At 71.7% G+C, this 111,911-nt stretch carries 105 protein-coding genes and 2 pseudogenes (2 of these 107 cut by a window edge); 57 read left to right on the top strand and 50 right to left on the bottom strand.

Annotated elements, in window-relative coordinates:
• Positions 1 to 260, top strand: the 3' portion of a protein-coding gene (locus tag OHA21_RS20325) for an AAA family ATPase (RefSeq protein WP_328475819.1). Its footprint begins 757 nt before the window's first position; only the last 260 of its 1,017 coding nucleotides appear in the window; the start codon falls outside the window, past its left edge; its stop codon occupies positions 258 to 260.
• A 6-nt stretch (positions 261 to 266) separates the two neighbouring features.
• Here OHA21_RS20325 and OHA21_RS20320 read toward each other — a convergent pair whose 3' ends face one another.
• On the bottom strand, positions 267 to 422 hold the full coding sequence (locus tag OHA21_RS20320) for a hypothetical protein (protein WP_328475817.1): 156 nt from the start codon (positions 420 to 422) through the stop codon (positions 267 to 269).
• 37 nt (positions 423 to 459) lie between these two features.
• Between OHA21_RS20320 and OHA21_RS20315 the strand changes: the two genes are divergently transcribed.
• From OHA21_RS20315 to OHA21_RS20295, 5 genes are all read left to right on the top strand, one after another.
• Positions 460 to 1,716, top strand: coding sequence for a protein phosphatase 2C domain-containing protein (locus OHA21_RS20315; RefSeq protein ID WP_328475815.1), 1,257 nt, complete (start codon positions 460 to 462; stop codon positions 1,714 to 1,716).
• A gap of 3 nt (positions 1,717 to 1,719) precedes the next feature.
• The gene (locus tag OHA21_RS20310; protein ID WP_328475813.1) at positions 1,720 to 2,226 is read left to right on the top strand and encodes a pyridoxamine 5'-phosphate oxidase family protein; all 507 of its coding nucleotides are present in this window, start codon (positions 1,720 to 1,722) and stop codon (positions 2,224 to 2,226) included.
• Positions 2,227 to 2,379: 153 nt separating this feature from the next.
• Positions 2,380 to 2,529, top strand: coding sequence for a hypothetical protein (locus OHA21_RS20305; protein WP_328475811.1), 150 nt, complete (start codon positions 2,380 to 2,382; stop codon positions 2,527 to 2,529).
• A complete protein-coding gene (locus OHA21_RS20300; protein WP_328475809.1) occupies positions 2,519 to 3,646 on the top strand; it encodes a hypothetical protein in 1,128 nt (375 codons plus the stop codon). The genes OHA21_RS20305 and OHA21_RS20300 overlap by 11 nt, the downstream gene beginning before the upstream one ends.
• 52 nt (positions 3,647 to 3,698) lie before the next feature.
• Positions 3,699 to 3,944 (top strand): hypothetical protein, encoded by a 246-nt coding sequence (locus OHA21_RS20295; protein ID WP_328475807.1) that lies wholly within the window; start codon positions 3,699 to 3,701, stop codon positions 3,942 to 3,944.
• 122 nt (positions 3,945 to 4,066) lie between these two features.
• Here the strand turns inward: OHA21_RS20295 and OHA21_RS20290 are convergent, their stop codons facing one another.
• The 3 genes from OHA21_RS20290 to OHA21_RS20280 form a co-directional block, all read right to left on the bottom strand.
• Entirely contained in the window at positions 4,067 to 4,405 is a 339-nt protein-coding gene (locus OHA21_RS20290; protein ID WP_328475805.1) for an STAS domain-containing protein, read from the bottom strand.
• A gap of 43 nt (positions 4,406 to 4,448) precedes the next feature.
• Positions 4,449 to 7,568 carry an isoleucine--tRNA ligase gene (gene ileS / locus OHA21_RS20285; RefSeq protein WP_328475803.1) on the bottom strand — a complete coding sequence of 1,040 codons (3,120 nt, stop codon included), beginning with the start codon at positions 7,566 to 7,568 and terminating at the stop codon, positions 4,449 to 4,451.
• 97 nt (positions 7,569 to 7,665) lie between these two features.
• On the bottom strand, positions 7,666 to 8,223 hold the full coding sequence (locus OHA21_RS20280) for a TetR/AcrR family transcriptional regulator (RefSeq protein ID WP_328475801.1): 558 nt from the start codon (positions 8,221 to 8,223) through the stop codon (positions 7,666 to 7,668).
• Positions 8,224 to 8,306: 83 nt separating this feature from the next.
• On the opposite strand from OHA21_RS20280, the gene OHA21_RS20275 reads away from it, so the two are divergent.
• Positions 8,307 to 8,708, top strand: coding sequence for a nuclear transport factor 2 family protein (locus OHA21_RS20275; protein WP_328475799.1), 402 nt, complete (start codon positions 8,307 to 8,309; stop codon positions 8,706 to 8,708).
• A 4-nt stretch (positions 8,709 to 8,712) separates the two neighbouring features.
• On the opposite strand, the gene OHA21_RS20270 is transcribed toward OHA21_RS20275, so the two are convergent.
• A complete protein-coding gene (locus tag OHA21_RS20270; RefSeq protein ID WP_328475797.1) occupies positions 8,713 to 9,174 on the bottom strand; it encodes a hypothetical protein in 462 nt (153 codons plus the stop codon).
• An 88-nt stretch (positions 9,175 to 9,262) separates the two neighbouring features.
• On the opposite strand from OHA21_RS20270, the gene OHA21_RS20265 reads away from it, so the two are divergent.
• Positions 9,263 to 9,880, top strand: a complete 618-nt coding sequence (locus OHA21_RS20265; RefSeq protein ID WP_328475795.1) for a hypothetical protein — start codon at positions 9,263 to 9,265, stop codon at positions 9,878 to 9,880.
• A gap of 229 nt (positions 9,881 to 10,109) precedes the next feature.
• Here OHA21_RS20265 and OHA21_RS20260 read toward each other — a convergent pair whose 3' ends face one another.
• On the bottom strand, positions 10,110 to 11,003 hold the full coding sequence (locus tag OHA21_RS20260; RefSeq protein WP_328478471.1) for a LysR family transcriptional regulator: 894 nt from the start codon (positions 11,001 to 11,003) through the stop codon (positions 10,110 to 10,112).
• A 99-nt stretch (positions 11,004 to 11,102) separates the two neighbouring features.
• Between OHA21_RS20260 and OHA21_RS20255 the strand changes: the two genes are divergently transcribed.
• From OHA21_RS20255 to OHA21_RS20245, 3 genes are all read left to right on the top strand, one after another.
• Positions 11,103 to 12,104 carry an ArsR/SmtB family transcription factor gene (locus tag OHA21_RS20255; RefSeq protein WP_328475793.1) on the top strand — a complete coding sequence of 334 codons (1,002 nt, stop codon included), beginning with the start codon at positions 11,103 to 11,105 and terminating at the stop codon, positions 12,102 to 12,104.
• A 73-nt stretch (positions 12,105 to 12,177) separates the two neighbouring features.
• Entirely contained in the window at positions 12,178 to 13,941 is a 1,764-nt protein-coding gene (locus OHA21_RS20250) for an AfsR/SARP family transcriptional regulator (RefSeq protein ID WP_328475791.1), read from the top strand.
• A gap of 101 nt (positions 13,942 to 14,042) precedes the next feature.
• Positions 14,043 to 15,830, top strand: a complete 1,788-nt coding sequence (locus tag OHA21_RS20245; RefSeq protein WP_328475789.1) for a sensor histidine kinase — start codon at positions 14,043 to 14,045, stop codon at positions 15,828 to 15,830.
• 619 nt (positions 15,831 to 16,449) lie between these two features.
• Here the strand turns inward: OHA21_RS20245 and OHA21_RS20240 are convergent.
• Positions 16,450 to 17,055 carry a response regulator transcription factor gene (locus tag OHA21_RS20240; protein WP_328475787.1) on the bottom strand — a complete coding sequence of 202 codons (606 nt, stop codon included), beginning with the start codon at positions 17,053 to 17,055 and terminating at the stop codon, positions 16,450 to 16,452.
• The gene (locus OHA21_RS20235) at positions 17,052 to 17,471 is read right to left on the bottom strand and encodes a histidine kinase (protein WP_328475785.1); all 420 of its coding nucleotides are present in this window, start codon (positions 17,469 to 17,471) and stop codon (positions 17,052 to 17,054) included. Before OHA21_RS20235 ends, OHA21_RS20240 begins: the two co-directional genes overlap by 4 nt.
• 165 nt (positions 17,472 to 17,636) lie before the next feature.
• Here OHA21_RS20235 and OHA21_RS20230 point away from each other — a divergent pair, with 165 nt between their 5' ends.
• Positions 17,637 to 18,032, top strand: coding sequence for a VOC family protein (locus tag OHA21_RS20230; protein WP_328475783.1), 396 nt, complete (start codon positions 17,637 to 17,639; stop codon positions 18,030 to 18,032).
• A 31-nt stretch (positions 18,033 to 18,063) separates the two neighbouring features.
• Positions 18,064 to 19,572 (top strand): MFS transporter, encoded by a 1,509-nt coding sequence (locus tag OHA21_RS20225; protein ID WP_328475781.1) that lies wholly within the window; start codon positions 18,064 to 18,066, stop codon positions 19,570 to 19,572.
• Here the strand turns inward: OHA21_RS20225 and OHA21_RS20220 are convergent.
• Positions 19,535 to 20,389: a helix-turn-helix domain-containing protein gene (locus tag OHA21_RS20220; protein ID WP_328475779.1), complete on the bottom strand. Its 855-nt coding sequence runs from the start codon at positions 20,387 to 20,389 to the stop codon at positions 19,535 to 19,537. The two genes, OHA21_RS20225 and OHA21_RS20220, sit on opposite strands and share 38 nt — an antisense overlap.
• 107 nt (positions 20,390 to 20,496) lie before the next feature.
• Here OHA21_RS20220 and OHA21_RS20215 point away from each other — a divergent pair, with 107 nt between their 5' ends.
• Genes OHA21_RS20215 through OHA21_RS20200 form a run of 4 tightly spaced genes read left to right on the top strand, consistent with a single transcriptional unit; the run spans position 20,497 to position 23,399 of the window.
• Positions 20,497 to 21,288, top strand: a complete 792-nt coding sequence (locus OHA21_RS20215; protein ID WP_328475777.1) for an NmrA family transcriptional regulator — start codon at positions 20,497 to 20,499, stop codon at positions 21,286 to 21,288.
• Positions 21,285 to 21,746 carry an anthrone oxygenase family protein gene (locus OHA21_RS20210; RefSeq protein WP_328475775.1) on the top strand — a complete coding sequence of 154 codons (462 nt, stop codon included), beginning with the start codon at positions 21,285 to 21,287 and terminating at the stop codon, positions 21,744 to 21,746. Before OHA21_RS20215 ends, OHA21_RS20210 begins: the two co-directional genes overlap by 4 nt.
• A 22-nt stretch (positions 21,747 to 21,768) precedes the next feature.
• The gene (locus tag OHA21_RS20205) at positions 21,769 to 22,974 is read left to right on the top strand and encodes a hypothetical protein (protein WP_328475773.1); all 1,206 of its coding nucleotides are present in this window, start codon (positions 21,769 to 21,771) and stop codon (positions 22,972 to 22,974) included.
• The gene (locus tag OHA21_RS20200; protein WP_328475771.1) at positions 22,971 to 23,399 is read left to right on the top strand and encodes a hypothetical protein; all 429 of its coding nucleotides are present in this window, start codon (positions 22,971 to 22,973) and stop codon (positions 23,397 to 23,399) included. The genes OHA21_RS20205 and OHA21_RS20200 overlap by 4 nt, the downstream gene beginning before the upstream one ends.
• Here OHA21_RS20200 and OHA21_RS20195 read toward each other — a convergent pair.
• Both OHA21_RS20195 and OHA21_RS20190 read right to left on the bottom strand, forming a co-directional pair.
• Positions 23,359 to 24,117 (bottom strand): VOC family protein, encoded by a 759-nt coding sequence (locus OHA21_RS20195; protein WP_328475769.1) that lies wholly within the window; start codon positions 24,115 to 24,117, stop codon positions 23,359 to 23,361. The two genes, OHA21_RS20200 and OHA21_RS20195, sit on opposite strands and share 41 nt — an antisense overlap.
• A gap of 29 nt (positions 24,118 to 24,146) precedes the next feature.
• On the bottom strand, positions 24,147 to 24,719 hold the full coding sequence (locus OHA21_RS20190; RefSeq protein WP_328475767.1) for a hypothetical protein: 573 nt from the start codon (positions 24,717 to 24,719) through the stop codon (positions 24,147 to 24,149).
• 452 nt (positions 24,720 to 25,171) lie between these two features.
• Between OHA21_RS20190 and OHA21_RS20185 the strand changes: the two genes are divergently transcribed.
• Complete coding sequence (locus tag OHA21_RS20185; protein ID WP_328475765.1) at positions 25,172 to 26,185, top strand: hypothetical protein; 1,014 nt, start codon at positions 25,172 to 25,174, stop codon at positions 26,183 to 26,185.
• A 41-nt stretch (positions 26,186 to 26,226) separates the two neighbouring features.
• Here the strand turns inward: OHA21_RS20185 and OHA21_RS20180 are convergent, their stop codons facing one another.
• The 3 genes from OHA21_RS20180 to OHA21_RS20170 all read right to left on the bottom strand — a co-directional run bounded on the left by OHA21_RS20180 (position 26,227) and on the right by OHA21_RS20170 (position 31,703).
• On the bottom strand, positions 26,227 to 26,913 hold the full coding sequence (locus tag OHA21_RS20180) for a hypothetical protein (RefSeq protein ID WP_328475763.1): 687 nt from the start codon (positions 26,911 to 26,913) through the stop codon (positions 26,227 to 26,229).
• A complete protein-coding gene (locus OHA21_RS20175; RefSeq protein WP_328475761.1) occupies positions 26,910 to 29,231 on the bottom strand; it encodes a glycoside hydrolase domain-containing protein in 2,322 nt (773 codons plus the stop codon). Before OHA21_RS20175 ends, OHA21_RS20180 begins: the two co-directional genes overlap by 4 nt.
• 120 nt (positions 29,232 to 29,351) lie before the next feature.
• Positions 29,352 to 31,703 carry an acetyl-CoA acetyltransferase gene (locus tag OHA21_RS20170; RefSeq protein ID WP_328475759.1) on the bottom strand — a complete coding sequence of 784 codons (2,352 nt, stop codon included), beginning with the start codon at positions 31,701 to 31,703 and terminating at the stop codon, positions 29,352 to 29,354.
• Between the two features lie 97 nt (positions 31,704 to 31,800).
• On the opposite strand from OHA21_RS20170, the pseudogene OHA21_RS20165 reads away from it, so the two are divergent.
• A pseudogene (locus OHA21_RS20165) lies at positions 31,801 to 32,535 on the top strand (class I SAM-dependent methyltransferase); the annotation flags it as partial.
• Here the strand turns inward: OHA21_RS20165 and OHA21_RS20160 are convergent.
• From OHA21_RS20160 to OHA21_RS20140, 5 genes are all read right to left on the bottom strand, one after another.
• The gene (locus tag OHA21_RS20160; RefSeq protein ID WP_328475757.1) at positions 32,525 to 33,547 is read right to left on the bottom strand and encodes an alpha/beta hydrolase; all 1,023 of its coding nucleotides are present in this window, start codon (positions 33,545 to 33,547) and stop codon (positions 32,525 to 32,527) included. The pseudogene OHA21_RS20165 and the gene OHA21_RS20160 overlap by 11 nt on opposite strands.
• 166 nt (positions 33,548 to 33,713) lie before the next feature.
• Positions 33,714 to 35,201: a PH domain-containing protein gene (locus OHA21_RS20155; RefSeq protein WP_328475755.1), complete on the bottom strand. Its 1,488-nt coding sequence runs from the start codon at positions 35,199 to 35,201 to the stop codon at positions 33,714 to 33,716.
• The gene (locus tag OHA21_RS20150) at positions 35,198 to 35,704 is read right to left on the bottom strand and encodes a PH domain-containing protein (RefSeq protein ID WP_328475753.1); all 507 of its coding nucleotides are present in this window, start codon (positions 35,702 to 35,704) and stop codon (positions 35,198 to 35,200) included. Before OHA21_RS20150 ends, OHA21_RS20155 begins: the two co-directional genes overlap by 4 nt.
• A 151-nt stretch (positions 35,705 to 35,855) precedes the next feature.
• Entirely contained in the window at positions 35,856 to 36,488 is a 633-nt protein-coding gene (locus OHA21_RS20145) for an alpha/beta fold hydrolase (RefSeq protein WP_328475751.1), read from the bottom strand.
• 66 nt (positions 36,489 to 36,554) lie between these two features.
• On the bottom strand, positions 36,555 to 36,854 hold the full coding sequence (locus OHA21_RS20140; protein ID WP_328475750.1) for a hypothetical protein: 300 nt from the start codon (positions 36,852 to 36,854) through the stop codon (positions 36,555 to 36,557).
• Between the two features lie 132 nt (positions 36,855 to 36,986).
• Here OHA21_RS20140 and OHA21_RS20135 point away from each other — a divergent pair, with 132 nt between their 5' ends.
• Genes OHA21_RS20135 through OHA21_RS20120 form a run of 4 tightly spaced genes read left to right on the top strand, consistent with a single transcriptional unit; the run spans position 36,987 to position 40,927 of the window.
• On the top strand, positions 36,987 to 37,853 hold the full coding sequence (locus OHA21_RS20135; RefSeq protein ID WP_328475748.1) for a hypothetical protein: 867 nt from the start codon (positions 36,987 to 36,989) through the stop codon (positions 37,851 to 37,853).
• Between the two features lie 13 nt (positions 37,854 to 37,866).
• Positions 37,867 to 39,426 carry an acyl-CoA ligase (AMP-forming), exosortase A system-associated gene (locus OHA21_RS20130; RefSeq protein WP_328475746.1) on the top strand — a complete coding sequence of 520 codons (1,560 nt, stop codon included), beginning with the start codon at positions 37,867 to 37,869 and terminating at the stop codon, positions 39,424 to 39,426.
• Positions 39,423 to 40,643 (top strand): pyridoxal-dependent decarboxylase, exosortase A system-associated, encoded by a 1,221-nt coding sequence (locus OHA21_RS20125; protein WP_328475744.1) that lies wholly within the window; start codon positions 39,423 to 39,425, stop codon positions 40,641 to 40,643. The genes OHA21_RS20130 and OHA21_RS20125 overlap by 4 nt, the downstream gene beginning before the upstream one ends.
• A 14-nt stretch (positions 40,644 to 40,657) precedes the next feature.
• The gene (locus OHA21_RS20120; protein WP_328475743.1) at positions 40,658 to 40,927 is read left to right on the top strand and encodes an acyl carrier protein; all 270 of its coding nucleotides are present in this window, start codon (positions 40,658 to 40,660) and stop codon (positions 40,925 to 40,927) included.
• 2 nt (positions 40,928 to 40,929) lie between these two features.
• Here the strand turns inward: OHA21_RS20120 and OHA21_RS20115 are convergent, their stop codons facing one another.
• The 5 genes from OHA21_RS20115 to OHA21_RS20095 all read right to left on the bottom strand — a co-directional run bounded on the left by OHA21_RS20115 (position 40,930) and on the right by OHA21_RS20095 (position 49,016).
• Positions 40,930 to 41,262 (bottom strand): STAS domain-containing protein, encoded by a 333-nt coding sequence (locus tag OHA21_RS20115; protein ID WP_328475741.1) that lies wholly within the window; start codon positions 41,260 to 41,262, stop codon positions 40,930 to 40,932.
• A 29-nt stretch (positions 41,263 to 41,291) separates the two neighbouring features.
• Complete coding sequence (locus OHA21_RS20110) at positions 41,292 to 45,716, bottom strand: SbcC/MukB-like Walker B domain-containing protein (RefSeq protein ID WP_328475739.1); 4,425 nt, start codon at positions 45,714 to 45,716, stop codon at positions 41,292 to 41,294.
• Positions 45,713 to 46,876 (bottom strand): TIGR02678 family protein, encoded by a 1,164-nt coding sequence (locus OHA21_RS20105; RefSeq protein ID WP_328475737.1) that lies wholly within the window; start codon positions 46,874 to 46,876, stop codon positions 45,713 to 45,715. Before OHA21_RS20105 ends, OHA21_RS20110 begins: the two co-directional genes overlap by 4 nt.
• Complete coding sequence (locus OHA21_RS20100; RefSeq protein WP_328475735.1) at positions 46,873 to 48,429, bottom strand: DUF2397 domain-containing protein; 1,557 nt, start codon at positions 48,427 to 48,429, stop codon at positions 46,873 to 46,875. The genes OHA21_RS20105 and OHA21_RS20100 overlap by 4 nt, the downstream gene beginning before the upstream one ends.
• Before the next feature lie 191 nt (positions 48,430 to 48,620).
• The gene (locus OHA21_RS20095) at positions 48,621 to 49,016 is read right to left on the bottom strand and encodes a DUF2750 domain-containing protein (protein ID WP_328475733.1); all 396 of its coding nucleotides are present in this window, start codon (positions 49,014 to 49,016) and stop codon (positions 48,621 to 48,623) included.
• 97 nt (positions 49,017 to 49,113) lie between these two features.
• Here OHA21_RS20095 and rraA point away from each other — a divergent pair, with 97 nt between their 5' ends.
• Together rraA and OHA21_RS20085 are read left to right on the top strand one after the other, a co-directional pair.
• On the top strand, positions 49,114 to 49,581 hold the full coding sequence (gene rraA / locus OHA21_RS20090; RefSeq protein ID WP_328475731.1) for a ribonuclease E activity regulator RraA: 468 nt from the start codon (positions 49,114 to 49,116) through the stop codon (positions 49,579 to 49,581).
• The gene (locus OHA21_RS20085; RefSeq protein WP_328475729.1) at positions 49,553 to 50,173 is read left to right on the top strand and encodes an HAD-IA family hydrolase; all 621 of its coding nucleotides are present in this window, start codon (positions 49,553 to 49,555) and stop codon (positions 50,171 to 50,173) included. The genes rraA and OHA21_RS20085 overlap by 29 nt, the downstream gene beginning before the upstream one ends.
• Positions 50,174 to 50,214: 41 nt before the next feature.
• Here the strand turns inward: OHA21_RS20085 and OHA21_RS20080 are convergent, their stop codons facing one another.
• Positions 50,215 to 51,825 carry a xylulokinase gene (locus OHA21_RS20080; RefSeq protein ID WP_328475727.1) on the bottom strand — a complete coding sequence of 537 codons (1,611 nt, stop codon included), beginning with the start codon at positions 51,823 to 51,825 and terminating at the stop codon, positions 50,215 to 50,217.
• 65 nt (positions 51,826 to 51,890) lie between these two features.
• On the opposite strand from OHA21_RS20080, the gene OHA21_RS20075 reads away from it, so the two are divergent.
• Positions 51,891 to 52,280 carry a VOC family protein gene (locus tag OHA21_RS20075; RefSeq protein ID WP_328475725.1) on the top strand — a complete coding sequence of 130 codons (390 nt, stop codon included), beginning with the start codon at positions 51,891 to 51,893 and terminating at the stop codon, positions 52,278 to 52,280.
• Here the strand turns inward: OHA21_RS20075 and OHA21_RS20070 are convergent.
• Genes OHA21_RS20070 through metX form a run of 3 tightly spaced genes read right to left on the bottom strand, consistent with a single transcriptional unit; the run spans position 52,252 to position 55,177 of the window.
• A complete protein-coding gene (locus OHA21_RS20070; RefSeq protein WP_328475723.1) occupies positions 52,252 to 52,734 on the bottom strand; it encodes a CoA-binding protein in 483 nt (160 codons plus the stop codon). The genes OHA21_RS20075 and OHA21_RS20070 overlap by 29 nt on opposite strands.
• Complete coding sequence (locus OHA21_RS20065; RefSeq protein WP_328475721.1) at positions 52,731 to 54,029, bottom strand: O-acetylhomoserine aminocarboxypropyltransferase/cysteine synthase family protein; 1,299 nt, start codon at positions 54,027 to 54,029, stop codon at positions 52,731 to 52,733. Before OHA21_RS20065 ends, OHA21_RS20070 begins: the two co-directional genes overlap by 4 nt.
• Positions 54,026 to 55,177: a homoserine O-acetyltransferase MetX gene (gene metX / locus OHA21_RS20060; RefSeq protein WP_328475719.1), complete on the bottom strand. Its 1,152-nt coding sequence runs from the start codon at positions 55,175 to 55,177 to the stop codon at positions 54,026 to 54,028. The genes OHA21_RS20065 and metX overlap by 4 nt, the downstream gene beginning before the upstream one ends.
• A gap of 89 nt (positions 55,178 to 55,266) precedes the next feature.
• Here metX and OHA21_RS20055 point away from each other — a divergent pair, with 89 nt between their 5' ends.
• The 11 genes and pseudogenes from OHA21_RS20055 (at position 55,267) to OHA21_RS20005 (ending at position 66,015) form a co-directional block, all read left to right on the top strand.
• A complete protein-coding gene (locus tag OHA21_RS20055) occupies positions 55,267 to 55,815 on the top strand; it encodes an OsmC family protein (protein WP_328475717.1) in 549 nt (182 codons plus the stop codon).
• Positions 55,812 to 57,014, top strand: coding sequence for an NAD(P)-binding domain-containing protein (locus tag OHA21_RS20050; RefSeq protein WP_328475715.1), 1,203 nt, complete (start codon positions 55,812 to 55,814; stop codon positions 57,012 to 57,014). Before OHA21_RS20055 ends, OHA21_RS20050 begins: the two co-directional genes overlap by 4 nt.
• Positions 57,011 to 57,187 carry a hypothetical protein gene (locus OHA21_RS20045; protein ID WP_328475713.1) on the top strand — a complete coding sequence of 59 codons (177 nt, stop codon included), beginning with the start codon at positions 57,011 to 57,013 and terminating at the stop codon, positions 57,185 to 57,187. Before OHA21_RS20050 ends, OHA21_RS20045 begins: the two co-directional genes overlap by 4 nt.
• Before the next feature lie 515 nt (positions 57,188 to 57,702).
• Positions 57,703 to 57,918: a DUF397 domain-containing protein gene (locus tag OHA21_RS20040; RefSeq protein WP_328475711.1), complete on the top strand. Its 216-nt coding sequence runs from the start codon at positions 57,703 to 57,705 to the stop codon at positions 57,916 to 57,918.
• Between the two features lie 97 nt (positions 57,919 to 58,015).
• Positions 58,016 to 58,510: pseudogene (locus OHA21_RS20035) on the top strand (prolipoprotein diacylglyceryl transferase family protein); the annotation flags it as partial.
• A 178-nt stretch (positions 58,511 to 58,688) separates the two neighbouring features.
• Positions 58,689 to 58,844 (top strand): hypothetical protein, encoded by a 156-nt coding sequence (locus OHA21_RS20030; protein WP_328475710.1) that lies wholly within the window; start codon positions 58,689 to 58,691, stop codon positions 58,842 to 58,844.
• Complete coding sequence (locus tag OHA21_RS20025) at positions 58,844 to 58,933, top strand: potassium-transporting ATPase subunit F (RefSeq protein ID WP_328475708.1); 90 nt, start codon at positions 58,844 to 58,846, stop codon at positions 58,931 to 58,933. Before OHA21_RS20030 ends, OHA21_RS20025 begins: the two co-directional genes overlap by 1 nt.
• Positions 58,933 to 60,579, top strand: coding sequence for a potassium-transporting ATPase subunit KdpA (gene kdpA, locus OHA21_RS20020; RefSeq protein WP_328475706.1), 1,647 nt, complete (start codon positions 58,933 to 58,935; stop codon positions 60,577 to 60,579). Before OHA21_RS20025 ends, kdpA begins: the two co-directional genes overlap by 1 nt.
• Entirely contained in the window at positions 60,576 to 62,663 is a 2,088-nt protein-coding gene (gene kdpB, locus OHA21_RS20015) for a potassium-transporting ATPase subunit KdpB (protein ID WP_328475704.1), read from the top strand. Before kdpA ends, kdpB begins: the two co-directional genes overlap by 4 nt.
• Positions 62,664 to 62,668: 5 nt before the next feature.
• Complete coding sequence (locus OHA21_RS20010; protein WP_328475702.1) at positions 62,669 to 63,496, top strand: potassium-transporting ATPase subunit C; 828 nt, start codon at positions 62,669 to 62,671, stop codon at positions 63,494 to 63,496.
• Between the two features lie 59 nt (positions 63,497 to 63,555).
• Complete coding sequence (locus OHA21_RS20005; RefSeq protein ID WP_328475701.1) at positions 63,556 to 66,015, top strand: sensor histidine kinase; 2,460 nt, start codon at positions 63,556 to 63,558, stop codon at positions 66,013 to 66,015.
• Between the two features lie 143 nt (positions 66,016 to 66,158).
• Here the strand turns inward: OHA21_RS20005 and OHA21_RS20000 are convergent, their stop codons facing one another.
• The gene (locus OHA21_RS20000) at positions 66,159 to 66,740 is read right to left on the bottom strand and encodes a hypothetical protein (RefSeq protein ID WP_328475699.1); all 582 of its coding nucleotides are present in this window, start codon (positions 66,738 to 66,740) and stop codon (positions 66,159 to 66,161) included.
• Positions 66,741 to 66,835: 95 nt separating this feature from the next.
• On the opposite strand from OHA21_RS20000, the gene OHA21_RS19995 reads away from it, so the two are divergent.
• Positions 66,836 to 68,236 (top strand): amidase, encoded by a 1,401-nt coding sequence (locus OHA21_RS19995; RefSeq protein ID WP_328475697.1) that lies wholly within the window; start codon positions 66,836 to 66,838, stop codon positions 68,234 to 68,236.
• Here the strand turns inward: OHA21_RS19995 and OHA21_RS19990 are convergent.
• Positions 68,226 to 68,822 (bottom strand): GyrI-like domain-containing protein, encoded by a 597-nt coding sequence (locus tag OHA21_RS19990; RefSeq protein ID WP_328475695.1) that lies wholly within the window; start codon positions 68,820 to 68,822, stop codon positions 68,226 to 68,228. The two genes, OHA21_RS19995 and OHA21_RS19990, sit on opposite strands and share 11 nt — an antisense overlap.
• A 143-nt stretch (positions 68,823 to 68,965) precedes the next feature.
• Here OHA21_RS19990 and OHA21_RS19985 point away from each other — a divergent pair, with 143 nt between their 5' ends.
• Positions 68,966 to 69,727, top strand: a complete 762-nt coding sequence (locus tag OHA21_RS19985) for a GAF and ANTAR domain-containing protein (protein WP_328475693.1) — start codon at positions 68,966 to 68,968, stop codon at positions 69,725 to 69,727.
• Between the two features lie 3 nt (positions 69,728 to 69,730).
• On the opposite strand, the gene OHA21_RS19980 is transcribed toward OHA21_RS19985, so the two are convergent.
• From OHA21_RS19980 to OHA21_RS19970, 3 genes are all read right to left on the bottom strand, one after another.
• Complete coding sequence (locus OHA21_RS19980) at positions 69,731 to 70,084, bottom strand: STAS domain-containing protein (RefSeq protein WP_328475691.1); 354 nt, start codon at positions 70,082 to 70,084, stop codon at positions 69,731 to 69,733.
• A gap of 95 nt (positions 70,085 to 70,179) precedes the next feature.
• Positions 70,180 to 71,280 (bottom strand): carboxylate-amine ligase, encoded by a 1,101-nt coding sequence (locus tag OHA21_RS19975; protein WP_328475689.1) that lies wholly within the window; start codon positions 71,278 to 71,280, stop codon positions 70,180 to 70,182.
• Positions 71,281 to 71,569: 289 nt separating this feature from the next.
• Positions 71,570 to 72,922: a hypothetical protein gene (locus OHA21_RS19970; protein WP_328475687.1), complete on the bottom strand. Its 1,353-nt coding sequence runs from the start codon at positions 72,920 to 72,922 to the stop codon at positions 71,570 to 71,572.
• 130 nt (positions 72,923 to 73,052) lie between these two features.
• On the opposite strand from OHA21_RS19970, the gene OHA21_RS19965 reads away from it, so the two are divergent.
• From OHA21_RS19965 to OHA21_RS19950, 4 genes are read left to right on the top strand one after another with little or no spacing between them, the layout of a single operon-like run.
• Positions 73,053 to 73,508, top strand: coding sequence for a MarR family winged helix-turn-helix transcriptional regulator (locus OHA21_RS19965; protein WP_328475685.1), 456 nt, complete (start codon positions 73,053 to 73,055; stop codon positions 73,506 to 73,508).
• A 44-nt stretch (positions 73,509 to 73,552) separates the two neighbouring features.
• Positions 73,553 to 74,023 carry a hypothetical protein gene (locus OHA21_RS19960; protein WP_328475683.1) on the top strand — a complete coding sequence of 157 codons (471 nt, stop codon included), beginning with the start codon at positions 73,553 to 73,555 and terminating at the stop codon, positions 74,021 to 74,023.
• 53 nt (positions 74,024 to 74,076) lie between these two features.
• Positions 74,077 to 75,300, top strand: a complete 1,224-nt coding sequence (locus OHA21_RS19955; RefSeq protein WP_328475681.1) for a metallophosphoesterase — start codon at positions 74,077 to 74,079, stop codon at positions 75,298 to 75,300.
• A 31-nt stretch (positions 75,301 to 75,331) separates the two neighbouring features.
• Positions 75,332 to 75,634 (top strand): hypothetical protein, encoded by a 303-nt coding sequence (locus OHA21_RS19950; protein ID WP_328475679.1) that lies wholly within the window; start codon positions 75,332 to 75,334, stop codon positions 75,632 to 75,634.
• Between the two features lie 2 nt (positions 75,635 to 75,636).
• Here OHA21_RS19950 and OHA21_RS19945 read toward each other — a convergent pair whose 3' ends face one another.
• Positions 75,637 to 76,266 (bottom strand): maleylpyruvate isomerase family mycothiol-dependent enzyme, encoded by a 630-nt coding sequence (locus OHA21_RS19945; RefSeq protein WP_328475677.1) that lies wholly within the window; start codon positions 76,264 to 76,266, stop codon positions 75,637 to 75,639.
• 55 nt (positions 76,267 to 76,321) lie between these two features.
• Here OHA21_RS19945 and OHA21_RS19940 point away from each other — a divergent pair, with 55 nt between their 5' ends.
• A complete protein-coding gene (locus OHA21_RS19940; RefSeq protein WP_328475675.1) occupies positions 76,322 to 76,813 on the top strand; it encodes a hypothetical protein in 492 nt (163 codons plus the stop codon).
• An 844-nt stretch (positions 76,814 to 77,657) separates the two neighbouring features.
• Here OHA21_RS19940 and OHA21_RS19935 read toward each other — a convergent pair.
• The 3 genes from OHA21_RS19935 to OHA21_RS19925 all read right to left on the bottom strand — a co-directional run bounded on the left by OHA21_RS19935 (position 77,658) and on the right by OHA21_RS19925 (position 85,041).
• On the bottom strand, positions 77,658 to 82,691 hold the full coding sequence (locus OHA21_RS19935) for a diguanylate cyclase (protein WP_328475673.1): 5,034 nt from the start codon (positions 82,689 to 82,691) through the stop codon (positions 77,658 to 77,660).
• A gap of 95 nt (positions 82,692 to 82,786) precedes the next feature.
• Positions 82,787 to 84,190: an SGNH/GDSL hydrolase family protein gene (locus tag OHA21_RS19930; RefSeq protein ID WP_328475671.1), complete on the bottom strand. Its 1,404-nt coding sequence runs from the start codon at positions 84,188 to 84,190 to the stop codon at positions 82,787 to 82,789.
• Positions 84,191 to 84,264: 74 nt separating this feature from the next.
• Positions 84,265 to 85,041, bottom strand: coding sequence for an inositol monophosphatase family protein (locus tag OHA21_RS19925; protein ID WP_328475669.1), 777 nt, complete (start codon positions 85,039 to 85,041; stop codon positions 84,265 to 84,267).
• A gap of 79 nt (positions 85,042 to 85,120) precedes the next feature.
• Between OHA21_RS19925 and OHA21_RS19920 the strand changes: the two genes are divergently transcribed.
• The 4 genes from OHA21_RS19920 to OHA21_RS19905 all read left to right on the top strand — a co-directional run bounded on the left by OHA21_RS19920 (position 85,121) and on the right by OHA21_RS19905 (position 90,658).
• A complete protein-coding gene (locus OHA21_RS19920) occupies positions 85,121 to 85,948 on the top strand; it encodes a basic amino acid ABC transporter substrate-binding protein (RefSeq protein WP_328475667.1) in 828 nt (275 codons plus the stop codon).
• Complete coding sequence (locus OHA21_RS19915) at positions 85,945 to 86,742, top strand: amino acid ABC transporter permease (protein ID WP_328475665.1); 798 nt, start codon at positions 85,945 to 85,947, stop codon at positions 86,740 to 86,742. Before OHA21_RS19920 ends, OHA21_RS19915 begins: the two co-directional genes overlap by 4 nt.
• 4 nt (positions 86,743 to 86,746) lie before the next feature.
• Positions 86,747 to 87,523 carry an amino acid ABC transporter ATP-binding protein gene (locus tag OHA21_RS19910; RefSeq protein WP_328475663.1) on the top strand — a complete coding sequence of 259 codons (777 nt, stop codon included), beginning with the start codon at positions 86,747 to 86,749 and terminating at the stop codon, positions 87,521 to 87,523.
• 435 nt (positions 87,524 to 87,958) lie between these two features.
• Positions 87,959 to 90,658 (top strand): hypothetical protein, encoded by a 2,700-nt coding sequence (locus tag OHA21_RS19905; protein ID WP_328475661.1) that lies wholly within the window; start codon positions 87,959 to 87,961, stop codon positions 90,656 to 90,658.
• 41 nt (positions 90,659 to 90,699) lie between these two features.
• Here OHA21_RS19905 and OHA21_RS19900 read toward each other — a convergent pair whose 3' ends face one another.
• Positions 90,700 to 92,280: a peptide chain release factor 3 gene (locus OHA21_RS19900; RefSeq protein WP_328475659.1), complete on the bottom strand. Its 1,581-nt coding sequence runs from the start codon at positions 92,278 to 92,280 to the stop codon at positions 90,700 to 90,702.
• Between the two features lie 172 nt (positions 92,281 to 92,452).
• On the opposite strand from OHA21_RS19900, the gene OHA21_RS19895 reads away from it, so the two are divergent.
• Together OHA21_RS19895 and OHA21_RS19890 are read left to right on the top strand one after the other, a co-directional pair.
• The gene (locus tag OHA21_RS19895) at positions 92,453 to 92,734 is read left to right on the top strand and encodes a hypothetical protein (protein ID WP_328475657.1); all 282 of its coding nucleotides are present in this window, start codon (positions 92,453 to 92,455) and stop codon (positions 92,732 to 92,734) included.
• Positions 92,724 to 94,841: an AAA family ATPase gene (locus OHA21_RS19890; protein ID WP_328475654.1), complete on the top strand. Its 2,118-nt coding sequence runs from the start codon at positions 92,724 to 92,726 to the stop codon at positions 94,839 to 94,841. The genes OHA21_RS19895 and OHA21_RS19890 overlap by 11 nt, the downstream gene beginning before the upstream one ends.
• Positions 94,842 to 94,987: 146 nt before the next feature.
• Here OHA21_RS19890 and OHA21_RS19885 read toward each other — a convergent pair whose 3' ends face one another.
• Positions 94,988 to 95,284 (bottom strand): hypothetical protein, encoded by a 297-nt coding sequence (locus OHA21_RS19885; protein ID WP_328475652.1) that lies wholly within the window; start codon positions 95,282 to 95,284, stop codon positions 94,988 to 94,990.
• Positions 95,285 to 95,328: 44 nt separating this feature from the next.
• Positions 95,329 to 96,213, bottom strand: a complete 885-nt coding sequence (locus OHA21_RS19880; protein ID WP_328475650.1) for a LysR family transcriptional regulator — start codon at positions 96,211 to 96,213, stop codon at positions 95,329 to 95,331.
• 158 nt (positions 96,214 to 96,371) lie between these two features.
• On the opposite strand from OHA21_RS19880, the gene OHA21_RS19875 reads away from it, so the two are divergent.
• A complete protein-coding gene (locus OHA21_RS19875) occupies positions 96,372 to 97,139 on the top strand; it encodes a GNAT family N-acetyltransferase (protein WP_328475648.1) in 768 nt (255 codons plus the stop codon).
• Positions 97,140 to 97,254: 115 nt separating this feature from the next.
• Positions 97,255 to 98,364 (top strand): serine hydrolase domain-containing protein, encoded by a 1,110-nt coding sequence (locus OHA21_RS19870; RefSeq protein ID WP_328475646.1) that lies wholly within the window; start codon positions 97,255 to 97,257, stop codon positions 98,362 to 98,364.
• An 11-nt stretch (positions 98,365 to 98,375) separates the two neighbouring features.
• Here OHA21_RS19870 and OHA21_RS19865 read toward each other — a convergent pair whose 3' ends face one another.
• Positions 98,376 to 98,789: a VOC family protein gene (locus tag OHA21_RS19865; RefSeq protein WP_328475644.1), complete on the bottom strand. Its 414-nt coding sequence runs from the start codon at positions 98,787 to 98,789 to the stop codon at positions 98,376 to 98,378.
• 9 nt (positions 98,790 to 98,798) lie between these two features.
• Positions 98,799 to 100,673: an MFS transporter gene (locus OHA21_RS19860; protein WP_328475642.1), complete on the bottom strand. Its 1,875-nt coding sequence runs from the start codon at positions 100,671 to 100,673 to the stop codon at positions 98,799 to 98,801.
• Between the two features lie 180 nt (positions 100,674 to 100,853).
• Here OHA21_RS19860 and OHA21_RS19855 point away from each other — a divergent pair, with 180 nt between their 5' ends.
• The 3 genes from OHA21_RS19855 (at position 100,854) to OHA21_RS19845 (ending at position 103,242) form a co-directional block, all read left to right on the top strand.
• On the top strand, positions 100,854 to 101,285 hold the full coding sequence (locus tag OHA21_RS19855) for a universal stress protein (RefSeq protein ID WP_328475640.1): 432 nt from the start codon (positions 100,854 to 100,856) through the stop codon (positions 101,283 to 101,285).
• Between the two features lie 55 nt (positions 101,286 to 101,340).
• Positions 101,341 to 102,300: a CinY protein gene (locus OHA21_RS19850; protein ID WP_328475638.1), complete on the top strand. Its 960-nt coding sequence runs from the start codon at positions 101,341 to 101,343 to the stop codon at positions 102,298 to 102,300.
• Positions 102,301 to 102,375: 75 nt separating this feature from the next.
• Complete coding sequence (locus OHA21_RS19845) at positions 102,376 to 103,242, top strand: TolB family protein (protein ID WP_328475635.1); 867 nt, start codon at positions 102,376 to 102,378, stop codon at positions 103,240 to 103,242.
• A gap of 1 nt (position 103,243) precedes the next feature.
• On the opposite strand, the gene OHA21_RS19840 is transcribed toward OHA21_RS19845, so the two are convergent.
• The 5 genes from OHA21_RS19840 to OHA21_RS19820 form a co-directional block, all read right to left on the bottom strand.
• Positions 103,244 to 104,014, bottom strand: coding sequence for an alpha/beta fold hydrolase (locus tag OHA21_RS19840; protein WP_328475633.1), 771 nt, complete (start codon positions 104,012 to 104,014; stop codon positions 103,244 to 103,246).
• 81 nt (positions 104,015 to 104,095) lie between these two features.
• Complete coding sequence (locus OHA21_RS19835) at positions 104,096 to 105,319, bottom strand: PP2C family protein-serine/threonine phosphatase (RefSeq protein ID WP_328475631.1); 1,224 nt, start codon at positions 105,317 to 105,319, stop codon at positions 104,096 to 104,098.
• Positions 105,316 to 106,071, bottom strand: coding sequence for an ATP-binding protein (locus tag OHA21_RS19830; RefSeq protein WP_328475629.1), 756 nt, complete (start codon positions 106,069 to 106,071; stop codon positions 105,316 to 105,318). The genes OHA21_RS19835 and OHA21_RS19830 overlap by 4 nt, the downstream gene beginning before the upstream one ends.
• Before the next feature lie 147 nt (positions 106,072 to 106,218).
• Positions 106,219 to 107,910, bottom strand: a complete 1,692-nt coding sequence (locus OHA21_RS19825; RefSeq protein ID WP_328475627.1) for an ArnT family glycosyltransferase — start codon at positions 107,908 to 107,910, stop codon at positions 106,219 to 106,221.
• Positions 107,911 to 108,061: 151 nt separating this feature from the next.
• Positions 108,062 to 108,424, bottom strand: a complete 363-nt coding sequence (locus OHA21_RS19820; protein ID WP_328475625.1) for a hypothetical protein — start codon at positions 108,422 to 108,424, stop codon at positions 108,062 to 108,064.
• A 78-nt stretch (positions 108,425 to 108,502) separates the two neighbouring features.
• Between OHA21_RS19820 and OHA21_RS19815 the strand changes: the two genes are divergently transcribed.
• Positions 108,503 to 109,249, top strand: coding sequence for a L,D-transpeptidase family protein (locus OHA21_RS19815; protein WP_328475623.1), 747 nt, complete (start codon positions 108,503 to 108,505; stop codon positions 109,247 to 109,249).
• Here the strand turns inward: OHA21_RS19815 and OHA21_RS19810 are convergent.
• Positions 109,228 to 109,779 (bottom strand): TetR/AcrR family transcriptional regulator, encoded by a 552-nt coding sequence (locus OHA21_RS19810; RefSeq protein ID WP_328478469.1) that lies wholly within the window; start codon positions 109,777 to 109,779, stop codon positions 109,228 to 109,230. The two genes, OHA21_RS19815 and OHA21_RS19810, sit on opposite strands and share 22 nt — an antisense overlap.
• A gap of 38 nt (positions 109,780 to 109,817) precedes the next feature.
• Here OHA21_RS19810 and OHA21_RS19805 point away from each other — a divergent pair, with 38 nt between their 5' ends.
• Positions 109,818 to 110,276, top strand: coding sequence for a hypothetical protein (locus tag OHA21_RS19805; protein WP_328478467.1), 459 nt, complete (start codon positions 109,818 to 109,820; stop codon positions 110,274 to 110,276).
• Positions 110,277 to 110,279: 3 nt separating this feature from the next.
• Here OHA21_RS19805 and OHA21_RS19800 read toward each other — a convergent pair whose 3' ends face one another.
• Positions 110,280 to 111,362: an alpha/beta hydrolase family protein gene (locus tag OHA21_RS19800; RefSeq protein ID WP_328475621.1), complete on the bottom strand. Its 1,083-nt coding sequence runs from the start codon at positions 111,360 to 111,362 to the stop codon at positions 110,280 to 110,282.
• Positions 111,304 to 111,911, bottom strand: the 3' portion of a protein-coding gene (locus OHA21_RS19795) for a hypothetical protein (protein ID WP_328475619.1). Its footprint extends 46 nt past the window's final position; 608 of the gene's 654 nt are visible here — the last part of the coding sequence; its start codon lies beyond the right edge, outside the window; it ends in the stop codon at positions 111,304 to 111,306. The genes OHA21_RS19800 and OHA21_RS19795 overlap by 59 nt, the downstream gene beginning before the upstream one ends.

Genomic DNA, 111,911 nt, shown 5'->3' with positions numbered 1-111,911 from the left:
GGATCGAGAACCCGGACCAGCTGAAGCTCTACCGCGACGCGCTGCCCGCGGCGCGCATCACCGTCTACCGGCTGCACGCGGGCCCGGATCAGCTGCGCGAGCGGATCCGGCAGCGCGGACTCGGATACGGCCCGCCGATCATCGGCGACGAGCTGCGCGGGCAGCCCGCTGACGTGCTGGCCGCGGCGCACGAAGACGCGGTCGCGCAGGCCGAGAAGCTGGAGCGCCTCTCATTCGGCGACGTCCGCGTCGAATGGTGACGGTCGTCAGTGGAACAGGTGGACGTCGATGTTCGTGGTTTCCTTCATCCGGTCGCAGTGGGCGCACGCCTTCCACCGATTGCCGTCCTCGGTGCTGCGGGTCCGCCACTGATGACGCAGGTTGAGCCGGCAGGAGAGCGGGATCTTCCGACTGGTGGTCATGCCTCAGGGTTTCATTCTCGAAGGAGAGTTTCCAGTAGTGACCGTACGCATCGAGACCGGCCACCGGTCCGGCTCGGCCGGCACTCCGACCCAGGACCGCATCGTCGTCCTGGACGACGCCGTGATCGTGCTCGACGGCGCCTCGTCGTGGGTCCCGGAGGAACGGGACGGCGGCTGGTATGCCGATCAGCTCGCCGCCGAGCTCGCCCGATGCCTGCGACGCCCGGACGACCTGCCCCTGACCGCGCACCTCGCCGACGCCATCCGGGCCGTCGTCGCCCGCACGCAGCTCATGCCTGGTGACGCCCCGTCGTCGACCGTGCTGATCTGCCGCTGGACCGAGGAGACGATCGAGGTACTGACGCTCGGCGACTCCACCGCGATCGTCTACACCCGCGACCAGCGCGCCCATCGCGTCTACGACGACCGCCTCGACCCGATCGCGGCCTCACAGCGTGCCGCCCTCCAGGCGCGATGCCCGACCGGGGACGAGCTCACCCGGCTCATGATCGAGCTGCAGGCCGCCCAGCGTGCGCTGCGCAACCGCCCCGGCGGGTACTGGATCGCCGAGGCCGACCCGGCTGCCGCCCACGAAGCCGTCGTGCGCAGCTGGCCGCGTGCTGAGGTCGACGCCGTCCTGCTGATGACCGACGGGGTGGCCGACGTCGTCGACCGTTACGCGGTCAACGGGTTCCCGCACTGGTACGGCATCTTCGAACTGGTCGCGGCCGAAGGTGTGCAGGCACTCGCCGACCACGTGCACGGCGTCGAGGAGACCGACTCCGACCGGTCGCGCTGGCCCCGCAGCAAGGTCCACGACGACAAGGCCGCGGCGCTGATCAAGATCTCCGAGCTGGATCACCGCCTGCAGCCGCCGTTCTCCATCCTCGCCGCCGCCGACCGGGCCAGAGAGCGAGGCGACTACGCGGCTGCGGTCGATCTGTTCGCGTCGGTCACCGGCGCCCGGTTCCCCGAGGTCGTGGACGACCTGGACGGCACACTTCACCAGGCCTACTACGGATATCTGGACGCGCTGGCCCGCGCTGGGCGACTCGACGAACTCGCCGCGCTGGCGACCAATGACGCCCGGGCACGCCGGCGCCTCGACCGGCAACTGCACGAGGAAGGCCGCGCCGACGACCTGCGAGCCCGCGCTGCTTCCGGTGACCGGACCGCGCTCTACCTGCTGATCCGCCTGCTGCGGGCCCGCGGCGAGCAGGACGCTGCCCGTCAGGCGGTCGACGATATCGCGCCCGACGACGAATACGCGCGGCGACTGGCCGTGGGAGCATGACCCATGACCGCATCGCCGCCGGTGGCCGTACCGATGACTCTGCCGGACGACTACGGCCGCCCGCCGGACCGGCTGCTGGCCTGGGCGGACGTGTCCGCCCGGTTGGCCTCGGCGCCCCGCTACTGGCTGGCGACGGTCCGGCCGGACGGCCGCCCGCACATCGTGCCCACCGACGGCCTGTGGGTCGATGACGCGCTGTGGTTCGGCGGCAGCACGGCCACCGTCCACCACCGCAACCTGCTCGCCGACGGCGCCGCCGCGGCCCACGTGGAGGACGGCGCCCGGGCCGTCATCGTGGAGGGCACCGCGGGCCTGACCACGCCGACCGCCTCGCAGGCGCGCGAGTTGGCCGCGCTGTCCAAGACGAAGTACGGCTACGCGGCCCCACCCGAGGCCTACACCGCCGAGCTGTGGCTGCTGACCCCGTCCCGGGTGCTGGCCTGGACCGAGTTCCCCCGCGACGCCACCCGGTTCACCTTCCGTCGGCACCGACACGCGCGCCACGGGTGACTTTCGTTGCGTGCCGGGCCGCTGGGTTGTTAGCTTTCTCGCGGCTCCACGAGAGCCTTACCGCAGGATCACCCGGACCTGATCCGTTGCGCGGTCGAAGGGTCTTGCGGCCGTCCGCTGGGCATTCTGATTCCGCATGTCGTCATCGTCGTCGTGGCGGTCGCGCTGGTGCCGATCGTCGCGATCGGCGGGCTCATCAGCCCGCATCGTTACGGGATGTTCGCCAACGACGTGCTGGATCGGCTCATCGAGTGGAGCCGGTCCGCCTTGGGGAAGACAGCGGACGGCAGCGATGAGCAATAGCAGCCGCCGGAAGCGCATCGCAACCGTGGCCGAACGCCTCGGCGTGCCGTACCAGACGGCCCAGCAGGCGGCGCGGAAGCTGATCGCGGCCGGCGCCTACCACCATCGTGAGCACTGCGATGACGAACTGGTGGGCCGGATCGGCGATCTCCTGCGGCAGTCGGCACGCGGACCGATCATGCGTAGGCTGCCGGTTCTCCGGGCCGGCTCGGGTGGATTCCGGGAGATCCTGGATCGGGTGGCGTCGCGCCGGGTGGCTGAACTGGTCGAGCTTCGCACTCACGCCGCCGTGCCGGCTCTCGCCGCAGCGCCGGTCTGCGAATGCATGTCTACTTTCGCGTGCATGTTTCTGATCGCGCGCCGCGATGTGGACGCGGCGATGGCACGCTGCGGCGGGCCCGGCCGGGCAGCTCCGGCCATGATCCAACTGCGGGCGGAGATCGATGGCGCGTTGGCCTTTGATTCGGAAACCATGCCGCGGATCAGGGGCGTGCGGGAGCTGGCCGGGAGGTTGGGTCTGCGGTCGGTCCACGCCGGGTTCACCGAATTCGAGACGTTGCTGGCCGACTTCTCCGGGAAAGATCTCGGTGCTGTTGATCTGCGCGGGGTTCCGTTCGAAGGGATCAGGTGGTCTCGGACCACGGCGTGGCCGGCCAAGTGGCGCGATCATGTGGTGCGGAACTCGGTGACCCGCGGTCCCGACGGCTACGAGTTCCGAGTAGATGAGGCGCGGGTCAGAGCACTTCGCGGATATCTGGAGGGCTATCTCGCGAAGCGCATGCCACCCGGACGCAGGGCTGGGCCAGTGGTGGACAAGTTTCTGGCGAAATTCGGGCCGCGCATGGTGCCCACCCGCACAGACCAGTATCGAGCGGTCGCACATTTCGCGCTGCGGGAGATCGTCCCGGTGTGGCGAGAGGCGTTTGAGGATCCGGCCTCGATCATGGGAGAGATCGAGAAAGCGCCGTCGGTGGCAAGCTGGTCGACCGAGGGGAAAGCGGTCTACTTTCTGTGCTGCGTCATGTCCTTCAGCATTCAGCAGACGGCTGAGATCACGCGAATGGACCGTCAGGTCGTGACAAGCCTCCTGTGGGACACGCATCGGGCCCCTACCTGACTGCAGGTGTGCTGGTCGGAGGCCAAGATCCGAACATGCGTACGATGACGCGGTGGGGAACACGCGGCCGGAGCGGCAGGCGCCGTTGGCTCGTAGCCGGTATGTGGCTGCGGCCCGGCGGTTCGTGCGCGCCTACGCCACGTTGCTCGCGCGCGGGGTGCCGATCGATCCCGGGCGCGACGTCAAGGTGCGGGACTGGACTGCGGTCGACGTCGCGGTGCTGCGCGAGCTGCACGAGGCGCTCGGGCAGATGCTGGACGCCCGCCGGGAATGGGACGGTTTGCGCCGCCACCGGTGACCCGGTGGCGGCCCGGTCGCGCTGTCGCCGGACCGGCCGGCGTCCTTGACCGGGCCGGGCTTGCGGCCTCGGCCGGGCTTGCGGCCTCGGCCGGGCTTGCGGCCTCGGTCGGGCATGCGGCTTCAGGTGGGGCCGCACAGGTGGTCGAGGCCGACCACCGTGAGGACCCGTTCCACGATGCCGCGCGCCTCGACGAGGTGGAAGGCGATGCCGGCCTTTTCGGCGGCGAGGTAGCCCTCGATGAGGGCGCTCAGCGCCTCCGAGTCGATGAAGCGCACCTGCCGGAGGTCCACCAGCAGGCGGGCGCACTCGCCGGCCTCGATGACGGCGAGCAGGGCGGCGCGCAAGTCGTCGCGGGTGGCTATGTCGAGGTCTCCGGCGAGCCGGATCCGCGATGTCGTCACCTCGTCGTCGCCGACGCGCACCGGGTCTGTGGCGATGGCGAAGTGTCTGTCGAGCACGATACTTGTCTACCAGCAAATAATGCGGTGTGGATTATCCCGATCAGGGGGTTTCTGCCCGGCGTAGCCAGAACGTCAGGCTCAAGCCGGTGTGGGCCTGTTGCGCCCAGGCCGGCCTGCCGGCGGCGAAACTCGTCGCGAGGACCTCGTCGGCCACCAGAGCCGCATGTTCGGTGAGGGCGGCGGTGACCTGCTCGTCCGCCGACTCGTAGTGCAGCTCGATGCGGTCGGTAACCTCCAGGCCGGTGGACTTGCGGGCGTCCTGGATCAGCCGGATCGCTTCGCGGGCCAGGCCGGCCCGCCGCAGCGAAGGGGTGAGGTGCAGGTCGAGGGCCAGGCTCGCGCCGGCCTCGGAGGCGACGGCCCAGCCTTCCCGCGGTGTCTCGGTGATGATCACCTCGTCGGTGGACAGCGTGACCGGCGAGCCGTCGACCAGGACCGTGGCGGTACCGGCGGCCAGATCGCGGTTGAGCGCTGCGGCGTCCGCTTCGGCGATCGCCCGGGCGACGGCCTGCACCTGTTTGCCGAAGCGCTTGCCGAGCGTACGGAAATTGGCTTTTGCGGTGGTGTCCACCAGCGACTCCGCGGAGTCGCTGACCGGAAGCACGGCGGCCACGTTGAGTTCCGCGGCGATCTCGGCGATCAGTTCCGGGTCCAGTGCGGCGAAGCCGGGCGCCGAGGCGAGCGACCGGGACAGCGGCTGACGGATCTTGACGCCGGATTCGGCGCGGGCCGTGCGACCGAGTTCGACCAGGCGCCGGGTGAGCGTGACCTGCTCGCCGAGGGCCGGGTCGATCAGCGTCTCGTCGGCGGCCGGGTAGTCGGCCAGGTGCACCGACGTGGGGGCGGTGGGGTCGACGGCGACGACCAGGTCCTGCCAGACGCGCTCGGTGATGAACGGGACGATCGGCGCGAGCAGCAGCGTCACGGTGCGCAACGCTTCGTGCAGGGTCGCCAGCGCCGCCGGGTCGCCGCGCCAGAAACGGCGGCGGCTGCGCCGCACGTACCAATTGGAGAGATCGTCGATGAAGGCCGCGAGCTGCCGCCCGGCCTCCTGCGTGTCGAACGCGGCCATGGCCGCGTCGACCCGGCCCACCAGCAGGTTGAGCTCGGAGAGGACCCAGCGGTCCAGGACCGGGCGGTCGGCCGCGGCGGGGTCGGCCGCGGACGGGGACCATTGCGAGGTACGCCCGTAGAGCGCCTGGAACGCAACGGTGTTCCAGTACGTCAGCAGGGTCTTGCGCACCACCTCCTGCAGGGTGGCGTGCCCGACCCGCCGCGCTGACCAGGGCGAACCGGCCGCGGCCATGTACCACCGGACGGCGTCCGCGCCGTGCTGCTCCAGCAGCGGGATCGGCTCGAGGATGTTGCCGAGGTGCTTGGACATCTTGCGGCCGTCCTCGGCCAGGATGTGCCCGAGGCAGACCACGTTCTCGTACGCCGAGCGACCGAAAACGATCGTGCCGACGGTCATCAGCGTGTAGAACCAGCCGCGGGTCTGGTCGATCGCCTCGCAGATGAACTGGGCCGGATAGCTCTTCTCGAACAACTCCCGGTTCCGGTGCGGGTAGCCGAACTGGGCGAACGGCATGGCGCCGGAGTCGTACCAGGCGTCGATCACCTCCGGGACGCGGTTCGCGGTGGCGCCGCAGTGACAGGTCAGGGTGACGTCGTCGACGAACGGGCGGTGCGGGTCCAGGGCGGACAGATTCCGGCCGGCCAGCTCGCCCAGCTCGGCGAGGGAGCCGACACAGGTCAGGTGGTTCTCCGGGCAGCGCCAGATCGGCAGGGGAGTGCCCCAGTAACGGGACCGGGACAGCGCCCAGTCGACGTTGTTGACCAGCCAGTCGCCGTACCGTCCATGCTTGATCGTCGCGGGCTGCCAGTTGGTGCGCTCGTTCTCGCGGAGCAGGTCGTCGCGGACCGCGGTGGTGCGCACGTACCACGACGGCTGCGCGTAGTAGATCAGCGGCGTGTGGCAGCGCCAGCAGTGCGGGTAGCTGTGCTGATATTGCTCGGCGCGGAACAGCAGGCCGCGTTCGCTCAGGTCGGCGACGAGCAGGGGGTCGGCGTCCTTGAAGAACCGGCCGCCGACCAGGGCGGTCTGCGGGGCGAAGGTGCCGTCCGGGCGGATCGGGTTGACCAGCGGCAGGCCGTAGGCGCGGCAGCTGGCCAGGTCGTCGGCGCCGAACGCGGGCGCCTGATGCACCAGGCCGGTGCCGCTGTCGGTGGTGACGTAGCCGGCCAGGATGACGATGTGCGCGTCCGGCACGTCGACCAGGTCGAACGGCGGACGGTACGCCCAGCGCTCCAGCTCCTTGCCGGTGAAGCTGCGGCCGGTGGCCGTCCAGCCGTCGCCGAGAGCCGGCTGCAGCAGCGCCTCGGCCACGACGAGCTGCTCGTTGCCGTCGGTCGCGACCACATAGGTCACCTCGGGGTGCACGGCGACCGCGGTGTTCGACACCAGCGTCCACGGGGTGGTCGTCCACACCAACAGCGACGCCTCGCCGGCCAGGGGGCCTTCGGTGAGCGGCAATCGGACGTACACCGAAGGGTCGGTGTCGTCCTCGTAGCCCTGCGCCAGTTCGTGATCGGAGAGCGCGGTCTGGTCGCGCGGGCACCACGGCGCCACCCGGAAGTCCTCGACCAGCAGACCCTTGTCGAAGATCTGCTTGAGCGACCACCAGACGGATTCCACGTACTCCGGGTCCATGGTCCGGTACGCGTCGTCCATGTCGACCCAGTAGCCCATGCGCTCGGTCAGCCGGGCGAACGCGTCGGTGTGCCGGGTCACCGACTCCCGGCAGCGGGCGTTGAACTCGGCGATCCCGTACTTCTCGATGTCCTGCTTGCCGGCGAAGCCCAGCTCCTTCTCCACCGCCAGCTCCACCGGCAGACCGTGACAATCCCAGCCGGCCTTGCGCGGGACCCGGAAGCCCTTCATCGTCCGGTAGCGCGGGAAGACGTCCTTGAAGACGCGCGCCTCGATGTGGTGGGTGCCGGGCATGCCGTTGGCGGTCGGCGGCCCCTCGTAGAAGATCCAGTCGGGGCGCCCCTCGGACTGCTCGAGGCTGCGGGCGAAGACCTGGTCGGCCTGCCAGAACTCCAGCACCTCGTGGTCGAGGGCGGGCAGGTCGACCTGCGCGGGCACGGGCCGGTACATCGCATCCTCCGTCGGGCTTCGCTCAAAACGTCGCTCAACGACGCCGTCCTCCGGCGTCGCTCTCCAACGGAGGGACGAGGCTCGCGCCCCGCAGAGCCTACAGTGGCGGCCCGGCGTCGGTCGCCCGGTTTTCCGTCGAGCCGGCCAGCATCTCGAAGCACGGGCGCAGCAGATCGACGATGTCGCCGGGCGCGGCGTCGGCGAGCGGGCCGAGACGCAGCAGGTAGCGCTCGATGATCACGCCGTGGACGATGGCGCTGAGCAGGGCGGCGCGCAGGTCGGCGTCGGCGGCGGGAATCGCGGCGGCGATCCGGTCCAGCTCGGGCCCGGCCGCAGCCCGGTAACGCTGCGCGGCGTCCGGGTTGGTGAGCATGGAGCGCAGAACGGCGAGCGAGGCGGTCGGCTCGTCCTGCAGGCGGTTGGCGAGCGAGGCGAGCAGCGTCTCGCCGGACATCTCGTCGGTGGACAGTTCGGTGGAGCGGGCGAACAGCTCGTCCTTGCTGCCGAAATAGTGCATGACCAGGCCGGCGTCGACGCCGGCGACCCGGGCGACCGCGCGGATCGTGGTGCGGTCGTAGCCGAGGTCGGCGAACATCTGGCGGGCCGCGGCGAGGATCTTCTCCTCGGTGCGGCGGCGTTGCTCGGCCCGGGTCACCCGGCGATTCTACGGCCGTTGACCGAACCGGCCGTTCGTTCTACGGTCGTTCAATCAACACGCGTTCAACGAGAGGCGAAGCCATGGCCCGCGAGATCGTCGAACAACTGCTCGGAGCCGCCCGCGAGCAGGACATCGAAACGTTCGCCGCATTGATGGCGCCCGACGGATACCTGGAATGGCCGTATCGGCCGCCCGGTGTGCCGGCGCGAGTGCAAGGCCGGGACGAGATCCGGCGGCACCTGGCTGCGACCGCTGACGGACTCATCCGGCTGGGTGAGCACCGCAACGTGGTGATGCACGAGACCACCGACCCGGAGGTGGTCATCGTCGAGTACGAATCGCACGGCACCGTCGTCGCGACCGGCGCGCCTTTCGAGCAGGCGGTCATCGCCGTGTTCCGGGTCCGCGACGGGCGGATCGTGTCCTGCCGCGACTACATCAATCCGCTGCCGCTGATGGAGGCGCTCGCGAGCATCGCTTAGGTGCTCAGCAGTTGTCCCGGTACCAGTAACCAGCCTCGCGGACCCACGGCTCCTTGGTCTGCTCGATCGCCTTCACCGGGTAGGCGTAGGAGACCTTGGCGGAATTTCCGCTGGCGGTCGCCGAGTAGGTTTTGAAGCGCAGCGGGGTGCCATGCTGCTGCTTCGCCGCGGTGACCAGGTCGGTGAACTCGGTCTCGGTGATCCGCTGCCGGCATCGCTCGGAGAGCAATCCGTACGCGGTGGTGGCGTCACCCGTCAGGTAGGCGTCGCTGTAGGCCTCCACCGCCTTTCGCAGATCCTTCTGGGAATTCTTCACCGGTTTAGCCTTGGTCGTCGGTTTCTTGGTGGACGTCACCGACTTGTTGGACTTGCTGGTGCTCTTGTTACGGGTCGAGGAGTTGCTGCTCCCGCAGCCGGTCAGGAGAACGCCGGTGAGCAGGACCGCAGTGATGGTCTTGAAACGCATCGGGACATCCTGCGACATCGAACAATTCCCATGATTGACCAGGTGGCCCGCCGGATCCATTTATCGCCGACTGGGGTAATTTCGGCCGGTGACGCTGCTCGACATCATCGGCTGGGCCGGATCCGCCCTGCTCGTCTGGTCCCTGCTGCAGAGCCGGCTGCTCCGGCTGCGGGCGCTCAACCTGGCCGGCTGCCTGGTGCTGCTCGGTTTCAACGCGGCCATCCAGGTCTGGCCCATGGTGGGGCTCAACGTCGTGCTGGCCGCGATCAACGTCTGGTACCTGTGGCGGATGCTGTCCACCCGGCACGACGCGGCGACCTATCAGGTGGTCGAGGTGCGTACCGACGACGAGTTTCTGGCGCACACGCTGCGGCTGCATCACGACGACATCGTCCGGTTCAACCCGCAGTTCACCTGGGACGACGGGACCCGCCGCGACGCCGCCGCGTTCCTGGTGGTCAGCGGCGACGAGGTGGTCGGCGTGGTGGTGTTCCGGACGGTCGGGGACGGGGTGGCGCAGGTGGTCCTGGACTACGTGACCCAGCGGTACCGGGACTTCACACCGGGCGAGTTCGTGTACCGGCAGAGCAGGTACTTCTCGGGTCGCGGCTGCCGCACCGTGATCACGCCGCCGGGGATGCGGGCGCCCTACTACGACAGGCTGGGGTTCCGGCGCGACGGTGACGCGTACGTGCTGACGCTCTGATCCGGCGACGGGCGGGCGCTGCGCAGCACGCTGATGCCGAAGGCCAGCAGCCAGTAGCTGAGCAGGGCGCCCAGGCTGGCGGTGGTGCCCCAGCCGTTGGCGGCGTAGAAGTTCGCCGGGTCGTTGCCGAAGAAGATCGATCAGGGCGGCCGCGGTGAGGATGCCGCACAGGCCGGTGACGCGTCGGACGACTGCTTGGTTCATGCCCCCTGGATAGCGACCTGCGGCGTCAGTCCGGCTTCACGCCGGCGGCGACCAGCTCGGCCGCGGTCGCGGACAGGGCGCGGATCGCCGGGGTCTCGCGGGCGGTCAGCCAGACCAGCACGTTGGTCGCGGCGGGCAGACCCCGCAACGGTACGTACGTCACCTCCGGATGCCGGTAGTAGGTGCTGAACGACGCCACCGTCGGGTGCACGATCTCCCCGCGCGCGACCAGTTGCAGCACGTCGCTGGTGGTGGCGATGCTCGGCCCGCGCCGGATCGGCTGCCCGGACGGCGTGGTGGCCGGCCAGTACTCGGCGTACACCCGCTCGGGGATGCCGGAACGTTCGATCACCACCTCGCCGGCCAGGTCCTCCAGCGTCGCCCAGCCACGGTCGAGCAGCGGATGGCCGGTGCGCACCAGCAGCACCCGCTCGTCGACGCTGAGGGTGGCGCCGATCGTCACGTCGGGCTCGTCGATCGGCAGCCGCTGGCAGAGCACGTCGTAGCGGCCGCGCCGCAGCCGGTCGAAGTCGCCGGGGAACTCCTCGGTGACCTCGACCCGGCATTTCGGGTAGCGCTGCTCGAACTCGCGCAGCACCGCGGTGAAGCGGGGACCGGCCATCGAGTAGGTGGGCACGCCGATGCGCAACAGCCCGTGTACGCCGCCGGCGGTCTCACGGCCGCGGCGTACGGCGAGCCGGAGCTGCTCGACGGCGGGGCGGACGTCGTCGCGGAACTGCTCGCCGAGCGCGGTCAGCGCCACCCGCCGGCTGGTGCGCTCGAACAGCGCCCCGCCGAGCCGGTCCTCCAGCCCGCGCACGATCTGGCTGACCCGGCTCTGGGTGAGGTAGAGCCGTTTCGCCGTACGCCCGAAGTGGAGCTCCTCGGCCAGCACGAGGAACGTCTCCAGCTCCCGCATCTCCACGGCTTCGAAGGTAGTGGATCCATGAGCGAAGCTCATCGGTGGTGTGCCGGATCCGGCGTTGTTCCAAGCCCTCGGACAGGCCGACGATCGGCGGTGTCAACCAGCCGGAAGGGGCACGTGATGGCGATCGCCGAGATCGCGCTCGGTGACGTACGGGATCTGCGGGTCGATCTGACGGTCATGCCGATGGCCACGGTGTTGTCGCTGGCCGGCGACGTCGCCGGCACCTCGCAGGGCGTGCCGCCACCGTGGCGGCAGGTGGTGCGCTCGGGCCTGCCGTCGCACGGGCTGGAGACGCTCACCCCGCTGTTCGGCTCCGGGCCACCAAACATCCCGCATTGCCTGGGACCGTCGGTGTCGGTGCGGGACACCGACTTTGACGCGCACCTGGACCAGATCATCGAGACCGCCGGCGCCCATCTGACCGAACAGGTCGAGGAACTGCACGGCGCGGCGCCGCCGGCCGCGTGGCGTTCGGTGCTGCGCCGGCCGGCGAAATGGCTCGACGGTTACGCCGCGACGCTGCGATCCACCTGGCGCAGTTTCCAGCCGGTGTGGCGGCGCGCCACCACGCTGATCGACCGGGAGACCACCCGGATCGGGGTGGCGTCGGTGCGCGGCGGCTTCGACATGGTGCTCGCCGACCTCAACCCGCGCTGGCGCTACCGCGATCAGACGCTGTCCATCCCGATCCGGCAGGCGGAATGGTTCGACCTGGCCGGCCGGCGGCTGGTGCTGACGCCGACGGTGTCGGGGGCCGGCGCATCCATCTTCGACCCGGACCTGCCCGACCAGATCTGGCTCGGCTATCCGGTGCCCGGCCTGGACTCGCTGTGGCGGCCCGGCCGGCCGATCGAGCAGCGCGACGCGCTGGAACTGCTGGTCGGGCCGGTGCGGGCACGCCTGCTGCGGGCCGCCCACGTGCCGGTGCCGATGCGCACGCTCGCCGAGGCCGCGGGCTGCGCGCCGAACGTCGCCACCTACCACTGCGCGCAACTCGTCGACGCCGGTCTGCTGACTCGCCGGCAGCGTGGCCGTCACGTGTACGTCGGGCGTACCGATCGCGGGCATGCGGTTGTCGATCTGCTGTCCTGACACTTCGAGGATCGCCGAATCGTTTGGCTGCCGCGCCGGCCCGTTCCTACTGTCACCGTCCGGGGGGGACGGCATGCGATACAGGGTTCTCGGTCCCGTGCTCGTCGAGGACGAGCGCGGGACCCGGCCGGTGAGCGGCGGCAAGGTGCGCACGGTCCTGGCGGCGCTGCTGCTGCACGCCAACCGGGAGCTGTCGGTGACGCAGCTGGCCGACCGGATGTGGCACCGCGAGCCGCCGGCGTCACCGCGCCGGGCGGTGCAGACCAACATCGTCCGGTTGCGCCAGGAACTGCCCTGGCCGGGCGCGATCGTCACCGGCTCGACCGGGTACGTGCTGCGGGTCGCTCCCGGCGAACTCGACCTGCACGTGTTCGACCAGCTGATCGCCGAGGCGGCCACGGCCGGCTCACCGGAGCACGAGCGGCGGCTACTGCACCGGGCCCTGGAGTTGTGGCGGGACCAGCCGTGCGCCGATGTCGCCTCGCCGGTGCTGCACGACCTGGACGTGGCGCCGCTGCAGGAGCGGCGGCTGCTCGCTCTGGAACGGCGCATTGCGATCGACATGCGGCTCGGCCGGCTTGACGGGCTGGTCACCGAGCTGCACGGGCTGACCGCCGAGCATCCGTTCCGGGAACGGTTCTGGGCGCAGCTGCTGACCGCGCTGTATCGGCAGGGACGGCAGGCCGAGGCGCTCGGCGCGTACCACACGGTGTCGCACCGGCTGATCGGCGAACTCGGTGTCGAACCCGGCAGCGAGCTGCGCGAACTGCACCAGCGGATGCTGCGCGGCGACGCCCTGGCCCCGGCCGGCCGGGTGACCGTCGCCGCCGCGGCCAGCGTGCCGGCCGTTCCCGCGCACACCGTCGGGCACGGCGCCGAGCTGGCCGCGCTCGACAAGCACCTCGGCGACGCGGACCCGGACACGGCCGCGATCGCGGTGATCGACGGCCCGGCCGGGATCGGCAAGTCGGCGCTGGCGGCGCGGTGGCTGCACGCCCACGCCGAGGCCTTCCCGGACGGCATGTTCCATCTGGACCTGAACGGGTTCGCCGACGGGCCCCCGCTCGAGCCGGCCCAAGCGCTGGCCGCGCTGCTCGGCGAGGCCGGTGCCACCGGGCTGCCCGACGGGGTGCCGGCCCGGGCCCGGCTGTGGCGGTCGCTGACCGCTCGCCGCCGGATCGCGGTGCTGCTGGACAACGCGGCCGACGCCGATCAGGTACGCCCACTGCTGCCCGGACCCGGCAGCACGGTCCTGGTCACCAGCCGTGACCAGTTGCGTGCCCTGGTCGGGCTCGACGGCGCGGACCGGGTCACCGTCGGCCGGCTGGACCACGACGAGTCCGTGGCGGTCCTCAGCGCCTGCGCCGGGCGTGACCTGGCAGCGCAGGAGCACCAGGCGCGGCAGCTGGCCGACCTGTGCGACCGCAATCCGCTGGCCCTGCGCCTGCTCGCCGAACGGATCGCCCGGCTGCCGGACGTGCCGCTGCGGTCCTGGGTGCAGGACCTGCACGACGCGGCCGGCCGGATCGCCGCGATCGACGACGGCGCCGCCCGGCACCTGCACCGGCGGCTGTCCTGGTCGTACCGGCGGCTCGACCCGTCCACCGCCGCCCTGGCCCGCCGCCTCGGCGACCGCTGTTTCACGGTCGCCGACGCCGCGCAGCCGGCCCACTCGTCCCGGCACACCGCGCGCCGCCACCTGGACCGGCTCGTCGCCGTCCACCTGGTGGAGCAGCTCGACTACGACCGGTTCCGGCTGCACCCGCTCGCCGCGCTCTACGGGCGGCACCACGGACCGGTCGCGGTCGGCTCGGAGTGGGGTGAGCGGGCCTGCTGACCTCAGCGCCCCGGACGAGGACGTGGACACCCGCCGCCTCGCCGCTGCCCGATGCCGACGAGGCGCGCGCCACCACGCTCGGGCTGCGCGCGGCCCGGCTGGTGGTCGACACCATCACGGTGACCACCTGCGGGGTGGCGTTCGTGTACGTGCAGCAGTCCGCCACACCGACGGCCGGGAAGGTGCTGGCGGCGCCGCTGCTGGTCGCCGTCGCGGTGCTGCACCTGTGGTTCACCCGCAGTGGACGGGCCCTCGGCGACCGCCGGGTGCGGGCGGTGCTCACGGCGCAGGCGGTGCTGACGGTCGTCCCGATCGTTTGGTACGGCCCGTCCTGGACGGCCATGCCCGGGCTGTGCATGGCCGCGCTGCTCGTGGTCGGCGGCTGGTGGGCGATCCCGGTGACGGTCGTGGTGATCGCTGCGAGCATATCCACCTACGCGCAGCTCACCGGCACCCTCGCGCCCTATCCGCTGCTCGTGTCGGCGGTGTCGGCGGCGGTGTTCCTGCTGCAGGCGTACGGGTTGACCCGCCTCGGCCGGCTCGTCGGCGAACTGCGCCGCACCCGCCGGGCACTGGCCGAGGTGGCGGTGTGGGCGGAACGGACCCGGCTGGCGGACGACCTGCGCGGCCTGCTGCCGAGCAGCCTCACGCTGGTCGCCCGCAAGGCGGAGACGGCGCGCCGGCTCGTGACCGACCGGCCCGAGGCGGCGGGGCGTGAACTCGACGAGATGGTGGTGATCGCGCGCCGGGGACTGGCGGGGATGCGCGGGCTGGCCCGTGACTACCGGGTGGACGGCCCGCCGCCGGTGCTCGACGAGGTTCCGTGGCGGACAGTGCGGTTCGCGACCTGGCTGTTGCGGGCTGTCGTCGGGTTGTGGTTCGTCGCGTGGGTGCTGTCCGCCGTCGACCGGGCCGGGGTGTCGGTGGCTGCGGCGGTCGCGGTCGGCTGCGGGGTGGTCTGCGCGGTGCTGCAGCTGGGCTATCTCAGCCGGGTCACGCCACCGTCCGCGCCGTGGAGTTACGTGGCGTTGGGTGTGCAGTCGGGCGCGGTGCTCGTACCCCTGATGGTTTTCGGTCTGTGGGGTCTGAACCCCCGCGGCGTGCTCGCCGGATCCTGCCTGCTGGTGCTGCGGCCGCTGCCGGCGGTGACCTGCTTCGGGATGATCATGGTGCTGGACACGGTGCTGCGGCTGCGGATGTCGCCCGATCTCGGGGACGCGGCGAACGGCGTCGCCGGCACGCTCATCGTCGGGCTCGCCACCTTCGGGATGACCCAGAACGTGCGGCTGACCAGCCGGCTGCGCACGCTGCGGCACCGGCTGGCCCGGGAGGCGGCCGGGCAGGAACGCGTCCGGATCGCCCGTGACCTGCACGACCTGCTGGGTCTGGGGATGTCCGCGATCGCGCTGAAGACCGAGGTGGCGGCCCGGCTGGCGAAGCGCGACCCGCAGCGGGCCCGGGCGGAACTCGCGGAGATCGTCGAGGTGTGCCGCAGCGCGCGGGCCGACGTCGACAACGTCGCGGCCGGCCGGCGCGACCTGTCGTGGCCGGACGAACTGCGCGCAGCCGAGGCCACGCTGACCGGCGCCGGCCTGCAGGTCCGGGTGCAGGCCGCCGACGAGCCGCCGGAACGGGTGCGGGCGCTGCTGGCCGTGGTGCTGCGCGAGGGCGTGACCAACGTGCTCCGGCACGGCGCCGCGACGCACTGCGAGATCACCCTGTCCGGCGCCACGCTGACCATCGTCAACGATCTCGCCGCGACCGCCGATCCGGCTTCGCCGCCCGGATCCGGGCTCACCAACCTGCGGGAACGGGTGGCGCGGCTCGGCGGCGAGCTGAGCGCCGCCCCGACCGGCGACGGCCGCTTCGTGCTGCGCATCGCTGTGTAACGCAAGTCCCCGAGTTGCGCGGTGACGTGACGGGCGGCTGGATGGCGAGTAGGTAGGCCAGCCCGTACGCTCCCGCATCCATGCGTATCCAGCCGGTATCGGTGTGGCCCAGCCCAGCCCCGCCTTGATCAGCCCGGCCCCGCCCAGCCCCGCCCGGCCCAGCCCGGCTCGGCCCAGCCCGGCCCAGCCCGGCCCCGCCAAGCCCCGCCCGGCCCCGCCAAGCCCCGCCCGGCCCCGCCCGGCCCCGCCAAGCCCCGCCCGGCCCCGCCCGGTCCGGCCCGCCCGGTCCGGTGGACGATCGGTCAGGCTGCCGGCCGGTTGCGGATCATCGTGGCAACCGTAACTCCCAGCTCGGTGGCTCCAGAGGCCGGTTCGCGGGCGCCGGCTGTGCACTGTGGCTCTCAAAACCGCCGCGAGGCAGCCACCGCTCCCAGCCGGATGCTCGAAAAGCCCGGAAATGCGGGCCCGGCTGTGTTTCATGGCTCGAGCGGGCTCGGCCCTGCCCGGCCCGGTCTGGCTCGGCCCGGCCCGGCTCGGCCCGGCCCGGCCCGGCTCGGCCCGGCTCGGCTCGGCTCGGCTCGGGCATGCGGGCACTGCGCGATAGGGGTGGCAGGCGGCCTCAGATCCAGCCGGCGTCGCGGGCCGTGCGGATCGCGCTGATGCGGTTGCGGGCGCCGGTCTTGGCGATCGCGTTGGACAGGTAGTTGCGCACTGTGGTGGGCGAGAGGAACAGGCGGGCGCCGATGTCGGTGGTGGACAGGCCGTCGGCGGCTGCGCGCAGCACCTCGGCCTCGCGCGGGGTGAGCGGGCTGGCGCCGGTCTCGACGGCGGTGGCGACCAGGTCCGGGTCGATGGCCCGCCGGCCGGCGGCGACCCGGCGGATGCCGTCGAGCAGGTGGTCGGCGGGGGCGTCCTTGATGATGAAACCGCGGACGTGGGCGGACAGCGCCCGCAGCAGGTTGCTGGGCTGGCTGAGGCCGGTGAGCACGACGGTACGCACGCCGGGCAGCCGCTCGTGCAACAGGGCGGCCGCGGTGAGGCCGTCGGCGCCGGGCAGGTCGATGTCGAGCAGCGCCACGTCCGGGCGTGACTCGACCGCCCGGTCCACCACCTCGTCGCCGCGGTCCACCTCGGCGACGACCTGCATGTCCGGCTCCAGCGACAGCAGTGCGACCAGCGCCTTGCGCAGGATCGGCATGTCCTCGGCGATCAGGATGCGGATCATCCGGGTCGCACCGGGACGTCGTTGACCAGCAGCGTCCAGTTCAGGTCGGCGGACGGCTCGATGCTGAGCCGGCAGACCGGGGTGCTGGCCCGGCACAGCAGGTCCACGGTCGCCTCCCGTACCGCCCGGACCAGCAGTTCCTCGGCCCGGCGCGGGATCGAGCCCTCGGCCAGCCGGATCTGCGTGCCGATGCCGGCCGCCTCCAGCAGGGTCGCTGCGCGATCCAGTTCGCGGCGCAGCGACACCGGCCGCGCCGCTGGGGCTACCGCGCGCAGTTCGCGCAGCACGGCCCGGACCACGGCCAGCAGCCCCTCCAGCTCGCGGCGGGCGGCGGCCGGGTTGCGCTCGATGAGCCGTACCGCCAACTCGGCCTTGACCAGCACGGCGGCGAGGACCTGGGCGTAGCGGTCGGACATCGCCCCTCCTCGGCTCGGTGGTGCGGCCAGTCTCGGCGGTCGCGCCGGGCGGGCACCAGGTGCGTTTGTCACCGGCGGACGGCGACAACGGCATCTACGAGGGGAGGGGGTCCCGGCGGCAGATTGATCGGCGACCGCAACAACCGACCCGAAAGGGAACCCACCGTGAACGCCGCCAAGATCTTCGTGAACCTGCCGGTCGCCGACGTCGCCCGCTCCACCTCGTTCTTCACCGCGCTCGGCTTCGCGCCGCGACCCGAGTACAGCAACGACGAGGTGGCCGGCATCGCCATCTGCGACGGCATCAACGCCCTGCTCGTGCAGTGGGAGCTGTTCGGCACCTTCACCAACCGCGCGGTGGCCGATGCCGCGCAGGTCACCGAGGTCGGCCTGGCCCTGGAGGTGGAGAGCCGGGAGCGGGTCGACGAGATCGCCGACGCCGCCATCGCCGCCGGCGCAGAGAAGTACGAGGAGGTCGACGACGAAGTGATGTACAGCCGCGGCTTCTACGACCTGGACGGCCACCTGTGGCACGCGCTGGTCATGAAGGCGCCGGCGTGAAGCCCCCGACGTTCTGGAGAAAGGCGGACCGTTGACCTCGCTTCTGGAGAAACCGGTACGGGAGGACCGGCGGGCCTGGCTGGGCCTGGCCGTGCTCGCGTTGCCGACCTTGCTGCTGTCGGTCGACGTCAGCGTGCTGTACCTGGCGCTGCCACAGCTCAGCGCCGAACTCGGCGCCGACGCCACCCAGCAGTTATGGATTCTGGACATCTACTCGTTCCTGCTCGCCGGGTTCCTGGTCACGATGGGCACCCTCGGCGACCGGATCGGCCGGCGACGGCTGCTGCTGATCGGGGCCGCCGCGTTCGGGGCCGCGTCGGTGATCGCCGCGTACGCGCCCACTCCGGAACTGCTGATCGCCGCGCGGGCACTGCTCGGCGTGGCCGGGGCGACCCTCATGCCGTCGACGATGGCGCTGATCAGGACGCTCTTCCCGGACCCGAAGAAGATGGCCCGGGCGGTGTCGATCTGGTTCGCCTCGTTCATGGGCGGGATGACGCTCGGGCCGCTGGTCGGCGGGGCGCTGCTGGAGCACTTCTGGTGGGGGTCGGCGTTTCTGCTCGGCGTACCCATCATGGTTCTGCTGCTCTTGATCGGGCCGGTGCTGCTGCCGGAGTCCCGCGGCAGCGGGACCGGCCGGCTGGACCTGGCCAGCGTGGCCCTGTCACTGGCGACCATCCTGCCGCTGGTGTACGGCCTGAAGGAGACCGCCCGGCACGGGGTCGAGCCGGTCACCACCCTGGCCGTGCTGGCCGGCATCGTCTGCGGCGTGCTGTTCCTGCGCCGGCAGCGCAGGCTCGCCGAGCCGCTGCTCGACCTGACCCTGTTCCGCAACCCGGCGGTCGGCACCGGGCTCAGCGTCATGCTGCTGACCGGCGTGGTGATGGCCGGCGTCTCGCTGCTGGCAGCGCAGTACCTGCAGGTCAGCCTGGGTCTGTCGCCGCTGGCCGCCGGGTTGTGGCTGATCCCGCAGAACGTGGCCATGGTCGCCGGGCTGTTGCTCGCGCCCAGCCTGGCCCAGCGGTTCCCGCCGTCGCTGGTGATGTGCACCGGGTTGCTGATCTCGGCGGCGGGACTGCTGTTGCACACCGGCGTGGACGGCGCTGACGGGCGTACCCCGCTGGTCCTGGGGTTGAGCGTGGCCTCCTTCGGCATCGCGCTGCCGATGGCGCTGTTGCAGAACCTGGTCCTGGCGGCGGCGCCGCCGGAGAAGGCCGGCTCGGCGGCCTCGCTGTCGGAGACCGGCGCGGAGTTCGGCATCGCGGTCGGGGTGGCCACGCTCGGCAGCCTCGCGGCGGTCATCTACCGCGAGGAACTGATCGGTACGGCGCCGCAGCTCCCGGCCGAAGTGCTGGACACCGCGTCGACCGGGATCGCCGGGGCACAGGCGGCCGCGCAGACCGCCGGACCGGCGCTGTTCGACGCGGCGCGGACCGCGTTCGCCTCCGGCATCCACACCGTCGCGGTGATCGGCACCGTCGTGTACGTGGTGCTGGGCCTGGTCACGCTGGTGGTGCTCCGCCGGCGAGCGAACGACTGATCGCGTGCAGGACACGGTCCGAGTCGCTGCCCGGCTCCGCGTGGAAGACGATCAGCAACTGGTCGTCGTCCTCGGCAGCGCGCAGGACCGTGTCCCGCAGGTGCAGGGTGCCGTAGCGGTCGTGGTCGAGCCGTACCCCGCCGAGCGACCGCTCCCGGACCGGATGCGCGTGCCACAGCCGGGCGAACTCGCTGCTCGCGGTGAGCAGCTCGGTCACGACCGCGCGGACCTGCGGATCGTCCGGGTGCCGGGCCTGCGACGCGCGCAGCCGGCCGACGATGTCGTAGGCGACGGCGTCCCAGTCGGCGAACCGGCTGCGATAGACATCGTCGGTGAACAGCTGGCGGACCCAGTTCACCGCGCCGGAAGCCTCGAACGGCAGGTGATCGGCGAAGACCGCATGGGCCATCCGGTTCCAGGCCAGCACGGTCATCGACCGGCCGAGCACCGCGGCCGGGGCCTCCCGGACGGTACGCAGCACCAGCCGCAGATCCGGATTCACGGTCTCCGGCACGCCGGTGGTCTTCGCCGGCTTCGCCCGGGCCAGTCGGTGCATGTGGGCGCGGTCCTCCTCGTCGAGTTTCAGGGCGTTCGCGACAGCGTCCAGAACGGACGGCGACGCCGCGACGGCTCCCTGCTCGATCCGGGTGTAGTAGGACACGCTGACCCCGGCGAGCAGCGCAAGCTCCTCCCGGCGGATCCCCGGGACCCGCCGCCGGCCGTAGCCCGGCACCGGCAGGCGCTGGGGGTCGAAGGCGGCGCGGCGGCTCCGGAGGAACTCCCCGAGCGCGACATGTCTGCTGCGTGCGGTGGCCATCCTCGCAGGCTACGAAGGTGCGGCGTCAACCCGGCTTCATAACCGTGGCGTGGATACCCATCGCTGAGTGCTGGTTGCCGCCGGCCGCTTCCCGAACGCTGAAGTGCATGAACACATTGGTAACCGCGGCGACCGGCAAGACCGGCCGCCGAGTCCTGGAGCTGCTGCGTCAATGGGGGTACGAGCCCCGCGCCGCCCACCGCGCCGCCGGGTTCGACTGGGACAAGCCGGCGACGTGGCCGGCGTTCCTCACCGGCGCCCGCGCTGTCTACCTCGCCTACGCTCCCGACATCGCCGTGCCCGGCGCGGACGACGTGGTGGCCTCGTTCGCCACGGCGGCCCGCGACCACGGGGCCGAGCGTCTGGTGCTGCTGTCCGGCCGGGGCGAGGAGGCCGCGGCCGTCGCCGAGGAGGCGGCGCGGGCGGTCATGCCGGCCACGACGGTGGTCCGGTGCGCGTTCTTCGCGCAGAACTTCAACGAGGGCGCTCTCGCTGACGCGATCACGCACGGGGAGCTGTCGCTGCCGCGCATCGACGTTCCCGAGCCGCTCGTCGACGCCGACGACGTCGCTGAGGTGGCGGCGCACGCGCTGATCTCGGGTGGGTATGAGGGGCAGACGTACGAGCTGACCGGCCCGTCGCTGCTGACGTTCGCCGAGGCTGTGGCGCTGATCGGCGAGCGGACCGGTCGGCAGGTGCGCACCACCGCGGTGCCGGTCGACGCCTGGCGCACCGAGTTGGCCGCGCAAGGGCTGCCCGGCGAGCTGATCGACCTGCTCGCCTACCTGTTCACCGACCTGCTGGACGGGCGCAACAGCCACCTCACCGACGGAGTGCAGCGCGCCCTGGGCCGGCCGCCGCGCTCGTTCGCCTCCTTCGTCGATCGCGCGTACGCATGAGCGGCACGCTGATGGCCGCGGCCCTGCTGGGGTCCGCGGCCGCCGGAGGGGTGTTCTTCGCGTTCTCGAGTTTCGTGATGCGCGGGCTCACCGACGCGGGCAGCACCAACGCGGTGCCCGCCATGCAGCAGATCAACGTGGCGGCGGTCCGGCCGCCGCTGATGATCCTGTTGTTCGGCACCCTGGTCGTGATGGGCGCCGCAGTCGTGGTCCAGTCCCGGGACACCGGGTGGTCGGCGCCGGCCGTGATCGCGTTCGGCGTCTACCTGGTGGGTGTGGTCGGGGTGACCGCGTTCGGCAACGTGCCGCTGAACAACGAGCTCGCCGCGTTCCAGGCGGGCTCGTCGGTGGACGCGTGGGCGGCGTACGCCCCGGGCTGGACCTGGCTCAACCACGCCCGGACGATCGCGAGCCTGGCCAGCGCGGGCCTGCTCGCCGCCGCCCTGCGGGTGGGCTGACCTCGGGTGCGATACTGCCGCGGTGACCATCAGGACTGTCCAGCTGCGGGCCGTCCTGGCGGTCGCGGCGTGCTGCGCGCTGCTGTGGGCCGGGCACACCAGGTACGGACCGCTGACCGCGCCGCGGCTTCCCGGCACACCGCTCGCCGCGCCGGTGTGGGTGAAGACCGAGCGGCCGGGTCCGGCGACCGTGGTCACCGGCGGCCGGGCGTGGACGACCGAAACCGGCGGCACCTATCTGGGGCTGGCAGAGGCCGGCTCGGACGAGAACCGGCCGTTCGACGGCTCCGGCGCCCCCGGACTGTGGTCCCAGATCTCGCCGGACGGGCGCCGGCTGGCCGACCTGGACGTGGTCGTCGACCTGGCCGATCCCTCCCGTTACGAAGTCTGGGGCGCAGAGAACGACGAGTACCTGAGACCGCAAGCGTGGTCGCCGGACGGCCGGTATGTGGCGATGCTGGCCAACCTGGACCGGACGGTCCTCGGGCAAGACGGCCGGCCGGGCGACCGCGTCCTGCGGGTCATCGACACGCGTACCGGGCGGGCCAGCGGCGACCTGGCGGCCATCCGCTGGCCGCAGTGGCCGATCCTGGGCTGGGCCGTCGCCTTCTCGCCGGACAGCGAGAAGATCGCATTCCAGGACGGCGACCGGATCCGCATCATCGACCTCGACGGGAAGCCGGTGACCGACGTGCCGATCCCGGCCGGCAGCCGGCTGGCTGGGAAGGGCGCCTGGACCCGCGACGGCGACGGCCTGCTCGTCGTGTCCGGCGAACGGTGCGACTGCGGCGCCTACCCGGTCCGGTGGACGCTGCGGACGGTGTCGATCGGGACCGGCGAGGTTTCCGGCGCCGGCTACCAGGTCGACGGCGCCTACGCGGTACGGGTGCTGGGCTGGTGGCGTTCGTCGGGACAGCCGGTCGTCGCCGAGTATCTGCCGGCCGCCGGCACACCGGTCACCTTCTTCACCGAGCCGGACGCCGAGGACGCCCTGGTCGCGATGCGTGACGTCGCGTCGGTGCGGCTGCTGCGGCTGGCTCCGGGCGCGGAGCCTGACATCCTGTTGCAGGCCGCGGCACAATCAATCGATGTGGCCGACTATCTGATCAATCCGATCCCGCCGGGCGGCCGGCCCCTGGCGGACCGCCACCTCGTCGCGGCCATCGGCGGCGCCCTGACACTGATCGCGCTCGGCGTCGGGGCCGTTCCCCGCAGGCGCCGGCGATGAACACCGATCACGTCATGTCCCGCATCGCCGAGGGCGTGGACCTGCACCATCATCGGGGTGAGCGGGACGCCGCGCGCGTTCTGTTCGCGCAGATCTGGGACGACATCGGCGGTGAGCAGGGCGATCCGATGCAGGTCTGCGTCCTCGCGCACTCGATGGCCGACGTGCAGGACGACGTCCACGACGAGCTGATCTGGGACCAGCGGGCGCTGGCGGCGGCCGATCTGCTGGATGACGCGACCGCGGCGGGTCTGTATCCGTCGCTGCACCTGAACCTGTGCGAGTGCTACCGCAAGCTCGGCGACCTCGGCCGGGCCCGTGAGCACCTGGAGCGGGCGCGGGCCGGGATGGGCGCGCTCGGCGACGACGATTACGGGCGGTTGATCAGGGACGGCCTGGCACAGGTGGAACAGCTTCTGGACTAGCGAGGACGCAGAACTCGTGGCCGTCCGGGTCGGTCAGGGAGGTCCACGGGACGTCGCCCTGGCCGAGGTCGAGGTCGGTGGCGCCGAGGGCCCGTAGCCGGGCCACCTCGGCCGCCTTGTCGTCGCCCGGGTAGGGCAGCAGGTCGAGATGGACGCGGTCCGGCACGGTCTTGCGGCCGGGCCGGCGGAGAAATTCGAGGTACGGGCCGGTGGCGCGCAGCGAGGCGAAGTCGTCGTTCACCTCGTGCACGGTCCAGTCCGTCGCCTCACCCCAGAACCGGGCCATGGCCCGCGGGTCGACGCAGTCGACGACCACCGCGGCGATCGGCCCGGTGTCGCGGTAGACCTCGCGGCGCTCCAGCACGCAGAACTCGTTGCCCTCCGGGTCGGCGAGCACCGCCCACGGCACGTCGGCCTGGCCCACGTCGGCGGGCGTCGCCCCGAGAGCCAGCAGCCGTTCGACCAGCTCGGCCTGATGGGCCGGTGACGTGGTAGCGAGGTCGAGATGGGTCCGGTTCTTCGTCGCGGACTTGGGCTCCGGGACGGGGACCACGTCGATGCCGACGAAGACCGGGTCCGGCCAGACGAAGTCGCTGCCGGGCCCGACGTAGGTGGTCTGCCGGCTGTGCACACCCCAGCCGAGCGCCGCCGCCCAGAACCGGCCCACCGCCGCGTGGTCGACAGCCTTGATGTTCACCTGAACCGGTCGCAGCGCCATGCCGGAATCCTACGAAGCCGGGCGCGCGATCAGGCGGTCAGGCAGCGGCCGTCCGGGAGCAGGCCGGCGTACCACTCGTGCCAGCGCCGTTCCGGGCCGACGATGTCACCGAACACGCAGACGTCGCCGACGCGGACCGCCCAGAGCAGCGCGCCCGGCACCGTCGGATCCTCGGGCCGGCCCAGCCGCACCACCGCATCGGTGTAACCGCGCCGCGCGAGCGCCTGCTGGACCAGGGGCACGTACTCCTCCGTCGCCTCCAGCACGGCCTCCCCGTGACACATCCCGGTGCTGTCGACCTCCTCCAGGCAGCCGCCGCTGCGCGCGGTGTTGAACACGTCGGCACCGGTCTTGTCCAGCGCCTCACTGTCCCCGATCCGGGGCGCGCTGGTGCGAAGGTGGCTGTCCTTCAACTCGTACGCGCAGTGGTCCGGGTCGTTGATCGGATCGGCGCAGACGGCCGGCGGCGCGCTGCTCGCCGGCGCCCGGATCGCGCTGCGCTCACTCTCCGCGCCGCGCCCACTCTCCGCGCCGCAGGCCGCGACCATCGACAGGAGCAGCGCGGCCGGAGCGAGCCGCGCTTTCGGTGATGTCGTGTGCACGCCGATCACGCTACTTGATCTTGGTCAGCGGCCGGTTCCACCGAAAGCGTCCAGTTCAGCGTCGGTCGGCGGTTGTGGCCCGGGCGAGAGCCCGGACCACAACGACGGTCGGATCAGCAGGGGAACGAGTAGATGGCGTAGAACGTCGTCCCACCGATCAGGTGAACGCCCGGCCCCAGGTCGGGCAGGGCGGCGTGGGGCCGCGGCACGGGCTGCCGCGACCGACGCTGCCTGCGTCGGAGCCGCGTGTGCCGGTGCCGCCGCGGCCACCACGGCGAGAATCAGCGGTAGGGCGAACAGGGTCAGGGGTCTGACACGGGTCACGAGGAACCTCCGAAGACGACGTCACAACGGACAGCTGTCCCTCGGCTGCCGCTCTGTGTCCGTGAGGGACACATGGGCCGTTGGAGGGCATGTCGCATAATGCAGTTCATCGATGTCTGGGGGAGTGCATGAGCGATCCGATGGCACCGTGGTGGCAGGAAGTTCACCGCGCCGCGCAGTTGCTGGCCTCGACGGTCGGCGCGGCAGCGGCCCGGGCCGGGCGGGACGGCGTCTACACCGCGCCGCCGGGCACACCACAACCGCGCCGGCGGCGGCAGGCCGGCTCGCTGCGGCATCTGGCCGAGGTGATCCGGACCGAGCGGCTGGCGCCCGGCCTCTCGGTCGACAAGGACATCGTGGCCGGGGTGCTCGCCGGCGACCTGCGCTACATCACCGACCCGACGGCCGTCGTCGCGGTGGCCAGGGCCGCTCACCAGATCGGCGGGGTGCCGTTCGACGACACCGAAGCGCAGCGCCTAACCGTCGCCTCCCAGCACGTCGCCGCGCTCGTCGAGGCGGCGCGGGAGGCTGATCGGGTGGCGCCCGAACGGGTACCCGTGGCAGCTCAGGAGAAGAGCCCGGAACCGGTCGTCCTCGACGCGTACTTCACCACCCGCCGGCCGGGCCGCAGGCGCCGCATGCTGATCGCCGGCAGCGCGGCTGCAGTCCTGGTCGGGGCGGCGGCCGGCGCCGCGCTGACGCTGCGCTCGGGCGATGGCGCGGACGGCGGCGAACAGCTCGCGGACGCCGACTGCCACCTGGGCGCCGGCGGCACGGACATCGTCATGGAGACGACGAAGGTGTTCAAGGACGACACCGCGACCCGGTTGGACCCCACGCTGGACTTCGACGCGATGAACGGCTCCGCCCGCTACGACCGCTACCAGGGCCGCACGTACTACTGGGGGCGGGCCGGCTCGGACGACGAGGCCCCGCACGCCGGCGGCACCCGGGTCCGGTGGCGAACGGCGGACGGGCGGTGGCGCAGCTGCGCCACCGCCCTGGCGGTCACCGAACGCGGTTATGTGCACACCCCGGCCGTCGCCACCACGATCGGCGGCCAGCCGGTCACCGTGCAGATCTGCCTCTGGCGGGACACGCCGCACCGGGAGAACTGCACCGCGGAGGTCGCCACCGGTTGATCAGGGTTTCTGCCACGCGGAGGCGAAGTCCGGTCCTCTCGTCAGTTGCGAGCTTGTCGTCGTTGCAGCGCCCGCGCTGCCGCCCGGCGGTCGGCGCGCAGCGGGTCCTCGATGGCGCCGGGTCCGCGGCCCGGCGCCGAGCGCCACCCGCCGAACCGGTCGGCGAGCCGTCCGAGCCGGGGGTCGCCGGGCGCCACGTCGATCTGGAAGTGCCCCTCGGCCGGGATGCCGGCCTCGTCGCCGCCCCACCGCACCAGCCCCTCGCACTCGGCGAGGATGTCGCGCACCACCAACAGCTGGACCGGGAAGAATCCGCCACGCACGCCGGCCGGATAGGCGCCCGGTCGGAGCGCGACGGCCGTACCGGAGAATCGGTTGACCTCGCATCCGGCCGTCACCGCGCCCGGCGCGCGGTGCCCGGCCGCCTCACCTGCGGCGAGCGCGTCGATCTCGTAATGGAAGCGCCGGCAGACATGCAGCAGAAGGCCCGCAGTCGGTCCCGGCAGCAGCATCAGCTGCGCATTACTGCCTTCGATCCGGTACGCACGAAGCGCGCCAGCCTCCACCACGGGCCAGCCGTTCGGGGTGACCCGCCGGGGCGGCGCCGCGTGACCCGTACCGGGAAAGAGCGGAACCGACATGCCGGCGGCGACCCCCGCCGTGATCAGAAGTTGCCTGCGGGTCAGACCGCTCATCGCGGTGGCCTCCTCACGGGGTTCGCGGGTCATGCCAGTCCCGCACGATCGGTGAGCATCTCGGCGAAGCCCTGACAGAACGCCGCCAGGTCGGGGTCCGGCAGATCGAAGGGGAAGACCGGCGTCAGGCCTCCGGTGCTCTGGATCAGGGCGATCCGGCCCGCGGAGATCACCACGTCGTCGTCGGCGACCAGCATGTCCCGGGCGATCGCCGCAGCGTCGCCGCCGAACCGGCCGGCCCGGAACGCGGAGAACCGTTTGAGCAGGCCGCCGCCGCGGTAGTAGTCCTCCATCGCGTCGATCACGTTGGCGCCGGCCCGGATCCGGGCTGCCAGGTTGTACGCGTCGGCGTCCTCGATCAGATCGCGGAGCTTGAACGTGCCGCCGCCGGAGTCCCCGGTGACCTTGGCCAGCTTCTCCCGGCAGTAGGTGAGCCCGGACGGGTAGCTGAGCGAGTCCCGGCGCCACTCGCCGTAGAAGGTCATCAGGTCGCCGCCCCAGCCGGCCACGTCGCCGCGGTTGGTGCCGGTGCCGGACGGGCGGCCTTCGACGAGCGCGCCGTTGCAGGACGCGCCGAGATGTGACACCTTCAGGTCCACGCCGAAGAACGGGTCGCGGATCTCCCGGACCATGCTGATCTGCTGGTCCTTGATCTGGGCCACGAATCCGCTGTCGACGCCGCCGATCAGTGCCCGCCACCGGGTGTCGTTGTATTCCTCGTGCCGCAGGTACTGCAGGACCAGCTCGTTCGGGTCGGCCGGTTTCGCGCCGGCGGGCGCCTTGTTCCAGTACGCCTGCGCCTCCAGGTAGAGCAGGCCGACGTAGTCGAGGAACTCCTCCAGCGGCGAGGCGGCGTCGTTGACCGAGGCGGTGCCGGGATCGGTGCCGGGTCGCCAGATGTTCTTGTCGATCTCGATGGCCCGGTCGCCGACGCCCACGGTGAGGGTCTGGATCTGGTTGAACGACCAGTTCTCCGGCAGCGGGAAGCCCATGTTGCCGGAGAAGCCGTACGACATGCCGGAGACGAACGACCAGCGGGCCAGGGTGGTCTTGGAAACCTGGGTGCAGACGTTGCGGGAGCCGTAGACGCCGTGCACGTACCGTTTGCCCTTCGACGCCAGGCCGGCGACGACCCCGCGGAAGTACGGGACGATGTGGGAGGCGATCTCCTCCTGGGTGGCGTCGTAGTCCACCGCGAAGTAGATGACCGTGCCGGCGTTGAAGCCGTACCCCGCTGCCGCGTCGTGGGCCTTGACGGCCTCGGCATACCCCTTGTCGTAGGTGAAGTCGCCGACCTCCCGGGCGTTGTACTGCGAGATCGGGAAGACCCGCAGCCCGTTGCGGAAGATGGTGGCGAGCTCGCCCGGCCGCAGCATCTTGTCGATCTTCGTTTTGTCGGACTCGTCGAGGTAGCGGCCGACGACGCGGTAGTCCGACTCGTACAGGGCCTGGGCGCGGGCGTCGGTGATCTCGGTGACGCAGTCGCAGGCGGTGCCCTTGCGGCCCGGATCGCCGGTGGAGACGAGCACCTGGCACCAGGTCGCGTAGTCGGCCCGGCCGCTGACCCGCAGCACGGCGAACTCCTGCAGCGCGCGGACCGCCTCAGTGAGATCGGGCAGGAAGTGATCGCTGAAGTCGTCGTAGGCGCCGTTGAACATCATCGCCGCGGTGAACAGCCGCACCCAGATGCCCGTCGACCCCTGCTCCAGCTCGTGCCCGGCGAGCCCGGCGCGGGTGCCCGGGCCGAACACGCCGGTGGCTTCGGCGTCGCTCATCCCCAGCTCGTACTGGACGGCCAGGTACATGGCCTTCTGCACGTCGCGGGAGAAGCCGCCGTCGCACGGGACCACGAAGAAGCCGGCCCGGCCCAGATAGCGCTGGTTGAGCCACTGCTGCACCTCGCGGACCGCCGTCGTGCCCCCCTCGACCACGACGTACGCGTCCATCGTGAGCAGCGCCTTGAAGATCTTCGGCGCGACCGTGGTGCTACCGGACCCGCCGGTGATGTCCCCGGTCAGCTCGGTCACGGCGGCCTCGGTCCCGGCGCCGTACGTGCCGTTGATGGCGCCCGGCCCATACCCCTTGCAGTACAACCCGGACTGCACGATCTTGACGATGTTCCGGTTCGTCTCGCCCGGTCCGATGCTGCCGTGCGCACTCAGCGCCGTCAGCGTGCCCGGCCCGAACGAGTCGGAGAGCGTGGTGATGCCCAGCTCGTGCTGCAGGGCGCGGATCAGCGCGTACATCGTCGGCCATCCGGTCCGGCCGTTCTCCGGCGCCGGCGTGAAACCGGCGACGCTGCCGTAGGTGGCGTTCACCCATCGCTGCGCCTCGAGTACCCGTTCGTCCACGGTGCTGTGCCCCCTTTTCGGTCGGGCACATCATCGACAGACGGGAATCCCGCGGACAACAGCGATCCGTCCCCGACCTGCGCTATCTGTCCCCGGGGACAGATAGCGCAGCGGGTTTCGTCAGCGGTTGCGCCAGCGCGGCCTGCGTTTCTGCGCGAACGCGGTGAGGCCCTCGATCGCGTCCTCGCTGACCATCAGGTCGTCGAATGCGGAACTGTGGTGGGTGACCGCGTCGACCACGTCCGGGATGCCGCGGGTCTCCTCCATCACCTGCAGCGAGATCCGGACCGAGGTGGGGGAGGAGTCCAGGATGTCGGCGGCCAGGGCGCGGGCGCCGTCGAGGGCCGCGCCGGCCTCGGTGACCCGGTTGACCAGGCCGTGGGCGAGCGCCTCGTCGGCGGTGAGGCGGCGGCCGGTCAGGATCATCTCGTTGGCGAGCTTCGGCGGAACCGTGCGGGGCAGCCGGACCACCCCACCGGCGCCGGCGATCAGGCCGACCTTGACCTCGCTGAGCGCGAACTTCGCGGTGGCGTCGGCGACGACCAGGTGGCAGGCGAGGGCGATCTCGAAGCCGCCGCCCATGGCGAAGCCGTTGACCGCGGCGATCACCGGTTTCGGCATCGAACGGCGACTGGTCAGGCCGGCGAAGCCGTTCTTCGGCACCCACATCGGCTTGCCGGAAGCGGAGTAGATCAGGTCGTTGCCGGCGCTGAACGCCTTGTCGCCGGCGCCGGTCAGGATGGCCACCCACAGGTCGTCGTCGGCGAAAAACGCGGAGAAGGCGTGGTCGAGCTCGTCGTTGGCCATCGGGTGCAGGCTGTTGCGTGCCTCCGGCCGGTTGATCGTCACTTCGAGGAGGTGGCCGTCACGGCGTACCAGAATGTGCTCGTATCGGTCCTTGAGCACCGCCGGGCCCGGCGGCGGGAAGGCTGCCTCGCTCGCTGCGACCCGGTTGCCCTTGCCCGACGATTGCACGTAGACCCGCTGCCCGATGGGCTCGGCGGTGTCGAGCAGCGAGAGGTCGTCGGTGAGCGCGAGAAAGCGCCGGTTGTCGGCTTCCAGGCGGCCGACGACGATGCCGGTACGCCGGCCGTCGCGACTGTGCTTGACCGTGTACGTCTCGATGGTCGCCCAGCCGTCGGCGTGCCGTGCCTCTTCCGGCGCCGGCCAGGCGTCGACCTCGGCCTGCAGGGCGGCGCTGTTGCCGGCCGTCCACGGCGACGGTGTGGTGGTGTAGATGCCGACCGAGTACTTGCTCATCATGCCGCCGTTGGCGCCGACGAACCCGTAGCTGCCCGGCGCCCGGCGCACCCGCTCCACCATCGAGGCGATGGCGTGCATCGAGTAGTTGTTGCCGGCGCCGCCGAAGAACGGCAGCCCGCCGGTGACGGTCAGGCCGCGCGGGTCGTCCGGGGACAAACCGAACGCGTCGGCGATGTTGAACACCGGCGCGGGGAAGCAGCTGTAGAGGTCGAGGTGGGCGAGCTCGTCGAAGCCGATCCCGGCGACCTCCAGCGCGTGCCGGGTGGCCAGCACCGACGCCGGGCTCGCGGACAGGTCGGCGCGCTCCATCAGGTCGCGTTCGCGCAGGTCGGCGTGGCCGGGCAGGAACACCCAGCGGTCGGTGGGCACGCCGAGGCGCCGGGCCGCGGCGACCGACATGATCAGTACGGCAGCGCCCTGGTTGACCTTGTCGCGGGCGACGACGTAGCGGGTGTACGGGTCCGCGATCGGCCGGTTCACGGCGGTCGGGGTGACCAGTTCCGCCGCGGTGCGCTCGGTCGGCGCGGCCGCGTGCGGGTTGGCGGCGGCGACCCGGGTGAACGGTGCGAACAGCTCGCCGATCGCGGTCGCGTACTCGTCGCGGGACAGCTTGAGCCGGGCCCGGCGGGCGTTGTCGAACAACGCGTACTGGCTGGGCGCGTCGGTCAGGCCGTGCGCGGCGTGGTGCCGGGACATCAGCCCGCGCAACCCCAGGCCGCGGTCCTCCAGGGTGCCGTCGACGTGTTCGCTGAAGTCGGGGCGGTCGTCGTCTTTCGCGTACTTCTCGATGGTGGAGATGGCCTCCGAACCGGCGAGAAGAACCACCTCGGCCTCGCCGGCGGCAATCGTCGCGGCGAACTCGTTGACCAGGTGCTGCGGGCTCTGCCCGCCGGCGACCTCGAGCACCGCGCGCCGCGGGTCGGCGCCGATCCGGCCGGCGACCGAGCGCGGGAAGTTGTCCGAGCGGCCCAGCGGCGCCCGCGCGCCGGGGAACGAGTTCTCGAACTGGCGGGTGCCGGCGACCGTGTCGATCGCGGCGGCCACGGTCTCGGGGTCGGCGCCGGTGTCGGCCAGGGCGTCGCGGGCGGCGTCGGCGGCCAGGTCGACCGGTGAACGGCGCCGGTAGTCCGGGCTGTCGAGGAGTTCGGAGGCCTGGCCGACGCCCACCACGATCGGGGTGCGCGGGTCGAGGTCGTCAATCTGCGGCATGTCGGTGCTCCCAGCGCCCGGTGACTTTGTAACCGGGCACCATGGTCGCATCGGCTGACGTGCGCGCGCTGCCTACGCTCCAGCCATGGCCAGCAATCAGTTGTACGACACGATCGGAGCCACCTATACGGTCACGCGGCGTACCGAACCGCGCATCGCCGCAGCACTGTGGGCCGCGCTCGGCGATGCGCGGACCGTGCTGAACGTCGGGGCCGGCACCGGGTCCTACGAGCCCGCCGACCGGGACCTGATCGCGGTGGAGCCGTCGGCGCTGATGCGGGCGCAGCGCCCGGCGAACGCGGCGCCGTGCTTGGCCGCCGCCGCGGACAGCCTGCCGTTCGAGGACCAGAGCTTCGACGCGGCGATGGCCTTCGCCACCATCCACCACTGGCCGGACCCGATCGCCGGCCTGCGGGAGATGAAGCGGGTGGCCCGCCGGGTGGTGGTGTTCACGCACGACACCACGGACAGCGGATGGCTCCGCCGGTTCTGGCTGACCCGCGACTACCTGCCGGAGGTCGCGGGCCTGATCGCCGGCCGGCCGTCGCTGACCGAGCTGGCCGGCGCCCTCGGCGCCCGGGTGGAGCCGGTGCTCATCCCGTGGGACTGCCTCGACGGCTTCTTCGAGGCCTACTGGCGCCGGCCCGAGGCGTACCTGGAGGAGCCGGTGCGCCGCGGGGTGTCGGTGTGGGCCAAGGTCGGGCCGGACGCCGAGCAGCGGGCGGTGCGCCGCCTGCGCGCTGATCTGGAGTCGGGCCGCTGGGCGGAGCGCAACCGCGACCTCCTCGACCTCGACACGGCGGAGCTCGGCCTCCGCCTGCTCATCGCCTGAACGCCTGGCGCAGGAACCGGTCGATGGTGTCCCAGCTCGGATCCGGGGCGCCGACAGTGATGCGTTCGCTGCCGTCGCGGGTGCGGTACACCGTGTGGCCGGTGTGGTTGGCCGGGTCGAGGACCTGCTGCCAGTCGTGCCCGGCGCCGGGCACCGAGAAGAAGGTGGCCTCGCTGCCCTTCGCGCGCAGGGCGTTGTAGAGCAGGATGCTCTGCGCGTGCGGGACCAGCGTGTCCTGCTGACCGTGCAGGATCATGATCGGCGGGTCCCGGCGGCTGACGTAGTTGACCGGGTTGGCCGCCTGCGCCGCTCGCGGACAGGTCTGGATCGGGCAGCCGACCAGCAACGACTCCGGCGAGGCCGGATCGTCGTGGCAGTCGGTGAGGCCGAAGGTCTCGTTGAACGAGGCGCACGCCCCGGGCAGCATCTGCTCGTCCATCTGCAGGAAGTCGGTCGGCGGGTAGAACGCCACGGCCGCCTGCACCGCGCTGGACCCCCTGATCACCCCGACGTTGCCGGCCAGGGCGGGCACGTCGCCGGTGAGCGCGGCCATCGCGGTGGTCCAGCCGCCGGACGAGTCGCCCATGATGGCGAACCGGCGGGTGTCCAGGCGATGCTCGCGGGCGTGGGCGCGCAGCCAGCGGATGGCCGCCTTGATGTCGTGCAGCTGCCCCGGGAACTGCACCTGGGAACTGGAGCGGATGCTCACGCCCGCTACCGCGTACCCCCGGGGGTTGAAGGCCTGGGCGATCGGCCCGGCGCTGTCCTTGCCGTTGTCGGCCATCCATCCGGAGCCGCCGGTCCAGATGAGCAGCGGCCACGGGGCGTCGTGCGGGGCCTGCGGCAGATACAGATCCAGCAGGTGGCCGCGGCTGGTGGGCGGATCAGCAGGGGCGTACGGGATGTCGGTGATCACCCGGGTGGCTCCCTGCGCGGCGGTGGACGGTGGGGCGGTGATCAGGAGCGTAGCGCTGCCCAGGACGGCCAGGCACGCACGAACGGCTCTGTTCATGGCTCACTCCCAGCGGATCAGTGATGAACCTCGATCCCCCGTGGGTCCACGGCCAGTATCCGCCGGAAACGGCTGGGTGGTACTGACAGGGACTCCCACCGGGCGGCGATCGGCGGTTGACTGGGAAGCCTGGGACTGCCCGGAGGACCTGGCCGCGATCAGCTGATCAGGAGCCTTCGGTGTCCCGGAGAAGGAACGGGGCCAGCAGGCCGGGGATGGCCGCATCGGCCGCGTCGAGGCCGGTGCCGGTGTCCACGTCGCGGATGGCATAGGCGCCGGAGCCCGCCGCCGTGGTCGCCAGGACGTGGGCCAGGCCGGCCCGGCGCTGGAACACCGACTGGCGCACCGTCCAGCCGATGATGCCGCGGCGCTGCAGTGCCACGGTGACCCGGCGCACCGAGCCGCTGCGCGCCACCAGGTAGTCGTCGTCCAAGCCGTGGCCGAGGCCGCGATAGGCGTCCAGGGCGAGGGCCACCGCCACCGGTACGGCGACCACGGCCGTGATCCACGCGATGTGCAGCAGCACGTCGGTGAGCAGCAGGCCGAGCACGACCAGCGGCAGTTCGGCGACCAGCACGGTGGCCAGCGCCCAGCGCAGCCGGCGCCCGCGGGCAGCGACCGGGTGCGGCGACAGGTGGACGGCCTCGGTCGGCGAGACCGGCACCCGCAGCACCTCGGCGGCGACCCGCTCGGCCACCGGTCGGTTCGCGGGCGGCAGCAGCGTACGGTGCTGGGTCTTGTTCTCCTCGGCCCCGGTGGCCATGCCGGTGGCCACCACGTCGACCCGCGCCGCCCCGGCCAGCCGGTTGCCGAGCGGCTCGACCACCTCGATGCCGCGCACCCGGTCCTCCTCGACCGAGATGGACCGGGTGGTCAGCAGCCCGCGCCGCACCCGCAGCGTGCCGCCCGGCTCACGGTCGAGCCGGTAGTTCCACCACATCTCCACCCACAGCCCGAGCGCCCCGAGCACGCCGACCACCATGGCCACCGCGAACAGCACCGCGATGCCGCCGATCAGGCCCAGGCCGCCCAGCAGGTCGATCGCCCACTCGACGAGGTCGCCGGAGAGGCCGAACCAGTCCGCCACGTTGAGGGCGGCGCCGACCGCGGAGACGCCGAGCAGCGGGGCGACGAACGACAGCGGCGCGTAGCGGATCCAGCCCCGGTCGAGCTCGGCGAGGGTGCCTTCGGCGGTCGCGTCGGCGGTGCGGTCGAGCAGCGTACGCCGTAGCTCGTCCCCGGTCGCGTGGGTGACCGGGCCCAGCCGCACAGTGCCCTTCTCGGCGTGCTCGCCGGTGCCGATCCGCACCGAGACCAGCCCGAACATCCGCAGCAACGGGTTGGCGGTGACGTCGACGGTGCGGATCCGGTCGCGCTGCAGGGAACGCCGGTTACGGATCAGCACGCCGGTGTGCAGCTCGACCCGGTCCGAACCGATGCGGTAGCGGCTGAACCGCAGTCGCAGCCATTCCGCGAACACCCCGATCGCCACGATGAACACCGCACCGGGCAGCACCCAGGCCAGCGCGACCCCGACGGAGATCTCCGACAGCCCGATCGCGGACGGGACGCCGGCCGCCACCGCGACCCCGGTCATGAACACCGCGGAGACCGGCACCGCCCGCCGGTCGAGCTTGCGCCACTCGCTGCTCACGTGGCATCGCCCGGCACAGCCTGGGTGGCCACGGTGAGCTGCTCGGCGATCTCCTCGGCCTGCGCATGTGCCAGGCCGGGCATGGTCACCGCGCCTTTCGCCGACGCCGTGGTCACGACCACGGTCGCCAGGCCGAACCGCTGTTCCACCGGCCCGCGACGGGTGTCCACGGTCTGGATCCGCGACAGCGGCGCCACCCGCCACTCCTGCCAGAACCAGCCGGTGCGGGTGTAGACGGCGGTGCCGGTGACCTCCCACCGGTGCACCCGGAACCACCAGCGCGGCAGCGTCAGCACCGCGAGCAGGCCGATCGCCGCGATGACCGCGGCGGGCAGCAGGAGCCAGAACCGCGCGGGCCGGATCAGTACGCCCAGCACGACCAGAACCACGACCGGCCCGGCGAACAGCAGCACCAGATCGGTCGACCACCAGCCCACGGCACGCCGGTCGACGGGATGGCGTGGCGGCCGAAGCCGGGTCCCGGTCTCTGCGCCACCCGTCACGTCACGTCCCCCGATCGATCCGCGGAGCCGTCAGCCTACCCACTCGCCGATGTCGATGACCTGCGCCTGCATCGGGAAGACCTTCCCGGTCAGCACCCGGTGCACCTGGACGGGCTCCGAGGTCCGGCCGGCCATCGCGCTGGGGGCAGTCTCAGAGCATGGCCCGGATGCGGCCGGCGAGCCCTTCCGGATCGGTCAGCGGCGTGCAGGTTCGCGGTTCGGGATCGGACCAGCCGGTCAGCGGCACCGGCTGGCGCCAGGGGGAGAGTTCGAGCCAGGATCGGTACGCGCTGAGCAGCACCGGATCCCGGCGGGGCACCGCGAACGGCCGGTAGATCGACGGCACCTGCTCGATGCCGGCCTCGGCCAGCACGGCTTCGACGTCGTTGCCGGTCCGCCCGCCCGTACCGTCGATGATCGTGGCTGCGTGGGTCGCGTAGTTCTCGGCGAGCGCGGCGGCGAGGCAGCCCGTGTTGGCGTGCGCGACCACCACCGGCGCCAGGTTCGCGCGCACGGAGTGCAGCAGCAACGCGAGTTGGGCGGCGACGTGGTCGGGCGTGCAGCCGCCGGCTGGTGGCGTCTCGCCGTGGCCGGGCAGGTCGGGGGCGATGACCGTGCAGAATCCGGCGAGTTCGGCGGCGACCGGCCACCACAGGGTGCGGTCGAGCAGCAGGCTGTGCAGCAGCAGGACGGGCCGGCCGGCGGTGCCCCAGCGGTCGTAGACGAGCGGGTTGCCGGCCTCGGTGAAGGTGTGCGTGGTGCGGCACGGTGGTTGCGGTTGCATGGCGGGCTCTTCCTGCGGGGAGGGTGTGGGGCGAGCGGCGCGCACAGCGGTGCGCGGCGGCTCCTCCTACACCCGCAGGACGCCCGGTTGGCTCAGATCACCCGCCGCCACTGTCCGTACGGCCGGGCGCGCCGTGGCCTTCGGCAGGGTTCCGTGGGTGGCCGGCGGGCTGCCGGCGACCTTGACCAGGACGACCGGGCGCAGCCGTTTGCCCGGGGCCCACTCGTCGCCGTCGTGGTGGTCGTGCACCTCGAGCTGTTGCGCCGCATACCGGTCCGCCGCGGGAGCGGGCGAGGAGAGCAGTCCGGCGCAGAGCAGAAGCAGCATCAGGAGGACGGCGGGGGCGCGCCGTGCCGGGCTGCTCATCCCAGCATGGTATGCCCCGCCGATTCGTGAGAAGCAGTCGCGTTTTTCATGACTTCTGCAACTACAAATCGACCCGTACCGGCTGGGATCCTTTTTGCACCCGCATTTCTCGGACGGAGGGCCTCTGCCGCGATGAGTGTCCGCGTCGCCCCGATCCTGTCGGCTGACGTGCCCGCGGTGGCGGAGTTCCTGCACCGGCACCTCAACGCACGCCAGTCACCGGCCGAGTGGGCCGAGTCGATGACGCCGCCCTGGCAGGGGCCGGCGCCCAACCATGGATTCATGCTCGTCGACGACGGCCGGCCGGATCCGGTCGTCGGCGCCTACCTGGCGTTCTACTCGACGCGCACGATCGGCGGCGCCGAGGAGTCGTTCTGCAACCTGGCCGGCTGGTGTGTGCTGCCCGACCGCCGGATCCACAGTGTCCGGCTGTTGAAGGCGCTACTTGATCAGCCGGATTACACGTTCACCGACCTGACCCCGAGCGGCAACGCCATCAAGATCAACACGCGGCTGGGGTTCCGGTTCCTCGACGCGGAAGCGGTGGCCGTACCGAATCTGCCCTGGTTGTCGGCCCGCGGCCGGGTCAGTTCCGACCCCCGCGATCTGGAGCGCCTCCTCACCGGCGCCGAGCTGGAGCGATACCGCGATCACCGGCGGGCCCGGGCGGCCCGGCACGTGGTGCTCAGCGCCGGCGACGACTGGTGCTACGTGATGTTCCGGCGCGATCACCCGAGGAATCTGCCGCTGTTCGCCTCGCTGATCCACGTCAGCGACCCGGTGTTGTTCCGCCGGCTGTTCCGGCCGTTCTGCGCGCACCTGCTGCTGCGGTACGGGATTCCCGCCACCCTCGTGGAGCCGAGGCTCGCCGGGTTCCGGCCGCGCGGGTCCGTGGCCGTGCCGTCCCAGCGCCGCAAGATGTTCCGCAGCCCGAAGCTGCAGCCCGACCAGATCGACTATCTGTACAGCGAGCTGGCCTGTGTGACGACCGCCACGTGAAAGGGACCGGGCTGTGCCTACCCAACTGCATCATCTGCTCGCTGGCAGCGCCCACCGGCACGGCGACCGTCCCGCCCTGACGGTGAAGGACATTACGGTCAGCTACGCCGAGCTGTGGGGCCGGGTGCGCGGGGCCGCGCAGGGCCTGCGCAGCCTCGGCATCGCGCGTGGCGAGCGGATCGCCGTGTACGCCGACAAGCGCATCGAGACCGTGACCGCGATCTTCGCAACCTCCGCGGCCGGCGCGGTCGTCGTCCCGGCCAACCCGCTGCTGCGCGCCGAGCAGGTCGGCCACATCCTCACCGACTGCACGGTCACCGCCCTGGTCACCACCCCGGAGCGGCTCACGCTGCTCACCGCCGAACTCGAACGGTGCAAGTCGATCCGCCACGTCGTGGTCCTCGGCACGCCGCGCGCGGTCCCGTCCGACGCCCACTACACCGTCGTGACCTGGGACGACCTGACCGGGGAAGCCGAGCTGGCCGACGGGATCGACGCCGACCTCGCGGCGATCTTCTACACCTCCGGCAGCACGGGCCGGCCCAAGGGCGTCGTGCTGTCGCACCGGAATCTGATCGCCGGCGCCGAAAGCGTCAGCGGATACCTCGGCAACACCGCCGACGACGCGATCGCGGCGGCGCTGCCGCTCAGCTTCGACGCCGGGTTCAGCCAGTTGACCACCGGGTTCAGCGTGGGCGCGCACGTCGTACTGATCAATTATCTCGGCGCCGCGGACGTCGTGGCCGCCTGCTCCCGGCATGGTGTTACCGGCCTGACCTGCGTGCCGCCGCTCTGGATCCAGCTGGCCGAGCACGACTGGCCGCCGCAGGCGGCAGGCCGCCTGCGCTATTTCGCCAACACCGGCGGCCGCATGCCGCGGCCCGTCCTGGACCGCTTGCGCCAGCTGTTCCCCCAGGCCAGACCCTTCTTGATGTACGGGTTGACCGAGGCGTTCCGGTCGACCTACCTCGACCCGGCGCAGGTGGACCGCCGGCCCGACTCGATCGGTAAGGCGATCCCGAACGTGGAGCTGATGGTCGTGCGCCCCGACGGCACCGAGTGCGCCGCGGGTGAGCCCGGCGAGCTGGTGCACCGCGGCGCCCTGGTGGCGCAGGGCTACTGGAACGCCCCGGAGGCCACCGCCGCCCGCTTCCGACCGGCGCCGGGACGCGACGCCGCGCTGTGCCTGAGCGAGATCGCGGTCTGGTCCGGCGACATCGTGGTCCGCGACGAGGACGGCTTCCTGTACTTCGTGGGCCGCAACGACGAAATGATCAAGACGTCCGGCTACCGGGTCAGTCCCACCGAGATCGAGGAGGCCGTCTACGACACCGGCCTGATCCGCGACGTGGTGGCGCTCGGCGTCGACGACGACCGGCTCGGCCAGCACGTCGCCCTGGTCGTCAGCCCCCGGCCGGGCGCCGAGGTCGACACCGCCGGCCTGGTCAAACAGCTGCGCCGCCGGCTGCCGCTGTACATGGTGCCGCAGACCGTCCTGGTCCGCGACGAGCTTCCCCGCTCACCCAACGGCAAGTTCGACCGCACCACGCTGCGCCGGGAGGTCACCGCATGAGTAGCACGATCGCCGCGTTCGGCCGCAGCGGCGGACGTCTGACGGTCGGCGGTGTGCCGGTCGACCGGCTGGCCGAGCGGGTCGGCGGCACCCCGTTCTTCGCCTACGACCGGGCGCTGCTCACCGCGCGGGTCGACCAGGTCCGGTCCGTGCTGCCGGCCGCCGTCGAGCTCGGGTACGCGGTCAAGGCCAACCCGATGCCCGCGGTCGTGCAGCACCTCAGCGGCCTGGTCGACGCGCTGGACGTGGCGTCGGCCGGCGAGATGCGCACGGCGCTGGACACCACCATCCCGGCCCAGCGGATCAGCTTCGCCGGGCCGGGCAAGACCGACGCCGAGCTGCGCCAGGCCGTCGCGGCCGGGGTGACCATCGAGATGGAGTCGGCCGGCGAGGCAGCCCGGGTGATCGCGGCGGGGGAGCGGCTCGGCCTGCGCCCGCAGGTGGCCGTGCGGGTCAATCCGGACTTCGCGGTCAAGGGCTCCGGGATGCGGATGGGCGGCGGCCCGCAGCAGTTCGGCGTCGACTGCGAACAGGTGCCCGCCCTGCTCAAGGACCTCGCCGCCGCCGACCTCGACGTGCTCGGCCTGCACATCTTCGCCGGCTCGCAGTGCCTCGACGCCGACATCCTGTGCCAGGCGCAGCGCAACACCGTCGACCTGGCGCTGCGGCTCGCCGAGGCCGCCCCGGAACCGTTCCGCTACCTCAACCTCGGCGGCGGCTTCGGCATCCCGTACTTCGACGGCGACCGGCCACTGGACCTGCGCCCGATCAGCGACAACCTGGCCGCGCTGCTGGCCGACCGGATCAGGCCCCGCCTGCCGCGGGCCCGGGTCGCCGTGGAACTCGGGCGGTACCTGGTCGGCGAGTGCGGCGTCTACGTCACCCGGGTCGTCGACCGTAAGGAGTCGCGCGGCACGACCTACCTCGTCGTCGACGGCGGCCTGCACCACCAGCTCGCCGCCTCCGGCAACTTCGGGCAGGTGATCCGCCGCAACTATCCGCTGGCCGTCGGCACCCGGATGGACCAGGAAGCCGCCGGGAAGGTCACCGTCGTCGGCTCGCTGTGCACCCCGCTCGACCTGCTCGGCGACAAGGTGGCCCTGCCGCACGCCGAGCCGGGCGACCTGATCGTGGTGTTCCAGGCCGGGGCGTACGGGCTGACTGCCAGCCCGACCGCGTTCCTGAGCCACCCTGCCCCGGCCGAAGTGCTGGTCTGAACGAGAGGAACGAGATGGACGTGCTCAACGACGAGACGGTCGGCCGGGTGAAGGCCGTCCTGGTCACCACCCTCGGCGTCGAGGACCGGGCGGACACGATCGACGCGTCGACACCGCTGCTCGGCGGACTGCCGGAGATGGACTCGCTGGCAGTGCTCGAACTGGTCGAGGCCCTGCACAGCGAGCTGGGCATCACCATGGACGACGACGAGATCAACGCCGAGGTGTTCGAGACGCTCGGCAGCCTCGCCGCCCTCGTCGACAGCAAACTGCGGGCCGGTTGAGCTCAGCGCGGCCCGGTCAAACCGAAGACGTCGGCCAGGCCGGTGACCTCGATCGCCTTGCGGACCGGCGGGGACGGGTCCACCAGGGTCAGGGTGACGCCGACACTCGCGGCGCTGTTGCGGGCGCTGACCAGGGCGCCCATAGCGTACGAGTCGATCAGGGTCACGTCGCTGACGTCCACCAGCAGGTACCGGCACGACGTGTTCGCCGCGGCAGCGGCGAGGCTGTCACGGATCTCGTCCGACTCGGCGAGGTCGAGCTCACCGCTGATCGTTGCCGACAGCACCCCGCTGTCGGCGTCCTCCTGGAACGTCACTGCCGCCAAATTCGACATCGCCGAGCCCTACCCGGCATCCCTGTTGATCAAACTCCGGGCTCGCTGAACAGATCGGGCAGATCATCGGCCGGCCGGGTCGCGGTGAGCACCTGAACAGCGGTGTCACCGACCGGGACGTGCTCCAGCGCCTGACCGGTCCACAACATCAGCGACAGGTCGACACCGGGCAGCGGCGCAGGCGCGCGCGAGACGGTCCAGACCGCGGCCGACGGCACCTGGGCGGCCGTGACCAGCGCCGACGGGCCGGCCAGCAGGAAGTCGAAGTCGAAGTCGACCATCATGCGCAGCATCGTCGACCGGTTCGGGGTGTCGACGCCGGTGAACGCCTCGTCCAGCCACAACGGCCGCGGCGCATCGGGTGACTCGGCGAACAGGGTGACCAGGGTGGCCAGCAGCGGCTGCAACAGGGTGACCACCTTGCCGCCGCCGGAGTCGACCGAGTGCACCTGCTTGGTCAGCGGCCGCCACTTGCTGTCGCCGATCCGGAACTCCGGAACCACGTCGAACCAGGCCCGGTAGTCCAGCAGCCGGGCCAGGTGCTCCACCCAGTCGTCGGTGCCGACCAGGCCGGACTCCTGGGCCTCGCGCAGCCGGTCGCCGAGGAACAGCCGCATCTGCTCCTGCGAGTCCGCCGAGTCGATGGTTCCCTTCTCGAGGGCGTCGAGCACGTTGAAGCCGTACCGCTGCCCGTCGGCGGGCCGCCGGATCAGCCGCAGCTTGGTCTTGTTGACCCCGGTCGGGTGCCGGTCCAGGACCGTGTTGACGTCCCTGAGCAGCTCGACCACCCGGCCCAGCCGGTCGGCGAGGTGGTTGATGAACGTCGAGGACAGCAACTCGGTGTACATCTGGTGCAGCTTGTCGTCGTGGCTGGCCGACAGTTGGGTGACCAGTTCGTCGAGGTGCTCGATCGCGGCGGGCGGGGTGAGCTGGGTGCCGGACGCGTCGACGACCAGCATGACGGCCGGCAGCGGGGTGATCTCGTCGGCATCTACGGCGATCACCGACCGGCCGCCGGACGCCTCCAGCTTGGCCTGCAGCTCGAAACGCGGGTTGGTGAACGCCCGGTGCTGCGCCGCACCGACCCGCCGGGCCCGCTCCTCGGCGGAGTCCGGCCAGGACGGCGGCCGCAGCGCCTGAACCGCAACACGGGCCTGGGCCAGCGCGGCAGCCAGGTCCCGCCCGCCCGGCTCGGGCAGCTCACGTTCGGCCGGCTCGGGCAGATCACGTTCGGCCGGCTCGGGAAGGTCATGTTCGGCCGTCTCGGGCAGGGCGCGGTCGGTCGGCTCGGGCAGGTTGCGGGCGGCGGCGATGCCGGCGTCGACGGGCACCCACCAGTCGGCCACCGCGGCGTCGCGGTGCGCGAGCGCGGCGGTGTGCTCCTGGCGGCGTGTCTCGGTGAGGTTGCGGGCGGTCGAGGTGTGCGCGGCCAGCGTGAGACCGCGTTTGCGGCTGGCGGAGGCGGACCGGTTGAGGGTCTCGATCTCCTTCTCCAGCTCGGCGGCCCGTTCCAGCTGGGCGTGGTCGTCCCGGTCGATCGACGCGGCTGCCTCGGCGGCCTCGATCCGCAGCCGGGCTGCGGTCTCGGCGGCGTCGCGGTCCGCGTCGTCGGCCTCTTCGACGGCTGCCGCGGCGGCCTCGACCCCGGCGAGCGCGCCGGTCACCTCACGCTGTGCGGTGTCGCGCTCGCGCAGGGCCAGCCTCAGGTCGGCGCCCGCGCGGGCGGCAGTGTCCACGGCCGTGCCGACTGCGTCGAGCTGCTCGTCGGTGGCGGGCAGCCGGTGCTCGGCGGCGTAGCCGGTCGCAGCGGCCGCGGCGTCGTCGGCAGCGCGTTTGCCGGCGACCGCCTTCTCCTGCGCCTGGACGTGGGCGGTGTGGGCACGGTCCCGCTCGGTGACCGCGGCGTTGTACTCGTTCGCGGCGGCCACCACACCCGCGTCGTCGGGGCAGGAGTCGGCGGCCGTACGCAGCATGGTCATCTTGTTGGTGGCAGTGGTGACCTGCGCGGCCAGCGCTTCGGCCTCGCGCCGCTGCCGCTCGGCCTCCTGCCGCAACTCGTCGATGCGGCGGCGCCGGGCGTGGGTGCGCGCAGCGGTCCCGATCAGCTCGGCGCCGTGTTCAGCGCGCCCGGCCCGCCCGGCCAGCGCCGCGGTCCGCCACCGCCCGTCCCCGGCCACGGCGATCTCGCCGCTCAGCTCTCCGCCGTCCCGGGTGTACCCGATGCTCGCCAGCAGTCCGGTGACCGTCGCGGTCATCGCCCCGGCATCCTCGGCCGGCTGCAGAATCGCCGCCAGCGCGGAGGCCGGCTGGCGGTTCGCGGCCGGCGCGGACGCCGGCTGATGATTCGCCGCCGACTTCGCCGCCGGCGCGGTGGCCGCCGAGATTCCAGCGGTGACCGTGACGTCCGTGCCGTCCCGGTCGGCGGCCCACAGCCCGTCCGGCGTGACCCAGGCATCGAGCAGTCCGGCCGCGGCCAGCGCCGCCTCGACGTGATCGAGCACGCCGTCGGCCAGGCCGTCGACCGGGTCGAGCAGCCGCCACAGCGGCGCCCCCTCCGGCCCGGGGAAGGCCGGCCGCTCGCGGCGGGCCCAGCCGTGCGGCATCGGTGCCTGCGGCTCCCCGGCCAGGCCCAGCTCGTCGGCGTCCCGGTCGGCGTCGGCCGCCCGTTGCTGCGCGGCCGCAGCCGCCGCCCGCAGCGTCGCGACCTGCTCGGTCAGCGGAGCGATCGCCGGGTCGAGCCACTGCCGGGTGACCAACATCCGCAGCTGCTCACGAGGCCGGGCCGTGCTGGTCTGCCCGGTCACCTCCTGCACCCACCGGTCGCGCAGCTCCCCGTCCGGCGCGTCGGCGCCGAGGCGGGCCGCCCACCGCTCCAGGCCGTCCGACAGCTGCTGCAGCGCGTCGCTGACCTGGGTCTGCGCGATCCGGGCGGTGGCCACCCGGGACTGCCATTCGGTACGGGCCTGCTCGGCGATCCGGTCGGTGCTCTGCCACGACGAGTGGGTGCCCGCGGCGTCGCGCAGCAGCCGGCGCAACGCCCCGATCCGGGTTCGGCGTTCGGTGACGGCAGCGTCGATCCGGTCGACGTCGCCGCCGGTGACCCACCCGGTCGCCTCCTCGCCGAGCCCGGCTGCAGTCACGGCCCCGGTCGCGTGCGAAGCGGACTGCCCGACTGCGCTCTGCGCCGACTCCAGCTGGCCGATCGCGCTGCGGTGCACGGTCTCGGCCCGGTCCTGGTCCGCGCGTACCCGGTCAAGCCGCCGCTGGGCCGCCTCCCGCTGCTTCTGCGCCTCCTCGGTCTCGCGGCGCAGCCGCTCCGCGTTCTCGGTCCGCCCGGCGGCGTCGCGATAGGCGTCGGACCGCAGCAGTTGAGTGAGCGCGGCCTGCGCGTTGCGGCCCTGGGTCTCCAGCTGCTCGGTGCGGCCGTTCTCCCCGGTCAGGTCCTGATGCGCCCGGTCGTGCGCCGCATCGGCCGACGCGACGGCAGCCTCGGCCTCCGTGACGGCATGGTCCGCGGCGATCAGCGCGTCCGCGCGGGCACGCAGCAGCGCGTCCGCCCACGGCCGCCACGCCTTGCTCAGGTAGAGGCCGACCGCGTCGCGGGCCGCCGCGGCGTCGTCCCGGTCGCGGCTGAGCTGCTCGAGCTGCTGCCAGCCGGCGGCCAACTCCTCCACTTCGGTACGCGCAACCGGCGGCAGAGCGGCCCGGATCTGCTGGGTGAACCAGTCCGGGTCCAGGCGCTGGCCCAGGTGCGGGGTCCGCAGCACCTTCAGCATCTCCAGCACCGTCGAGAACCGGTCGGTGTCGGAGAACCCGAACAGCTCGGTGGCGATCCGGTCCGCGTACTTGCGACCGTTCTCCATCACCGTCAGCCCGTCGATGCCGTGCAGGTCCCGCGGCTCGACCGCGGCCCGGCCCACGGCCAGGTCGATGCCGTCGCGGACCCGGGCCTTGCCCCGGCAGATGATCCACGTCGGCGGCATGTGGCTGACGCCGCGCTTGGCCTGCGCGTACAGCAGCGCGGTGAAGTACTCCGGCTCGCCGTCCCCGGTGAGCCGGGCGAACTCGACCCACGCCCAGCCCCGGTTGGTCAGCGCGGTCGTCTCCCGCCGGTCGCGCGGGTCGTCGGTGGGCTCCACGTAGTAGCGGAACGACTTGTCCGACTGGCCGAACGTGTCGATGTACTGCCGGTCGAGGGCGCCGGCCAGCATGGTCAGGGTGGTCAGCGCCATCAGCGTCGACTTGCCGGACTGGTTCGCGCCGACGAACTGGGCGCGCCCGTCGGCGAACCAGTACTCGCTGATGTCGAACTCCCACAGGTTCACCAGCCCGGCCCGCGAGGCCTGCCAGCGGGTGCGGGTCGGTTCGGGCAGCGAGGCCTGGGTGACCGCGTCACGCCAGGCGGCCAGCTGCGCGTCGGAGCTGTCGGGGCCGACCTGCTGCGGGGACGTCATCGGGTGTGCTCCGGAGTTTCGGTGTAGGTGATCGTCGGGTCCCGGTACCGCCCGGCCGCGGCGGCGAGCGTCCACGAGCCGTCCACGGCGACGGTCAGCAGACCGAGTTCGGTCAGCAGGGTCTCGGCGTCGCGGCGTACGACACCGGGCACGGTCTTCTGCGGCTTGTTCATGTATTCGCCGCGGTCGTCGACCAGGTAGTCGATCACCGCGTCGACCTCGGCGTTGGTCAGGTACACGGTGCCGTCGGGGAGGCGGGTGCCGTCCCGGCCGGCCTGGTCGGCGGCGAGCAGGGCCACCCAGTCGGCGGCCCGCGGGCGCGGCCACTCGGCCACCGTGGGCGGGGTCTGCTCGTCGTCGGTGAGCACCAGCAGCAGGCCCTCGGCGCGGGCCTCCAGGGTGCCACCGGTCATCTGCGCCACGTCGCCGGCGCGCAGGCCGCGGGCCGTCCGCAGCGCCTCGGCGTCGGCTTCGGGCAGGTCGGCGTACGCCACCTGCGGGGTCTCCAGCAGCGCCCGCAGGTGATGCAGGGTCCGGGTCCCGCTCAGCTCCTCGTCCTCGTCGGCGGGCTCCGGGTGCAGTGCCATGCCGAGCACGTCGGGGCTGGTCATCAGCAGCAGCGCGTCCCGGTCGACCTCGTAGCCGGCGCCCGGCCCGGCGCCGTTCTCGGTCCACTCGTCGAGCAGTTTCTCGTCACTGGTCCGCCGCCGCAGCACCCCCCACCCGGCGAGGAACGCGGCGGCGTCGCGCAGCTGTTTGCGCTGCACCCGGTCGTCCGGGTCGTAGCCGGACAGCTGCACGCCGGGCGCCGCCGACAGGTCGCGGACCATGTCGGACAGCCGTTGCAGGGTGACCGCGCCGGAGATCTCCTCGCAGCAGGCGGCGAGCCGGCAGGCCAGCGACAGCAGCCGGCGTTCCGGCGCCTCGGCGGGCCGCGCCGGGGTGGTGACCCGGCCGCCGATCGGTACGCGGATCAGGCGCACCGCGTGCCCGACCCGCTGGATGCGGTAGCCGACCCGGCGGGCGAACTCGGTGACCAGCTGCTGGCGCTGCACGACCTGCCGGTACAGCGCCGCGTCGGTGGCCGGGGTGACCAGGGGACGGGCCAGCAGGCCGAGGAACGCCTGCTGGGCCTCCCGTACGTCCGTGGTGGTGCTCATCCGAGGCTCCCCGCGGGTTCGATGTGCAGCCGGATGTCCGGGTGCACGAGCCGCCCGTCGGGGGTGTGCAGGACCGCGGACGGCGCGCCGTCGGGCGCCGGGTCGGCGCGCAACGACCAGCGGGCGTCGTCGCTGACCGTGCTGCGGACACCGGCCGCGTCCGGGCGGGCCGTGTTGACCGCGCCGAGCAGCAGCAACAGCAGGTCCAGCTCGGCGGCGGTGACCTCGCGCCACTGCGACAGCGGCAGCCCGGAGCGGGCCAGCACCCGGGCCTCGGTGCCGGCCGCCTCGTCGCGCAGCCGGGCCGACAGGTCGCGGGCCGCGCGGCGGGCGGCGCCGCGGTCGGTGATCCGGGCCGGGTTGCCGCCGGTGGCCGCCTTCGGCCCCTGCCGGCGTAGCCGGGCCTCGACGGCGACCGGCTCGGCCTCCCAGAACGACAGCCCACCCGGGTTGCCGGCCGGCGCCGGCGCGACGCCGGGCAGGTGCCGCGCCGAGAACAGGCCGGTGGCCGCGCACCACAGCTGCCAGGCCCCGTCCTCGCCGGGCGCCGCCTCGATGCCGGTGGCCAGGCGCAGCAGCTCGGCGCGCCGGGACACGTGCCCGCCGACCGCCGCGAGCACCCGCTGGCTGCTCAGCAGCGGCCGGATCGTGTCGCGCATCTGCCGGCGCAGCCGCCGGGCCTGGCAGTCCGGGCCGTCGAACCAGTTGCGCAGCGTCGCCAGGGTGCGCAGGTAGGAGCCGGTCAGCTCGTCGATGGCCGCGTCGTCGGCGGAGGCGCCGAGGGTGTGCACCGCGACCCGGCGCCACTGCCCGGTGCTGACCGCGGCGAGCCCGGTCACCAGCTCGGTGATGGCGTCGGAGTGGGTGTCGACCCCGGCGCCCCACATGTCGACGTAGCGCCGCAGCGTCTCCTGCACGACGGTGACCTTGCGCTGGTCAGGGGCGCCGGCCAGCGCGCCGGCGAGGCGGGCCTGCCAGCTGGCGGCGGCGTCGGCCATCGCCCGGTACGTCGTCTGGATCACCGACCAGGCCGCCGCGGCCGCCACCGGATCGTTGCCGGCGGCCGCGGACAGGGCCGCGAGCTGCGCGGTCAGCACCCCGGGCGCGAGGGTGGCCGCCGCGCCGGAGGCCACGTCCTCACCGAGGGCCAGCACCGCCCGGTGCAGCTGGGCGGCGGTCTCGGTCAGCTGGTAGCGGTCGAAGTCGAGGACGAAGTCGGCGTCGCGGGTGACCCGGTCCTGGAAGATGTGGACGACCTGCCACCGTTTCAGGTCGGCCATCCGCGCCTTGAGGTGAAATGCCGGATCGTCGACCACACCCGGGTCGGCGCCGGCCCGCAGGATGTGCTCGCGCAGCAGGCCGGGAAGGTCGGCCGCCGCGATCCCGGTCAGGGTGTGCTGCTGCTGGGCGAGCAGCACGTCGACGATCAACCGGTACTGCGCGGCGTGCTGACGGTGGGTGAGATAGCTCGCCTCGATCAGCCCACCGGGCAGCCCGGCCAGCTGCCACAGATCGGCGTCGGCCTCGCCCGCATGATCGGCAGGGTTCTCCACGCCGCTGTGCCCCCTCGTCGCTTCCGGCTCCGGCCGGAAGCCGGTATCGCGCCAGGCAGCATAGGCAGCACCCCCGACAGTTCCGGGTAACCGGCAGACCGAGATGCGATCCGCACCACTCGAACGGGTGGCGGCCTCACTGCCCTGACCTGCGGCAACGCGCGGGACTGTCGGCTGACCGACAAATCGGCCTAGTTCCGGCGCAGCGCGGCGGTCATCCGGGAGCGGAACTCGTCGAGTTCGAGAACGGCCGCGTGCCGGTCGTCGACCGGGAAGAGCGCGATGGCCGCGTCGTCGTCCTTCAGCTGCGGCAGCCACTCGTCGAGGAACACCTGCACCGGGATGCGGATGGCGTGCTCGCCGGAGACCTCACCCTCGTTCTCCAGCCGGGCGACCGTCGCGTGCGGCCAGATCGGCAGCAGCGTACGCCGCTCCCCGTTCTCGGTGAACAGGATCTCGTCCTCGTCGCCCCACACCCAGACCGCGCCGTTGCCGGCGAGCAGTTCGAACGTCTTGGCCGCGCGGGCCGCCTCGTCCAGCCCGCGGAGCCGCTCCGCCTGGCCGCGCGAGATGTCATCCCGTGCCACGTGACCTCCGATGTTGGGATCGCCTGCATGCCGCGACGATCGTATCGGTCGCCGGATGAGGCAGGATTCCGCTGGGCCGCCAACCGAAGGGACACCGATGAACAGCACCGCAGATCTGTACGACGAGCACGGCGAGAACCTCGGCTCGTGCGACACCCAACTGCGCCAGTACGGCGGTGTCCCGGTCTTCGCCGGCCCGGCCGTCACAGTCTCCTGTTTCGAGGACAACGCCCTGCTCAAGTCGGTGCTCAGCGAGCCGGGCGAGGGCCGCGTGCTGGTCGTCGACGGCGGCGGTTCGCTGCACTGCGCGCTGATGGGCGACATCATCGGGGGCCTCGCGGTCAGCAACGGCTGGGCCGGTGTGATCATCAACGGCGCGGTCCGTGACGTGGCGGCCCTGCGCGAGCTGCCGGTCGGCATCAAGGCGCTCGGCTCCAACCCGCGCAAGAGCAGCAAGACCGGCGCGGGCCAGCGCGACGTCGTGGTGGAGTTCGGCGGTTGCCGCTTCACCCCGGGCGCCCAGGTGGTCAGCGACGATGACGGCGTCGTCGTCCTCCCGGCGTAGGGCGGTTCTCATCGACGTCGGCGGCGTCCTGGTGGACGACGATCTGGACGCTGCCGCGGCGATGTGGGGCAGCCGGCTCGGCATGACCGCGGAGGACTTCCTCGGCGCGGTGTTCGCCGGCAACGACGAGCAGGTTCTCATCGGCCGGGTCAGTGAGGACGCCTGGTGGGCGATCGTCGCCGGCCGGCTGCGTATCGGCCCGGATCTGGTCGCGGCGATCCGGCACGACTTGGCCGTACGCCAGATCTGGGACCCTGCCCTGCTGGCCTGCCTGCGCCGCGTGCGCGCCCGGGCGGCCATCGCGATCGTCAGCAACGCCTGGCCCGGCACCCGGGCCGGGATCGCCTCGGCCGGGCTCGACGGCCTCACCGACGCCGTCGTCCTGTCCTGCGAGGTCGGCTGGGCCAAGCCCGACCCGCGCATCTTCGCGGCCACGCTGGACCGCCTCGGCGTGGACGCCGGCCAGGCGCTGTTCGTCGACGACACGCCCGGCCATGTCGAGGCCGCCCGGTCGCTCGGCATGGCCGGTCATCTCCACACCGGCACCGGTGGAACCATCGAGCGGATGGAAACCTTCGTGGCGGCCGCCTGACGACGGCGGTACCGGGCGGATGACCCGGTACCGCCGGTTGCTCAGCTGTGGTCGACGGCTGCCTGCTGCACCGGCAGGGCGGCGACGTAACGCTCCATGAACGCGTTGAAGCCCTCGACGTCCGCCTGGTCCGGGTCGGCGGTGTCCAGCTGCGCGCCGGCGAACACCGATGTGGTCAGGAAGTCGTCCAGGCTCTGCCCGGGGGTGCGGGCGGTGAGGAACGCGGCGAGCACCGCGATGCCCCACGCGCCGCCCTCGGAGGCGAGGTTGCCGACCGACACCGGGGTGTTGATCGCGGCGGCCAGCAGCTTCTGGGCCACGCCCTCGGTCTTGAACAGGCCGCCGTGCGCGAACATCCGGTCCAGCTGCACCGACTCGGCCTTCTGCAGCACGTCCATGCCGATGCGCAGGGTGGCCAGGGCGGCGTACAGCTGGGTGCGCATGAACGTGGCCAGGTTGAGCGAGCTGCCCGGTACGCGCAGGAACAGCGGGCGGCCCTCGTGCAGCTTGGTGATCGGCTCGCCGGACAGGTTGTTGAAGGCCATCAGGCCACCGCCGTCGGGCGCGCCGTTCAGCGCCGAGCGGAACAGCGTCTCGAAGATCGTGTTGCTGTCCTTGTCGACGCCGAGCGCGGCGGCGAACTCGGCGAACAGGCCGGCCCAGGAGTTCAGCTCACTCGCGCCGTTGTTGCAGTGCACCATCGCCACGAGATCGCCGGCCGGGGTGGTGACCAGGTCGATCTCCGGGTGCATCCGGCTCAGCTCACGGTCGAGCACGATCATCGCGAAGATGCTGGTGCCGGCGCTGACGTTGCCGGTGCGGCGGGCCACCGAGTTGGTGGCGACCATGCCGGTGCCGGCGTCGCCCTCGGGCGGGCACACCGCGGCGCCGGGCTGCAGCGCGCCGCTCGGGTCGAGCAGCCGCGCGCCCTCCTCGGTGAGCGTGCCGGCCGGTTCACCGGCGGGCAGCACGGCCGGCAGCAGCTCGGCCAGCTTCAGCGGCACCCGGCCGGCGGCGAGCTCGTCGAACTGGCCCAGCATCCGGGCGTCGTAGCCGCCGGTCGCGATGTCGATCGGGAACATGCCGCTGGCGTCGCCGACACCGAGCACCTGGCGGCCGGTGAGCTTCCAGTGCACGTACCCGGCCAGGGTGGTCAGGTGGGCGAGCCGGCCGACGTGCTCCTCGCCGTTGAGCACGGCCTGGTACAGGTGGGCGATGCTCCAGCGGTGCGGGATGTTGTAGCCGAACAGCTCACTGAGCTGCTCGGAGGCGTCACCGGTGTTGGTGTTGCGCCAGGTGCGGAACGGCGTCAGCAGCTCGCCCTCGCCGTCGAAGGCCAGGTAGCCGTGCATCATCGCGGAGACGCCGAGCGCGCCGACCGTACGCAGCTCGGTGTTGTGCTTGCGGCGCACGTCCTCGGCGAGCGAGGCGAAACAGTCCTGCAGGCCGGCCCAGACCGCCTCCAGGGAGTAGGTCCAGGTCCGGTCGACGAACTGGTTCTCCCAGTCGTGGCTGCCGACCGCGATCGCCTCGTGGCCTGGGCCGGTGAGCACGGCCTTGATCCGGGTGGACCCCAACTCGATCCCGAGCGCGGTCCGGCCCTGGTCGATTGCCTCGCGCAAGTCGGCCGTCGGCCGTGCATCCTTAGTCATCGTCATGTTGTACCTCAAGCCCCCGGGCGGGTGAGACCGACCCGGTACGGAAAGCGAGACTGATCATGCGCGCAGTGCAGATTGCCCAGCACGCTGACGACCTGCCGCGTGCCACCGCCTTCTACGCCGAGCTGTTCGGCCGCGGGCCGGTCGCCTCGTTCGACCCGCCGGGGCTGGTCTTCTTCGACCTCGACGGGCAGCGCCTGCTGCTGGAGGAAGGGGCGCCCTCCGCGCTGCACTACTACCTCGTCGAGGACGTCGACGCGGTGATCGCGCGGATGCGCGCCGCCGGCACCGCCGTCGAGTCGGAGCCGCACGTCATCTTCACGCACCGCGACGACCAGCTCGGGCCCGCCGGCACCGAGGAGGTGCAGGCCTTCCTGCGCGACACCGAGGGCAACCTGGTGGGCCTCGTCGAGCATCGCCCTACTGCAGGCCGGAGCGGACCGACGTGATGCGCTGGGTGTTGAAGCCCAGCCAGTGCATGCGGCCCACGTAACGGGCGTGTTCCACCTTGAGGCAGCGGTCCACGATCACGGTCAGGCCGCCGGCCTCGGCGATGTCCGCGCCCTCCTGGTTGATCACGCCGAACTGGGTCCACAGCGTGCCGGCGCCGGCCGCCACCGACTCCCGGGCGATCTGCGGCAGCGCGTCGGGCGCGCGGAAGACGTTGACCATGTCGATCGGGATCGGTACGTCGGACAGGCTCGGATACGACGTCTCGCCGAGGATCTCCTTCTCCCGCGGGTTGACCGGCACCACCCGGTAGCCGTGCCGCTTGAGGTAGTAGCCGACGAAGTAGCTGGCCCGCAGCTCGTTGCCGGACAACCCGACGATCGCGATGGTCTTCGCCGTGTTCAGCACCCGCTGGATGGTCAGCGCGTCCTGGTACCGCGCGAGATCGGTCATCGGGCCACCTCCCGGAACGCCTGCTCGAGATCCCAGATCAGATCCTGCACGGATTCGGTGCCGACCGACAGCCGTACCGTTCCCGGGCCGACGCCCGCGGCCCGCAGCTCGTCGTCGCCCAGCTGACGGTGCGTCGTGCTGGCCGGGTGGATGATCAGGCTCTTCGCGTCGCCGACGTTGGCCAGGTGCGACCACAGCCGTACCCCGCGGATCAGGTCCTGGCCGCCCTGGCGGCCGCCGGAGACGTCGAAGGAGAACACCGCGCCGGCGCCATCCTTGAGGTATTTATCGGTCAACGGTCGATATCTGCTGTTCGGCAGACCGGGATAGCTGACGTTGGACGCCAGCGGATGTCCCTCCAGGAACTCGGCGATCCGAACGGCGTTGGCGACGTGCCGTTCCATCCGCAGCGACAACGTCTCCAGACCCTGCAGGAACAGGAACGCGTTGAACGGCGACAGCGCCCCGCCCAGGTCGCGCAGCGTCTCGGCGCGCAGCTTCATCAGGTAGCCGTAGGTGCCGAACGTCTCGTGGAACTTCAGCCCGTGGTACGCCGGCGACGGATCCGCCACCACCGGGAACCGCCCGTTCGACCAGTCGAACGTGCCGGCCTCCACCACGACACCGCCGATGCTCGTGCCGTGCCCGCCGATGAACTTGGTCGCCGAGTGCACCACGATGTCGGCGCCCCACTCGATCGGCCGGCACAGGTACGGCGTGGCGAACGTGTTGTCCACGATCAGCGGCAGCCGGTGCTCGTGGGCGATCCCGGCGACCGTCTCGATGTCCAGGACGTTGCCGGCCGGGTTGCCGATGGTCTCGCCGAAGAACGCCTTGGTGGTGGCCCGGACCGCCTTGCGCCAGGCCTCCGCGTCGTCCGGGTCGACCCAGGTCAGCTCCACGTTCATCTTGCGCAGCAGGTGTTTGAGCTGGTTGACCGTGCCGCCGTAGAGCGCCGACGACGCCACCACGTGGTCACCCGGCTCGAGCAGCGTGAACAGGGCGGCGGCCTGCGCGGCGATGCCACTGGCGAAGGCGACCGCGCCGCTGCCGCCCTCCAGGTTCGCCACCCGCTCCTCGAACACCGCGGTCGTCGGGTTCATGATCCGCGAGTACGTGTTGCCGTACTCCTGCAGATTGAAGTACGCCGCGGCGGACTCCGGGTCCTCGAAGACGTAGCTGGTGGTCTGGAAGATCGGCACCGCGCGGGCGCCGGTGTTCGGGTCGGGCCGCTGGCCGGCGTGCAGCTGGCGGGTTTCGAAGCCGAACTCGTGCGGCTCTTCTGGTCGGCTCATCGGTTCAGGAATCTCCGGACTATCGGCGTTTGGCGGGCCTCTTCGAGCAGGAAGCAGTCGTGGCCGTACGGAGCGTCGATCACGTGGCACTCGACCGGCTTGCCGAGCTCCGTCAGCGCCGCCTCGATCTCCAGGCTGGCGGTCGGCGGGTAGAGCCAGTCGGAGCTGAACGAGATCAGCAGCGTCCGCGCCTCGATGCTCTCCAGAGCCTTGACGAGAGTCGACCCGCGCGCAAGGTCGAAGTACGTCAGCGCGCGCGACGTGTAGAGGTAGGTGTTGGCGTCGAAGCGCCGGACGAACGAGGCCGCCTGATGCCGCAGGTAGCTCTCCACCTCGAACTCCGGTTCAGTGATCGTGTACCGGAGGTCGTCGCCGTCCTGCAGCCGCCGCCCGAACTTGCCGGCCAGCCCCGGCGCGGACAGGTAGGTGATGTGCCCGACCATGCGGGCCACACCCATCCCGGCCTCGGGCGCCCGGCCGGTGCCGTAGTAGCGGCCGCCCTGCCAGTCCGGGTCGCGCAGGATCGACTCCCGGGCGATCGCGTTCCACGCCACGCCCTGCGGCTGCAGCGCGTGCGTGGAGGCGATCACCACGATCGCGTCCACCTGGTCCGGGTAGGTCACCGCCCACTGCAGGGCCTGCATCCCGCCGAGCGAGCCGCCGGCCACCGCCGCGAGCCGCTCGATGCCCAGCTGGTCGAGGAACGCCCGCTCGCAGCGCACCATGTCGGCCACGGTGATGACCGGGAAGTCCGGCCCGTACGCCGCTGACGTCTCGGGGTTGATCGAACCCGGCCCGGTGGTGCCCCGGCAGCCGCCCAGCAGGTTGGTGGAGACCACGAAGAAGCGGTCGGTGTCGAACGCCTTGCCCGGTCCGATCATGCCGTCCCACCAGCCGATGCCCTTGACCGCCGGGCCGGCCCCGAAACCGTCGCGGGTGCTCTCCTCGGGCGGCGTCGCGGCGATGCCGGCCGCGTGGGCGTCGCCGCTGAGCGCGTGACAGACCAGGATGACGTTGTCGCGGGCGGGGGAGAGGGTTCCGTAGGTCTCGTAGGCGACCCGGACGCCGCTCAGCGTGCGGCCGCGGTCGAGCGGCAACGGTCCCGGCAGGTCCAGGAACCGCGTCTCCACGACCCCGACGCTTTTCATAGGCCACCCACGCTATGCCAGTGCCATGATCATTGTCTAGCATCCCGATGGGTCTTGTAGATGCGCCCGGCGACCGGAAGGATCACGTCATGACCACCACCGATAATGGCGTCAACGTACAGGCTCTGCTCGAAGCGCGCGAGGCGCTGAAGGGCGCGCCAGAGGCGGCCCAGTTCACCTGGCGGGCCACCTCCAAGTGGGAGAAGGGCGTGCACAGCACGACCACCATCCAGAACTTCTTCGGTCTCGGCCAGGAGCAGACCCACAAGAGTGAGACCACGTTCTCCGCCGACCACCCGGAGGTCTTCGCCGCCGAGGACAACGGCATCACCCCGATCGAGTACCTGTTGGTCGGCCTGGCCAGTTGCCTGACGGCCGGGGTCGCCTCGGTCGCGCAGAACCGGGGCATCCAGCTGCGCTCGGTCACCTCCACGGTCGAGGGCAACCACGACATCCGCGGCATCCTCGGCGCGGACAGCGACGTGCGCAACGGCTTCAACGACATCAAGGTCACCTTCAACATCGACGCCGACGCCAGCCCGGAGGAGATCGAGGCCCTGGTCGCGCAGTCGCAGAAGCGCTCCGCCGTCTACGACGCGCTGACCAACCCGACCAGCGTCACGGTCGAGGTCGCTTGAGCCCCACCACAGTCGTCGTCGGCGCCGGGCACGCGGGCCTGGCGGCCAGCCACTTCCTGCGCGAGCGGTCGATCGACCACGTCGTGCTGGAACGCGGCGAGGTCGCCAATGCGTGGCGGCGGGAACGCTGGGACTCGCTGCGCCTGCTCACGCCGAACTGGCTGACCCGCCTGCCCGGCCGGCCCTACGCCGGGCCGGACCCGGACGGTTACATGACAGCCGGCGAGGTGGCGTCGTTCATCACCGAGTTCGGGGCCGCGGCGCCGGTGCGGACCGGCACCACCGTCACCTCGGTGCGGCGTGCCGGCGACGGCTATCGGGTGGCCTCCGAGGGCGGCGAACTGCGCTGCCAATCGGTGATCATCGCGAGCGGGGCCTGCAACGTGCCGGTCGTGCCCGCGCTCGCCCCCGGGGTTCCGGAGCGGGTGCTGCAGCTGACGCCGTTCGACTACCGGGATCCGGCCCAGCTGCCGCACGGCGGGGTCCTGGTCGTCGGCGCGTCCGCGACCGGGGTGCAGATCGCCGCCGAGCTGCAGCGGTCCGGCCGGCAGGTCACCCTCGCGGTCGGTGAGCACGTACGCCTGCCGCGCACCCACCGCGACCGCGACGTGCTGTGGTGGATGGACGCCTCCGGTGTCTGGGCACAGCGCTACGACGAGGTCGACGACCTGAGCCGGGCCCGAAGACTGCCCTCGCCGCAGCTCGTCGGCGACCCGAAACGCGTCACGCTCGACCTGAACACCCTCACCGGCCTCGGCGTCGAACTGGTCGGCCGGATGGCGATGGTCCGCGACGGCGAGGCGCTGTTCTCCGGCGGCCTGCGCAACGTCTGCTCGCTGGCCGACCTGAAGATGAAGCGCCTGCTGGCCGGCTTCGACGAGTGGGCGGGGGAGTCCGGCCCGGCCGGCGAGATCGAACCGACCCGGGTTCCGGCCGCCGCCCGCCTGCGGCTCGACCTGCGCCGCGGCGAGATCAGTACGATCATCTGGGCGACCGGGTTCCGTCCCGACTACGGCTGGCTGGACGTGCCGGTCGTCGACGAGAAGGGCCGGCTGCGCCATGACGGCGGGGTGGTCGACAGCCCCGGCCTGTACGCGCTCGGCCTGCCGGTGCTGCGGCGGCGCCGGTCCACGTTCATCCACGGCATCGAGGACGACGCCCGGTTCGTCGTCGACCACCTCGTACGCTCGATGGCATGACGGCCACCCATCGCCGGCAGACCTCGCCGTTCGTCTGGGAGGGCGGCAGTGGCGTGGGCACGTTCCGCTCGGTGACCCGGCAGGAGCTCACCGGCGCCGAGCACGGCCAGGGCACCTCGCTGCGCTATTTCGAGGTCGGCCCCGGGCGGGCACACCACTCTGGAACGGCATGAGCACACGCACGTGGTCGTACCGATCCGCGGGCGCGGCAGCGCTCTGACAGTCGATCGCATGATGCCGCTCGCCCGGCACGACGTGGTGTTCGTGCCGTCCTGAGGCTGGCACCAGTTCCGACGAGCCGTTCGGCTTCCTGTGCGCGGTCACCGTGGACCGCGACCGCCCGGTGCTGCCGCACCGCCCCGGCCACCCGCGGCACCCGCTCCGCGAACGGCGCCCACGGCTGATCTGCCAGCCCCTGATCCTCCTTCCCGACGTGCAACCCACCGGCCGCCACCGCATAGGCCGGCGCCGCCAGCTGCTCACCGGTCATCCCCACCGCCACCAGCCCGGCCCGCCCCACCGGATCCTCCGCGCTGATCTCTTACACGGCCGTGATGACGTCGTCTGCCACAACGTGCTCCTCGTCTGCGTCACGAAAGAGGTAAGGGCTGCACTTTCCCGTTTCGATCAACCTGCTCAGACGATAGAGTCCAGGCCCGGCAGACCTCGCCCTACCATCAGGGAAATCATGAGTCGTGTGAGATTCGACCGGCACGCGCTGACGTGGCGCGTCGCCACCCGCAGCGCCAACGGCAACTGCGTCGAGGTCGCCCGGGCCGGCGATGAGATCGCGGTCCGCAATTCCCGCCACCCGGACGGCGAGATCATCGTCTACACGAGGGCGGAGTTCGCGGCCTTCCTGGACGGTGCCAAGAAGGGCGAGTTCGACGACCTGCTGGACTAGTTTCTCAGCGGGCTGACAGCGGGCTGCGAGTACTTTCCGGCACCGTGATAATCGCTGCCGTACCCTCGACGAGCCGCTGCGGGCGTTCGGCATCTGAGAGGGCGGTCTCAGCGTCTGGGGCGCGGTGGCCGGTGGAGCGGTCGGCGCCTGGGTGGCGGCCCGCAGGCTCGGCATCCCGTTGGGCGTGATCGCCGACGCGCTGGCCCCGGGCCTGCCGGTCGGTCAGGCGATCGGGCGGCTCGGCAACTGGTTCAACAACGAGGTGTACGGCAAGCTCACCACCCTGCCGTGGGGTCTGCAGGTGCACGACATGGACACCGGCGAGACCAGGCCTGGCCTCTACCACCCCGTGTTCGCGTACGAGGCACTCTGGAACCTGGGCGTGGCCGGGCTGGTCTGGTGGCTCGACCGCCACTTCACGTTCAGCCGCGGCCGGGCGTTCGCCCTGTACCTGATGGGCTACACCGCCGGCCGCTTCTGGGTCGAGCTGCTCCGGGTCGACGAGGCCAACACCCTGTTCGGCGTACGCCTCAACGTCTTCACCGCGGCCCTGGTGTTCCTGGGCGCCGCCGTCTACTTCGTCGCCGTCCGCCCGGGAAAGGCCGCCGAGCAGGCAGCTCTGACCGGAACTCAGCACGGCTGATCCTCCTGCCAGGACGCGCGCAGGTCCTTGCGGGTGTCGCGCGGCCCCGGAGAGGTGCCGCTGTCACACCGCCGGAGGGTACGCGTTAACGGCGCGTCAAAATCGGGACCGGCGGCGTAGGCATCGCGTGAACAACGCTGTCAAAGCGCTGCGGCGCGCGCTTGGCTCCATGTGCAACCCCTCGCACAACAAGGAGCTTTTCGTGGCTGACCTCGTGTTCGTCGTGCTCACGGTGGCGCTGTTCGCAGCGCTGACCGTGCTCATCAAGGCGGCCGAACGCTGATGAGCGCCGTCAACCTCGCCGGCCTGATCCTGGCCGTCGCCCTGGCCGCCCTGCTGGTGGCCGCCCTGCTCTTCCCGGAGAAGTTCTGATGGCCGGCTGGCTCTTCGTGCTGACGCTGGTCGCCGCGCTGGTGGCGGTGTACCGGCCGTTCGGCGACTACCTGTACCGCGTGGTGTCCGGCAAGCGGCACAACGCGGTCGAGCGGGGCGTGTACCGCCTGGTCGGCGTGGACCGCGACACCGAGCAGAGCTGGGGTGTCTACGCCCGCAGCGTCCTGGCGTTCTCCGCGGTCTCGATCCTGTTCCTCTACCTGTTCCTGCGGGTGCAGGACCGGCTGTGGCTTGCGCTCGGCCTGCCCGCCGTCACCGACCACATCGCCTGGAACACCGCGGTCAGCTTCGTGACGAACACGAACTGGCAGGCGTACTCCGGTGAATCGACGATGGGCCATCTGGTGCAGATGGCGGGCCTCGCGGTGCAGAACTTCGTCTCCGCGAGTGTCGGCGTCGCCGTCGCGGTGGCCCTGATGCGCGGCTTCGCCGCCCGTAAGGCGCAGGCCCTGGGCAACTTCTGGGTCGACCTGACCCGGATCACGCTGCGCGTCCTGCTGCCGGTCTGCGTGCTGGCCACGCTGGTCTTCATGGTCGCCGGCGTGGTGCAGAACCTGTCCGCGGGCACCGACATCACCACGCTGACCGGCGACAGCCAGCATCTGACCGGCGGGCCGGTGGCCTCGCAGGAGGCGATCAAGCTGCTGGGCACGAACGGTGGCGGTTTCTACAACGCCAATTCCGCCCATCCGTACGAGAATCCGACCGCCTGGACCAACTGGCTGCAGATCTTCCTGATCTTCCTGATCCCGTTCAGCATGCCGCGGGTGTTCGGCCGGATGGTCGGCCAGAACCGGCAGGGGTACGCGATCGCCGCCGTCATGGCGCTCCTGGCCCTGGGCAGCATCGCGCTGACCGTCGCCTTCGAGACGCACGGCGCCGGAACCGTCCCGCAGGCGGTCGGTGCGGCCATGGAGGGCAAGGAGACCCGGTTCGGCATCCCGAACTCGGCCACCTTCGCCGCGGCCACGACCCTGACGTCGACCGGTGCGGTCAACTCGTTCCACGACTCGTACACCGCGCTCGGCGGGATGATGCCGCTGGTCAACATGATGCTCGGCGAGGTGGCGCCGGGCGGTGCCGGCTCGGGCCTGTACGGGATGCTGATCCTCGCCGTGATCACGGTGTTCGTGGCCGGGCTGATGGTCGGGCGCACCCCGGAGTACCTGGGCAAGAAGATCGGCGCCCGCGAGATGAAGCTGGCCTCGCTGTACTTCCTGGTCACCCCGATCATCGTGCTGGCCGGCACCGCGGCGGCGTTCGCCACCGGCAACAACGCGACGGCGCTCAACGTAGGCCCGCACGGGCTTTCCGAGGTCCTGTACGCGTTCACCAGCGCCGCCAACAACAACGGCTCGGCGTTCGCCGGCATCACGGTGAACACCGCCTGGTGGGACACCGCGCTCGGCCTGGCCATGCTGCTCGGCCGGTTCCTGCCGCTGATCCTGGTCCTCGCCCTGGCCGGCTCGCTGGCCGGACAGCAGCCGGTACCGGCGTCCGAGGGCACGCTGCCCACCCACCAGCCATTGTTCGTCGGCATGGTCGCCGGCGTGACCGTCGTGCTGGTCGCCCTCACCTTCCTGCCTGCTCTCGCTCTCGGACCCCTCGCGGAGGGACTGTCATGACCGTCGTCCTGGACGACCTCGTCGAACTCGAACCGGAACCCGCGCCCGCCCCGGTCAAGGCCGGCCTGCTCGACCCGAAGCAACTGTGGCGTTCCCTGCCGGACGCGCTGCGCAAGCTGGACCCGCGCGTCATGTGGCGCAACCCGGTGATGTTCATCGTGGAGGTCGGCGCGGTCTTCACCACCGTCCTGTCGATCGCCGAGCCCAGCCTGTTCGCCTGGCTGATCACGGCCTGGTTGTGGCTGACCGTGGTCTTCGCCAACCTGGCCGAGGCGGTCGCCGAGGGCCGCGGCAAGGCGCAGGCGGCCGCGTTGCGCTCGGCCAAGCAGGACACCGTCGCCCACCTCAGGGACGGCCGGACCGTCCCGGCGCCGGAGCTGCAGCAGGGTGACGTGGTGGTCGTCGAGGCCGGGCAGATCATCCCCGGCGACGGGGACGTGATCGAGGGCATCGCCAGCGTCGACGAGTCGGCGATCACCGGCGAGTCGGCGCCGGTGATCCGCGAGTCCGGCGGCGACCGGTCCGCGGTCACCGGTGGCACCAAGGTGCTGTCCGACCGGATCGTCGTGCGGATCACGCAGAAACCGGGGGAGAGCTTCGTCGACCGGATGATCGCGCTGGTCGAGGGCGCCGACCGGCAGAAGACGCCGAACGAGATCGCGCTGAACATCCTGCTCTCCGCGCTCACGATCATCTTCCTGCTCGCGGTGGTCACCCTGCAGCCGCTGGCGATCTTCTCGAAGGCCTACCAGGCGGCGGCGCCGGACACCGCGGCGATCGACGGCGACGGGGTCACCGGGATCGTGCTGGTGTCGCTGCTGGTCTGCCTCATCCCGACCACGATCGGGGCGCTGCTCTCGGCGATCGGCATCGCCGGGATGGACCGTCTCGTGCAACGCAACGTGCTGGCGATGAGCGGGCGCGCCGTCGAGGCGGCCGGTGACGTGAACACCCTGCTGCTCGACAAGACGGGCACGATCACTCTCGGTAACCGGCAGGCTGCTTCGTTCGTACCCCTCAGCGGGGTTGATCCGAAAGATCTCGCCGACGCTGCGCAACTGAGCAGCCTGGCGGATGAGACGCCCGAGGGGCGGTCGGTCGTGGTGCTCGCCAAGAACGAGTACGGGCTGCGGGAGCGCGAGCCGGGCCTGATGGCGGACGCGGTGTGGGTGCCGTTCACCGCGCAGACCCGGATGAGTGGGGTGGATCTGGGTGAACGCCGGATCCGCAAGGGCGCGGCGGCCGCGGTGATGCGCTGGGCCGGGACCGCGGACGCCGAGGTCGACGAGATCGTCGACGGGATCAGCGCCTCCGGTGGCACGCCGCTGGTGGTGGCCGAGAACGATCGGGTGCTGGGCGTCATCCACCTCAAGGACGTGGTCAAGTCCGGGATGCGGGCGCGCTTCGACGAGATGCGGCGAATGGGCATCCGCACGGTGATGATCACGGGCGACAACCCGCGCACGGCTGCGGCGATCGCCGCCGAGGCCGGCGTCGACGACTTCCTCGCCGAGGCCACCCCGGAGGACAAACTCGCCCTGATCAGGAGGGAACAGCTGGGTGGGCGCCTGGTCGCGATGACCGGCGACGGTACGAACGACGCGCCCGCCCTAGCCCAGGCCGACGTCGGCGTGGCGATGAACACCGGCACCTCGGCCGCGAAAGAGGCCGGCAACATGGTCGACCTCGACTCCGACCCGACCAAGCTGATCGAGATCGTCGAGATCGGCAAGCAGCTTCTGATCACCCGTGGAGCGTTGACGACGTTCTCGATCGCGAACGACATCGCCAAGTACTTCGCGATCATCCCGGCCATGTTCGCGGCGGTCTACCCGGGCCTGGACACGCTCAACATCATGCGGCTGCACTCGCCGGGCTCGGCGATCCTGTCCGCGGTCATCTTCAACGCCCTGGTGATCATCGTGCTGATCCCGCTGGCCCTGCGCGGCGTGCGGTACCGGCCCTCGTCGGCGAGCGCGCTGCTGCGCCGCAACCTGCTCGTCTACGGCCTCGGCGGCGTCGTCGCGCCGTTCCTCGGCATCAAGCTCATCGACCTGTTCATCCAGCTCATCCCCGGGATCTGATCGAGATGCGCGTACCTTCCTGGCTTGCCCAGCACATCGCGGCGCTGCGCGCGCTGCTCGTCCTCACCGCGGTCCTCGGCCTCGCCTACCCCCTGCTCATGGTCGGGATCGGCCGGCTCCCCGGCCTCTCCGGCACGGCCGCCGGCTCGATGACACCCGTCGGCAGCAGCCTGATCGGCCAGTCCTTCGACGACGATCCCCGCTATTTTCATAGCCGGCCCTCGGCGACCGGTTACGCCCCCACCGCTACCGGCGCCAGCAACCTCGGCCCGGAAAGTGTGGTCGACATCCTCTCCGACGATCCGGAGACGGCCTCGCAGAGCCTGCTCACCCAGGTCTGCGCCCGCAGTCTCGCGGCCGGCGAGTTGGAGGGCGTCGACGGCAGCCGCCCCTACTGCACCTCCGACGGGGTCGGTGCGGTCCTTGCGGTCTTCTACCGCGACGGCTTCACCGGCCCGATCACCCGGGTGGTGTCGGTCAATCAGACCGGCACCCCGTTCCTCGCGGCCTACCAGGGCGTTCCCGTCGAGCCGGCCGTCAACGACGAGGACTACGTCGCTCTCGGCGGGGTGATCACCCCGATCCGCGGCGACGCGCCGGACCAGCCCGCGGTCCCGGCCGACGCGGTCACCGCCAGCGGCAGCGGCCTCGACCCGCACATCAGCCCGGCTTACGCCGAACTGCAGGCGTTTCGGGTCGCCCGCGAACGTGGTCTCGACCTCGACCGGGTCCGCGACCTGATCGCGGAGCACACCGACGGCCGGGCCCTCGGGTTCCTCGGCGAGCCCGGCGTCAACGTCCTGGAGCTGAACCTGGCTCTCGACGGCCGCTAACCGAATCGGAGACCCTTCCAACCGCCCCGCCCGCCACCCAAAAGCGGAAGGTGCCCCTCATGCCGCGCGGAGAACTGCGGATCTACCTGGGCGCCGCACCCGGCGTCGGCAAGACCTACGCCATGCTCGAGGAGGCGCACCGGCGTGCCGACCGCGGCACCGACGTGGTGATCGCCCTGGTGGAGACGCACGACCGCCCGCACACCGCCGCGATGATCGGCGACCTCGAAGTGGTGCCGCGGCGGGCGATGGCCCACCGCGGCGCCGACTTCACCGAGATGGACCTGGACGCGGTGCTGGCCCGGCGCCCGGACGTCGCGGTCGTCGACGAGCTGGCGCACACCAACGTGCCCGGCAGCCGCAACGCCAAGCGCTGGCAGGACGTGCACGCGCTGCTCGACGCCGGGATCACCGTGCTGACCACGGTGAACATCCAGCACCTGGCGTCGCTCAACGACGTGGTCGCCCGGATCACCGGCGTCGAGCAGCGCGAGACCGTGCCCGACGCCGTGGTCCGCGCCGCCGAGCAGGTCGAGCTGGTCGACATGACGCCGGAGGCGCTGCGCCGCCGGATGGCGCACGGCAACATCTACCGGCCGGAGAAGATCGATGCGGCGCTCGGCAACTGGTTCCGCACCGGCAACCTCACCGCGCTGCGCGAGCTGGCGCTGCTCTGGCTGGCCGACCAGGTCGAGGAGCAACTCGACCGGTACCGCGCCGACCACGACATCGACGACACCTGGGAGACCCGGGAGCGGGTGGTCGTGGCGCTCACCGGCGGCCGCGAGGGGGAGACCCTGATCCGGCGGGCCGCCCGGATCGCCGCCCGGACCAGAGGGGCGGACCTGCTCGCCGTACACGTCACTCGTAACGACGGCCTGGCCGGCGCCGACCCGGCCCAGCTGGCCCGGCAGCGGGTGCTGGTGGAGAGCCTCGGCGGCTCCTACCACCAGGTGGTCGGCACCGACGTCCCGCAGGCGCTGCTCGACTTCGCCCGCGGCGTCAACGCCACCCAGATCGTGCTCGGCGCGTCCAGCCGGGGCCGGGCCGCGCAGCTGTTCGCCGCCGGGGTGGGCGTCACCACGATCGCCCGGTCCGGCTCGATCGACGTACACCTGGTCACCCACGAACGGGCCGGCCGCGGCCGCCGCCGGGGGCCGATCCCGGCGGCGCTGTCCCGCAGCCGGCGCCTCGCCGGGTTCGGCACGGTCCTGGCCGGCCTGCCGCTGCTCACCGTGCTGCTCACCACCGGTCCCGCGTTGTCGCTGGTCAACGACATCCTGCTGTTCCTGGCCGCGGTCGTCGGGGTGGCGCTGATCGGCGGGCTGTGGCCGGCCCTGGCCGCGGCGGTCGGCGGATCGTTGCTGCTCAACTGGTTCTTCACCCCGCCGGTCGGCCGCTTCACGATCGCCGAGGGGCAGAACCTGCTCGCCCTGGCGATCTTCATCGTGGTGGCGCTCGCCGTCAGTTGGGTCGTGGACACCGCGGCCCGCAGGACCCGCCAGGCCGCACAGGCCGCCGCCGACGCCGAGACGCTGTCCACGGTGGCCGGTAGCGTGCTGCGCGGCGAGCGCCCGCTGACCGCGCTGCTCGGCCGGCTCCGCGAGACGTTCTCCCTCGACTCGGTCACCCTGCTGGCGGACGGGCTGGTCGTGGCGGGCGTGGGGCAGCCGGCCTGCGGGCGGGCTGCCGAGGCGGACATCGAGGTCAGAGCCGATGACCACGTGCTGATGCTGATCAAAGGCCGGCTGTTGCAGGCCTCCGACCGGCGCATCGTCGAGGCGTTCGCCGCGCAGGCCGCGATCGCGTTCAAGCAGGGAAAACTGGCCGATGCGGCCGCGACCAACAGGTTACGCACGGCACTGCTCGCGGCGGTCAGCCACGATCTGCGTACGCCCCTCGCGTCCGCCAAGGCCGCGGTGGCCGGACTGCGCAACCGCGACGTGCACTTCGACGACGAGGACCGGGACGAGCTGCTGGCCACCGCCGACGAGTCGCTCGACCGGCTGCACCGGCTCGTCGCCAACCTGCTCGACATGAGCCGGCTGCAGGCCGGTGCGCTCGGCGTCGCCGCGGTCGACCTGGGCGCCGAGGAGGTCGTACCGATGGCGCTGGAAGATCTCGGCCCGGAAGGCCGCCGCGTCCTGGTGCGCGTGCCCGATGACCTGCCGATGTTGCGGGCCGACCCCGGCCTGCTGGAGCGGGTGCTGGTCAATCTGGTCACCAATGCGCTGCGGCACAGCCCGCCGGACCAGCCGCCGATGATCACCGGCAGCGCGCACGGCGACACCGTCGAACTGCGGATCATCGACCGCGGCCCCGGCATCCCGGCTGCGAAGCGGGACGACGTGTTCCTGCCGTTCCAGCGGCTCGGCGACCGCGACAACCACACCGGCACCGGCCTCGGCCTGGCCCTGTCCCGCGGCCTGACCGAGGCGATGGGTGGCACGCTCACCCCCGACGACACGCCGGGCGGCGGTCTCACCATGATCCTCGCCCTGCCGGCGGTCACCCCCTGACCGCGTCACGGTCGCCGCGTCAACGGAGCGTCAAAAGTGTGCTCGCATTCGTACCAGCGGCCGCGCTCGCCGAAGCACGAGTCGCTGGAGTCGCTGCTGCTGCGCGACCGCCCGGCGGCAGTGAGCCGGTACCGGCCCGGCGGTCAGAGGCAGGGCGGGGTGTAGCGGTGGACGCGCAGCCCCCGGAACTCCAGTTCGTTCGCGGTCTTGCCGACGAAGACCAGGCCGCGCGCCTCGCTGAGCGCGGCGGCGAATGAGTGCGCCGGCTCGCCGAGCTCCGGCACGTGGGTCCAGGCCTGCGGCCGGAAGCTGAAGAACCGGGTGACCGTCCGCCCGTGGGTGGACGGGATCCGGGTGGCCCACTGCGCGCCACCGCTCCAGTGCGACGCCGGCCGGAGCTGCACGTAAAGATCCTCGGTAGCGCTGTAGGTGAGCCGGAAGCCCGCTGAGCGGGACAGGTCGGCCTGGGCCTCGAACTGGTTGCCCAGCCAGACCACCACCACGTGCCACTCGTCGTTCAGGAAGGTGACCTTGGCGGTGTACCCCTTCCGCGCCGGGACGAGCAGACTGCCGGTGGCCGGTATGGTGGTGCCTTCGCCGCTGGCCAGCCACTGCTGAAGGCGGTCGATCGACGGGGTCGCGCACTCCCGGGACTTCCCGGGACCGGCAGCCGCCGCGGGCGCCACCAGGGCCGGCACCGCCAGCACGACAACCGAGAGTGCCACCGCAACCGGCATCCTCCGCATGAAATCTGCCCCCTCGCGAATAGTAAATGTTGTTCAGAGTTTCCGGATCGCACGCCGCCCAGTCAAGGGGATCGATGTTCTGGAGTGCCGCCGAGCTCTCGGCAGCGATCCGCAGCCGCGCGGTGAGCTGCGTCGACGTGATGACCGCGTACCTCGGCCGGATCGACGAGCTCAACCCGAAGGTCAACGCGATCGTCAATCTGCGCCCGCGCGCCGAGCTGCTGGCCGAGGCCGCCGAGAAGGACCGGCTGCTGAGCCGGGGCATCCATCAGGGCTGGATGCACGGCTTCCCGCACGCCGTGAAGGACCTCGCCGACGTCGCCGGGCTCGAGACCAGCTACGGCCTGATACCGCCGGGGGCCGCCGGGCCGGCCACCGCGGACTCGCTGTTCGTCGAGCGCATCCGGGCCGCCGGCGCGATCTTCATCGGCAAGACCAACGTCCCGGAGCTGGGGCTCGGCTCGCACACCTACAACAACGTCTTCGGTACGACCTACAACGCCTACGACCACACGAAGTCCGCAGGTGGCAGCAGTGGCGGCGCGGCCGTCGCGGTGGCCCTGCGGATGGTCCCGGTCGCCGACGGCAGCGACTTCATGGGTTCGCTGCGCAACCCGCCCGGCTGGAACAACGTCTACGGCCTGCGCCCGTCGGTGGGCCGGGTCCCGTCCTTCGGCGGGGAGAAGTTCGTCGCCCAGGCCGGTGTCGAGGGGCCGATCGCGCGTACCGCCACCGACCTCGGGTTGCTGCTGCGCACGATGGCCGGCTACGACGCCCGCGCCCCGCTCTCCCTGCACGGCGACAGCCCGCGCACACCATCCCTGCATGGCAGGAGGATCGCCTGGTTCGGCGACCTCGGCGGTTACCTGCCGATGGAACCAGAGGTCCTCGCGATCACCCAGGCCGCGCTCAGCCACTTCACCGCTCTCGGCATGACCGTCGACACCCTCGATGATCTGCCCGCCGCGGGCACGTTCACCGGCAACGAGAGCCTCTGGCCGACGTGGCTGACGCTGCGGCACTGGCTGGCCGGCATGTCCGTCAAGGCCGTCCACGACGTCCCGGCGCTGCGTGCCCGGCTCAAACCCGAGGCGCTCTTCGAGTACGAGGGCCTCACCGGGCTGTCCGCGATCGAGGTGCACCAGGCCTCCGAGGCGCGCAGCGGCCTTTACGAGGCCTTCCGCCGGCTCTTCGAGACGTACGAGTACGCCGTACTGCCCACCGCCCAGGTGCTGCCCTTCGACGCCGCCCTGCACTGGCCGCAGCGGATCGGCGACACCGAGATGACCACCTACCACCGGTGGATGGAGGTCACCGCGATCGGCACTCTGATCAACGCCCCGGTCCTGGCCGTCCCGGCCGGCTTCAGCGCCGCCGGCCTCCCGATCGGGTTGCAGATCATCGGCCGCAACCACGACGACTTCGCCCTGCTGGATCTCGCCGCCGCCTGGGAGGCCCGGACCGCTACCCGGTGACCGGCTGCCGCAGGATGGTGCGCTGCTTCTCCGGCGCCACCTTACGGAAGTCGCTGAGGTAGATCTCGTGATGCTTTCCGGTCATCCGCAGCCCCTGGCCGGGGATGAACTCGTCGTGCAGCTCGGCCAGCACCTTCGTCTCGTCGTCGAACGAGCCGATGTGCAACGTCTGCACGCACCGCCCTTCGGACAGGCTCTCCAGGCGGACGCCCTGCTTGCCGGCCCGCTCGACCGCGGTGGCGAACATGTCCTGGCTGATCCAGTCCGGCGTCATGAGCATCAGCGTCCAGTCCCACCGCGACTTGTCCCGCGCCGCGGTGAACGACTCCATGTCGTCGGCCCACCACAGGCCCTCCAGCGGCGGGACGACGTAATCACGCCCCAGGTCCTGCTTGCTGGCGAACTTCAGCTTGTAGGCCACCGGGTACAGCGTCTGGATCGCCTCGGCGAAGGCCGGCGAACTGTTCGGATCCCCATGTCCGTCGATCATGAGGTACCGCAGCTCCGGCACGTCCAAGAACCGGAACCGGCCCTGCCGCGCCTGATAGCCGTCGAGCGTCTTCTTGAAGTCGATCTTGTTGGTCATCCGTCACCTCAGGATTGGCTGCCCGGATCCGCGGGTATGCGTGCGCGGGCTGGTGCTGTACTCGCGAGATGGTTCCCGGTCAAGGCTCTGGACGGCAAACTGGGACCGTCCAGAGCCGCCTCATTGCCGAAAGGGCCGCGACGATGGCACAGGATCGAGGGAGCCGCGGCGGCAAGGGGCAGCCGTCGATCAATTACACCGCGGGCGTACGCGCGAACGAGCTCGCCGAGACCTTGAGCGATCTGGCCCGCTCACTTCAGGACGAACGCGATGTCGACGACACCCTCACCGCGATCGTGTCCGCTGCCGTGCACACCGTGCCCGGCACCCGGTACGCCGGGATCACCGTCGTGCAGGCCCGCCGTGCCGTGGAGACCCGCGCCGCGAGTGACGAGCTGGTCCGCAAGGTCGACGAGGCGCAGTACGACACCGGGCAGGGGCCCTGCCTGGACGCCACCTGGGTGCAGCAGACCGTCCGGCTGACCGACATGGCCGCCGAACAACGCTGGCCCGAGTTCACCCGGCGGGCCGCGCATCTCGGCGTCCGCAGCATGCTCTCCTTCCAGCTCTTCGTGACCCGCGACAACCTGGGCGCGCTGAACCTGTACTCCGACGAGCCGGAGGCGTTCACCGACGAGTCGGAGTACGTCGGCCTGCTGTTCGCCGCGCACGCCGCTGTCGCGCTCGTCGGCGCTCAGCAGCATCAGTCCCTGACCCTGGCCGTCTCGATGCGTGACCTCATCGGGCAGGCCAAGGGCATCCTGATGGAACGGCACCGGATCAGCGCCGACCAGGCCTTCGAGCTCCTGGTCCGGGCCAGCCAGCGGACCAACACGAAACTGGCCGAGATCGCCCGCGTGCTCACCGAGACCGGTGAGCTGCCACGGCCCGGCAAGCGCCGGTGATGGTCACTCGACCAGGTCGAAGACGCCGATCAGGCCGGTGATGGCGAGGACCTGGCGCACCGGGGGAGCGGGATCGCGCAGGCGCAGATGCCGTCCGGCGGCCCGGGCGACCGTCCGGCAGCGCAGCAGCGCCCGGATCCCGCCGGAGTCGAGGAACGTCAGGCCGTTGATGTCGAGGTCGATCGGGTCGGCTGCCGGGTCGTCGAGCGTGGCGCGGAAGGCCGCCACCAGCTGGTCGGTGTTGAGTCCGTCGAGCACACCGGTCGAATACAGCGTGACCGCATGGCCGTCGACGGCCGTGGGACCAATGATGTGCAGGTCATGGCGGTGGGCAGGAGGAGCGGTGCGGAGATCCATGAATTGTCCCCAGACGATTGGGGCCGCCGCGTTCCCTCACTGTTGAAGGCAAGGACTGCCGTCCCTGACAGTACCGCAGTTTCGTGCGCCGGCGCTCAACCGGCGGTGGTCCATGCCGCCAGAGCCGCCAGCACCGCACGGAGATCACCGGTACCCTGATGGATCCGTCGCTGCCGGCCGGCGCCGTCGCCGGTGTGCCGCAGCCGGGCCAGCTCGTCCACGACCAGATTGAGGTCGCCGCTGAACAGCAGGGCGGGGCTGACCGTGGCGAAGAACTCGTCGATCAGCTCCCAGGCCGGCCGGGCGCGGCCGAGGCGCAGGTCGACGAGTTCGCCGTCGAGACCGTCACGGGCGGCCTGCCAGTGCGCGGCCTCGACGATGCAGTCCTGCGGTTTCGGCGCGGGCCGATGGTCGAGGACGTCGGTGACGGCGGTGGCGACCGCGGCCCGGACCAGCGCGGTGACCAGGACAGCGTCGTCGACGTCGGTGCAGACGTCACCGACGCTGACCTCCACGGCCGGCTGCGTGGGGGCGAGCCGGGCATGCCAGCCGGCCCCGTCGAGCATGACCCCGTAGGTGCGCAGGCCGGCCAGGGTGGTCTCGTAGTCGGCGAGGGTGTCGAAGTGCGGCGTCGGGCCCACCCCGGGCCGGCGCAGCAGCTGCACCGCTCGCCAGCTGGCGTACCCGGTGTCGATGCCACCGGCGAACGGGGAGTTGCTGGTGAGCGCCTGGATCACCGGCAGCCAGACCCGCAGGTGGTTGCAGACCTGCACGGCGAGTTCCCGGTCCGGCACGCCGACCTGCACGTGCATACCGCAGACCGCGGGGTCGAGCGCCAGTAGGTCGTACCGGCCGATGATCTTCAGGAACGACGTGTCGGCCGCGGGCTCCTGCCCGGCTTCGCCGACCGGGGTGGCGCCGATCGCGACCAGCCGGGCGCCGGCGTCGGCTGCCGCGGTCGCGGCCCGGCGGCGCTGGGCGAGCAGCCGGGTACGCACGTCGCGCAGGTCGGTGCACACGCCGGAGCTGAGGCTGATCTTGCCGGGCGCGGTCTCCGGACCGCCGTGGTCGCCGCCCGCGACATTGTCGCCGGTCACCGGATCGAGCAGCAGAAACTCCTCGGTCACCCCGACACGGAGCTCAGCCGGCGCCGGGCCGCCGGTGACCGTACTGCCGGTGGTGATCGTGGAAGTCATCGCTTCGTCCCTTCGACATGCGCCGGGGTGCCGGTGCGGCGCGCTGGCTACCCGCGGCCACCGGTCTTGAAACGGATCACGATCAGTCCGGCCGATTCCGTGGGCCGCGAGTTTGCCGGCCTGATGGCCGCCGACGTGCGGGCGGTTCTCGGCGGTGACGCCTGCGCCGATCGGTTCCGGGGCGAACGAACGCGAGCCGGCGGCGCGCGGCATCACCGGGGATCCCGGCAGTGGTGATCGGCAGCCGGCCGCCGATCCCGGGTCTCCAGCCGACCAGCGACCTGCTGCGTCAGCGGCCGGGTTCGCCCAGGCCGCCGACCAGCCGGGTGGGGTGGTAGCGCAGGTAGCGCGGGGCGACGCCCGGGTAGGCCGCGCCGGCCTCGTTGAGGTCGGTGGGTCGCAGGCTCGGCCAGCGGCCGGTTGTGACGCGGTGCTCGAGGGCGTGCAGGGCGGTGAGGTGCTCGCTCGGGCGGAACACGCAGTGGCCGGACGTGTCGACGTAGAGGCTGCGGAAGCGGTCGGCGCGAGGCTGAGCGTGTTCGGCGTACCAGTTGACCTGCTCGACCGGGACCAGCTCGTCGGCGACGGTGTGGATGGCCAGGTGCGGCACCCGCAGCGGCCCGGTGGCCATCGACGAGCGGCGCAGATCGGCAACCGCCCACGGGTCCGCGGTGATGTCGGCGGTCGCGGTGAGGTGGTCGAGGTCGGCGCGCAGGTCCAGGCCGGCGTCGCGGTACAGGGCTTTGACCTGCGCCGACCGTACGCTGCCGGCGAGCAGAGCGCGGTAGTCGACGTCCTTGTTGAAGGCGCTGTTGCCGCCTGCCGAGAGTTCGATCTGCTGGCGGCCCGTGACATACAGGGTGAGGGCGCCGGCCAGCAGGGTGCGGTACTGGTGTTCCTGCTGGGTGACGTAGTCGTCCGGTGCGGGCCGGGGCTCTCCGCGTACCCAGCCGGTCAGGTTGAACAGGGCGGCGGCCAGCGCGATCCGGGCGCGCCCTTCTGCGGTGGCCTGCGCCTCGGTGACCAGGGCGGTGATCTCGGCGGCGGCCTGGGCGGCCTGCGCCGGACTCGTGTAGCGGACCAGCGGGATCTCCCGGCCGGGCGCCAGCAGCTCGGTGAGCGCGTGCAGGCCGTCGAGCTGGTAGTTGTTCAGATTCAGGCCGCCGGCCACGATGCCGCAGGTGGTCAGCGCGCCGTCGATCTCGCCGCGGGGCTGGTGCGCCTGGCGGGCGCTGACCAGGCCGCCCATCGAGCGGCCGACCGCGATCGTGCGGCGCGGCTCGGCGCCGAGCACGGCGGTGAACGCGTCCAGCGCGGCGAACTGGTCGTCGAGGGCGGTCTCCAGGGCCCACCAGGTCGGACCGGAATAGGAGGAGCCGACCATCGCGTACCCCTCGGCGAGCAGCAGGTCGCGGGTCTGGACGTCGGGCGAGTCCTGTGGCAGCAGCGGCCCGAAGCCGTGCGCGAAGAGCAGGACCGTGCCGTTCCAGCGCTGCGGGATGTGGCCGAGCCAGGTCGCGCCGTTGGCGAGCGTGCCCCGGTGCTCGCCCGGTGGTGGCGCGGCGCCGTGCGCGGCCGCCGGGGTGGCCGCCGTCGTCATCGTCAGGACGACCGCGAGGACCAGATGGGAGAGGCGTTTCACGGGTGACCTCCTGCCGTGTCGGTGCCATCGTCGCGGCCCATAGTTGAGAAAGTCAAACATTGAAGTTCTCAAATGGCGTGGGTGTTCTCCGGTAGAGTTCCGGCCAGAAGTGCAGATCGGGGGAGGATTCATGTCCGAGGCGCAGGCCGCCCAGCTCGGACACCGGCTGCTGGCCTCCGGCCTCGCCGCCGATCCCGCCTTCCTACTGGCCCGCGCCCGGGCCGTGACCAGCAGCGCGGCGAACGCGCGGCTGGCGCCGCTCGGTCTGAAGGTCCGCTCGATGTCGGTGCTGTGGCTGGCTGCTCAGGGGCTCGGCCCCTCCCAGCGCGAGCTCAGCGAGTTCCTCGGGCTGGATCCCAGTCAGGTGGTCAGCCTGGTCGACGACCTGCAACAGCGCGGCCTGGTGGAACGGCGGCCCGACGAGCGGGACCGGCGCTCGCGCATCATCGTGGCGACCGCCGAGGGACAGCGGCTGCTGGGCGAGGCGCTGGTCGTGGCCCGAGCAGCCGGCGACGCCTGCTTCGCGAAGCTGACCGACCATGAGCGGACGACTCTGTCCGAGCTTTTGCTGAAGGTGGCCTTCTGAGCGAACCGGGATCACGGCGGTGGCCGCTGTCCTAGATTAGGGATATGTCCGATCCGATGCTGGAGACCCGTGCTGTGCGTTCCGACTGGGCCGAGCCGGACGGCGTGCTCGCCAACTACGTCTCGCTCACGGATCAGCTCGTCGAGCACGTCGATCCGGGCACCCCGTTCACGCTGACCGTGGGCGGGCTCGTGGTGGACGGCGAACTGATCCCGCAATGGCAGTGGTTCGCCGAGCTCAGCGAACTCAACGACCACGAGGACGCGTATTACGTCGGCATGGCCGAGTACGTCAAGGAGCAGTCCGACCTGGCCCATGCCGCGGTGAAGAGCCGTGACATCGGTGAGGAGATCTCCTACCGGCAGTACCAGGCGCTGTCCGCTCCGACCAGGTACATCCACCTGCGCAACGCCCGCATCTCGCGGCCCGGTCACACCATCAACGCCCCGGGCCGGCTGTGGCGTGGCCGGCTGCGCGACGTGTCCGGGTGGACACCCGGGCGAACCGACGGCTGAGGGCGTACTGAGAGAGGTTTTCCGGTTCGGCTGCGGGCGCATAGCCTCGACCGGTGATCCTCGTATTTCTGCTGGTGCTGGCCGTGGTGCTGGCGATCCTCGCAAGCGCTCACTGGTACGTCTGGCGCCGGCTCGTCCGCGACACCACCGCACCCCGCACCGGGTGGCGCAGGGCCGGCAACGCCGTGTTCATCGCCGGCCCGGTGCTGGCGGTCGGCGCCCTGGCCGGCGGGCAGTCCGGGCTGCCGCACAGCCTCGTACGGGTCGTCGCGTGGCCCGGATATCTGTGGCTGGCGCTGCTGATCTACCTGTTCCTCGGGGTGCTCGCCGGCGAGGTGGTCCGGCCGCTGCTGAGCCGTTGGCTGGCACGCCGTCGCGAACCGGTGCCGGCCACCACCGCACCGGCTGCGGAAATCGCGCCGGAGCGCGTACCGGAAAATCCTGCCCAGATCTCGCGCCGGGTCTTCGTCTCCCGGATCGCCGGCGGCGCGGCCGCCGCCATCGCGGTCGGCACCGTCGGGGCCGGCGCCTACCGCACTCTCGACGGGCCCTCCGTCAAACGGATCACCGTGCCGCTGGCGAAGCTGCCGCGCAGCGCCCACGGGCTGCGGATCGCCGTGGTCAGCGACGTGCACCTCGGCCCGGTCCTCGGCAGCGGCTTCTGCCAACGGGTGGTCGACACGATCAACTCGACCCAGCCGGACCTGGTCGCGGTGGTCGGCGACCTGATCGACGGCGACGTGGAGGACCTGGCCGGCTCGGTGGAGCCGCTGCGCGGGCTGCGCTCGCGGCTCGGCACCTTCTTCGTGACCGGCAACCACGAGTACATCTCCGGCGTCGAGCCGTGGGTCGCCAAGGTGCGTGAGCTCGGCATGCAGCCGCTGCGCAACTCCCGGCTCGAGCTGCCCGGCTTCGACCTGGCCGGCGTCGACGACGTGTCCGGCGAGCGCGACGGCGGCGGTGGCGCCGACTTCGCCGCGGCGCTCAGCGACCGGGACCGCAGCCGTGCGGTGGTGCTGCTGGCCCACCAGCCGGTGGCCATTCACGAGGCCGTCGAGCACGGCGTCGACCTGCAGCTGTCCGGGCACACCCACGGTGGGCAGCTGTGGCCCGGCAACTACATCGCCGAGCTGGCGAACCCGACCAACGCCGGCCTGGAACGCTACGGCGACACCCAGCTGTACGTCAGCCGCGGCGCCGGCGCCTGGGGCCCGCCGGTCCGGGTCGGCGCCCCGTCCGACATCACCGTCGTGCAGCTGGCCTCCGGCTCGGCGTGATCTAGCATTCGGCATGGTGAAAGGGAGGGTGATGACGCAACCGATCGGACCGCTGCGGTGGTACGCCGGACTCGCCGTGGTGTTCTTCGGCATCGTCCCGGCGGTACTGGTGACCATGCTGGTGATCCGCGGCAACACGCCGGGGCAGGTCGGGCTGCTGCTCATCGGCGGTATCCCGCTGGTGCTCGCGGCGATCTTCTACGCGGTACGGGGATTCGGCACCGCCGAGCCGGAGCCGGCCGCCAAGTACCTGAACCGCAGCATGGCCCTGGTCGCCGGCGCCGACGTCCTGCTGCTGGGCGGCAACGCCCTGATCCGGATGGCCACCGGCTGAGCTCAGGCGGGAACCCGGGCGCGCATCTCGGCGACGCCGTCGCCCTCCAGTTCGGCGAGGGCGACCCGCCGGCCGGTCAGCGCCAGCATCACCGCCTCGCCTGTGCCGCGCACGAGCGGGCCGTCGCCCCAGGCCCAGTCCAGGTCGCTCGCCTCGATCCGCAGGCCGGCCGGTCGCTGTTTCGGCACGAAACCGACCGCGCGCCCGCCGACCAGGAAGTCCAGCGAGACCCGCAGCCGCTCGGGCCGCAGGTCGGCGGGCAGACCCAGCGGCCGGCGGATGTCCTGGCCGTGCACCTGCAGGTCGGTCAGCTGCCCCGGATAGCCGACGATCGGCGGGCGGAACGGGTTGTCCGCGTGCTCGCGCAGCAGCGCGGCCAGCTCACCGGCGGGCCGGTCCGCGGTCTGCACGGCCAGGCGCGCGTTCGCCTTGTGGATGCTGAACCCGCTGCGCGCCAGCAGTTTCAGCGCCGCGAGGTTCGACGCCGCGACCGCCGCCACCAGATGTCCCACCACCTGCTGGACGCTCCAGCCGGCACACAGGCTCGGCGTGTTCAGCTGCTCCGGGTTCAGCGCGTCGACCAGGTCAGCGAGCCGGCGCCGCTCATCGGCGATCATCTGCAGGAGATCCACCCAGGCGACGATATCGTGCACCCGGAAGTCCGCCACTTGGTGGAAACATGGCGGCATGGCCAATCCGCTCGGCATCGGCCGCGAGCTCGCCGACGGCAGCATCCTGAGCTTCACACCGGACAGCCGGTTCGGTCAGGTCGCTTTCGACTGCTACCGCGGCGACGAGGTCGCACTGACCGTCAGCCTGCCGTTCCTCGGCTGGGCGGTGGTCGCCTTCCGGCAGGTGGACGAGCCGGGCTGCTACCTCACCCGGCTGCTGGCCGTCGGGCTGGGCGAGGACGGCACGCCCTGCACCGAGGTGGACGTGCAGCGCCTGCACGACCTGGAGCCGGGCGAGGGAATCCAGACGAGGCTGATCGCCGTGGTCGCCGCGGTTGCCCCGGCCGTCGAACCGCGCAACCTGTCGCGCATCCCGATCGACGAGATCATCAGTAGCTTCGACATCGAACCGGATCCGCTTTTCGACGCTTCGATCTTCCCGCTGCCGAACACCTCCCCTGCGGAACTCCCCGACGACGCCGACGCTGACGCCGACCCAGAAATCTGACGCTACAGACCGCCGCGAACCCTCGGTCCGGCTGTCCCTGAGCGTTGTTTCCGGCGGGGTGAGGCTGCCGTGGTGGTCAGCCGGGCTGTCCCGGCTGGCGCTGAGTGTCGTTTCCGGCGGGGTGAGGCTGCCGTGGTGGTCAGCCGGACTGTCCCGGCTGTCGCTGAGTGTCGTTTACGGCGGGGTGAGGCAGCCCTGACGACCAGCTGGGTTGGTAGGCGTCGCCGCGATCAGGGGTTGGCCCGGTGCTGCGGTAGCGCTCCGCCGAGGCCGGGGTGTGGATCATCGGACAGCCGTAATCCCCAGCCGGATGATCCACAACCCCGGCTTGCCGGGGGCTGGTTGGGCGCTGTTGCTGCCTCAACCGGCCCGAAGGGTGTGCAACTTCCAGCCGGATGATCAAAAAGCCCGAAAACACGGGCGCGGCTGTGCCTTACGGCTATCACTCGACCCGAACCCCCGTATGTCCGGTCCATCGTCGAGTAAAACCAACGGGTGCCATCGGCATGGACCCGGCCGCCGCGGAGGCCCGCCGGCGGCGCCGGCCGATCCGTCGATCGCCGACGGTTGCCTGCGTGGGTGGCGGCTGGTGTTGGTGAGCCGCCGTTGGGGCCTGGAACGGCGGCCGGGTTGCCTGCGTGGGTGGCGGCTGGTGTTGGCGAGCCGCCGTTGGGGCCTGGAACGGCGGCCGGGTTGCCTGCGTAGGTGGCGGCTGGTGCTGGTGAGCCGCCGTTGAGGTCTGGAACGGCGGCCGGGTTGCCTGCGTGGGTGGCGGCTGGTGTTGGCGAGCCGCCGTTGAGGTCTGGAACGCGGCCTGGTCAGCTGCTTGGGTTGCGGAAGTGTTCTAGGAGATCGCGACGCGGTTGCGGCCGCCCTCCTTGGCCCGGTAGAGGGCGTGGTCGGCCCGCGCGAGGACCTGGTCGAGGCAGTCGGCGCCGTCCAGTTCGGCTAGGCCGACGCTGACCGTCACCGGGATCGGGCCGGCCGCGGTGGGGACCGGCGAAGCGGCGACGGCGGCGCGGATCCGCTCGGCCAGTGACGCGGCGAGGCCCTCGTGGTCGGGCAGGACCAGGGCGAACTCCTCACCGCCGTAGCGGCCCAGCACGTCGGAGGTGCGGATGACGGCGCCGACGCGCGCGGCGACCGTACGGATGACCTCGTCGCCGACGCCGTGCCCGTACGTGTCGTTGATGCTCTTGAACTTGTCGATGTCCAGCATCGCGGCCGCGAAACCGCGCGAGCCACGCGCGGCCGCCTCGATCAGCGCGCCGGCCAGGGCGTAGAAGTGCCGCCGGTTGTGCAGCCCGGTCAGCTCGTCGGTGGTGGCCAGCTCCTGCACCCGGCTGAACAGCCGGGCGTTGTCGTAGGCGCTCATGCCCTGCGCGACCAGGGCGGCCGCCACCTGCCGGGCGGTGTCGTCGAACGAACCGGCGCTCAGCAGCACCTCGCCGACGTGGCCCTCCTGGCTCACCAACGGCACCCGGAGCTCGAAGTCGCCGGCCGGCGGGCCGCCCAGCAGCGCCGGGTCGGCCGTGCCGGCGACCTCGATCACGGTGTCGGTCACCAGGCAGCCGGCCTCCGCGCCGACCCGGTCCACCAGCATCGCGAACAGGGCCCGCAGCACCTGGCCCGGGTCCTGCAGCGCGCTCAGCTCGGCGAGGCCGGCCCGCAGCATCTCGGAGAACGCCTGCTGCTGCTGGGCGGCCTGCACGGCGAGGTGCAGCTGGGCGGCGCGGGCGGTCTCCAGGGAGACCGCGACGTGGCTGGTGACCGCGGTGAGCACGTCGACGTCGTCGTCGGTGAAGATGCCGCGGGCGAGCCGGCTATCGAGGTAGACGACGCCGAGCATGGCGCCCTTGAACCGCACCGGGGCGACCAGGACGCTGCGCAGGCCGTACGCGACGGTGCTCTGCGAGCCCAGCGCGGCACCCTGCTCGGTGCTGGTGACCACGAGCGCCTCGTGCGTCTCGGCGACCTGGCGCACCAGCGAGGCGCCGTACGTGGTGGTCGCGGTGAGGTCTTCACCGCTGGTGCCGCGACCGGCGTACGGGACCGGGTTGCCGGCCTCGTCGAGCAGGAAGAACAGCGCCCGTTCGGCGCCCAGGATGCGCAGCGTCTCGTCGAGGGCGACCCCGGCCAGCTGCTGCGGGTCGAGCACGGTCGCGGCGGCGGTGCTGACCTGCTGCAACGCCTCGAGCTGCCGGTTGCGGCCGCTGCCGAGGGTGCCGGTGGTCAGCAGCCGGGCCGAGCCGGCGTCGTCGACCCCGAACTCGGCACGCACCTTGCGCCGGCGCGAGTCCAGCCCGGCCCGCTCGGCGAGGTCGTACGCGATCCGGGTGTGCCGCCGCATCTCGTGCGGCAGGTCCATGCCCCGGTAGATCCGCGCCCGCATCCGGGCGATCTCGAAGTGCATCAGCGGGGCGTCGACCGCGCGGACGGCCCGTTCCGCCTTGTCGGTCCAGCCGAGCGCCCGCTCGTGGTCACCGCGCATGGTCGCCAGCCCCGCCTCGCAGACCAGGTAGGTCGCGTTGATCAGCGGCGTGGCGTGCCGGACCCGGCGCAGTTCGGCGACGGCGGTACGGGCCGCGGCGTACCGGGCCGGGCGTTCCTGCTCGGGCGCCAGGCGCACCTGGGCCAGCCGGCCGTAGGCCTGGAAGACGTAGAACCACTTGTGCGCGGTCATCAGCTCGTGGCGGCGCAGGCCGAGCGCCCGGAACTCGGCGAGGGACCGCTCGAACGGCTCGCCGAACTCGCCCTCCTCGAGGACGGCGCAGGTGGCCGCGACCACCACGTTGGCGCGCTGCGCGGTGCTGCCGTCGGTGACCGCGGCCCGCAGGTCGGCCAGGGCGGCAGCGGCCCGCCCGGGCTGCCCGGAGATGGCCGGGATCATCACCGACAGCATGCCGAGCATGGTGACCTTGGCGGTGTCCGGGTCGGGCAGGCGGTTCAGCGCGCGCTCGTACTCGGCGCGGCTGTCCGCGATGTGCCCGGCCAGCAGCAGGCGCAGACCGCGGGTGAAGTGCCCGGAGATGTACTGGGCCGGGCCGTACCAGCGGGAGTGCTTGGTGATCGCGGCGAGCCACGTGGTGCCGTCGTCGTAGCCGCCGAACAGCATGGCGCTGCCGCGGATCCACTCGACGTAGGCGATCAGCGCGGGATCGCCCAGGTCAGCGGCGACACCGGCGGCCCGCTTCAGGCAGCGCTCGGCGGTGCCGCGCAGCTTCAGCACGGCGGCGACGTAGCCGGCCATGGCGTACACCCGCACGTACTCGGGGCAGGGGCCGAGACGGTTCACCGCGTACATCGCGCGCAGCGACAGCACGCCGGCGTCCTGCAACCGCAGGCCGATCGCCGCGGCATAGCCGCCGCTGTCCAGGGCCGCGGCGAGCACGGCGAGGTCGTCGCGGCGCCGGCCGCGAGCACTTCCGGAACCCCATCGGGTACGCCGGACGACGCCACCGGCGCCCGCGGCGGCCAGCGCGACCGGCAACGCGAGCAGACCGTTGCGGGGCAGCGGGCGGCGCAGTTCGGCGACCGCGCGGGCGGTGGCCTCCTGAGCGCGGTCGTCGTCCCACAGGGTGTGATGGATCTCGATCGCGGTGACCAGCAGCCGGGCCCGGGCGTGGCGGTCCGGTTCGGCGGCCACGGCCCGGTCGATCGTGGCCCGGGCGTCGGCGAGCCGGCCGGCCCGCAGGTAGGCGACGGCGAGGGGCTGCAGGACCTCGGCGGAGGCCGGGTCCGCGGCGAGCGCGTCCTCGAGGTAGTCGGCGGCCTCGGCCGGGGCCCGGTCGTCGAGGGCGCGCAGCCCGGCGGCGAGGGCGCCGGAGTGCCGCCGCTCGGCCGGGGCGGCGTCGGCCGCGGCGCGCAGGTGGCGGGCGACGGCGTAGACGTGGTCGGCGTCGCGGGCGTCCTCGGGCAGGCTGTCGAGGGCGTCGGCGAGGGCGGCGTGCAGGCGGCAGATCTGCTCGTCGGGGATGCCGTCGAGCAGGGCGTCGCGCAGGACGGGGTGCACGAAGACGTACCAGCCGTCGGTCCTCGACTCCAGGACCCGCCGGGTCACCGCGGCACTCACCGCAACCGCCACCTGGTCCGCGGGGTTGCCGGCCGCGGTCAGCGTGCCGGGGCGGAAGCGCCGGCCGGCCACCGCGGCGGTGACCAGCACCCGGCGGTCGGCCTCGGTGAGCAGGGCCAGCCGGTCGGTGAGCAGCGCACGGACGTCCGGTGCGGCCGGCAGCGCGTCGGCGCCGGTCTCGTCGAAGTGCCAGGCGCCCCAGTTCGGGGTGAGCAGGCCGGCGTCGAGCAGGCGCAGCAGGTATTCGACGACGGTGAGCGGGGTGCCGTCGGTGCGGGCGGCGACGTGGCGGGTCAGCTCCGCGGGGATCGCGGTGCCGGGCAGGCGGGAGGCGAGCAGCGCGCCGATCGCCTCCGCGTCCAGCGGCCCGCAGGCCACCTCGACGTCCGCGGCGACGGCTGGTTCGGCCGGCTCGTTCCCCGGCTCGGCCGCCGTGGTCTCCGGCTCGATCTCGGCGAGCACGACGAGCAGCGGCAGGTGCCGCCGGTTCGCGGCGAGCCGGGTCAGGACCTGGCGGCTGCCGGCGTCCAGCCAGTGCGCGTCGTCGAGCACCAGCATCATCGCGCCGGCTCGGGTGGCCAGCTCGCCGAGGAAGACGGCCGCCTCGGCGAACAGCTGCTCGTCGCTCTCCTCGCCGCCGGCGACCGCGCCGAGCAGCAGCTCGGCGCCCGGGCCGGCCGCCCGGGCCGCCTCTTCGACGAGTCGTTCGGCCTGGTCGCGCTGCGACTTCAGATAGCCGCCGACCGCGGCGCGCAGAGCGGCCAAGGGAAGCACGTCGTCGGCGTGCCCGCCGGCCCGCAACACCGGGTAGCCGTCCGCCGCCAGCGCGAGCTCGTCGGCGAGGCGGCTGCGGCCGGAGCCGGCCGCCCCACTAATGCGGGCCACCCCGCCCTGCCCGGCCACCGCGCGGCGCCAGCGGCCGGTGAGCAGGTCACGCTCGGCATCACGGCCGGCCAGCGGCCAGCGTACGACGGCGGGCTCCTCCGCGGCGGCGCCACCGGGGCACGCGCGCAGGTCGGCGAGCAGGGCGGCGGCGTCCGGGTAGCGGTCGTCGGGATCCTTGGCGAGCAGCCGGGTCACCACCGCGGCCAGCGCCGGGTCGAGGCCCGCGACCAGCTCACTGAGGTCGGGGACCGGCGCGGTGAGGTGCAGGCGCAGCAGTTGGCCCACGTCGTCGGCCTCGAACGGCAGCCGGCCGGTGAGGCACTCGAACAGCACGACGCCGAGCGAGTACAGGTCGGAGCGGCCGTCCACCGGGCGCTCGAGCATGCCGGACTGCTCGGGGGAGGCGTACCGGAAGGTGCCGACCGCGGCATCCTCGTCGACCTGCTCGGCGCCGGTGCGCAGCAGGGCCAGACCGAAGTCGATCAGCGTGGCCGACCCGTCCGGGCCGATCATGATGTTGGCCGGCTTGACGTCGCGGTGCACCAGGCCGGTGCGGTGCGCGGCCGCGAGGGCACGGGCCATCCGGGCGGCGAGCTCGACCACTCGCGCCTGGGGGAGCGGCTGGTCGGCGAGCAGGTCGGCGAGCGAAGCGCCGGGCAGGTAGCCGAGGACGAGCGCGGGCAGCCCGTCGTGGGTGCCGATCGCGTGGATGCGCGGCACCCCCGGGTCGTCGACGCAGGCCAGCAGCGCCGCCTCCCGGCGGAACGCGGTCAGCAGGCCGGGCGCGTCCTCGATCGGGCGCTTGAGCGCGTACGGAACACCGTCGCGCAGCACCCGGTGCACCGTGGTCGCCGCTCCGCGGCCCAGCTCGGCCCCGAGCTGCAGCCCGCTCAGCTCGTCCAGTACCCCGTGGGTAGTCACCCGCTCGATCCCGCCTCTCGCTCGCCTGCCTGTAATCGGCAGGCGAGCGAAAGACCTGACATTCGGCGCGGTGTCGGGTGCGGCACAGATGCGGGTCAGGCGGCTTTCTTCCCGGCCGGGGCCGCGACGAAGCGCTCCAGCTGGGCCACGTCGACGGCGGCGGCCATCGCGAGGAAACCGGCCCGGTTGGGGTGCAGGTGGTCACCGGGGCCGCCGGCGCTGCTGTTGGTGTCGTACGCCGGCAGCAGGTGCCCCGGGTTCGCCGGGTCCTCGGTCGCCGCCGAGAAGTCGGCGACGCCGTCGAACTCGCCGCTCGTACGGATGAAGGTGTTGATCGTCCGGCGCTTGGCGTCGGTCTCCGGGGTGCCGTAGAGACCGAATGCGGTGCCGGCGGACGGCGTCAGGGTGGCCCCGATGATCTTGATGCCGCGCGCGTGCACCCGCCGGATGATCTCCCGGTATCCGGCGATGACCTGCTCCGCGGTGGCGCCCCCACCACCCAGGTCGTTGATGCCCTCGAGCAGGATGACGGCCCGCACGCCGGGGCGGTCGAGCACGTCGCGGTCGAGCCGGTCGAGCGCGGGCGGCCCGTCGCAGGGGGTGCAGCCGCCGGGCGTACGCCCGATCCGGGTGACCATGTTGCCGCCGATCGCCTCGGTGACCACCGAGATCGGCCGGCTGTCCGGCCGTCGTTCGTCCAACCGGCGCTGCAGGACGTCCGGCCACCGGTCCTTCTCGTTGAGCGTGGCGAAGAAGCCGTCGGTGATCGAGTCGCCGAACGCCACCACGGTCGCGGCGTCGCGGCGCTGGACCTGCGCCTCGGAGACGAAGAACCACGAGGTGGTGGAGTGCGGGAACGCGGTGTCGGCGACGTCCCCGGTGTGATCACCGGCGTTCTGGTCGGACAGGTACGAGGTGGTGAAGGCCGCCGCGTGCCAGGTCATCGGTCCGCTCGCCCCGGCGACGTGCAGGCTGACCGCGAGATCCTGCGACTGTGCGTCGGTGACTTTGACGGACACCGGGTCGCTCAGCACGGTCCGGCCCGCCGCGACCGTGACCGAGCGCCGGCCGCCGAAGGTCAGCGCGCGGTTCGAACCGGCCTTGAGGTTGGCGCCGCTGGACTGCAGGCCCACCGCCGCGCGCCCGAAGGTCACCGGCCGGGTGCCGAACTCGTTGGTCAACCGGATGCGCCAGCTCGTGCCCTCGACGCTGGGGTGCACGATCATGCGCAGCGTCTGGTTGCGTGCCTGGTCGTCGGGGAACGCGGCGGTCAGCAGTGGCGCCGTGTTGCCCGGTCCGGCGGGGCCGGGCGGTCCGGGCTGGGCGACGGAGTAGCCGACCGGGTAGACGCCCTGGGCCGACCCGGTCCAGGCGTCGACCCAGGCGGCCGACGAGCCGTCGGCGCTCAGGATCGGTTCCTGCGCCACGGCGGCCACCGGCGTGAGAATCACCCACGCGAAGGCGGCGACAACGACTTTCCTCGGACGTGTGATGCGCATGTCTCTCCCCCAAGGGTCCGCATGCATCGACAATCATCGTTATCATGCGGGCCGGGCCCTTGGCGAGGGCTTGCTCAGGCGACCGAGCGGACCAGCTTGGACAGGTCGGGCCACAGCGGAGCGGCGGCGCCGATGGTGAGCTCGGTGGAGAACTCCGGGCCGTGCCCGCCGAGCACCACACCGGCCTCCCAGGCGATCAGGGCGCCGGCGGCGATGTCCCACAGGTTCGTGTCCAGTGCCAGCCCGCCGTCCAGCCGGCCGGCGGCCTGGTACACCAGGTTCAGCGCCGCCGGGATCCGGCGGATGTCACCGACCCGGGGCAGCAGCTCGCGGATCACCTTGCCGGTGCGTTCCTTGGTCCGCGGGTTGGGCTGGAAACTGACCCCGACCAGTGCCTCCGCCATGGGCGGGCCGCTCGACCCGGAGATCGGCTCGCCGTTGAGGAACGCGCCGCCGCCGGCGACCGCGCTGAACGTCTCGCCGGCGGCCGGATCGTGTACGACCGCCACCCGGGCCTGCTCCCCGTGGTACAGCGCGATGCACACCGACCACGGGCCGGTCCGGCTGATGTAGTTGCGGGTGCCGTCCAGCGGATCGATCACCCAGGTCCAGCCGCTCGTGCCGGCCCGGCCGTGACCCTCCTCGGCCTGCACCGCGTCGTCGGCCCAGTCCTGCTGGATCGCGTCGACGATCAGGCTCTCGCTGGCGATGTCGACATCGGAGACGACGTCGTTGGCGTGCGCCTTCGGCGTGCCGACTTTCAGGGTGTCGCGTCGCTCCAGCTGCAACCGGCCGGCGCGGACCGCCAGGCCGGCGGCGAGGTCGCGCGCCGCGATGAGATCTCGATCCATCACCGGCAGGCTATCGGATTCGGACACGGCGTCACGCACCGTCGCGAGATATCCAGTGTGGTGGATTAATCTGAGGCGCATGAAGATGCTGGGACATGCTCGTCAAGCGGCCGTCCTCGCGGCCGCCACGATGCTGGTGATCGGCGGCGCCGCGGGCTGCGCCAAGGAGGACACCGGCGGCACCACCGAGAGCGGCGTGCCGCTGATCAAGACCGGCGCGCTGACCACGTGCACCCACCTTCCGTACGCGCCGTTCCAGTCGAAGGACCAGTCCGGCAAGGTGGTCGGATTCGACGTCGCGCTGATCGACCTGGTCGCCGCCAAGCTCGGTGTGACACAGGAGATCGTGGACACCCCGTTCGAGGGCATCAAGTCCGGCGCCGACCTGAACTCCGGCAAGTGCGATGTGGCCGCGGCAGGCATGACCATCACCGAGGAACGCAAGAAGGTGCTGGACTTCTCCGAGCCGTACTTCGACGCCACCCAGGCGCTCGCCACGCAGACCGGTAAGGAGGTCAAGACCCTCGAGGAGATGGTCGGCAAGCGCCTCGGCGTGCAGGGCGGCACCACCGGCGAGGAGTACATCAACGGCCAGGTCAAGGAGAAGAGCCTGGACATCAAGGTGGTGTCGTACCGGGACCTCGCCGCGCTGCAGCAGGCGCTGGCGACCAACCAGATCGAGGGGGCCGTCAACGACCTGCCGGTCTGGAACGAGTACATCAAGGCCAACCCCGGCAAGGTCGTGGTGGCCACCGGCTTCGACACCGGCGAGCAGTACGGCTTCGCCGTGAAGAAGGGCAACGCGGAGCTTCTCAAGACGGTCAACGAGGCCATCGCGGCGGCCCGCAGCGACGGTACGTACGACAAGATCTACGCCGAGTGGATCGGTGCGAAGCCGGCTTCATGATCAAGCTGACCCCACGCCGGCGGCGACGGATCTTCCGCGTCGCCGGCTACGTCGTCTTCCTGCTGGTCATCCTGGCGGTGGTGGCCGCCGCGGACTGGGGCAGCCTGTCCGAGGCGTTCTTCCGCCTCGACATCGCCCGCAGCATGTTCCCGGACGCGATCACGATCGCGCTGCGCAACACCATCATCTACACGTTGCTGGCGTTCGTGTTCGGTCTGACGCTCGGGCTGATCCTCGCGCTGATGCGGCTGTCGACGATCCTGCCGTACCGCTGGTTCGCCACCGCCTACATCGAACTGTTCCGCGGGCTGCCCGCCCTACTGGTGCTGTTCATGGTCGGGTACGGCGTGCCGCTCGCCTTCCCGGACCGGGAGATCCCCGGCGGCGTCTACGGCTCGGTCACGATCGGCCTCGGGCTCACCGCCGCGGCGTACATGGCGGAGACCATCCGCGCCGGCATCCAGGCCGTCCCGAAAGGACAGCTCGAGGCCGCCCGTACGCTCGGCATGTCCCATCCCCGCGCGATGGTCTCCATCGTGCTGCCGCAGGCGTTCCGCATCGTCATCCCACCGCTGACCAACGAGATCATCCTGCTCACCAAGGACACCTCCCTGGTGTACGTCCTCGGCGTCACCGCGACGACGATCGAACTGACCAAGTTCGCCGGGGACACGCTCAACACGCGGGTCAACCCGACACCGCTGGTGGTGGCCGGGCTGCTCTACCTGGTGATCACCCTGCCGCTGTCACAGGTCGTCCGCGCGCTGGAGCGCCGGGCCGGAAGGGAGAGGTGACCGCGTGTCCACCATCGAGATCAGCCACCTGCACAAGTCCTTCGGCAAGTTGGAGGTGCTGCGCGGCATCGACCTGTCGGTCGAGCCCGGCGAGGTGGTCTGCGTGATCGGTCCGTCCGGATCCGGCAAGTCCACGCTGCTGCGCTGCGTGAACCTGCTCGAGGAGCCGACGTCCGGCTCGATCCGGGTGGCCGGCGTCGAGGTCACCGACCCGGACTGCGACATCGACGCGGTACGCCGCGGCATCGGCATGGTCTTCCAGCAGTTCAACCTGTTCGGTCACCTGACCGTCCGGGAGAACGTCACCATCGCCCAGCGCCGGGTCCTGAAACGCAGCCGTGCCGAGGCCGGCCGGATCGCGGCGGAGAACCTCGACCGGGTCGGCCTCGCCGACAAGGCGGAGTCCTATCCGGCGCAGCTGTCCGGCGGTCAGCAGCAGCGCGCCGCCATCGCCCGCTCGCTGGCGATGGAACCGCAGCTGATGCTCTTCGACGAGCCGACCAGCGCGCTGGATCCGGAGCTGGTCGGTGAGGTGCTCGCGGTCATGCGGGGACTGGCCGACGAGGGCATGACCATGCTCGTGGTCACCCACGAGATGGCCTTCGCCCGTGAGGTCGCCTCCCGCGTCGTCTTCATGGACGCCGGGGTGATCGTCGAACAGGGCCCGCCGGCCGAACTGTTCGGCAGTCCCCGCGAGGAGCGCACCCGCGAGTTCCTGCACCGGGTACTGGAGCCGGCCCGGGTCAGCGAGACCGAGATCGGCGCGCACCTGGCGGACTGACCTGGTCGCCGTGGCCGGTGCGGTACGGCCACGGTCGACCGGTGCACCTGATCAGACGACCGCGCAGGGGCTCGCGCTGGTGCGCGAGGAGGTGGTGGGCTGCCGGCGGTGCCCGCGCCTGGTCGCTTTCCGCGAACACGCCGCGGCACACACGCCACCGCTGACTGGCTGGTCGCGGCGATGCATCGCACCAGCCGACCTCGGCGCACCGGGCGGACGGGCTGCGGCTGACCAGGGCGTGGATGGCCTCGGCGGTGCAGAGGCGGCCGGGTCCTGCTGGGGTGCTATCACCCGAGCCCGCAGAACACCCGGCCCGGCCGCCTGACCGAACCCATGCTCGACGCCGTGTTGCACCGCGCGGAGGCTCTCGGCGCCGGCTGACGATCAGGCGGGTCGGCGATCGAGGAACTTGCACTCGTCTATTAAAACGGGCGCATGCGAAGACTTCTCGTGCCCGCGGCGTTCGCCATGGTTCTGGTGCTGGGCGGCGGCGGTCCGGGCTGGGCTGCTCCCGCCCCGGCCCCGTCCCCCGCAGTGCCCTCCGCGGCGGCCCGGCCCGCGCTGCCGGACGGATGGTCGGTCGAGCGCGGCAAGCTGACCTGGCGCGCCGACCGGCAGGTGCCGGCCGGTGACGCCGCGGTGGAGTTCTGGTCGGGTGAGCGGCGGCTCGGCGTGCCGGACTTCACGCCCGACCACACGACGTTCTCGCTCGATCTGAGCCGGGTGTGGAGCCTGGACGACCTCTCGGTGCGCTCCGGTGGCCGCCGCATCGATCGGGCGCCGCAGGCGGCGCGGCGCGGTGCTGCGCCGGTCGTCATCCCGCCCGCGCCGCTGCCGGAACACTCCGTCGACCCGGGGATCAAGGGGCCGTACCGGACCGTCGAAGGCGAATACCGGCTCGCCGACGTCACGCTGCCCGGCTATGCCGCGCCGGTCGAGATGCGAGCCGTGGTGGTGGCGCCGAAGGGCGCGCCCGGCAACCGCCCGCTGGCGCTGTTCCTGCAGGGCCGGCACACCACCTGCTTCGCCGGCGAGCAGGACAGCATCGAGTGGCCCTGTCCCGCCGGGATGCAGCCGATCCCGAGTCACCGCGGCTACCTGCAGGCGCAGGAACTGCTCGCCTCGCAGGGCTGGGTCACCGTCTCGATCGCTGCCAACGGCATCAACGGTCAGGACGGGCCACTGGAGGACGCGGGCGCCCAGGGTCGCTCCTCGCTGGTGCGGCAGCACCTGGGGAAGTGGGCCGACTGGTCCGGAACCGGCCGGGCGGGCGCTCCCGCTGTCGTCCGCGCCGCGCCGCGCGCCGACCTCGGCCGGGTGTTCCTGATGGGGCACTCGCGTGGGGGCGAGGGGGTGAGCCGGGCCGCGATGGACTCGCTGACCCCGCCACCCGCCGCGCAGGAGGGTTACCCGGGCGAGGTGCGCTGGACGATCCGCGGGTTGCTGCTCATCGGTCCCACGATCTTCGGGCACAACCCCGTCCCGGACGTGCCGTCGGCGACGATCCTCCCGGGCTGCGACGGCGACGTCTCCGACCTGCAGGGCCAGATGTTCATCGATGAGACCCGTGGGGTCAGTCGCGGGAGGGCGCTGCACAGCTCGCTGTACATGGTCGGCGCGAACCACAACTTCTTCAACACCGAGTGGACGCCAGGGCAGTCGGCGGCGCCGTCCATCGACGACTGGTCCTGGTGGGACGAGAACGACGCGGTGTGCGGGACGACGGCGCCCACCCGGCTGAGCGCGGCGCAGCAGCAGAGCGCCGGTGCCACGTACATCGCGGCCGCCGCCCGGTTGTTCGACGGCGACGAGCGGATGCTGCCGCTGCTCGACGGCAGCGGGGTCAGCGCGGCCTCGGCCGCGCCGGCGCGGGTGCTCAGCCACGCGCTCGGCGCCGCCCGAACCGCGGCGCTGTTGCCCGACCCGTCGGTCACCGCCACCGGCGGTGCCCGGATCTGCGAACAGGTCACCGCCGATCCGTCGGCCGCCTGCCTCGTGACGTCGACCGACGTGTGGCCGGCGGTGCACTTCGCGACGTACTTCGGGGCCGTTCCGGAACCGGGCCGGCATGCGGCCGACCTGACTTGGACGGCGGCCGGCACACCGCTGACCCTGGCGCCGCGGCGGCCGATGTCGCTCGGCGCCGCCCGGGGCCTGGCGCTGCGCCTGATCGTGCCGCCGAACTCCACCGGCACCCGATTCACCGTGGCGGTCACCGATCCGGCCGGGCGGCGTGCGGTCCTCGGCGAGGTCCGCGCCGACGGGCTGCCCGGCACCGGGCTGACGTCCTCGCACTGGGCGCAGGAGTTGCGGGTGCCGCTGCGGGGCTTCCGGGGCGAGGTGGCGAAGCTGGAGCTGACGCCGCGGACGGCGAACGGCCGCGCCTGGCTGCTCGACGCCTGGGGCCGAGGGCCCGACCTGCCGGATCCGCGGCCGGTGGCCCTGCCCCGTGTCGACCTCGGTGGGCTCGTCGTCGACGAGGGGGACTCGGGAACGAAGACGTACCAGGTGCCCCTACGGATCACCGGTCGCGGCGGCGGCCGGCTGTCATTGACCGTGCTGCACCTGCTCACCGGCGAGAGCCGGAGCTGGCAGACCACCGTGGAGCCGGATCAGCGCGTCATCGAGGTGCCGGTCGAGGTCGCCGGCGACACCAGGTACGCCGAGGGCGAGGCCACCTACGTGCTCGCCAAGTCGCAGCGGGGCTTCGTCGTCGGCGACTACGCCGGCGCGGTGGAGATCCGCAACGACGATCCGATGCCGACGATGAGTCTCGCGCCGGTCGCGGACACCGTGGCCGAGGGCGGAACACTCAGCTGGCGGCTGACGCTCTCCGCCGCGGCCGAGAGCTGGCTCGTGGCCGGCGGCTGGCCGGAGGCGCCCGCCACCGGCACCGAGCTGTCGACCCTCGACGTGCATCCGGACTGGTTCCGGGCGTACTCGGGTGAGGAGCCCGAGCCGGAGCGTCCGCTGTCGGCGTCGGGCCTGTCCCCGTACGTCTTCCTGGAGGCCGGCGAGACGTCCGCCGACATCGTCGTGCCGACGGTCCCGGACGACGTGGCCGAGGGTCCGGAGGTGGTCGACCTGCAGTTCGGCGACGAACTCGGCAAGGTCACCGGAACGGTGACGGACTGAGCGCCGCCCGGGTGGTCCGCCGTGCGCGGGCCACCCGGGCGTCAGTCGAGTCGCAGCTCCGGGTGCCGGCCGGCGATAGTGCGCATCCGCCACTTGTGCGGGAACACCGCGAGCAGGGCGCCGTCGCGGACCCGGGTCATCACCTCGACGTTCGCCTCGGTGCGCAGGATCTCCCGGCCGGCGGCGTCGGTGCGGGCGGCCACCTCGTACGGCAGGCGGTCGAGCTGCACCTTGACCCCGAACTCGGCCTCGAGGCGGTGCGTGGCGACCTCGAACTGCATCGGGCCCACCGCGGCGAACACCGGCGCCTGGTCGCCGCGCTGCTCCGAGCGCAGCACCTGCACCACGCCCTCGCCGTCGAGCTGCTCGATGCCGCGCCGGAACCGCTTGAACGTCGAGGTGTCCGAGGTGCGCACGACGGCGAAGTGCTCCGGCGGGAACGACGGCAGCGGCGGGAACTGCACCGCGTCCCCGGCGTACAGGGTGTCGCCGATGCCCAGCGCGGTCGCGTTGACCAGGCCGATCACGTCACCCGGGAACGCCTCGTCGATGGTGTCGCGGCCCTGGCCGAACATCTGCTGCGCGTACTTGGTGGTGAACGGCTTGCCGGTGCCGGCGTGGGTGACCACCATGCCCCGCTCGAACCGGCCGGAACAGACCCGTACGAAGGCGAGCTGATCGCGGTGGGTGCGGTTCATGTTCGCCTGGATCTTGAACACGAAACCGGAGAAGGTCCCGTCGACCGGCCGGTCGGTGCCCGACACGGTCGGCCGCGCGGAGGGTGCGGGCGCCAGCTCGAGCAGCACGTTCAGCAGCTGCCGGACCCCGAGGTTGGCGACCGCCGCGCCGAACAGCACCGGCGTGCTCCGGCCCGCCAGGAAGTCCTTCTCGTCGTAGTCGGCCTCGCTCAGCGCGAGCAGCTCCAGCTCCTCGTTGGCGGTGTCCCAGTCCCCGCCGAACTGCTGCGCCGCCTCCGCCGCGCTCATCTCCTCCTCGATGGCGAGGTCGGCGCCGCCGGGGGAGCGCTGCATCCGGGTGAACACGCCGGTGCGCCGGTCGACCACGCCGTGGAAGTGCCCGGCGATGCCCACCGGCCAGGTCAGCGGGGTCGGCCGCAGCCCGATCCGCTGCTCGATCTCGTCCATCAGCGCGAGGGCGTCCAGGCCGGGGCGGTCCCACTTGTTGATGAAGGTCATCACCGGGATGCCGCGCTGGCGGCACACCTCGAACAGCTTCAGCGTCTGCGGCTCCAGGCCTTTCGCCGCGTCCAGCAGCATCACCGCGCTGTCGACCGCGGTCAGCACCCGGTAGGTGTCCTCGGAGAAGTCGGCGTGGCCGGGCGTGTCCAGCAGGTTGATCACGGTGTCGCGGTAGGAGAACTGCAGCGCGGCCGAGGTGACCGAGATGCCACGCTCCTGCTCCATCGCCATCCAGTCGGAGACCACGCCGCGCCGGTCACCCTTGCCGTGCACCGCGCCGGCCTGCCCGATCACCCGGGCGTGCAGGGCCAGGGCCTCGGTCATCGTCGACTTACCGGCGTCGGGGTGCGAGATCACCGCGAACGTACGCCTCCGGCCGGCCTGAGCGGCCACCCCCGCCGAACCCAGCACGCTCTGACTCACCAATCCGCTCCCCACGACACCCGCGCCGCAGACCGGCGGCAACCCGGAGCCAACCTTAACGTCGCCCCCACCGAGATCCTCGCCAAGCCCCTGGTGGGGAGCGTCATATCGCCCGGGAGTACCTCGAATGCGGGGTATTAGCGATCGCGCGGCGTCAATAGGCTGTGACGGTATGAGCAGGCAGGTCGTCTGGGGCGCGGGTGTCGGTGTGGTGCTCAGCGCGGTGGTGGGTGCTCTCGTCAACGAGCTGCACGCGGGCTGGCCCTGGTGGATCGCCTGTGCGGTGGTGGTCCTCGGCGCCGCGCTCCTCGCGATGCGGGTCGCCTCGGCCGGGACGCGCAACCAGCCTGACCCGCCGCCGGGACGCTACGACATCCGCCAGGACGTGAAGGTGGAGGGCAACGGCCGCGCCGACGTCGTCGGCCAGGGTGAGCTCCGCATCGATGAGCGCTGACCGCGATCCCGCGCAGGTTCATCAGGAGATCCATGTCGCGGGCGACGCCCGCGCCTACGTCGTGGGCGTCGGCTCGCTGGTGGTCAACGTCCGCGACGACCCGGCCGACCCGCACGGGCGCCGGCTGGTCGAGACGTACGAGCGGCACAGCCGGCAGGAGCTGCTGCGCGGGATGACACAGCTGGTGCGCGAGCGTGCCGCGCACACCCTGGCCGCCGCGGTCACCCGCGCGTACGGCGCCGAGTTCCACCTCCCGGTCACCTTCGCCTACGCCCCGCACGTCGTCGACGGCCGGGCGCTGCGGCCGTGGGAGCGCCCCGGCGTGCAGGTCGAGCACCGCAGCGTGCAGGCCGTGGCGGACGCCTCCGGTGGCCTGCTGGTGATCGCCGGGCCGGCGGGCGCGGGCAAATCCACCCTGCTCCACCAGCTGGCCGAGGCGCTGACGCGGGCCGCCGCGGCGCCGGTGGACGGCAACGTCATCTCGCAGCTTCCGCTGCTGCTGCCGGTCGCCTCCCGCTTCGAGGCACAACAGTTCGGCGGTACGGCGCCGAAGTCCTTCCTGGAGTGGGTCACCCGGCAAGCGGAGATCGACTTCCGGGTGCCGGCCCGTACGGTGCGCGCCTGGCTGGAGACCGGCCAGATCTACCTGCTGCTCGACGACATGAACGCGCTGGGCGACGAGGAGCGGGAGACGTTCGTCACCGAGCTGATCGGGTTCCACCGCTCGTGTCCCGGCAACCACATCGTCCTGGCGACCCGCACGGAGGACCTGACCTCGGTGCCGGTCCGGCTGCCGTTCCACGCCGTGGAGGTCGAGGCGCCCAGCGCGGAGGCGGTGTCGGCCGCGCTCGCCGGTTCGCCGGTGAACGCCGTCGCCCGGGAACTGCTGCGGACCCCGCTGGACGTGGCGGCCGCCGCACTCGCGTCGCATACCGCCCCGGCCGTGGACCTCGACGTCAGTGACGCCGCTGAGCTGCGCGAACGGGTGATCGGCAGCTACGTCGACCACGTGCTCGCAGCCGAGGACGTCCGGCAGGAGTTCGATCCGCCGACGGCCCGGCGCTATGCAGGCTCCCTGGCCGCGCTGATGGCCGAACACCACAAGGCGTTCGTGGTGGGCGTGCCGGACCCGCGCTGGATCGGTGGCACCGGCCTGCGCCGGTTGATCCGGTACGGGCCCCGGCTGATCGGCTACCCGCTGACCGCGCTGCTGGTGGCCGGCTGCGGGTATCTCCTCGGCGGGTGGCTCGTCGCGCTGGTCGCCGCGGCCACGGCGATGCTGCTCATGCGCCTGACCTTCTTCAGCCCGGAGGGCCTGCACGACCCCTACGAGGGTCTGCGCGGGGCGCCCGGCAGGACGCGACGGGAGTTCATCGGGCGACGGCTGTTCGACTTTCCCGTACGCCTGACCGCGCTGGCAGCCGAGGGACTCCTGGTGGCCTGGGTGGTGGCCCGCGCCATCCAGTCCCCGACCCGCTCGGGGTTGAGCATGGCGGCCATCGTCGTCGCGTCGGGGGCGTACCTCTGCTATCAGCTGCTCACCCGCAGCGTGCCCGCCGACCCTGACCAGTACGAAGATCTCAGCTCGGGCCGCGACCCGATGCGGTGGCGCACCTTCGGCGTCCTGACCGCTGCCATGGCCTTCGCCATCGGTGTGGTGGGAGCGATCTGCGGCCTGCTCCTGGGCCTGCTGATCAACTGGGGCATGGCCCGCCCCGGTGTCCGGGCCACCATCGAGACGTATCGGGCCCTCGACCAGGAGCCCTGGGGCCACCTGAACGCGGCGGCGCTGTCCTACCTGGACGCCGCGCTCGCCGGGGCGCCGCTGGGCAGGTGGTACCTCGAGCCCGCCTGGCCCTGGCTCTGCGCCGCCCTCGTCGCGCTCATGGTGATCCTGCCGGTGGCGACACTGTTTCTCGCCGCGGGCGTCGCCAGCAGCCTCGCGCCGGCAGCGATCAGCATCGAGGATCGGTTGCCGCCGCAGTACCGGGCGTTCCTGGACCATCTGGTACGCACGACGCTCATGATCAAACTGAACGGCCGCTATTCGTTCAACCACCCACTGATCGCCGACTTCCTGCGCCGGTCCTGGACGTCGCCGGGGTGAGCAGCTCAGGCAGCCCGCCCTTTGCCGATCTGCCGGTGCAGGATCTCTGTCACGGAGTCGATGACCGCCGCCTTGACGTCGTCGTCGTTGGCTGCAGTGGGCTCGATGCTGAGCCCGCCCCAAACACCAACCGAGGGTTGAAGCCGTCAGAGAGGTGACAGGAGACCGTCGACGGTGGTGGCGATGTGGCCGGCGTCCGTGGTGCCGTCGACGATGATGATCGGGTAGCCCAGGTTGCGGGCCTGTACGGCGACGCGACGGGCGAAGAGGGCGTCGCGCTGCATCCAGCGATCGAAGGCCGCCTCCGGGTCGGGGGCGGCGGCGAGCAGGTCGCGCGCCCAGGTCCGCTGCCGGTAGTGGTGGCGCTGGAAGTCTTCGGTGGGGACCAGCCAGACGGCCTGGTCGCGAGGGACGCCCGCGCCGGCCAGCAGTTCAGGGAGCACGGCCGCGCCTTCGACCAGGGTGGGGTCGGTGAGGTCGGCCCGGATCAGCGGGAACTCGAGCTGGTGGCGGCCTGGACGAAGGCGCGGACCAGGGGCGTCTCGTTGGCGCTGCGCCACACCGGCGCGTACCGCAGCAGCGGCGCGTCGGTGATCGGCAGGAACTTGATGTCGCGGCGCAGGCGGGAGTCGGCCGCGTAGGCCCCGATCGGGGAGATCACGTCGCCGCCGCTGATCGCCGCGAAGGCCTCCGCCAAGGTGACCACGCTGAGTCCGGGCCGGATCGGCCGGCCGGACGGGGTCGTGGCCGGGGTGTGCGCCTGCCACACGTAGTCCGGAATCGGCCCCTCCGGCGACACCACCGGGTAGTCGCCGAGGTCCTCCACCTGGACGTCGTCCCGGCCGGCCAGCGGATGGTCGGGTGCGACGGCCAGCACCAGCCGTTCGGTGAACAGCTCCGGCCCCACGACCAGGTCGGGTTCGCGGATCGGCAGCCAGAGCACGCCGACGTCGACCCGGCCGGCGCGCAGACCGCCCAGCGGGTCGGTCGGCAGGACCTCCCGGATGCGCAGCTCGCACTGCGGGTTCTGCTGCCGGAACAGGTCGAGCAGGGCGGAGATCTCCTGCGAGTGGGTGTCGAACGTGCCGATGGTCAGGGTGCCGGCATGCCCGCGAGCGGTCGCGCCGGCCTCCTCGATGCCCGCCATGATCTCGCGGTAGCCCGCCCCGAGCCGGTCGCGGAGCCGTTCGCCGAGCGGGGTGAGCCGTACGCTGCGGCTGGTCCGCTCGAACAGGGCGCCGCCGATCCGGCGCTCCTGCTGCTTGATCGACTGACTGACCCGCGCCGCGGTCACGTGGAGGCGTTCGGCCGTACGCCCGAAATGCAGTTCCTCGGCGAGGGTCAGGAAGATCTCGATGTCGCGCAGTTCCACCTGACCCCGCCTCCCGGTTCGCGAGCCGGAAGTCTACGGCGAGGTGTCCACCGCTTGATCGCGGGGCGCGGCTGACGTCGAACGATAACCGTCGGCTAATCCGGCGGTTCGATCTTTCGCATTGTTCCGCCCGGCCGGCCCGGGCGATCGTGAGAGCCATGACCGAGGCCTTGATCGACATTGTGGCGACGCCGGGTCGTCCGGGGCTCCGGCGATGGCAGGCGGTGACAGCGCGTGGCCGGGTGGCCGGGACGGCCGGCCTGCGGCCGTTCCTTCCGACCGGTCAAGAGCTGCATCTGTACGTGGAACCGCGCTGGCGGCGTCGCGGGATCGGCTCACGGTTGCTGGCGACCGTACGGGCGGAGAGTCCCGGCTCCCGTCTGCTCGCGGATGTGGCGGCGGGGTCGGCGGCGGAGGCGTTCTGCCGGTGGCACGGCTTCCGGCGTACCTCCTCCCGGCGTCTCGATCTGCTCGCCTACTGCGATGTGCACCGCGCCTGGCTGGGTGAGCTGGTCGACGCCGAGCACCCGGGATACCGCCTGGTCCAGTGGACCGGCGACCTGCCCGACGCGGCCCGGATCGAGGAACTGCTGCGCAGCCCGAGCAGTCCCGGCAACGCCGTGCTGACCGCCGCCGACGCGGACGGTGATCTGGCGGCGTACGCCGTGGCGGTCGTCGGGACGTTCGCCGATCCTCGCGCCCGTCAGTACGGCCCGGTCGTGCTGCCCGACCATCACGGACGCCGGCTGGGCATCTGGGTGAACGCCGCCCTGATCCAGCGGCTGCGGGAGGTCCACCCGCACATCGACGAGATCGAGACCGTCACCGACGACGGCGATCCGCACCTGCTCGCCGTACGCAAAGACCTGGGTTTCCGTGCTTTGCGGCGGTCCCACCTCTACGAGCTCATCGGAGGTCTGTCATGAACGGCCGGGTGACACTGCGACCAGCCGAGCCCCGGAGCCGGCCGCCGCCCTGCGCCCGCCCCCGTTGCGGGGGACCCGTGCCGAAGCCATCGAACCGAGTCAAGGGAGCACAACCATGTCCACCATGATCACGGCCGCCGCGGACGGCGGAGCTGTGCTGGCTGCCGCCGGGCGCGACCGCCCTGAGTTGCAGCAGCTCATTGAGGAGATTGTCGACTCCGGCATCCTCGGCGTGACGCTGCGGGTAAACGACAGAAGCGGCGAATGGATAGGCAGCGCCGGGCTGGGGGAGCTCGGCGGGACCGCGAGACCCCCGGTGAACGGGCACCACCGCGTCGGCAGCAACACCAAGACCTTCACCGCGACCCTGGTGCTGCAGCTGGTGGCCGAGGGCCGGTTCGGGCTGGACGACTCGGTTGCGAACCATCTGCCCGGATTCGGGCTGGACCCGCGGATCACCGTGCGGATGCTGCTGCAGCACACCAGCGGCGTCTTCAACTTCACCGGCGAGTTCTTCGAGGACGGCACGATCGTCTCCGGGATTCCCAACCCGCAGGTGCTCGGCGACGAGTGGGTGGAGAAGAGGTTCAAGAACTACGAGCCCGAAGATCTGGTACGCCTGGCGTTGGCGAAGCCGCCGCGATTCGAGCCCGGGGCGGACTGGAGCTACTCCAACACCAACTACGTGCTGGCCCGGCTGCTCGTCGAGAAGGTCACCGGCCGCTCGGTCGCCGAGGAGATGCAGCGGCTGATCCTGGGCCCGCTCGGGCTGACCGGCACGGTCGCGCCGACCACGGAGACCGATCTCCCGTCGCCGTACGCCCACGCCTACTACCGGCACGAGAAGACGATCGACGTCACCCGGCACAACCCGTCCTGGATCTCCAGCGGCGGCAACATGATCTCGACCAGCCGGGACCTGCACGTCTTCATCTCCGCCCTGCTCGGCGGCAGGCTGCTGCCCGCCGCCCTGCTGGCCGAGATGTGCACCCCGGAAGCCAAGGCCGGCTACGGCCTGGGCGTGTTCGTGCAGAACGACGGCAAGCTGATCACCCACAACGGCGGCATCGCCGGCCACGGCGCGCTGATGTACAGCACCCCCGACGGCAGCACCACCCTGACCGCGACGCTGAACTACGTCGACGACGCCGCGATGTCGCTGGCCGTGCCGTTCCAGCAGGCGACGCAGCGTCTGGTCGAGGCCGTGTTCGGCGGTGGCGAGTAGGCGGTGCGCTGCTACTGCGCGGCGGCCGCTTCGGTGCGCTCGTTGTGGACGAGTTCCCACACGTGCCCGTCGGGGTCGCTGAAGTAGCCCGAGTACGACCCGTCTGCCTCGGCGGGCGGTGCGGCGACCGTGCCGCCCGCCGACGCAGCGCGGGCGACAGTGTCGTCGACCTCCTGCTTGCTGCCGATCGCGCAGGAGATGATGATCGCCCCCGCGGCCGGCGAGCCGGACGGAACGCCCGCCCGGCTCGCGTACTTCGCGTACTCGCTCTGTTCGATCAGGAACAGCGACAGGTTCGGCAGCTCGAAGGCGATGATGCCCTCGTCGACGTCGGCGGTCTCCAGGCCCAGCCCGTCGCGATAGAAGCGTAGCGACCGGTCGAGGTCGGTGATCGGCAGCGAGACGACGACGGTGGCGGGCTTCATGCCCTCACCCTAACCAGATTCAGTCTCCTCGGCGGCCAGCACGCGTTCCTCGTCAAGTGCCGAGGTCTGCACCACCAGGACGTCGCAGACGGCGTTCTTCACGACGCCGGCCGGCACCGAGCCGAGCAGCTGTCCCTGGCTCGCGCCCAGCCCGCGGTTGCCGACGACGATGAGGTTCGCCGGGTTTGCGCCGACCGCGTCGAGCAGGGCCTGCGCCGGATCGCCGATCACCAGGCGCTGGTCGATGTAGCGGGCCCGTTCCCGGGTCAGGCCGGTGACCGACCTCTCCATGGCCTCGCGGGCGGCGTCCACACCGTACAGATCACGATGTGCGCCCTCGGCCGGGTCGGCGGAAGGGCCCTCGCGGTAGGCGGTGATCACCACGAGGCGGGCCTGCGCGGCCTGCGCCACCTCGGCCGCCCGGTCCACGGCGTACAGGCTGGTGGGGGTGCCGTCCGAGCCGACCACGACCCGGTCGTAGACGGTGATGCTGCGCTTCGCGCCGAGCGGCACGATCGGCGACTCGTCGGCCTCGTCCGGCGGGTTGACCCAGAGCATCGCGAAGGCGCCGAGGCCGAGCAGGATCCCGGCGAGCATGATCGCGTTGCTGCCCTTGCCGTCCAGCCAGTGCTCGAAGATCCAGCCGAACGTGACGGTCTGGATCAGCATCGGCACCACGATCATCATGTTCAGGATGCCCATGTAGACACCGGTGCGCTTGGCCGGGACCATGCTGGCCACCATCAGGTACGGCACGCCGACCGCACTGGCCCAGAAGATGCCCAGGCCGATCATCGGGACCAGAGCCAGGTACTGGTTGGTGATCTGGGACAGCCAGACCAGCGAGACCGCGGCCAGCCCGAGCGCGACCGCGTGCACCCGTTTGGCGCCGATCCGCCGGGCGAAGCCGACCAGGAACAGCGCGGACACCATGGTGACGAAGTTGTAGGCGGCGTTCTCCAGGCCGCTCCACCCGATCGCCTCTTCCCAGGCCGGGCCGCCCTCCTCCGGGGTGGCGCCGAAGACCGTCTCGCCGAGGCTGACCGCCACGAACTGCCAGTAGATGAACATGGCGTACCACTGGAACATGAAGACCACGCCGATCTTGTGCATGGCCACCGGCATGACGCGTACGGCGTCCGCGATCTCCCGCACGGCGTGGTGCAGACCCTTCGGCGCCGACCGGATCTCGGCGAGATCCTCATCGGAAGGGGTCAATTCCTTGGTACGGGCCATCGCCGTCAGAACGGTCAGCAGAATGCAGAACGTACCGATCATGAAGCAGACGTACATCCAATAGGGCACCCCGTTGCCGGCGGTCCGCTGCAGCCCCTCGACCTTCTCCAGCAGGAACAGCGACAGGTTGGCCAGCACCGCGCCCGCACCGGTGAACATGCTCTGCGTCAGGAAGCCGCGGGCCAGCTGAGATTTCGGTAGCCGGTCGGAGATGAACGCCCGGTACGGCTCCATCGACGTGTTGTTGCCGGCGTCGAGCAGCCAGAAGCAGACGACGGCCAGCCACAGGATCCCGACGAACGGGAACAGGAACAGGATGACCGCGCAGAGCAGGGCGCCGGCCGTGATGAACGGGCGTCGCCGGCCCCAGCGTGGATGCCAGGTGCGGTCGCTGATCGCCCCGATCAGCGGTTGGATGATCAGCCCGGTGACCGGGCCGGCCAGGTTGAGGATCGGCAGCTGTTCGGGACTGGCGCCGATCAGCAGGAAGAGCGGGTTCACCGCGGACTGGGTCAGGCCGAAGCTGAACTGCACCCCGAAGAAGCCGAGGTTCATCATCAGCAGGGCGGGCCCCGACATCAGCGGCTTGTGTTCGATCTGCCCGCCGCCATCCGAAGTGACGGTTCCGGCGGTAGTTGTGGTGGTCACGAGAACCCCCTCTTTCAGCCGTTCGGCCATTGAGCGGAAGCTAAGCCCGTGGTAACCGGCCCGCAACTCGGCGTGATGACGAGCGCCAATGCGTGAAAATCCCCAGGTATGGCGGCCGGGCAAGATCTCGACCACTCTGGAAAGCACCGGGCTCGCATTTCTGACGCGGAGGAGACGACGGTGAGCGATTGGCGGAGCATCGTGGTCGGCGTCGACGGGTCGCCCGGCAGCCGCAAAGCGCTGACCTGGGCTGCCGCCGAGGCCGCGGAGCACGGCACCGACCTGGTCGTGCTCAACGTGTGGGAGCACACGCTGCTGCCGCCCGCCGGCAGTGTCAGCGTGTCCGAGCGGTATGTGCCCGACCCGATTCAGCGCACCGCCGACGACCTGCTTCAGGTGATCAAGGAGGAGCTCGGTGAGGACCCGCCGGTGCTGGTGCGCCCGCTGGTCAAGCAGGGCCGGCCGGCGAAGGTGCTGATCGAGGAGTCGGCGGACGCCGACCTGCTGGTGGTGGGCCAGCGCGGGCACGGCGGGTTCGCCGGCCTGGTGCTCGGGTCGGTCAGCCAGCACGTCGCGGCGTACGCGAAATGCACCGTAACCGTGGTCCGCTGATAAAGGGGGTCGGCTTCCGGCCATCCCCGGCGGATGAGGCGTCCAGGCTTGCGGGATGAGACGGCTGGTGCCGTTGCTGCTCTCTGCCGGTCTCCTGACGACTCCGGGGTTCGGGACCGTCGACGGCGGGGGACAGCACCGTGAGCACGAGCGGATAACCCGCACGGCTCGCACCCGCGAGCAGGCCACGGCGAGCATCACCGACTGCGTCACCCACCTGCGGCAGCGTTTCACCGAAGCGGTGAGCGGCGCCGGCGAGCTGCTCGATGATCAGGATCGGATCGTCGCCGCCGAGGTGAGCCTCGACAGCGGGTGCCGGCTGGCGGAGAACGGCGAGCAGCGGGCCAAGTGCACGGTCCTGGAGAGCTTCGGGCGGGCGCTGCACGGCGTGCAGGACTTCTACGCGCACAGCTCGTGGGCCGACGAGGCGGACCCGGCCCGCCCGGTCGGTCCGGACAACCCGCCGGGCCTGAACCGGCCCGCGCCCAGCTCCGTCCTCGACCTGCGGGGGACCGGCACGCCGAACGTGCCGCGCGACCTGGCGACGGGCTGCTTCGTGCTGCACGACACCGTGCCCGGCGTCGGCATGTGCGAGCGCCGCATCACCCACGCGGCCCTGAACAAGGACAACGGCCTGATCGACCCGGTCACCGGGAGCGTGACCAGCCCGGGGACACCGCGCGGCCAGGTGGGCCGCAACTTCGAGAAGGCGGTGACCGGCGCCCTCGTCGAGACCCGCCACCAGTGGCGCGAGCTGGGCATCGCGCTGCGCAGCGAGTACGGCGCGCGGCGTGGATCGCTGATGACGTGTGCGCTCACCCACGACGACCCGGTGGCGGACTGCCGGGATGCGGGGAGCAGCGTCGTGCGTACCGTTGCCCTGGCTCTTCTGGCTCTGGGCCTTGTCGTGCTGGCGGTGATCCTGGGCCGATCAGCTATGCGTACGGGTCACGGCCGGCCCCGCGCACCGCGGCGGCAGCAGCCTCGCGGTGACTCGCGGCGAGAACGCACTTGAGCCAGGGGCGCGGAAAGCACGCGCGGTCCGGCCGGTGCCGGCGGCGGCATCGAGTGCAGCATGCTCCAATGCTGCATGGCCTACGCTCGCACCCTCGCCGGGAATCAGACCTGCCGCATTCACATCTATGACGTCGCTGCTGGCCGCTCGACGCTGGTGTACACCAGCGCGGACGTGCTGTTCGAGGCGCCGAACTGGACGGCCGGTGGGGACCTGATCCTGAACGGGGACGGGCTGCTGTGGGCCCTGCCGGCCGACGGGTCGGGGCCGCCGCGGCGGATCTCGCTGGGCGGGGTGCCGGAGCTGAACAACGACCACGTCCTGGCGCCGGACGGCGAGACGATCTTTCTGTCCGCGAACGACGGGCACATCTACGAGGCGCCGCTGGCCGGTGGCCCGGGGCGGCGGATCACCCACGAGGAGCGGATGCACTTTCTGCACGGGGTGAGCCCGGACGGTGCGACCCTCGCCTACGTGGGCATCGAGCAGCAGCGCTGGGATGCCGGCAACCTGTGGACGATCGGCCGGTCCGGCGGGCCGTCGACCCGGCTCACCGCGGCGGGCGGGCCGGACGACGGGCCCGAGTACTCGCCGGACGGTGAGTGGATCTACTTCAACACCGAGCGGTTCTCCGGCAACGCGCAGATCGCCCGGATCCGGCCGGACGGTACGGGGATCGAGCAGCTGACCTTCGACGAGCGGGTCAACTGGTTCCCGCACTTCGCGCCGGACGGCGGCCGGGCTGTCTACCTCAGCTACCCCCCGGGCACGCAGGGCCACCCCGCCGACCTGGACGTTGAGCTTCGGCTCGTGGACGGGGACGACTGGCGTGAAGCGCGCACGGTCGTCGCGCTGCACGGCGGGCAGGGCACGATCAACGTCAACAGCTGGTCGCCGGATTCGCGGCGTTTCGCGTACGTCGACTATCCGGTCGCCGGATGAATCAGGGCCGGTGGGCCGGCCCCTGAGCTGCGCCGATGCCGCCCAGCAGGGCCAGGCATTGGGGTGGGCTCTCCACGTGCGCGTTGTGGCCGAGCCCGCCCAGCGTGACCACCGGGACGCGCAGCCGGCCCAGCTGGGCGTCGGTGTTCATCGGGTCGTTCTCACCGCGGGCCAGGGTGACCGTCGCCGGAGAGCCGGCGATCAGGCCCGGCATGTCCGGCGCGCCCACCCCGAACGCCGCCGGATCCAGGGCCAGCCGCCACCGGCCGTCCTCCGCGCGGATCCCGCTCTGCGCGGCCGGGTCGTCGCCGGCGATCAGCCCGGCCAGCCCGGAGACCCGCAGGTGCCGGGTCAGGGCCTCCTCCCGGGTGTCGAACCAGCTCACCGGACGCCGGGCCAGCGCCTGGGCGCGTTCCAGCTCCTCGTCGTTCCAGACGACCTTGATGCCCAGCCCGATCACCGCGGCCACCGGGGCCCGCGCGGCCAGCGCCAGCGCGACCACGCCGCCGAGCGAGTGTCCGAGCACGACGGTACGCACACCCGGCTCGACCAGCGGCCGGACCGCCTCGGCGAGGGTGTCGAACGTGTAGGAGGCCAGCGACGCCGACCCACCGTGTCCGGGCAGGTCGGGGGCCAGCCACCGGCCGGGCCAGTGCCGGGCCAGCTGCGGCTCCCACCCGGCCCAGACGTCGCCGGTCGCGCCGAGGCCGTGCAGCAACAGCAGCACCGGCCCGCCGTCGCCGCCCGCTCGCACCCGAAGGTCGTTGCTCATCCCGCGAATCCCGTCCGGTAGGCGACTCGTCCTGGTCGACGGTAGCCAACACCACGGTCGGCCGGTCTGCCGCATCGGTGATCACGGGGCCCGGACGACCAGCACCGCGATGTCGTCGTGTTCGGCGCCGCCGAGCCAGTCGCTCGTACACTGCTCGATCCGTTCCGCGACCACCGCGGCCGGTTGGCCGGCGTAGTCGCTGAGCATTGCGGTGAGCCGTTGCCGGCCGAACGCCTCACCCAGCGGGCCGCCCTCGGCGTCGATCACCCCGTCGGTGTAGAGCACGCACACGTCGCCGGATGCCAGCCAGATCACCGACTCGGTGAACGTCGCCGCCCGGTCGGCGCCGAGCATCATGCCGCCGAGCTGCGGTTCCTCCACCCGGCCGGTGCGCCGCACCACCACCGGCGACGGGTGACCGCCGGCGGCCAGCCGGAGCAGCACACCGCCGTGCGGCACCATCTGGACGACGCCGAGCAGCAGCGTGGCGAACTGTGTCGCGTCCATGGCGCTGGTATCGAAAGACGTCACGTTGAGCAGGTGCAGCAGGTCCAGGGGCTGTTGGGCGACCGGCGACAGGGTCTGCAGCGACCGGCGCAGGCGGCCGCCGGCCAACGCTGCTTCGACGCCCTTGCCGCAGACGTCGCCCAGCGCGCACAGTGCGCTGCCGTCGGGCCGGGCCTCGACGTGCAGGATGTCGCCGCCGATGCGGTGCGCCTCCCGGGCCGGCCGGTACGCCGCCGCCAGTTCGACCCCGGCGACCGTCGGCAGCGGCGCCGGCTGCAGGGCGGTCCGCAGCGTCTCGGCGAGTTCGGCCTGGTCGCGGTAGAGCATGGCCGCGGTCACCGCCCGGCTGACTGGTACGGCGAACTGCGCCGCGAGGGTGCGCTCGGCCTCGGTGAACGCCGGCCGGCCGGCGTCACGCAGCAGCACCAGCACGGCTTGGCACTGATACGAGCAGGACAACCGGACCACGGCTCCGTGACCGTCGTGCTGCCGCCCGCCGGGCAGGGACCGTTGTCCCGCGGGGAGCGGATTCACGCGGATGCCGTCGCCGTCGGCCAGGCGGTCCTGCAGCCACCGGGGCAGGGCGGCCGGGACAGCATGACCCCGTTGATCCGCCCGGCCGTCGGCTGTCCACCACTGCGCCTGGTGATCGAACGTCAGGACGAGCAGCGCCGTCCGGGCCAGCGCGGGAACGGCGAGCCGCACGGCGGCGGCCGCGGTGCGGTGCAGGTTCAGCGACTGGCCCAGGACCCGGTACGCCTCCCCGGGCAGGCCCTGCTGGGAGGGGAACCCGGTCACGACGGCAGGACGATGGTCAGCCGTACGGTCGTCCCGCCCGGCCCGGTCTCCACGTCGAACCGATCGCAGATCTCGCGGACCAGCCACAACCCGGCCAGACCGATGCGGCCGGGCCGCGGCCGGACGGGCGCCTCCAGGTAGCGGCGCGGAATGCCGGGCCCCTCGTCACTGATCTCGAGCAGCAGGTGGTCCTCCTGCGCGACGACCCGGATGTGCCCTCGCCCACCGCCGTGCCGCACGGCATTGGCCATGATCTCGGTGGCCGCGAGCATCAGTTTGTACTGGTCCATGTCGGACATCCCGACGCTTGCGGCATAGCTGGACAGCCGGTGCCGGACCACCCTGATGTCGTCGAGACCGAACGGCTGGTCGAGGACCTCGACCAGCGCCATGGCGTGGCTGTCACGCTCGGGTACGTGCGGCGCCGTCACGCCGGGCGTGGCCAGGCCGAAGAACGCGGTCAGGCCGGCCATGTGCAGATGCTGCCGGACCTCCGGGCGCAGGTCGTGCAACTGGAACGCCACCCCGGCGCGGTTGGCGCGGCGGCGCAGCAGGAGGAGCAGGGCGACGCCGGAGGAGTCCAGGGAGGTGGCCCGGCTCAGGTCGACGGACATCCGCGTGCTGGGCTCGGCCTTCATCGCCTGCTCGACGCGGGCGAGGACCTCGTCGTGCCGTACCAGGATCACCGACCCGGTGAGGACCACCCGGACGGTGCCCTGCGCTGTGACGTCGACCTGCACGGAATGGTCCATGCGAATGCCTTCGTTCGCCGATAGCTGCTCTACGAGGGTAAGTATCCGGACCGGGCTGGGCGAAGCATCGGCCGTGCCGAGTTCGCCGGAACGGGGGACCGGCTTTTGCGCGCAATCTGCGGAAGCAGTCAGCATCTGCGGAAGCAGTCAGCGGCGGTAGATCAGGATGCTGTGTCCGACGTGGCCGACCAGCCTGCTGCTGTCGAGCAGCTCGTCGAGTTGGCGCGGGCCCGGGTCGATGCCGGCCTTCACCGGGATGCAGAACGGGACGCGCAGGCAGTTGGTGGAGACCGCGATGATCCCGCGCACCTGATCCTCGGGGACCGTCAGCGGATGCTTCGCCCTGATGCCGTAGTAGCCCGGGTTGCCGCGGCCCTTGTAGGCCATCCACACCGGTTGACCGGGATATTTCTCGGCGAGCCGGTCGCCGAGCCGCGCCAGGTCCTGTCCCCAGTCGACGTTGGAGTCGGCGAGCCGCAGATAGGTCTTGCCGGGGCCGCCGAAGGCCTCGTTGGAATAGGGCAGGTAGTAGGGGAACGTCCGCACTGAGCTCACCGCCACGGACAGGACCAGCAACAGCGCCACGATGTGGGTCCATCGCTGCCGGAAGGCCAGCACGCAGCCCGCGGCAACAGCCAGGATGACCGGTACGAAGATCGCGTACCGCACGCCCCAGTCTCGGGAGCCGCCCATCGCCACGAGCAGGAGCACCGCGGTCGGCGCCAGGACGTACACCGCCGCGATCCGCAACCGGGGCACCACGACCATGGCCGTGGCGCCGGCGATCCAGAGGACCAGCATGCCGAGCGGCTCTTTGATCAGCAGGGCGACGGGCAGGTAGTACCACTTGGATCCGGTGTACGCCTCGCCGAGCAGGAAGCCCGGGAAAGCCATGTCCTCGAAGCCGAACTGCAGCCGGGCGCCGTCGCGGAACGGCTCGGGCAGCGGCAGCCAGTCGATGAGCGTGCCGGTGAGACCGTGCACGACCGGCAGGTCGGCCGGGGTGGTCCAGCGCAGGCCCGGGTCGACGAGAAGGTAGGTGACCCAGGTCGTCGCGATGGCGATGACGACGACCCCGGCCCCCGCGGCCAGCCGCCGGCCGATGCGGGCGTGCCGCATCGACAGCACGGCCAGCAGCGCCGCGAGCGGCAGCGCCGGCAGGGTGCTCATCTTGGTGGCGAGGGCGGCGCCGAGCGCGATCCCGGCGAGCGGCAGATACCGGTACGGCCGGGTGCGGGCGCGCCACAGCAGCCACAACGCGGTGAGCAGGAAGCCGGCCGCGGGCATGTCCAGTGTGGCCAGTGACCCGTGGGCGATGACGTCCGGCGAGAAGGCGTAGAGGCCGAGTGCTGCGAGCCCGGCCAGCGGCCCGGCGAGATCCCGGGCGAAGGAGAAGACCACCAGCCCGAACAACAGGGTCAGGATGATCATCGGCAGCCGGGCGAGGAAGAGCAGTTCCTGAGCGTCGTTGCCCTGCTGGTAGAGGACCTGCTCGCCGAGCTGCCACTGCGAGCCCTCGAACTCCGGCGGCGGCATGCGGGCATCAGCAGAGGCCAGACCGGTCGCCATGATCAGCTTGGCCAGCGGCGGATGCTCGAAGTTGTACTCCAGGCTGTGATCCTGCAGGTAGACCAGGCTCGTGGAGACATAGACGGGCTCGTCGACGATCGGTGACTGCTGCCGGGCGGCCGTCACCATGGCGAACGCCATCTGCCCGAGCAGGCCGGCGATGACCAGGGCGTAGATCCACCATCGCGAGGGCCGGGCCGGGGGCTCGGCTCGGGGCTGCGGCGGCGCGGGCGGCGCCTCGGTCACCGTCCGCTGACGGGGAATGCGCACGGTGGGCAATGCCACGGTGGTTTCACCAGGCATATGTCGTTCGTGCGTCATGAGGTGGTTAGTCCCATTCCCTTTCGGACAGGGCCCGACACGCCGTCCAGAAGGCTGGAATTCTGCCACGACACGGCACTTGACCGCTTCCCTCGTGCGGTCAGGGGCGGAGCAGCAGACTGGCGACCAGGCCGGCGGTGGTCAGCGCGAAACCGGCGATCAGGGCCGGGGTACGCACCGGGCGGCCGAGGACCAGACCGATGAGGCCGGTGAGCAAACCCACGAAAGCGGCCACGCCGGGAAGCGGGCGGGCCCAGTCCGGGCCGCTGGACGGGCAGACCATCTGGCCGGTGTCACCGATGCAGGCGTTCGACATCAGGTAGCTCGAGTCCAATACCGTGAAGCCGGCGAAAATGAACAACACGGCGAAGACCGCCACCGATCCGGCGAAAGCGGCCGGGCTGCCGTACCGGTCGCGGGTGAACCATCCGAGCTGCGCCGCGGTGCCGGTCTGAGCTGTCATGATTGTGGATCTAAGCACACCGGTTCCATACCGTCGGGTGATGGATTTCTGCGCCACCATGAGCCGATTCGAGGTGTCATGCGGAGACTGGCAGCGGTTCTGGTGATCGTCGTGACAGCGGTACTTCTTCCGGCCCAGCCGGCCGCCGCGGCGATTCCGGCGGATCTCGCCCATATCGGCAACGCGAAGCAGGTCATCGTGGTGACCGCCGCGGGCTGGTCGTCGACGAAGGCGACGCTGCGCGCCTACCAGCGCGGCGCCGACGGCCGGTGGCGCCAGGCGTTCGCCGGGATGGCCGCGCGCACCGGTTACGGCGGCTGGGCGTGGGCCTCGCGCCGGGTCCAGGACACCGGCACGACGCCGGTGGGCACGTTCAAGATCACAGAGGCGTTCGGGGTACGCGCGGACCCGGGCACCCGTCTGCCGTACCGGAAGGTCGACGGCAACGACTACTGGGTGGGTGACCAGCGCGACGCCCGTACCTATAACCTCTTTCAGCCGTCGGCCTCAGCCAAGCGCACCTGGCGCAAGTCGCAGGCCGAGCGTCTGGCCGCCTACCCCAAGCAGTACGCCCACGCCGCGGTGATCAATTTCAACCGCCCGTCCGGCGTGAAGTGGGACGCCAAACGCAGTCAGTATGTCGCGGGCAAACCAGCCCGCACCGGTCGCGGCTCGGCCATCTTCCTGCACGCCAGCGGCACGGGCGCGACCGCGGGTTGCGTCTCGGTGAGCCGCGCGAACATGGTCCGCCTGCTGAAGTGGCTGAACCCGGCGAAGCACCCACGCATCGTGATGGGCCCGTCTCAGGTGATCACCCGGGCGTGACTCTCGACGAGCTCGTCGACACCGCGCAGGAACGTCTGGCAGATCAGCTTGGGGTCGAAGAGGCAGCCGGCCGCCATCGCCCCGTCGCGGAGCATGACGAAGTGCTGCGCGGCGGGCTCGGCCCCGGCCTCCCGGATGCGCGTCATCAGGGTCGTGATCGTGTTGAGGAACCACTGCCGGTGCGCGCGGACCGCCTGGTGCACGGGCTGGTCAGGATGCGGATACTCGGCCACCGCGTTCAGAAAGGCGCAGCCACGGAAGCCCGGCGACTGGATGCCTTCGGCGATCGCCGCGGCGACGGCCCGGACAGCGTCGCCCGCTGACATGTCCGCGGCGAGGGCCGCCTCCACCTGGCCACGGATGCCCTGGTCGGCCGCCTGCAGGTGAGCCAGGACCAGATCCTCCTTGCTGGGGAAGTGCCGGTAGAAGGTCGCCCGGGTCACCTTGGCCTCGGCGATGATCCGGTCGACGCCGACGGAGTGGATGCCCTCGGCGTAGAAGATCCCGGACGCCGTGGTGAGTAGCCGCAGTCGTCCGCTTCGCGTTCGCCATCGCCTGGGCCCTCGTGATGTTCACGACCGCCGACCACCTCGGCCCGCTCGCCGTCACGCTGCTCGTGCTCTATCCGCTGTTCGACGTGGCCGCCGCCGTCATCGACGCCCGGGCGTCACGCGCCACCGGATCACCCACCCTGCTGTACGCCAACATCGCCGTCAGCTCACTCGCCGCTGCCGGCCTGGCCGTCGCCGCCACCTCCGGCATCCCGGCGGTCCTGCGCGTGTGGGGCGCCTGGGCCGTCGTCGCCGGCCTGATCCAGCTGGCCGTGGGCGTCACCCGCCGCGCGATGGGCGGCCAGTGGCCGATGATCATCAGCGGCGGCATCTCGACGCTGGCCGGCGCCTCGTTCATCGCGGGCGCCGCCGCCGACGACCCGACGCTGACCAACGCGATCGGCTACGCCATCCCCGGCGCCATCTTCTTCCTGATCTCCGCCATCCGCCTCAGCCGCGCCGCTGAGCCGGACTGAGCGTCAGCGGGCCGCGACCTCCGGGGCGGCGAGGGCGGCCGACATGTCCGCGCCGGTCAGGAAGGCGACGAGCACCGCGTTGGCGACGGTCAGCATGCGGGCCGGTTCGATCGTGGTCCGGGCGAGCATCGGAGCGACCAGCGAGTCCGGTCGCGCCGGGAGGAAGGCGACGTCCATGAAGCTCAGGTGGGTGGCGCCGGCGATCCGGACGGCGTTGCCGACGGTCGTCCAGCCGTCGAGGGTGATCGCCTTCTCCTCGGCGTACCAGTCGGGGTCCGGTGCGATGCCGGCCGCGACCGCATCCTCGGGTTTCATGTCGAACTCGGGATGGGGTGCCAGCAGTTGCAGCACCGGCCGGGGCAGGCCGAGCCGGCCGACCTCGGACCACAGCGCGCCGTCGAGGTTGACCGCGGCCTTGCAGCGCGGATCGTCGTGGCACCACTGCAGGGCGGCCGCGCCGCCGAAGGAGTGGCCGGCCGCGGTCAGCCGGTCCAGATCCAGGCGGCCGGGAAAGAGCCGGCCGAGGAACAGTTGATCGGCGAGGAAGGCGAGGTCTTCGGCTTTGTACCGGCACACCCCGGCACGCTGGTCGAACACCGTACGGTGCTCTCCGGACTGCGGGCCGAGAGCACCGGCGATCGCGGCCGGATTCCCCGGCACGGTGCGGCCGTCGGGGAAGACCGTCACCGTGGTCTCGTAGGTGTGATTGACGCCGACCACCACGAATCCCCGGCTGGCCAGCTCCTCGGCCGTGCCGGACAGCATCAGCGGCGGGAAGCCGCTCGGCGACAGCAGCACCACCGGGTACGCGGCACGATCCTCGGACAGGGGCGCGCCGTCGACGCTGTTCGCGGTCAGCCCGTTCGCGTCGATGCCGATCGTCCCGGCGGTGGCCTGCCAGGCGCCCGGCAGATAATCCGCGGGCGGGCCCGCCTGCGGCTGCGCCGGATACCAGATCCAGGTGACCAGCGATCGTGGCGGCGCGGGGTCGGGCGCGTACCGATCGGTCCGGGACCGGTCGGTCCAGTCACGCACGATGCGGCCCACGGCGTACGGTCCGGCCGGTTGCGGTAGTGCGGTTGTCATGATCAACACCTCTCCGGGGTGAGCGGTCCAGCACCACGACCGCCGCCGCGAAGCAGAGCAGCCCGACGGGCCCGATCGGTGGCGCGTGCATCAGCACGATCGACGACAGCCCGAGCAGCACGGTCGCGGCCAGGGGCGCGCCGGCCCGGTGGACGGCGGCCGCGGCGGCGAACACTGCCACCGCCCAGCCGATCGCGCCGATGGTCACGGCGAGGTCGTCGGACACCGGGTTGTCCCACAGTGCCTGTACCGCGCGGGCGCCCGCAACCCGTTCGCTCTCCGGTGCCTGGTTGACGTGCTGGACGAGCACGCCGACGCCGATTCCCTGGATCGCCTCGCCCGCGCCGTAGAACACCGCGAACACCCCGGCCCCGACCCGGCTGATCTTCGCTGCCGTTCCGGGCAGGCCGTCCACCAGCAGGTAGACGGCGGCGCCCATGAGTCCGATCAGGAACAGCGTGCCGAGGTGGACGGTCAGCCATCGGCCGGGCTCGTCGCGCAGGCTGTCGTACATGTCGCCGGGATCCGGGTTCGGATGGAACAGCAGCA

Source organism: Actinoplanes sp. NBC_00393 (assembly GCF_036053395.1).
GTDB lineage: Bacteria > Actinomycetota > Actinomycetes > Mycobacteriales > Micromonosporaceae > Actinoplanes.
This window is presented reverse-complemented; position numbering and strand designations above follow the sequence as displayed.

Bases quoted from the DNA above. Each gene is read 5' to 3' on its own strand.
- OHA21_RS20185 (WP_328475765.1), top strand. From the start codon at position 25,172: ATGAGCGATCCGATGGCACCGTGGTGGCAGGAAGTTCACCGCGCCGCG.
- OHA21_RS19990 (WP_328475695.1), bottom strand. From the start codon at position 68,822: ATGACCAACAAGATCGACTTCAAGAAGACGCTCGACGGCTATCAGGCG.
- OHA21_RS20240 (WP_328475787.1), bottom strand. From the start codon at position 17,055: ATGATCCGCATCCTGATCGCCGAGGACATGCCGATCCTGCGCAAGGCG.
- OHA21_RS19820 (WP_328475625.1), bottom strand. From the start codon at position 108,424: ATGACAGCTCAGACCGGCACCGCGGCGCAGCTCGGATGGTTCACCCGC.
- OHA21_RS19875 (WP_328475648.1), top strand. From the start codon at position 96,372: ATGACCGAGGCCTTGATCGACATTGTGGCGACGCCGGGTCGTCCGGGG.
- OHA21_RS20210 (WP_328475775.1), top strand. From the start codon at position 21,285: ATGAGCGGCACGCTGATGGCCGCGGCCCTGCTGGGGTCCGCGGCCGCC.
- OHA21_RS19800 (WP_328475621.1), bottom strand. From the start codon at position 111,362: ATGACAACCGCACTACCGCAACCGGCCGGACCGTACGCCGTGGGCCGC.
- OHA21_RS20250 (WP_328475791.1), top strand. From the start codon at position 12,178: ATGCGATACAGGGTTCTCGGTCCCGTGCTCGTCGAGGACGAGCGCGGG.
- OHA21_RS20105 (WP_328475737.1), bottom strand. From the start codon at position 46,876: ATGAGCACCACCACGGACGTACGGGAGGCCCAGCAGGCGTTCCTCGGC.
- OHA21_RS19845 (WP_328475635.1), top strand. From the start codon at position 102,376: ATGGCCTACGCTCGCACCCTCGCCGGGAATCAGACCTGCCGCATTCAC.
- OHA21_RS20140 (WP_328475750.1), bottom strand. From the start codon at position 36,854: ATGAGCAGCCCGGCACGGCGCGCCCCCGCCGTCCTCCTGATGCTGCTT.
- OHA21_RS20080 (WP_328475727.1), bottom strand. From the start codon at position 51,825: ATGACTAAGGATGCACGGCCGACGGCCGACTTGCGCGAGGCAATCGAC.
- OHA21_RS19960 (WP_328475683.1), top strand. From the start codon at position 73,553: ATGTCCGATCCGATGCTGGAGACCCGTGCTGTGCGTTCCGACTGGGCC.
- OHA21_RS20180 (WP_328475763.1), bottom strand. From the start codon at position 26,913: ATGACCCGCGAACCCCGTGAGGAGGCCACCGCGATGAGCGGTCTGACC.
- OHA21_RS19830 (WP_328475629.1), bottom strand. From the start codon at position 106,071: ATGGACCATTCCGTGCAGGTCGACGTCACAGCGCAGGGCACCGTCCGG.
- OHA21_RS20220 (WP_328475779.1), bottom strand. From the start codon at position 20,389: ATGGCCACCGCACGCAGCAGACATGTCGCGCTCGGGGAGTTCCTCCGG.
- OHA21_RS19965 (WP_328475685.1), top strand. From the start codon at position 73,053: ATGTCCGAGGCGCAGGCCGCCCAGCTCGGACACCGGCTGCTGGCCTCC.
- OHA21_RS19980 (WP_328475691.1), bottom strand. From the start codon at position 70,084: ATGGATCTCCGCACCGCTCCTCCTGCCCACCGCCATGACCTGCACATC.
- OHA21_RS19915 (WP_328475665.1), top strand. From the start codon at position 85,945: ATGATCAAGCTGACCCCACGCCGGCGGCGACGGATCTTCCGCGTCGCC.
- OHA21_RS20005 (WP_328475701.1), top strand. From the start codon at position 63,556: ATGCCGCGCGGAGAACTGCGGATCTACCTGGGCGCCGCACCCGGCGTC.
- OHA21_RS20300 (WP_328475809.1), top strand. From the start codon at position 2,519: ATGAGCAATAGCAGCCGCCGGAAGCGCATCGCAACCGTGGCCGAACGC.
- OHA21_RS19940 (WP_328475675.1), top strand. From the start codon at position 76,322: ATGGCCAATCCGCTCGGCATCGGCCGCGAGCTCGCCGACGGCAGCATC.
- OHA21_RS20135 (WP_328475748.1), top strand. From the start codon at position 36,987: ATGAGTGTCCGCGTCGCCCCGATCCTGTCGGCTGACGTGCCCGCGGTG.
- OHA21_RS19865 (WP_328475644.1), bottom strand. From the start codon at position 98,789: ATGAAGCCCGCCACCGTCGTCGTCTCGCTGCCGATCACCGACCTCGAC.
- OHA21_RS19890 (WP_328475654.1), top strand. From the start codon at position 92,724: ATGAGCGCTGACCGCGATCCCGCGCAGGTTCATCAGGAGATCCATGTC.
- OHA21_RS20125 (WP_328475744.1), top strand. From the start codon at position 39,423: ATGAGTAGCACGATCGCCGCGTTCGGCCGCAGCGGCGGACGTCTGACG.
- OHA21_RS19985 (WP_328475693.1), top strand. From the start codon at position 68,966: ATGGCACAGGATCGAGGGAGCCGCGGCGGCAAGGGGCAGCCGTCGATC.
- OHA21_RS19870 (WP_328475646.1), top strand. From the start codon at position 97,255: ATGTCCACCATGATCACGGCCGCCGCGGACGGCGGAGCTGTGCTGGCT.
- OHA21_RS20260 (WP_328478471.1), bottom strand. From the start codon at position 11,003: ATGCGGGAGCTGGAGACGTTCCTCGTGCTGGCCGAGGAGCTCCACTTC.
- OHA21_RS19905 (WP_328475661.1), top strand. From the start codon at position 87,959: ATGCGAAGACTTCTCGTGCCCGCGGCGTTCGCCATGGTTCTGGTGCTG.
- OHA21_RS20120 (WP_328475743.1), top strand. From the start codon at position 40,658: ATGGACGTGCTCAACGACGAGACGGTCGGCCGGGTGAAGGCCGTCCTG.
- OHA21_RS20110 (WP_328475739.1), bottom strand. From the start codon at position 45,716: ATGACGTCCCCGCAGCAGGTCGGCCCCGACAGCTCCGACGCGCAGCTG.
- OHA21_RS20270 (WP_328475797.1), bottom strand. From the start codon at position 9,174: ATGCGTTTCAAGACCATCACTGCGGTCCTGCTCACCGGCGTTCTCCTG.
- OHA21_RS20055 (WP_328475717.1), top strand. From the start codon at position 55,267: ATGACCACCACCGATAATGGCGTCAACGTACAGGCTCTGCTCGAAGCG.
- rraA (WP_328475731.1), top strand. From the start codon at position 49,114: ATGAACAGCACCGCAGATCTGTACGACGAGCACGGCGAGAACCTCGGC.
- OHA21_RS20170 (WP_328475759.1), bottom strand. From the start codon at position 31,703: ATGCCGCAGATTGACGACCTCGACCCGCGCACCCCGATCGTGGTGGGC.
- OHA21_RS20045 (WP_328475713.1), top strand. From the start codon at position 57,011: ATGACGGCCACCCATCGCCGGCAGACCTCGCCGTTCGTCTGGGAGGGC.
- OHA21_RS20215 (WP_328475777.1), top strand. From the start codon at position 20,497: ATGAACACATTGGTAACCGCGGCGACCGGCAAGACCGGCCGCCGAGTC.
- OHA21_RS19925 (WP_328475669.1), bottom strand. From the start codon at position 85,041: ATGGATCGAGATCTCATCGCGGCGCGCGACCTCGCCGCCGGCCTGGCG.
- OHA21_RS20235 (WP_328475785.1), bottom strand. From the start codon at position 17,471: ATGTCCGACCGCTACGCCCAGGTCCTCGCCGCCGTGCTGGTCAAGGCC.
- OHA21_RS20275 (WP_328475799.1), top strand. From the start codon at position 8,307: ATGGCCCGCGAGATCGTCGAACAACTGCTCGGAGCCGCCCGCGAGCAG.
- OHA21_RS19815 (WP_328475623.1), top strand. From the start codon at position 108,503: ATGCGGAGACTGGCAGCGGTTCTGGTGATCGTCGTGACAGCGGTACTT.
- OHA21_RS19950 (WP_328475679.1), top strand. From the start codon at position 75,332: ATGACGCAACCGATCGGACCGCTGCGGTGGTACGCCGGACTCGCCGTG.
- OHA21_RS20075 (WP_328475725.1), top strand. From the start codon at position 51,891: ATGCGCGCAGTGCAGATTGCCCAGCACGCTGACGACCTGCCGCGTGCC.
- OHA21_RS20040 (WP_328475711.1), top strand. From the start codon at position 57,703: ATGAGTCGTGTGAGATTCGACCGGCACGCGCTGACGTGGCGCGTCGCC.
- metX (WP_328475719.1), bottom strand. From the start codon at position 55,177: ATGAAAAGCGTCGGGGTCGTGGAGACGCGGTTCCTGGACCTGCCGGGA.
- OHA21_RS20085 (WP_328475729.1), top strand. From the start codon at position 49,553: ATGACGGCGTCGTCGTCCTCCCGGCGTAGGGCGGTTCTCATCGACGTC.
- kdpA (WP_328475706.1), top strand. From the start codon at position 58,933: ATGGCCGGCTGGCTCTTCGTGCTGACGCTGGTCGCCGCGCTGGTGGCG.
- OHA21_RS20145 (WP_328475751.1), bottom strand. From the start codon at position 36,488: ATGCAACCGCAACCACCGTGCCGCACCACGCACACCTTCACCGAGGCC.
- OHA21_RS19840 (WP_328475633.1), bottom strand. From the start codon at position 104,014: ATGAGCAACGACCTTCGGGTGCGAGCGGGCGGCGACGGCGGGCCGGTG.
- OHA21_RS20160 (WP_328475757.1), bottom strand. From the start codon at position 33,547: ATGAACAGAGCCGTTCGTGCGTGCCTGGCCGTCCTGGGCAGCGCTACG.
- OHA21_RS20200 (WP_328475771.1), top strand. From the start codon at position 22,971: ATGAACACCGATCACGTCATGTCCCGCATCGCCGAGGGCGTGGACCTG.
- OHA21_RS20025 (WP_328475708.1), top strand. From the start codon at position 58,844: ATGAGCGCCGTCAACCTCGCCGGCCTGATCCTGGCCGTCGCCCTGGCC.
- OHA21_RS19850 (WP_328475638.1), top strand. From the start codon at position 101,341: ATGAGACGGCTGGTGCCGTTGCTGCTCTCTGCCGGTCTCCTGACGACT.
- ileS (WP_328475803.1), bottom strand. From the start codon at position 7,568: ATGTACCGGCCCGTGCCCGCGCAGGTCGACCTGCCCGCCCTCGACCAC.
- OHA21_RS20115 (WP_328475741.1), bottom strand. From the start codon at position 41,262: ATGTCGAATTTGGCGGCAGTGACGTTCCAGGAGGACGCCGACAGCGGG.
- OHA21_RS20320 (WP_328475817.1), bottom strand. From the start codon at position 422: ATGACCACCAGTCGGAAGATCCCGCTCTCCTGCCGGCTCAACCTGCGT.
- OHA21_RS19805 (WP_328478467.1), top strand. From the start codon at position 109,818: ATGTTCACGACCGCCGACCACCTCGGCCCGCTCGCCGTCACGCTGCTC.
- OHA21_RS20195 (WP_328475769.1), bottom strand. From the start codon at position 24,117: ATGGCGCTGCGACCGGTTCAGGTGAACATCAAGGCTGTCGACCACGCG.
- OHA21_RS19920 (WP_328475667.1), top strand. From the start codon at position 85,121: ATGAAGATGCTGGGACATGCTCGTCAAGCGGCCGTCCTCGCGGCCGCC.
- OHA21_RS20065 (WP_328475721.1), bottom strand. From the start codon at position 54,029: ATGAGCCGACCAGAAGAGCCGCACGAGTTCGGCTTCGAAACCCGCCAG.
- OHA21_RS20310 (WP_328475813.1), top strand. From the start codon at position 1,720: ATGACCGCATCGCCGCCGGTGGCCGTACCGATGACTCTGCCGGACGAC.
- OHA21_RS20010 (WP_328475702.1), top strand. From the start codon at position 62,669: ATGCGCGTACCTTCCTGGCTTGCCCAGCACATCGCGGCGCTGCGCGCG.
- OHA21_RS19975 (WP_328475689.1), bottom strand. From the start codon at position 71,280: ATGACTTCCACGATCACCACCGGCAGTACGGTCACCGGCGGCCCGGCG.
- OHA21_RS20070 (WP_328475723.1), bottom strand. From the start codon at position 52,734: ATGACCGATCTCGCGCGGTACCAGGACGCGCTGACCATCCAGCGGGTG.
- OHA21_RS19895 (WP_328475657.1), top strand. From the start codon at position 92,453: ATGAGCAGGCAGGTCGTCTGGGGCGCGGGTGTCGGTGTGGTGCTCAGC.
- OHA21_RS19930 (WP_328475671.1), bottom strand. From the start codon at position 84,190: ATGCGCATCACACGTCCGAGGAAAGTCGTTGTCGCCGCCTTCGCGTGG.
- kdpB (WP_328475704.1), top strand. From the start codon at position 60,576: ATGACCGTCGTCCTGGACGACCTCGTCGAACTCGAACCGGAACCCGCG.
- OHA21_RS19995 (WP_328475697.1), top strand. From the start codon at position 66,836: ATGTTCTGGAGTGCCGCCGAGCTCTCGGCAGCGATCCGCAGCCGCGCG.